We start from the raw sequence: 112,782 nt of genomic DNA, 5'->3' as shown, positions 1-112,782 counted from the left end.
CGAGATGATCGTGAAGGAGACGGCGAAGTTCGAGAACGCCGACATCGTCCGTTTCAGCTCTTGGGCGTAGCCCAGCTGGTGCAGCCGGGCGGCGTCGTCGTCGGCGGGGGTGGTCTGCTGGTCGGAAACATCCATCGGGCACCTCTTGAAAGGTATGCGGCCAGACCATTGAATTCGCCGAAGGTAGCCCCGGGCCCGGAGGGTGTCAAGCCTTCGTCAAGAACTCGTCCAGCCGCCGCAGCAGGGGCCCGCCACCTCGGTGGTCGTTCGAGATCAGGGTCGCCGTCAGCCCGGTCGACGGCTCGTGCGTGCTCCGGAACGTGACGCCGTGGTCGCCGCCCTCCAGCCGCACGACGCCGGGCCGGGGCAGCCAGAAGCCGAGGCCGTAGCCCTCCGCGTGCGGGCGCAGCATCCGGGTGACCCACTCGCGGGGCACGATCCGCCCGTCCAGCAAGGCGGGCCAGAACTTCCGGAAGTCCGGGGCGGAGCTGTAGATTCCGCCGTCGCCGTGCCCCACGACGGGCAGGCTGAAGACGTTGCTGCGCCCGTCTTCGAGGTAGCCGGTGGCCGTGCGGGCGGGCAGCGCGTCCGAGCGGAGGAAGGCCGTGTCCGTCATCCCGGCGGGGCCGCAGACCCGCTCGTGGACGAGGTCGGTGAAAGGTATGCCGGCGATCCGTTCGGCGATCAGGCCGAGGACGGCGAAGGCGCCGTTGTTGTACCGGAATTCCGTACCGGGCGGGGAAACCTGCGGGAAGCCGTCGAGCGCGGCGAGGTAGTCGGCCGACGTGACGAGCCACGGCGGGTGCTCCGGCGGGTTGTCGTCGTCGCAGTAGTCGCCGATGCCGGAGGTGTGCGTCAGCAGGTGCTCGACGGTCACCCGGTCGTCGATCAGCGGCAGGTCGTCGCCGAGGACTTCGCGGGCGGTCGTCTCGAGTTCCAGCCGTCCCTCGGCGATCAGGCCTACCACGACCAGCGCGGTGAACCCCTTGGTGCCACTGGCGATCGCGAACCGCGTGTCGACGGTGTTCTCGACGCCGTAAGCGATGTGCGCGTACCCGGATGCCTCGGCGAGCAGCGTCTCGTCGCCGCGGCTGACCAGCACCACGCCGGAAAAGGGCGCTTCCATGGACCCAGCGTCCACGGAAGCGCCCTTCGCGGCCAAGCGATTAACGGCCCAGGAAGGCGTGCAGCGATTCGAGGGCGGTGTCCGGCTGGTCGGCGAAGAAGCCGTCGACGCCGGCCCGGAAAAACGCCGCCTCCTCGGTGAAGACGTCACCGTAGGCGTCCGGCTCGGCCGACGAGCGCAGGTTCGCGGGCAGGAACGGGTTCTCGTTCCGGAAGGTGTACGGCTGCACCTTCAGGCCGGCCTTGTGGGCGTCCGCGACGAGCGCGGTCGGCGTGCCCAGGTTGTCGTTCTTGTCCCGCGGGATGATCTGCGCCTTGTCCGGGCCGAGGTACTTCGCGTACTTCGCCACTTCGCGCAGGCCCTGCGGCGTGACCAGGTCCGCGTACGTCCGCTTGTCGCCGTTCGCGACGAAGTCCGCCGGGGCGCCGGAGGCCGAGGTCAGCTGCAGCAGCGGCGTCCGCAGCTGCCGGTGCAGCGCGATCAGGTTCGACACCTCGAACGACTGGATGATCGCGGGCGCGTCCGGCCGGTCGAGGCCGTTGCGCTTGAGGATGGCGACCAGCTTCGGCTCGGTCGGGTTGCCGATGGACTGGAAGAACGTCGAGTGCTTGACCTCGGGGTAGGTGCCGAGGGTGCGGTGCAGCTCGCGGCCGAGGCGCTTGGTCAGGTCGAGGACCTCCTGGTAGGAGGCGATCTGGTAGCGCCCGTTGTACAGCGTGTTGTGCGGCCGGTTCTGCGGGATCCGCTCGACCGCGCGCAGCGTCTTCAGCTCGGCGAGCGTGAAGTCCTGGGTGAACCACCCGGTGGTGGTGACCCCGTCGAGCACGACGGTCTTCTTCCGGTCGGCGAACTCCGGGTGCTTCGCGACGTCGGTGGTGCCGCCGATCTCGGGTTCGTGCCGGGCGACGAGCTGGCCGTCCTTGGTGGGCACGAGGTCGACGTCGACCCAGTCGACGCCCATCCGGTAGGCGAGCTCGTAGGAGGCGAGCGTGTGCTCCGGCCGGTACCCGGGCGCGCCGCGGTGTCCGATGATCACGGGGTCATGGTGGCCCCGCCCGCGCGCGACGGCATCCCCGGACCCGCTTTCGGCGGCGGACGCCGACCCGACGGCAAAGCCGGTGACGCTCAGCAACGCCAGCCCGGCCAGCGCGAGCAAGCCGACACGTTTGCGCTTCATCTGGTGACCTCTTTTCACACAGGGTGTGCCCTGACTACCCGCGCAACCCTCGATGTCGCAAGCGTCCGAAGTACGTACCTGACCGGTCGAAGCGGTAAACGGCGCGTGGACTCCTGTTCGTCCAGTGAGCGGTTTGGTGCCCACCACCCCGAAGCCGGGATTGTCACTACGGCCGGTGGTACCGCGTCAAGGCGGGAAAGCGTGCCTTGACCCGGCACCACCGGCCGTGTTTCGGCTTCGGATCGGGGTGGCGGGGGAGGCCTGGGTGGGGTGCAGGTCTGGGCGTCCGCGTCCGCGTCCGCGTGCCGTTCGGGTCGGCCCGCGGAGTCGCGAATGACTCATTCGGGACGTGCGAGGTCCCGAATGAGTCATTCGCGACCTTCGGGGAGCGCGCAGCCCGCCGAGCCGTCCCGAACCCGCCCCGGCGACGGGGCGATGTGGCCCTCCGGCCCGGCCGGATACGCTGTGCGGCGTGCGCGTACTGGTAATCGGCTCCGGCGCCCGTGAGCATGCACTCGTCCTCGCGGCGTCCGGCGATCCCGCCGTCACGGCCCTGGCCTGCGCGCCCGGCAATGCCGGGACCGCCGCCGTCGCCGAACAGCTCGGTGTTGATGCCGCCGATCCCGAGGCCGTTGCCGGGCTCGCCAAGAGCTGGCAGGCCGACCTCGTCGTCGTCGGCCCTGAGGTGCCGCTCGTCGCCGGGGTGGCCGATGCCGTGCGGAAGGCCGGCGTCGCCTGCTTCGGCCCGTCGGCCGCCGCCGCGCGGATCGAAGGGTCGAAAGCCTTCGCGAAGGACGTCATGGCCGCCGCGAACGTGCCCACCGCGCGCAGCGAGGTCGTCGACAACCCCGCCCGGCTCGATGCCGCGCTCGCCCGGTTCGGCCCCACCTGGGTCGTCAAGGACGACGGCCTCGCCGCCGGCAAGGGTGTCGTCGTCACGCCGGACATCGACGTCGCGCGCAAGCACGCCATCATGCTGCTCGACGGCGGGCACCCCGTCCTCCTCGAATCCTTTTTGGACGGACCGGAAGCCTCGCTGTTCTGCTTCGTCGACGGCAACACCGTCGTCCCGCTGCTGCCCGCCCAGGACTTCAAGCGCGTCGGCGACGGCGACGCCGGCCCGAACACCGGCGGCATGGGTGCCTACGCGCCACTGCCCTGGGCGCCCGAGAACCTGGTCGACGAGCTGGTGGAGACCGTCGTCCAGCCGGTCGCCGACGAGCTGGTCAACCGCGGCGCGCCGTTCTCCGGCCTGCTCTACGCCGGCCTCGCGCTGACTTCCGACGGCCCGCAGGTCATCGAGTTCAACTGCCGCTTCGGCGACCCGGAGACGCAGGTCGTGCTGGCCCTGCTGCGCACCCCGATCGCCGGGCTGATGCACGCCACCGCCACCGGCAAGCTCGCCGAGCACCCGCCACTGGAGTGGTCCGGCGGCGCCGCGGTCACCGTCGTGATCGCCGCCGACGGCTACCCGGGCAAGCCGCACACCGGGGACGTCATCACCGGGGCCGAGCTGGAAGGCGTCCTGCACGCCGGCACCCGTCGCCGGGACGACGGCGCCGTCGTCTCCTCCGGCGGCCGCGTGCTCTCGATCGTCGGCACCGGCAAGTCGCTCAAGGCGGCGCGCAAGCACGCCTACGAAACCGTCGAAAAGGTCCACCTCGCCGGCTCGCACCACCGCACGGACATCGCGCTGAAGGCGGCGAACGGCGAGATCAGCGCCCCGACGGCCAAACAGCGGGCCTGATTCCACGGATCGGGGGAACCGGCCGGGCCCACTCTTCGTCCAAACTCAGGCTGCCGCCACACCCGCGTTGGTAGCCTCGACGGGGAGCCGGCCGGTCACTGTCCGTATGACGTCAGGGGAGAGCATGTCAGGACCCTCGTACGACCTCAGCTCGGCGGTCCCCGTGGCGCCGGCCGCAGCGGACGTCCTGGTCCACCCGGACAAGCTGCTCGACGTCGCCCGGATCGTCGAAGAACAGGCCAACGCCCTCGAAGACCAGCTGCTCACCCGGCTCGGCCAGCTGCGGATCGACGCACCGTCCGCCGACGTGATCAGCACCCAGTCGGTCCAGGCCTGGAACACCCTGATCGCCGACGGCGACCGCTCCTACGCCGGCCAGGTGCGCGAGTACGTCGCCGGCCTCAAGCGCCTGGTCGAGCAGCTGCGCGAGGCCGCGAAGGACTACAAGGTCGGCGAAGAGGAGAAGGCGGCGGTGTTCGGTGACCGCGGCAAGCACGGTGCGTAACCGGATCGCCGGAGGCGTGCTCGCGACGGCGGCGCTCGCCGGCTGCTCCGCGGGCACCGAAGGCACCCCGTACCCGGTCGAAACGGCCGCCACGGCCGCGTCGCAGAGCGCCAAGGCCGCCCAGCTGCCGCAGCGGCCGGCCGACCTGTCGCTGCAGGGCGTCGAGCTGTGCGAACTCTTCCCGCAGGTCCAGCTCGACGCGCTGAAGATCAACAGCGTTCCCCGCAAGGCGCCGGAGGAGGACGGCCGGACCTGCGTGTTCGACGCCGACGGCGCCGAGCCGGTGCACTCCTACCACGTGCGAGCCGTGTCGGCGGACCTCGACCAGTGGATCACCGGCACCCGCAAGAAGAACAGCATGACCACCGAGCCGAAGACCATCGGTGGCTACCCGGCGCTGACGAACTACCGCGCGGCCGGCGACCCGGCCGACTGCGAGACGCTCGTCGGCGTCGCGAAGGGCCAGACGCTGGCCGTCCAGACCTTCGCCATCACCCGCGGCCGGCTCACGCAGCCGCAGCTGTGCGACATGTCGGCGCACGCCGCCGACCTGGCGCTGCAGTCCCTGAAAGCACGCAACTAGGGAGGGCGCGTGGAATTCTCCGAGCTCGCGGCCGGGATCCAGAACCACCGGTTCGACGGCTGGACCAACACCGCGATCGCCGACCAGATCACCCGGATGATCAACGGCGACGGCACCGGCAGCATCGGCACCGCCGTCGACGCTCTGAAGGCCGTCGCGACCGCCCTCGCCCACACCGACCAGACGTTGCGCGCGCAGCTGCTCGAACTCGGCGTCGAATGGCAGAGCCAGGCCGGCGGCGCGGCGAGCCAGGTCTTCACCGAGAAGGCCGGCTTCTCCCAGGACGCCACCACGAAGGTCGCGCACGCCGCGGAAATGGTGTTCGAGCAGGGCGAGGCCTTCAACCGGACCAAGTACAAGCTGCCGGACGCCGAGACGGTCCGGAAGGGCGCGGGCGGCTTCACCCTCACCGACAGCCTGGTCAGCCTCATCGGCTTCGAGACCGACCACGCCAAGCAGGTCGAGGCCGCGAACGACGCCAAGGCGCAGGCCCAGCAGGCGCTGAACGAGTACGCCCAGCAGAGCGGCACGAACCTGCTCTCGACGCAGGCGCTGTCCGACCCGGAGTCGCTCAAGCTGGCCGCCCCGGGCATCACGCCGGGAGTGCTGGACGTCGCCGGCGCCGCGGTCGCGGTGACGCCGGACGGCGGCGTGAAGCCGGCTTCGGACAAGGTCCGGTCGGTGCACGTCGACCCGCCGGTGGTGCAGCCGGTGTCGCACACCGTGCACGCCGACCCGCCGACCCCGGTCTACGGCGTCGCGGCCCAGCAGCCGTCCCGGCCCGCGCCGCAGCAGCCGCCGCGCCAGACCGGCTCGACCGGTTCGGCGGGCGCGGCCGGCGCCCCGCCCGTCCAGCACACGACGCCGAGTTCGACGACGCCGTCGGGCGCGAAGCCGCCGACGTCCGCGCCCGGCCCCGGCTGGGTCCAGACCCCGGGCCGTGGCACGGCCGGCGACCCGTCCGGCCGCTTCACACCCGGACCGGGCACCGGGGGCCAGGCCGACCCGTTCTGCCCGCCCGGTGCGCCCGGCGCGCAGCCGCCCGGCTCGAGCCCCGCGACGGCGCCGATCAAGTCGCTCGGCGGCGGTGGCGGCGGGACGCCCGGTGGCGCCACCGGCATCGACAGCTCCACCGGCCGCGGCCCGGACGGCCTGCTGGCCAAGGGCCGCACGGTCGGCGCCATGCCGCAGGCCCCGCTGCAGCCGGGCCAGTACACCGGTGAACGCGGTTTCGTCGGCAAGCCCGGCGCGACCCCCGGCGACATCGGCGCCGGCGCGGCGGCGATCGGCGCGGGCGTGGCCGGCGGCGCGCTGAGCGGCGACAAGGAGCGTCAGCCGCGCGACAAGAGCCAGCCGAAGGGCCCGGTTCGGCCGCTGCCGGTCGGCGAGTTGCCTGAAGAAGAGGCCGTCGCGCTGCGGAAGTCCGAGCAGATCAGCCCGAAGCAGAAGCCCGGCGAGGCGAAGTTCCTGTCCGAGGCGGCCCCGCAGGAGGAGGACGCCGAGCACGTCCGCCGCTACGGCGTCGACGACCAGGACCTGTTCGCCGACCAGCGGATGGTGTCCCGTGACGTGCTCGGCGACCACGGCGGGGACGGGCGCTGACCGTGTCGCTCGTCCTGTCGGCCCTCGAGTTCGACGTGCTCTGGGAATCCTTCGACCTGCCCCGGCGGCACGTCGCGCTGGACGTGCCGAGCGACGGAACCACCATGACCGAGCGGCGCGAGCTGGTCGACTCGGCGTGGGTTTCGCTGAGCGAGCGGCGGCTGGCCCGCAACCGGCGGGTGTCCGGCGAGCTGGCCGACCTGCTGCACCTGCTGGCGCGCCCGCAGCTCGGGATCGACGTATGGGTGTGGGCGGAACGCGAGATCCGCGGCCGCGCGGTCAGCCTGCGCGGCCAGGCGGTGCTGGCGGTGGTGGACCACGGCGAGGTCTGGCTGATCCCGGCGACCGAGGACGGCCTCGCGGAGGCGGCGGTCTCGGTGGCGGGCGACCTGGGCCCGGGCATCGGCCAGACGGTCAGCCTGCCCTACGACGTCGTGAAGTCCGCCGACGCGGCGGCGAAAGGTGACGCGAAGGCGCTGGTCACGGCCCTGGAGGACCGCGGGATACCGCTCTTCCAGGCCCAGGAGCTATCGGGCATGTTGCTCGGCCAGGAGGCCCGCGGCCAGTTCGGCGCGGAACGCACCTCGCGCGACGGCGTGGTGCACCGGGCGGGCCGGGTGGTGGCGTTCTTCGACACCGACGCGGGCCGCTACCTGTTCCAGGTGGGCCGCGACGGCGACGGCCGCGAGTGGGCCACCGTCACCCCGGCGGACAACGCCCTGCTCGCCACGCGGATCCGCGAACTGGTGGCGGAAGCCTGATCCCCGCTGGGTGGAAGTTGGCGGAGAGCCGTACCCGCGTCCCGGGCGAAGTCATAAAGTAAGCGCGGGAACCGTCCTGGTCGGAACGACGTCCGATCGGGCGGAGACAAGTTTCCGAAGGGGATGACGAACCGTGCCTGTCTACGACCCGGACTCGATGGCCATCGCGGCCAGTCAGGTGGAGAAGCTGAAGGACGAGTTCGAAAAGTCCAAGCAGAAGGTCACCGGCCTGGACCACGAGAAGGAAAGCCCCTTCGGCGGAATGGACGAAACGGGCGACGCGCACGGCGCGGTCGGCAAGTTCAAGGACGGCGTGCACAACCAGTTCGACGCCGCGGGCAAGCACATGGAGGCGCTGGGGTTCGCCATGCGCAAGGCCGCGGGCCTGATCGCCGAAACCGACCAGGTCGGCGCGAGCGATCTCAAACTGCACGTCGACAAGTGATTCTGGGGGCACCACAGTGGGTTTGAACGGGGGCGGCGCCGGAACGCCGGACAACTGGGACGCCTTCATGAAGAAGGTCGACCAGGTCGAAAAGGTCGATTTGGGAAAGATCACCGCGGCGGCCACGCAGTTCCGCGAGGCCGGGAAGAACGCCGGTGACCACAACGCTTCCCTGAAGAATTCGACCGACGCGCTCAACGGCAGCGTGTGGGCCGGCCCGGCGGCGGACCAGTTCTTCCAGTACGTCCGCCAGGTCCGCGACGCCGGCACCAAGGTGCAGACCCACCTCGAGGACGTCGCCAAGGACCTCGACGACCTCGCGCGGACCCTCGACCAGATCAAGAAGAACGTCGGGGACAAGCAGCTCGCCGCGGAAAAGGCCGTCAACGAGCGCAACGCCAAGGCCGAAACCGACATCAACAACGCCTTGGCCGCGGCGAAGAAGGCCCACGACGAAGGCAAGCCGGGGCCCAGCCCCAGCGCCGACCAGATCCTGGCCACCGCGAAAACGGACATCCACACCATCACGGCCGGCTTCGACGGCGACGTCACCGGCTTGCAGACCCAGGCCGACACGGCGATCAAGGCGTCGCAGAAACTGATGTCCCAGCAGATCGAGGGCGGCTACGACCAGGTCCCCCTGCCGAGCAGCTCGGCAGCGGCCCCCAAGAGCACGGGCGGCATCCACAGCAACGGCTCCTCCCACGGCGGCGGAGGCGGCGGCGGCGGAGGTGGGGGTGGCGGAGGCGGCGGTGGCGGCCTCGGCCCGAGCGGCGGCCCGCCTTCTTCGCCGCCGCCGGGGAACGTCCAGCAGTGGATCCAGGAAGCCATGAAGGCACTGCAGGCCGCGGGCATTCCGGTGACGGACGCGGACATCCCGAAGATCTGGGCGATCATCCAGCACGAATCCGGCGGAAATCCCAACGCCATCAACAACTGGGACTGCGTGCCGCTGGACACGCAGATCGTGACCAGGCGCGGGCTGCTGAAGCACGACGCGGTCGAAGCCGGCGACGAGACGATCGGCTACAACCCGGCCACCGGGCGCAGCGAGTGGACGCGGATCACCCGGGTGGTCCACCACGAAGACGCCGAACTGGTCCGGATGGTCAACTCGCGGTGGCAGGCGACCACGACGCCCAACCACCGCTGGCTCAACCTCCCGAGGGTTGGTGTCAGCCGCACCGATCTGCCAGTGGTCTGCCCGGAATGCGGGTGGGAGCCGCGGACGGCGCGGCAGCCGGCGAACGGCGTCGCGGTGCACCGGCGCAAGAAGCACGGCTTCGTTTCACCGAGGCAGGAGCACCGCTACGCGACCGAGGCCGGTTTCGTCACCACCGAGGACGTCCGGTCACGCGATCGGATCCTTCTGGCGGCGCCCGCCGCCACGGAATCCTCGCTGGACATCAGTGTCTCCGAAGCGGCGATCCTCGGGTGGATCGCCGGCGACGGTCACGTCGAGTCCCGCCGGCACCGCCCGACCATGTCCATCGCGCAGTCGAAGCCCGAAATGGTCGCGAAGCTCCGCAAGCTCCTCGACGGCGTGCCGCACGCGCTGTACGTCGACGACCGCGGCGGGTGCGGGCCTCGGCACCAGTTCCGGCTGGACCACGACTACGCCGAGAACCTGATGGCGCGCGCCGGGCATCCCCGCGCCGACGCGGTCGCCCAGGTGCTGGCGATGTCCACGGAGCAGCGCGAGGCGTGGCTCGAGGCCATCACCGACGCCGAAGGCACCCGGTACCTGCGACCCGGGTACTCGCGGCCGCAGGTCGTCATCTACCAGGCGGCCGGTACCGTCCTCGACGCGATCGCGCTGGCCGGTTACCTGTCCGGAGCCCGGCCCCGGGTACTCCCCGTGGCGCGGAAGAACCAGCCGGAGACCTGGCGTCCGGAATTCTCCGTGCACCTGAACAACCCGATCATCACCGGGGCCTTCCTGAAGAAGGAAGCCGCCGGGCGGGGTGACGTCTGGTGCGTGACCACGGAGCTGGGCACCTGGACGGCCCAGGAAGGTGACCACCTCTTCCTGACCGGCAATTCCAATGCCGCCGCGGGGCACCCGTCCAAGGGGCTCATGCAGTGCATCGACTCCACGTTCAACGCCCACAAGCTCCCCGGGCACGACAACATCTACAACCCGGTCGACAACATCATCGCCGGGGTCCGGTACTCCTTCGACCGGTACGGCAGCCTCGACAACGTGCCCGGCATCAAGGCCATGGCCCACGGTGGTGCCTACCGCGGCTACTAGCCTGGCCCCATGGCCGACCTCGGAGCTTTCGCCGGGCCCGCGCTGCGGGCCGGCGTGCCGCCCTTCCACGTCATGGACGTCCTCTCCGCGGCCGGGGCGCGGCAGCGCAGCCACGGCGATCTCGTGTCGCTCGCGGCCGGGCAGCCGTCCGCTCCGGCGCCGAAGGCCGTGCTCGAGGCCGCCCAGGAAGCGCTGCAGAAGAGCACGCTGGGCTACACCGAACAGCTCGGCATTCCCGAGCTGCGCGAGGCCGTCGCCGGGCATTACCGGACGCGGTACGACGTCGACGTCCAAGCGCACGACGTCGTTCTGACCACCGGGTCGTCCGGGGGTTTCCTGCTCGCCTTCCTCAGCGCCTTCGACCCCGGCGCCAAGGTCGCCATGGCCCGGCCCGGCTACCCCGCCTACCGGAACCTGCTGTCCGTCCTCGGCTGCGAGGTCGTCGAGTTCGCCACCACCGCCGAGACGAACTTCCAGCCCACCGTCGAACTGCTCGACGAGCTCGGGCCGATCGACGGCCTGATCGTCGCCAGCCCCGGCAATCCCACCGGGACCGTGCTGCCGCCCGGGGAGCTCGCCGCGATCACCGGCTGGTGCTCGTCGCACGGCGTCCAGCTGATCAGCGACGAGATCTACCACGGCATCTCCTACGGCGCCGAGCTCGACTGCGCGTGGCAGTACGGCCGCGAGCCGGTCGTGCTCGGCAGCTTCTCGAAGTACTTCGCGATGACCGGCTGGCGGCTCGGCTGGATGCTCGCCCCGCAGCGCCTCCACCGCGCGATCGACGTCCTGACCGGCAACTTCACCATCTGCCCGCCCGCCGTCTCGCAGTACGCGGCCCTCGCCGCCTTCACACCCGAGGCGTACGCGGAGGCCGACGCGCACGTCGAGCGGTACCGCGCCAACCGCGATCGGCTCTTCGCCGGCCTGCAGCGCATCGGCCTCGGCAAACTCGCCCCGGCTGACGGGGCCTTCTACGCGTACGCCGACGTCAGCGCGTACACGCACGACAGCCTGAGCTGGTGCCAGCGGCTGCTCGCCGAAACCGGGCTCGCCATCACCCCCGGCGTCGACTTCGACCCGGTCGACGGCGGCAAGTACGTCCGGTTCTCCTTCGCCGGCAGCGCCGAGGACATCGACGAAGGGGTCCGGCGCCTGGGGGCCTGGCTGGCCAGGGGGAACCCTGAATAAACCCCGAACGTTGGCCGTCCGAGGGGAGTTTCACCGCGCCAGGTGGCAGTGTGGAGGCATCGGGCCGGTGGGGCCACGGGGAGACATCGGAGGAACCATGTTCTGGAAGATCGTCGGCGGCCTGATCGTCGCCTGGGTGGCGTTCATGGTGCTGGGCGCCGTGATCGGCTTCGTGTTCAAGGCCGTCCTCTGGATCGCCATCATCGGCGGCATCGCCTTCCTCGGCGCCGCCGGCTACAAGGCGATCACCGGCGGCAAGAAGGACCCGCGGCGCATCAACCGCTACTAGGGGACCCGCGCCACGCCGGCCAGCGCCGTCCAGTTGACCGGCGTCAGCTGCGCCAGGCGCGGCCCGTCCGGCCACCACTGGTGCGGCGCGGTCAGCCCGGGCTCGAGCAGGTCGAGGCCGTCGAAGAACGACGTGATCTCGGCCCGCGTGCGGTAGAGCGTGTCGAGCCCGATGCGGGCGAAGCGGTCCTGCAGGGAAGTCGCGACGGCGGCCGCGTCGGAGCCGTCGGCCGGGTTGTGCTGGTGCAGCAGGAGCAGGTACGAGCCCGGCGCCAGCGCGCCGACGTAGGACTTGACCACCTGCTGCGCCTGGTGGAGGTCGGCGATGTGGTCGACGACCCCGCACAGCACGAGCCCGGCGGGCCGGTCGAAGTCGATGAACCGCTCGACCCCGGCGAGCGTCTCGCCGGGGTTCAGCGGATCGGTGCCGCAGATGTGCGTGAAGTCGTTGTCGACGAGCAGCGCCCGGCCGTGCGCCTCCACCACCGGGTCGTCGCCGACGTAGACGACGTGCGCTTCCGGGTTGTACTTCTGCGCCACCTGGTGGGTGTTCTCCGCCGTCGGGAACCCCGACGCGAGGTCGAGGAACTGGTCGACGTCCAGCCGCTCGGTCAGGTAGCGGACGGCGCGCACCAGCCACTGCCGCGCTTCCCGGGCCATCGCCGGGGCTTCCGGCGCGATCGCCGTCAGCTGCCGCAGGACGGCGCGATCGGGCTCGTAGTGGTTCTGCCCGCCCAGCAGCGCGTCGGTGACGCGAGCGATGCTCGGCCGTTCGAAGTCGACGTGGGCCGATGGTCGTTCGCTCGTCGCCATGCGCACCTACCGGGGAGTGTGGGGACGCTCAGCCTAGGACATGGAGATCACGGCGGGTAGGCGGCCGTGCGGTGCGCGTGAGCCCTCAGTCCAGCCACGCGCGGGCCGCGTCGGCGCCGTTCCAGACGTGGGCCCGGAGCCCGACCGCCCGCGCTCCCTCCACATTGGACTCGCGGTCGTCGAAGAACAGGCAGTCGGCCGGCTCGGCGCCGAGCTCGTCGAGCAGGAGGCGGAAGATCTTCGCGTCCGGCTTGACGCACCGGACGTCGCCGGAGAACAGCGTTACGCGAAACAGCCTCGCCCAGTCCTGCGCACGGACCCACTCGCCGAACGCGATCGGCGCGTTCGAGAGCAGCGCCAGGTTCGCGCCGGCTTCGGAGAGCGCTTCGAGCAGGGCCTTCGACGAAGGTTCCAGGTGCCCCCAGCCCTCGACGTCGATGCGGGTCAGCTCGGCCGACAGTGCCTCGTCGACCGGCGCACCCACGGCGTCGCCGACCGCCTGCCAGTACTCGAGCGGGGTGCTGCCGGCGTCGTAGGGCAGCCGGTACTCCCAGTACGCCTCCAGGAACTGCGGCAGCGGCGCGCCCATCGCCGCGGCCAGGTCGGGCAGGGCGGCGCTCGGCTTGCTGAGCACGTCGCCGTAGTCGAACACGATCCAGTTCATGCGGTCCCCCGGGACTTCGTCACGCGCCGGTCTTGATCCGGCGCAGGGCTTCTTCGACGTCGGTCGCGCTCAGGTCCCGGTGGGTGACGAACCGGACCTTTCCCGCCATCGGCACCGCGCGGATGCCGAGCGTGTCGAGCCAGGCCAGCGCGGTCGGGATGTCGGGGACTTCGGCGAGCACGATGTTGGTGTCGGGTGTGTTGGCCGGCCAGCCGTGTTCGCGCAGGCCTTCGGCGAGCCGCCGAGCGTTCTCGTGCGACTCGGCCAGCTCGGGGATGCGGTCCAGCGCGACCAGGCAGGCCGCCGCCAGGATGCCGCCCTGCCGGACGCCGCCGCCGAGCATCTGCCGCATCCGGCGGGCCCGCTCGACGAACGCCGTACTGCCCGCGATGACCGAGCCGACCGGCGCGCCGAGGCCCTTGCTGAAGCAGGCCGACACGGTGTCGACGCCGACGGTCAGCGCGGCGGGCGGCACTTCGAGCGCGACCGCCGCCTGCCAGAGCCGGGCGCCGTCGAGGTGCACGGTCAGGCCCGCTTCCTTGGCAACCGAGAGCAGCTGGGCGTGCTCGTCGGGCGGCGTCACCGCGCCGCCGGCCGCGTTGTGGGTGTTCTCGAGGCAGAGCAGCGATGTCCGTAATGTGAAGTACGGCCCGGGTTGTCCGATCGCGGCCGCGAGGGCGTCGGGAGACGGGCGGCCCGGGCCGCCGTCGTGCTCGAGGATGTCCGGCATGCCGCCGGCCAGCCACGCCGCCGAGCCCAGCTCGTTCACCAGCACGTGCGCGCCGCGGGTGGCGAGGAACCGGTCGCCGCGCTGCAGGTGCAGGCTCAGCGCGATCAGGTTGGCCATGGTCCCGCTCGGCACCCAGAGCGCCGCTTGCATGCCGAGGACGTGTGCCGCCCGCTCCTCCAGGACCGCGACCGTGGGATCGCGCTCGAGGACGTTGTCCCCGACCTCGGCGGAGGCCATCGCCGCCCGCATCGTGTCATCCGGCCGGGTGACGGTGTCGGAGCGGAAGTCCAGGACGGGCGGGTCGAAGGTCACGTTGCGATCACATCACACCCACGTCGCGGGGATCAATCAGCCCTTGAGTGGTCGAACCCGCTCCGTCCGTGCAACCGTGGACGCCCCTGATTCCGTCCTCCCGGGCGAACGACAACAGAGCGGAGCACGACTGCGCGTGGACCAGCGCGACGAGCAGGAGTTCGCGGAGTACTTCGCCGCCAGGCGGGACGCCGTGCGCCGGACCGCGTACATGCTCTGCGGCGACTGGCACCGGGCGGACGACCTCGCGCAGACGGCGTTCGTGGCACTGCACCGGAGGTGGAAGAAGATCAGGGATCGCGCGGCGACCGACGCGTACGTCCGCAAGACGCTCGTCCGGGCGTCGATCGACGAATCGCGGCGGCCGTGGCGGCGCGAGTGGCAGACCGAGACGCTGCCGGAGCCGCCGGACGACACGCCCGGTCTAGACGACCTCGTCGCGACCAGGGAGGACCTGCTCGCGGCGCTGAAGGAAGTGCCGCCCAAGCAGCGGGCGGTGCTGGTCATGCGGTTCTTCGAAGGACTCGACGTGACCGGCGCGGCGCAGGCGCTGGGCTGCAGCGAAGGGAACGTGAAGAGCCAGACCGCCCGCGGGCTGGCGAACCTGAGGCAGGTCCTCGAACGGGAGGTGGAGACCAATGGATGAGCAGGAACTGCGCTCGTTGTTCTCCGCCGCGCCGCCGGACGCGCCGTCGCCGACGTTCAGCCGCGACGACGTCGTCCGCGAATCCCGCCGCCAGACCCTGCGCCGCCGGAACCGGATCACCGCCGGCGTGAGCGCCGCCGCGCTGGTCGTCGTCGGCTTCGGCGCGTACGGAGTGCTCTCCGGGGGTACCCCCGAGGCGCTGATCGCGACGGACAACGCCGCTCCCGCGCATTCCGGGCCGGGCGTCGCGCAACCCGGAGACGGCTCGATGCGTCCTGAAGTCGGCGGGGAGTCACCGAACTTCTCGTCCCAGCCACCTCAGCAGGGGGGTGCCGGGGACGGGAAGACCGGCCAACTGGCCGAAGGCGCCTCCGGGTGCGAACAGGTGGACGGGGAGCTCGCCACTGCCCTCGCTGGCGAGCTCCCCGGCCACGTCTCCGCCACCCAGGCCGTCCCGGGCGGCGCCTGTTCGACGGTGGCGCGGTCCGCCGGGTTCCCGGTCCCGGGCGGCGAAGTCGCCGCGGCGGTGTACCCGAAGGGCATCCCGGAGGTCTTCAAGTCCCAGCCGGCCGGCACGGTCACCGCGCGGGTGGGCACCGCGTCCGGCGGGGTGCTGGTGCTGGTCAGCGTGCCGTCCGCGGGAGCGGCGGCGCCGTACGCGGGCCAGGTGGACGGGTTCGCCCGCGATCTCGCGCCCCGGTTCTGAGCCCGGGGCCGCCCGGTTGGCAGAATGACCGGCCATGACCGCTGCGACCACCCCCAAGGGGGAGCGACGGCGCGCCGCGCTCGTCGAGGCCGCCGCGAAACTGCTCGTCGAGGGCGGGTTCGACGCGGTGCGGCACCGGGCGGTGGCCGAGCGGGCGGGCCTGCCGCTCGCGTCGACGACGTACTACTTCGACTCGCTGGAAGACCTGGTCACGGCGGCCGTCGAGCACCACTCGAACGCCGAGCTGGCGACCGGCCGCCGCCGGCTGGAGGAGCTCGCGACCCGCAACCGCGGCGTGCAGGCGACCGTCGACCTGGTGCTGGACCTGCTGCTCGGCCCGGAGAGCGGCGACCAGGCGGCCGACGCCGAAGCCGTACTCCTGCGCTACGAGCGGCTGGTCGCGACCGGCCGCCGCCCGTACCTGCGGCCGCTGATGCGGACGCTGTCGGCCCAGCTCAACGAGCTGCTGACGGAGATCTTCGCCCGCTCCGGCACCCCGGTCTCCGCGACCGAGCTGGAGCGGCTGGTCGCCCTGGTCGACGGCGCGGTCGTCAACGCCCTGGTCGAGGTCGACCCCGAGCCCCGCGCGGCCGCCGCCCGGATGCTCCAAGCCGCCCTCGCCGAATAGCGCAGCCCGCCGCACCCGGTCGTGAGTGGTAACGCGGGTCAGAACCCGCCTTACCACTCACGAGCGCGTGCGCTGAGCCTTCGCCAGGTCGTCCTGGGCCTTGGTGACCAGCGCGAGCATCGCCTGCTCGGCCGCGGCCGGGTCACCCGCGACGATCGCGTCGAACACCTTCCGGTGGTTCGGCACCGGGTCCTCCGCCGCCGGGGAGCCGTGCACGAGCTTGTCCCGCTCGGCCAGCCCGATCGCGATGATCCGTTCCATCCGCACCAGGAAGTTGTTGTGCGTGGCGGCCATCAGCCGCCGGTGGAAGGCGAGGTCGGCCTGGACGCTCGCTTCCGGGTCGTCGCCCGCGGCGGCCATGTCGGCGAGCGCGTCCCGCAGCGCCTCGAGGTCTTCCTCGGTGGCCCGCCCGGCGGCGATCCGGGCGGCGGCCGGCTCGACGACGGCTCGGACCTCGGTGAGCTCGTCGAGCAGCCCGGGATCGTCGGCGGCCGCGGTCTGCCAGCGCATGACGTCGGCGTCGAGCATGTTCCACTTCTCGCGCGGCTGCACGAAGGTGCCGCGCTTCTGCCGGGCGTCGATCATCCCCTTGGCGGCCAGCACTTTGAGCGCTTCGCGCAGAGCGGTGAGACTGATGTCGAGCTCTTCGCGCAGCGCGGGCAGGTCCAGGACGGTGCCCTCGCCCCACTCGTCGGAGAGGATCCGGCTGGCCAGTGCCTCCACGGTCTGGCCGTGCAACCCGCGGGGCCGGTGTTCGGTCAATGGAGGGCCCTCTCAGCCGGCAGGTGTTGACCGCATTATGGATGCCTGGTCAAGGCAGGGACACCGGCAGCACGAAGGTCGGTGACCCCGTCGGGTGGTACCGCAGTTCCGCTTCGCCGGACGCGGTCAGCGTGAACGCCGTGATCGCGTCCTCCGACTGCGCCGCCACGTAACAAGTGCCGTCCACCAGAGCGAAGTGCCGCGGGTTCGCGCCGCAGGGCTGGTCGGCCACCGCGGCCGCGTCGTCCAGCGCGAACTCCGTCACGCAGTCCGGGCCGCGGTTCGACACGTACAGGCGCGAGTCGGCCAGTTCCAGGTGGGCCACCAGGTTGGGCTTGACCGACGACAGCGTCGACGGCGTCGAGGCCACCACCTCGAACGCGCCCGGTGCCTTCTCGCGGACCGTCACCAGCGTCCCGGCCAGCTCGCCGACGACGTACGCCAGGTCCGTGCCCGGCCGGCGCACCAGCTGACGCGGTCCCGTGCCCGGCGGCAGCGAGGACACGGCCAGCGGCTCGAGGGCGCCCGAGGACGTCAGCGTGTAGCTGCGGATTTCGTCCGTTCCCAGGTCGACCGCGCTCACGATGGAACCGTCCGTGGACGGGACGGCCATGTGGACGTGCGCCGCTTCCTGGCGGTCGGTCACCGGCCCGCTGCCGCTGTGCCGGACCAGGGCCGTCCGCGCCTCGACCGCGCCCGAGGAGGACAGCGAGAAGACCGCCACGCTGCCGCCGGTGTAGTTGGCGCACAACAGGAACCGGCCGTCGGGGGTCACCGCGAGGTGGCACGGGTGCGCCCCGCCCGACTCGGCCGTGCCCAGCAGCGACAGCTCACCGGACGGGGCGATGGCCAACGCCGTCACGCCGCCGTCCGCGGTCTCGTTGGCCGCGTACAGCACCGGCAACGACGGGTGGCGCACCAGCCACGACGGCGACTCCAGCGGCAGCGAAGCCACTTCGCGCAACGAGCCGGACGGCGACCGCGAGAGCGTCGTGATCCCGGTGCCGTTCCCCGCATCGCCGGTGTAGCACCCGACGAAGACCAGCTCAGCCATGCGCGCTCCTCAACAGCGTCTCGACCCGGGTGGCGACCTCCGCGGGGGCGCCGCGGGTCAGCGCCGAGCCGATCCCGCAGGCGACCGCGCCCGCCGAGAGCCAGCCTGGCACGTCTTCCGGCCCGATGCCGCCGGTGGGTACCAGCGGGGCCTGCGGCAGCGCCGCCCGCACGTCCGCCACCCACGACGGCCCGAGCGCCGACGCCGGGAACACCTTCACCGCGTCGGCGCCTTCCTCCAGGGCCCGCACGATTTCGGTCACCGAGCCGGCGCCCGGCAGGGCTGCCGCGCCGTATCGGTGCGCGGTCCGGATCACCGCGCTGTCCACCGACGGTGACACCAGGAACCGCGCCCCCGCGCGGATCGCCAGCACCGCGGACGTCTCGTCGAGCACCGTGCCGGCGCCGATCGTCGCGTCCGGGTAGGCGGCCGCGAGCCCGGAGATCGCGTCCAGCGCGCCCGGGTTCGTCAGCGGCAGTTCGATCGAGCGCAGCCCGGCGTCGAGGGCCGCGCGGGCGGTCTCCACAGCGGACTCCGCATCGTGCGTGCGCACGATTCCGACGACTCCCTGGCGCAGCGCGTCAGCCATGATCTCCCACCGGTATTTCATGAGCCGCAGTCTACCTTGTGAAATCTTAAATTAGGATTTATTCTTGCACTTCAACGGACGGAGGGACGATGCCGACAGCGGTGGTGACCGGAGCGGCGTCCGGGATCGGGGCGGCGACCGCGCGGAAGCTCATCGGCGACGGCTACCGCGTGCTGGGCGTGGACGTCGCCGAGCTCCCCGACGGCGTCACGCCGATCCGGGGTTCGGTGAGCGAGGAAGCGACCTGGGCGGCCATCGGCGAGGTGGACGCGCTGGTCAGCAACGCCTACGTGCCCAGCACCGGGCCGCTGCACGAGATCGGCCGTGCCGAGTGGCAGCGCCAGCTCGACGTCAACCTCACCGGCACCTTCCTCGCCGTGAAGGCGTGCCTGCCGTCGTTGCGGGCGCGGCGGGGCGCGATCGTGCTGGTCTCGTCGGTGCACGCGCACTTCGGCCTGCCGGGTCACCCGGCGTACGCGGCCAGCAAGGGCGCGCTCGTCGCGCTGGCCCGGCAGCTGGCCGTCGAGTACGCCCCCGAGGTGCGGGTCAACTCCGTGCTGCCGGGGCCGGTGCTCACCGAGGCCTGGGCCCGCATCCCGCCCGAAGACCGCGAACGCAGCGCGCGGGCGACCCCGGCCGGCCGCCTGGGCCGGCCGGAGGAGGTCGCGGACGTGATCGCGTTCCTGCTCTCGGCCGCCGCCTCGTTCGTCACCGGGGCCGAACTGACCGTCGACGGCGGCTGGTCGGCCGCCAAGGATTCCGCGTAGAAGCAGGGGTACCCGGGTGAAGATCACCGCCATCGAGACGTTCCTGGTCGCACCGCGCTGGCTGTTCCTCAAGGTCAGCACGGACGAAGGGGTCAGCGGCTGGGGCGAGCCCGTGGTCGAGGGCCGCGCGGAGACCGTGCGCGCGGCCGTGCACGAGCTGTCCGAGCTGCTCATCGGCCAGGACCCGCTGCGCATCGAGGACCACTGGCAGGTGTTGCGGCGCGGCGGTTTCTACCGCGGCGGCCCGGTGCTCTCCAGCGCGCTCGCCGGGTTCGACCACGCGCTGTGGGACATCGCCGGCAAGGTCCGCAACGCGCCGGTGCACGAGCTGCTCGGCGGACCGGTCCGCGACCGCGTCCGGGTCTACAGCTGGGTCGGCGGCGACCGCCCGGCCGGCATCCGCGAAGCGGTGGCCGCGCAGGTCGAGGCCGGGTTCACCGCGGTGAAGATGAACGTCGCCGGGCCGATGACGGCGATCGCGTCCCCGGCCGAGGCGGACGCGGCGGTGGCGCGGGCCTGGGAAGCGCGGGAGGCGCTCGGCCCGCACCGCGACCTCGCGATCGACTTCCACGGCCGGGTCTCGCCCGCGATGGCGCGCCGGCTGGTGCGGCTGCTGGAGGACGTCCAGCCGCTGTTCGTCGAGGAGCCGATCCTGCCGGAGACCCAAGGCGACGCGCTGCGCTCGATCGTCGAGGCGTCCACGGTGCCGATCGCGCTCGGCGAGCGGCTCTATTCGCGCTGGGAGTTCAAGCCGGTGCTCGACGCCGGGGTCGCGGTCGTCCAGCCCGACCCGTCGCACGCCGGCGGCATCTCCGAGCTGCGGCGGATCGGGGCGCTGGCCGAGGTGTACGGCGCTTCGCTGGCGCCGCACTGCCCGCTCGGCCCGATTTCCCTGGCCGCGTCGCTGCAGGTCGCCTTCGCCACACCGAACTTCCTGATCCAGGAACAAAGCGTGGGCATGCACTACCACGAGGGCCGCGAGCACACGTACCTCGCGGATCCGTCGATCTTCGCGTTCCAGGACGGCTACGCGGCCCGGCCGCTCGGCCCCGGTCTCGGCATCGAGGTCGACGAAGAAGCCGTGCGCCGGGCGGACGAGACCGGCCACGCCTGGCGCTCACCGGTGTGGCGCCACGACGACGGCGGCTTCGCGGAATGGTGAAACCCCGGGCCGTCACCGCGCTGACCTGCGCAGGTATCGTGAGGGCGTGACGGACAAGCCCCGCATTCCGAACGTACTCGCCGCCCGCTACGCCTCCGCGGACCTGGTCTCGCTCTGGTCTCCGGAGCAGAAGGTCGTCCTGGAACGGCAGCTCTGGCTCGCCGTCCTCAAGGCCCAGCGGGACCTCGGCGTCGAGGTGCCGGACGGCGTCGTCGAAGCCTACGAGCGGGTGCTGGAGAACGTCGACCTCGAGTCGATCGCCGCCCGCGAGCGCGTCACCCGCCACGACGTCAAGGCCCGGATCGAGGAGTTCAGCGACCTCGCCGGCCAGGAGCACATCCACAAGGGCATGACCTCGCGCGACCTCACCGAGAACGTCGAGCAGCTCCAGCTGCTCCGCTCCCTGGAGCTCGTGCGCACCCGCGTCGCCGCCGTGCTGGCGCGGCTGGCCGCCCTCGCCGTCGAGCACGCCGACACCGTCATGGCCGGGCGCTCCCACAACGTCGCCGCGCAGGCCACCACCCTCGGCAAGCGGTTCGCCACCGCGGCCGACGAGCTGCTGGTCGCCTTCGAGCGCCTCGACAACCTCATCGAGCGGTACCCGCTGCGCGGCATCAAGGGCCCGGTCGGCACCGCGCAGGACATGCTCGACCTGCTCGGCGACGAGTCCACTTTGGACCAGCTCGAGGACCGCGTGATGCAGCACCTCGGGTTCAACCGGCGGTTCGTCAGCGTCGGCCAGGTGTACCCGCGCTCGCTCGACTTCGACGTGCTGTCCACTGTGGTCCAGCTCGCCGCGGCGCCCTCCAGCCTGGCCAAGACGATCCGGCTGATGGCCGGCCACGAGCTGGTCACCGAGGGCTTCAAGCCCGGCCAGGTCGGCTCGTCCGCCATGCCGCACAAGATGAACACCCGCTCCTGCGAGCGCGTGAACGGCCTCGCCGTCGTGCTGCGCGGCCACCTCTCGATGATCGGCGAGCTGGCCGGCGACCAGTGGAACGAGGGCGACGTCTCCGACTCGGTCGTCCGCCGGGTCGCGCTGCCGGACGCCTTCTTCGCGCTCGACGGCCTCCTGGAGACGTTCCTCACCGTGCTCGCCGAGTTCGGCGCCTTCCCGGCGGTGATCGAGCGTGAGCTCGATCGCTATCTGCCCTTCCTCACCACGACGAAGGTGCTCATGGCGTCGGTCCGCGCCGGCGTCGGGCGTGAGGCGGCCCACGAAGCGATCAAGGAGCACGCCGTCGCCGTCGCGCTCGAGATGCGCGAAGGCCGCGCCGAGAACGACCTCCTCGACCGGTTCGCCGCCGACGAGCGCATCCCGCTCGACCGCGGTGAGCTGGACAAACTCCTCGCCGACCGGATCTCGTTCACCGGCACGGCCGGGCGGCAGGTCACGCAGGTGGCCGAGCGCGTCGCCCAGGTCCTCGAGCGGTTCCCCGAGGCCGCGGGGTACGTCCCGCAGCCGATCCTGTGAGCTGACGCACGAGTCCACGGACTGGAACGAATCCACACGAACGGGCGAAATCCCTAATCTCGATCGCACGAAACCGGAGCGTCAGGGCGTTTACCCAGTGACCTGACGTGCTTTCCTCGCGCCCTGGGCGCGCCTACCTCTGGAAGAAGCGATGAGATCCACGCTGTCGAAAATCGCCGCGGCCGTCACCGCGGGCGCGCTGACGCTGACCTTGGCCGCCTGCGGTGGTTCCGACGCGGGGGCGACCACCCTGCGCGTCGGGACGCTGAGCGACGCCCCGCCGTCGATCTACCTGGAGAACGGCCGGTTCACCGGCTACGACAACGAGCTGCTGCGCGACATCGCCAAGCGGGAGGGCTTCGAGGTCGAGTTCGTCGGCACCGAGTTCTCCAGCCTGCTCGCCGGCGTCGCGGGCGGCAAGTTCGACATCGGCAGCTCGACGATCTCCAGCACCGAGGCGCGCAAGAAGACGGTCGCCTTCTCCAACGGCTACAACACCGGCTTCACCACGATCGTCACGGCCAAGGGCGCGAACCTGAAGGACGTCGCCGGGCTGGGCGGCAAGCGGCTCGGCGTGGTCCAGGGCTCGGTGCAGGACGAGTTCGCGGGCAAGGTCGCCGGCGCCCAGGTCGTCCGCTTCCCGGACTACAACGCGGGCTTCGCGCAGCTGAAGAACGGCACGCTCGACGGCTGGGTCGTCCCGCAGGACATCGGGCAGAAGTACCTGGACCAGAACCCGACTGTCCCGCTGGAACTCGGGTACACGGCCGAGGACAAGGACACGCCGTCGGCGTTCGCCGTGGCGAAGAAGAACACCGATCTGCTGAACAAGCTGAACGACGGCCTCGCGAAGGCCGTTGCGGACGGCACGGTGGCCCGGATCTACGGGCAGTTCTACAAGAACACGCCGCTGTCGAAGGAACTCCAGCAGGGCGGTCCCGGCCTGCCCGTCAAGAACCTGGTGGCGTGACATGAAGAAGCTGATCGTCACCGTGCTGGCCGCCGCTCTCACGCTGACCGCGTGCGGCGGCTCGGACAGCGCTTCCTCGACACTGCGCGTGGGCACCCTGAGCGACGCGCCGCCGAACATCTACCTCAAGGACGGCAACTACACCGGCTTCGACAACGAGCTGCTCAAGGCCATCGCGGCCAAGCAGAACCTGAAGCTGGAGTTCGCCGCGACCGACTTCTCCGCGCTGCTCGGGCAGGTCGCGTCGGGCCGGTACGACATCGCCAGCTCGGCGATCGCGCAGACCGACGAGCGCAAGAAGACGGTCGACTTCTCCGCGGCGTACGACTTCGAGACGATGAGCATCCAGGCCAAGCAGGGCACGCCGGTCACCGACGAAAAGGGCCTGGCCGGCAAGCGCGTCGCCGTCATCCAGGCGACCGTCGGCGACCACTGGCTGACCAGCACCGTGCCGAACGCCCAGGCCGTGCGCTTCCCCAACTACGCCGCCGCGCTGACCGCGTTGAAGAGCGGCGCGGTCGACGCGTACATCCTGGACCAGTCCATTGCCGAGAAGAACGTCACCGACAACCCGGACGCCAAGCTGGTCGTCGTGAAGAGCTTCGTCACGGACGTGCCACACGGCTTCGCGGTGAAGAAGGGCAACGCCGAGCTGCTGCGCAAGATCGACGACGGGCTCAAGCAGGTGATCTCCGACGGCACCTGGCTTAAGCTGCACCAGCAGTTCCTGCCGACCGCTCCGGTGCCGGCCGGGTTCCAGGGTTAGGAGAAGCATGAGGAAGACACTGGTCACAGCGCTGACCGCGACCCTGCTGGCCGCCCTCACGGCCTGCGGCGGCTCGGACAGCGGCGGCGAGAAGACCCTGCGCGTCGGCACGCTGAGCGACTCGAAGCCGAACGCCTACCAGGAGAACGGCAACTACACCGGCTTCGACAACGAGCTGCTCAAGGCCATCGCGGCCAAGGAAGGGCTGAAGCTGGAGTTCGCCGCGACCGAGTTCTCGGCGCTGCTGGGCCAGGTCGCGAACGGCACGTTCGACATCGGCAGCTCGGCGATCTCCCAGACCGACGCCCGCAAGAAGACCGTCGACTTCTCGGCGCCGTACAACTACCAGGCCCTCGGCATCGAAGCCAAGGAAACCGCCGGCATCACCGACGAGAATTCCCTGTCCGGCAAGCGGGTCGGCGTCGTCCAGGGCACGGTGTCGGACACCTGGCTCGGCACGAACGCGCCCACCGCGCAAGCCGTCCGGTTCCCGAACGACGCCGCCGCCCTGAACGCGTTGAAGACCGGCGCGATCGACGGCGCGGTGTTCGACCAGGCGACCGCCGAGGACTACGCGAAGAACAACCCGGACGCGAAGCTCAAGGTGACCAAGGCGATCACCACGACCATCCCGCACGGGTTCGCCTTCAAGAAGGGCAACACCGACCTGATCAACAAGATCAACGACGGCCTGAAGAAGGTCATCGCCGACGGCACCTGGGTGAAGGTGCACGACCAGTTCGAGCCCACCGCGCCGGTGCCCGCCGAGTTCAAGCCGGGCCAGTAGTCCACTGTGAACAAGCCAGCAGCGCGAAGCGCTTCCGTTGAGGGTGGGGGTGGGTGACGGGTGGGAGACTTTGTCAACACGTTCCTGGACTGGGACTACATCTCCCAGGTCCTGCCGGACCTGCTCAAGACCGGTCTGCTGAACACGCTGATCCTGTCGGTGTCCTCGGCGCTGATCGGCACCGTGGTCGGCATGGTCCTGGCCGTGATGGGCCTGTCCACCAAGTGGTGGCTGCGCTGGCCCGCGCGGGTGTACACCGACATCTTCCGCGGGCTGCCGGCGATCCTGACCATCCTGCTGATCGGTCAGGGTCTCGGCACGCTCGCGCGGGACGTCGTCGGCACGAACCCGTACCCGATGGGCATCCTCGCGCTGTCGCTGATCGCGGCCGCCTACATCGGCGAGATCTTCCGGTCCGGCATCCAGAGCGTGGACAAGGGCCAGATGGAGGCCAGCCGGGCGCTCGGGATGAGCTACACCAAGTCGATGCTGCTGGTGATCATCCCGCAGGGCGTCCGGCGGGTGCTGCCGGCGCTGGTGAACCAGTTCATCGCGCTGGTCAAGGACTCCAGCCTGGTGTACGTGCTCGGCCTCCTGTCCGGCCAGCGCGAGCTGTTCCGGATCGGCCAGGACCTGGCGGCGAACACGGGCAACCTGTCCCCGCTGGTCGCGGCGGGCGTGTTCTTCCTGGTGATCACCGTGCCGCTGACGCACCTGGTCAACTACATCGACAAGAAGCTCCGGACCGGCCGCAAGGTGCGCGTCGACGAGCCGGACGACGGCGACGAGCTGGACCTGGTGGCCAGCGGAAAGGTCCCCTCGTGACGACGGCGGTGCGCTCGTCCAGTGTGGAACTGAAGGACATCCACGTCAGCTTCGGCACGCTCGAAGTCCTGCGCGGGGTCGACCTCCGCGTGGAGAGCGGCAAGACGACGTGCGTCATCGGCCCGTCCGGCTCCGGCAAGTCGACGCTCCTGCGCTGCGTGAACCGCTTGCAGGAGCCCGATTCCGGCGATCTGCTGCTCGACGGCGAGTCGGTGATCAAGGCCGACCCGGACGCGCTGCGCCAGCGCGTCGGCATGGTGTTCCAGCACTTCAACCTCTTCGGCCACCGGAGCGTGCTGGACAACATCGTGCTCCCGCTGCGCAGCGTGAAGAAGCTGAGCAAGGAGGAGGCGGCGGCGATCGCCCGCGCCCGTCTGGCGGACGTCGGCCTGGCGGACAAGGCACCGTACCGCCCGAGCGCGCTGTCCGGCGGCCAGCAGCAACGGGTGGCGATCGCCCGGGCGCTGGCGATGGACCCCGAGGTGATGCTCTTCGACGAGGCGACCAGCGCGCTGGACCCGGAGCTGGTCAAGGGCGTGCTGAACCTGATGGCGGGCCTGGCCTCGCGCGGGCTGACCCTGATCGTGGTGACGCACGAGATGGGCTTCGCCCGCAGCGTCGCCGACGAGGTGGCGTTCATGGACGCGGGCCGCATCGTCGAGCAGGGCCCACCGGCGGAGATCTTCGACGAGCCGCAGAGCCCCCGCTTGCAACGGTTCCTCTCGCAGGTCCTCTGAAAGGGAGACGCTTCGGCGGCGGCCGCCCGGGTAGCCTGCGAAGATGGCGAGAATCGCTCGGCTGACGTACTACCCGGTCAAGTCCTGCGCGGGCATCGACGTGCCGTTTGCCGAGGTGACCAGCACCGGGCTCGCGGGCGACCGGGTCTTCCAGGTCATCTCGCCGGATGGCGACGTCCTCACCCAGCGGCCGCACCCGGTGATGGCGGTCGTCCGGCCGCGGGTGTTCGGCGACAGGCTCGCGCTGTCGGCACCCGGCCGCGAGGACGTCGTCGTGGACATCCGGCACGACGGCCCGCGGCGCCCGGTGTCGATGCTCACCTGGCACGGCGAGGGCGTCCGGCAGGATCCCCGGGCCGACGAGTGGTTCTCGGACCTGCTTGGCCGCCCGGCCGAGCTGATCGGCGTCACGCCGGATCACCACCGCGTCAGCGACGGGGTGTTCCCCGGCCTCGCCGCCTTCGGCGACGCGCACGCCCTGCTGCTCGCTTCCGAGTCCTCTTTGGACAACCTCAACGAGCGGATCGCCGCCGGACAGGGCGAACCGGTGCCGATGGACCGCTTCCGGCCCAACATCGTGCTCGCCGGCTGGGTCGAACCCCACCGCGAAGACGAGGCCCGTGAACTGACCGCCGGGACGGCGCGGATCGGGTACGCCGAGAGGTGCGTCCGGTGCGCGGTCCCGATGGTCGACCAGGAAACCGGCGCGAAGGCCGGTCCTGAGCCGATCCGCACCCTCGCGACCTACCGGCGTGACCCGCGGGGCGGTGTCGTCTTCGGCGCGAAAGCCGCCGTGCTGCGGCCGGGTCAGGTCGCGGTCGGCGACGAGGTGATCGTGCACTCCTGGGCCGGCCCGAGGCCGAGCACCGCCGCCGCCGAGCCGCCGTTGACGGCGACCGCGAGCCGGCCCGCCGAGTCCGTGTAGAGCACCGACGCGCCGGCGGGGACGTCGGCGAACGTCCGCCCCAGCACCGTGGTCACCGCCACGCGCTCGCTGTGCACGGAAACCGCGCCGGACAGGCCCGAAAGCTCCAGGTCCGCCGGGGTCGCGGCCAGCTGGACGTTGCCGAAGTGGTCGACCGTCAGCACCTCCGACACGAGCTTCCCCGGGAACGCCGCCACGAACGGCTCCGGCATCGCGACCAGGCCGTCCACCGGGTCGCCGAAGTCGGCCGGCGACACGCCCAGCGCGAGGTGCGCGGCCGCGGGCGCGAAGACGTCCCGGCCGTGGAAGGTCGCCGACGTCGCGGGCAGCCGCAGCGACGGCTCGGCGAGCTCGTACGCCACCCGGACCCCGCCCAAGGCCTGCGCGGCCGGCAGCAGGAGGCCGTTGTCCGGCCCGACCAGCAGCCCGTCCTCCGCGACGACGACCACGCCGAGCCGGTCCGTGCCGACACCCGGGTCCACCACCGCGACGTGCACCGACTCCGGCAGGTAGGGGACGGTCTGGGCCAGGGCCATCGCCCCGTGCCGGATGTCCTGGGGTGGCACTTCGTGGGTCACGTCGATCACCCGCACGGCGGGCGCCAGCCGCGCGATCACGCCGTGGCAGGCCGCCACGAAGCCGTCGCGCAGGCCGTAGTCGGTGGTCACCGAGATCCAGTCGTACGCCATGCCAGCATCATCCATGGTGGCAGAGGGTGCCCGTTAGGGTTCGGTGCGTGACACCCCTCCCCACACGCCGGAGGCTCGCCTCCGGCAAGGTCCGCGACCTGTACGAAGCGGGCGACGACCACCTGCTGATCGTCGCCTCCGACCGCATTTCCGCCTTCGAGCAAGTCTTCCCCACCTCGGTCCCCGGCAAGGGCCGCGTGCTCACCGCGATGAGCGTGTTCTGGTTCCGCGAGCTCGCCGACGTCCTCCCGAACCACCTCGTGACCTGCGACGGGCCGCTGATCCCCGAGTTCGTCCGCGGCCGCGCGCTGCTGGTCGAGCGGCTCGAGATGCTGCCCGTGGAGGCGGTCGTCCGCGGCTACCTCACCGGCCGCGGGTACGCCGACTACCGCCGGTCCGGGGAGGTGTGCGGGCTGGCGCTGCCGTCCGGCCTGGCCGAGTCGGCGCGGCTGCCCGAGCCGATCTTCACGCCGTCCACCAAGGCGCGGCGCGGGGAGAAGGACGAGAACATCGACTTCGACACGTGCGTGTCGGTGCTCGGCCGTGCGCTCGCCGAGGAGGTCCGGGAGGCCTCCCTCGAGCTGTACCGCCGGGGCGCCGCGCGTGCGGCGGAGCAGGGCCTGCTCCTGGCCGACACGAAGTTCGAATTCGGCATCGGCTCGGACGGCGGTCTGGTGCTCGCGGACGAGCTGCTGACGCCGGATTCGGCGCGCTACTGGCTCGCCGACGGTCACCAGCCGGGCGTCCCGCAGCCGTCGTTCGACAAGCAGCACGTGCGCGACTGGCTGGTCGACCCGGCGTCCGGCTGGGACTGCGTGTCCCCGTTGCCGCCGTTGCCGCCCGAAGTGGTGACGGCCACGCGCGACCGGTACCTCGAGGCGTACCGGCGCATCACCGGGCTTTCGCTGGCAGACTGGCCTCGTGATCCTGCTGATCTGCGGCAGCCTGCGAGCCGGCTCGGGCAATGCGGCGGTGCTGGGGACCGTCGCGACCCTCACCGCGAGCAAGACGTACACCGGCCTCGCCGATCTGCCGCACTTCAACCCCGATGACGACCGCGATCCCCTGCACCCCGAGGTCGCCTCGCTGCGCGCGGCGCTCAAGGAAGCCGACGCCGTCCTGATCTGCACGCCGGAGTACGCGGGCGGCCTGCCGGGCTCGTTCAAGAACCTCCTCGACTGGACGGTCGGCGGCGGCGAGATGTACGGCAAGCCGGTGGCGTGGATCAACGCGTCCTCGATCGCGGCGCCCACCGGCGGCCGGGACGCGCACGATTCGCTGCGCAAAGTCCTGACGTACGCGGGCGCGAAGATCGTCGAAGAAGCGTGCGCGCGGATCCCGGTCTCGCGGGCGGACGTCGCCGACGGCCAGGTCGCCGACCCCGATCTGCGCGGCCGGATCGCGGTGGCCGTGCAGCGCCTGCGTGAAGGCATTTGAGGCTTCCGGCAACGGTCGCCCGCCCGTTCTGCGCAGTTCACGGGAGTTTCAGACGCGTGCGCGCCAATGGTGGTCGTGGAAGCTCGCTTGCTGGTTTCGCTGTCGGGAATCACCCCGCGCACGCTGCACCGGTGCGCCGACCTCGCGGCCGAGCTCGATCGCCGCAAGGTGCCGCTCTCGCTGCTGTACGCCGCCCGCACCGGCGAAGGCCCGGTGACGGAGTGGGTGCGCACCCGCGCCCGCGGCGGTGATTCCGTGCTGCTGCACGGCTACGACCACACCGTCACGCCCACGCACCGCACGGTGTACCTGGGCAAGCGGGCGGAGTTCGCGACGCTGCCGGCGCACGAGGCCCGCCTGCGGCTGATCGCCGCGAAGGCCGCGCTGGACAACGCCGGGCTGGCGGTGGACGGCTTCGCACCGCCTCGCTGGATCGCGTCCCAGGGCACGCTGCAGGCCCTGGCCGAGCACGGTTTCCGGCTGTGCGCCGACCTCGGCGCGGTGCGCGACCTCGTCACCGGTGAGGTGCGCCGCGCGCGGGTCCAGGAATTCACGAGCCAGTCGCACCGCACCGAGACGGTGCGCTGCTTCGCCCTGGTGCTGGCGGCGGCGCGTTCGGCCCGCCGGGGCGGGCTGGTCCGGCTGGGGGCAGAAGCATCGGACCTGACCCGCCCCGGCCTCCGCCAGGCGCTGCTCGACGCGGTCGACGTCGCTCTCGAGAACCGCGCCTTCGGGGCGACCTACGGTTCGCTGCGCGCGGTCGCGGCCTGACGCGGTCGCCGGCGTTCGAGCAGCCAGCCGGTCAACAGGAGCAGCACCAGCGGGCTGAGCCGGACGCCGATGCTGGCCGCGCTGTGGGCCGGTTCCCAGGCTCGGCCGTGGATCCTGTGCGTGCCGCTCGACCACACGCCGGTCGGCCCCAACCAGCTCGCCTGGCTCGACCGCCTGCTGCGGCCCCTGCTCGCGGCACGGCCCAGATCAGCCTGCAGCTGACCGGTCCGGCCGGTGACGGCGGTCCACGGGGCCGAAGCCGCCGGCGGCCCGGCGCACGAACCGAGCGGGCGGCCGGCGGAACTGGGCTTCGGCGTGGACCGGTTCCTCGGCGGCGTCGAGGCGTGGGTGGCTAGAACTTCGCCGGCTCGGCCCGTTCCAGCACCTTGACCTCGGTGCCTTCGGGCGCGAGGTTGCCGAACAGGCCGTAGTGCATGGCCGGGTTGGCGAGCACGGCTTCGTGGATCGGCACGGCCACCCGCGGCGCGACGGCCCGCAGGTAGTCGACGGCTTCCCCGGCCTTCAGCCACGGAGCGCCGGTGGGCAGTCCCAGGACGTCGATCTTCTGCTCCGGCACGAAGAACGAGTCGCCGGGGTGGAAGAAGGCGCCGTCGTCGAAGACGTACCCGATGTTCGGGATGACGGGGATGTCGGAGTGGATGACGGCGTGCTCCCCGCCGACGGCCTTGATCGAGGTGTCCCCGACGGCGAAAGCGTCCCCGACGTTGGCGATGTCGAACTCCAGGCCGAGCTTCTCGACTTCGGGAGCGGACCCGGGGTCGACGATCAGCTTCGCGCCCGGGTTGGCTTCGAGGATCTTCGGCAGCCGGTCGACGTCGAGGTGGTCGAAGTGCTGGTGGGTGACCAGCACGGCGGACAGCTCCCGCTCACCCTCGAAGCCGGTGGAGAAGACGCCGGGATCGAGCAGGATCCGCTCGGAACCGGTCTCCAGCAACAGACAGGCGTGTCCGAAATGGACGATACGCATCGTTGGTTCTCCTTCACGGGTGGTCGTTTTCCAGCCTAGTCCCGTTCAGAGCTTCCCGGTGAGCAACGCGTCACCCAGCTCGGTCCGCCGGTACAGCACCCGGTGCCCGCGCCGCTCCGAAGCCAGCAACCCCGCTCCGCGCAACGCCGTCAAGTGCGCCGACACCGTCGCGGGCGCCAGGCCGTGGCGCCGGGCCAGTTCGGTCGTCGCCGCCGGGCGGTCGAGCGTCGTCAGCAACAACGCGCGGGTCCGGCCGAGCACCTCCGCCAGCGGTTCCGGCGGCGTGACGGAAGAACTCCACAGCGAAGCCACGCCCCGAGCCGGGTACAGCAGCGAAATCTGCCACGGCGGCACCGTCACCACGCCGACGTTCGGCCACGCGAACACCGCCGGGATCAGCAGCAGCCCGCGCGAGTCGATCGACAGCCGTTCCCGGGCGCGGACGTCGACCAGCACCGAGGTGCCGGACATGCGGACGCGCGGGTGGAGCTCCGCCAGCATCGCCGCGACGCCGCCCGAGCCCAGCCGGCGCGTCCGGTGCGCGATGTCCGCCGCGAGCAGCTCGCGCAGGCGTGGCCACTGCGGCGCCAGCACCGCCTGCCAGACCGTCGCCAGCTGACCGGCGAGCAGGTCGCGCGCGGCCGCCGGGTCGGCCGGCAGCCCGGACAGATCCGCGTCGACCATGCCCAGCTCCAGCGCCACCTGCTCCGGCGGCGTCGCACGGACCACCTCGAGCTGCGCTTCGGCGGTCGTCTCGGGGCCGTCGGGCGGCGGGCTCAGGAACTCGGTGATGTAGTGCCGCGCGCTCAGCACCGCCATCAGTTCGGGCACGTCGGGGACGTCGGACAGCCACGGCAGGGGCGCGGGGTGCCGCCGGATGCCGAGCAGCGTCTGGACCGCGCCCAGCACCTCCTCCAAGGGCGAGATCGCGAAGCGGACGCGCTGGCTCCCGGACGCGGTCAGGGCCAGTTCGATCACGGCTGATTCGCTCTCACCCGAATCAGTATGCCGCGGGAGCGCGCCACGAGAGCGTGACGCCATGTCGTTGTTCACCCATCGCGCGTACTGGCGCTGGTCGGCGGGCGTCCAGTTCGCCCGGCTCCCGGCGTTCATGGCGCCGCTTGCGTTCACCGTGCTGACCACCGCCACGACCGGGTCGTACCGGCTGGGCGGCGTCCTGATGGCGGTCTACGTCGCCGCGGAAATGGTCTGCGCGGTCCCGGTCGGGCGGCTGCTCGACCGCGTCGGCCCGGGGCGCGGGCTGCCGGTGTTGCTGCTCCTGACCGCGGCGGGGTTCGTCGTCCTGACCGTGGCCGCCGCGAACGGCGCTCCGGGTACCGTGTTGCTGGTCTTCGTCGTGCTGCCCGGCATCACGGGCGGAGCGTTGTCGGGCGGGTTCCGGACACTGCTCGCGGAGACGGTCGACGACGGGCTGCTTCCCCGGGCGATCTCCGTCGACGGGATGATCCTCGAAGGTGTGCTCGTCGGCGGCCCGGTGCTGGTCACGCTGCTCGACCTGGCCGGCCCGCTCGTGCCGTTGGCCGCGATGGCCGCCTCTTGCGTGGCCGCTGCCCTGCTCGTTCCGCGTCGCGCCGGCTCCCACGATCGGGTGGAATCCGTGGAGGATCTCCCGTCCGCGCCGCCGGTCGCCTACCTGCCGTGGCTTTGCTGCGCCTTCACCGTCGGGCTGCTGACGTCGACGATCGAGGTCGCGCCCCTGCCGCTGGTCCAACGCGTCGGCGCACCCGACGCGGCTGCGCCGCTGGTGATCGCTGTGCTGACCGGGGCGAGCCTCGTCGGTGGCGCGGTCTACGCGTGGCGGGGCAAGACCGGCGACCCGCGGCTGTTCCTCGGCGGGTTCGTCGTCGGCGGGATCGTGCTCGCCGCGGATCTCGGCTGGGCGGGCTTGCTCGCGTCCCTGGCGGTGATCGGCGCCTGCGGTGGTCCGCTGGTCGCCACGACCTCGGTCAACCTCCAGCGCCTGCTGCCGAGAAACCGCAGGTCCGCCGGGTTCTCCTTGAGCTTCACCGTGCAGTCGTGCGGCTTCGGGCTCGGTTCGCTGGCCGTCGGCGTGCTGCCGCTGTGGCTGCCGCCGTTGTTCGGTGTCTTTGCCGCGGCGGTCGCCGGTGCAATGCTGGTGGCGAAGCCCGCACGAGCTATTGGCACGATGTCAGTAAGGTCGTAACCTGGGCTGACCCTCGACCCACGGGAGACGCCGATGACTGCCGTCCAGCCGAAGCCGACGACGGTCGGCGAGACCTTCGACTCGCTCAGCCCGGCGACCGACGAGGTGGTCGGAACCTACCCGATCCACACCGCGGAGGACGTCAAGGCGGCCGTCGAGCGGGCGCGCGTCGCGGCGGAGTGGTGGGCGGGCCTCGGTTTCGCCGGGCGCGCCGAGCGGCTGAAGGCCTGGAAGGGCGTGCTGACGCGCCGGCTGCCGCAGCTGTGCCAGGTGGTCCGCGACGAGACCGGCAAGCCGATCGCCGACGCGCAGCTGGAGAGCGTCCTGGCCATCGAGCACATCGCGTGGGCGGGCAAGCACGCGAAGAAGGTGCTCGGCAAGCAGAAGCGGTCCGCGGGGCTGCTGATGTCCAACCAGGCGGCGACGGTCGAGTACCAGCCGCTGGGTGTGGTCGGCGTGATCGGCCCGTGGAACTACCCGGTGTTCACTCCGCTCGGCTCGGTCGCGTACGCGCTGGCGGCGGGCAACGCGGTGGTGTTCAAGCCGAGCGAGTACACGCCGGGCGTCGGCAAGTGGCTGGTCGACGCGTTCGCCGAGATCGTCCCGGAGCAGCCGGTCCTGCAGCTCATCACGGGCTTCGGCGAGACGGGCGCGGCCCTGGTCGGCGCGGGCGTCGACAAGATCGCGTTCACCGGCTCGACGGCCACGGGCAAGCGCATCATGGCGGCGGCGGCCGAGACCTTGACGCCGGTGGTCATCGAGGCGGGCGGCAAGGACCCGGTGCTGGTCGACGCGGACGCGGACCTGGACGCCGCGGCGGACGCCACGGTGTGGGGCGCGTTCTCGAACTCGGGCCAGACGTGCATCGGCGTCGAGCGCGTGTATGTCCACGAGAAGGTCCACGACGAGTTCGTGGCCAAAGTGGTCGAGAAGTCGAAGGACGTGCGGGCGGGCTCGGACGAGGCGGCCCAGTACGGCCCGGTGACGATGCCCTCCCAGCTGGGCGTGATCAAGAGGCACATCCAGGACGCCCTGGCCCGCGGAGGCAAGGCGGTGCTCGGAGGCGAGGAAGCGGTGGGCGACCGCTACGCCCAGCCGACGGTCCTGGTCGACGTCCCGGAGGACTCCGAGGCGGTGACGGAGGAGACGTTCGGCCCGACGGTGACGATCGCCAAGGTCCGCGACATGGACGAAGCGGTCGAGCGCGCGAACAGCACGAAGTACGGCTTGGGGTCGACGGTGTTCTCGAAGTCCCGGGGCGTGGAGCTGGCGGAGAAGCTGCGCACGGGCATGACGGCGATCAACGCGCCGTTGTCGTTCGCCGGGATCGCGTCGTTGCCGTTCGGTGGGGTCGGCGATTCGGGCTTCGGCCGCATCCACGGACCGGAGGGGCTGCGCGAGTTCGCCCGCACGAAGGCGATCGCCCGCCAGCGGTTCACGGCCCCGCTGACGCTGACGTCGTTCAGCCGCAAGGAATCGACGGACGCGCTGGTCGCCAAGCTGGTGACCATCCTCCACGGCAAGCGCTGACCCGCCCGGGGTTGTGGACCGACCGGGTCCACAACCCTGGAGCAGCACCAAAACTGTCGGTGCCCCCCGGTAAACTGGATACCGGGGGCCGAGGGCCGCGCCCGCTAGATCGACCGTCCCCGGATCAGGTCGGCGGCCTTCTCCGCCACCATGATCGTCGGCGCATTGGTGTTCCCCCGCGGCACCACCGGCATCACGGACGCGTCCACCACCCGCAACCCCTCCACCCCCTGCACCCGCAACTCCGGGTCAACCACCGACCCGATCGAGCAAGTCCCGACCGGGTGATAAAGCGTCTGCGTGTTCTCCCGGATGTGCTCGGCCAGCTCGGAATCGCTCAAATCGTGCCGCACCGGCAGGAACGGCTTGTCCAAGAACCGTCGCAACGGCCCGACCTGCCCGATCTCGATCAATGACCGCAATCCCGCGATCATCGTCTCCATATCGCGCGAATCGGCGTAATAAGCCGGATCGATTTCCGGCTTCCACAGCGGATTCGCGGACTTCAACCGCAGCCGCCCCCGGCTGGTGACGTCCACCAAGGTCGCCGCCGAGGTGAATCCCGACACCGTCGGCTCGCGCATCCCGTTGTCGTAGAACAACGTCGGCGCCACGTGGATCTGCATGTCCGGTGCCGGCAGGCCGTCCGTGGTCGGGTAGAACGCGCCCGCTTCACCGATGTTCGACGTCAACGGGCCGCGCCGCGTCAGCTGGTACCGGGCCAGGCCGAAAACCGTGGCCGCCTCGACCAGATCGGAGGTGTCCCGAGTGGACCAGATGATTCCGCACGCCGGGTGGTCGTGCAGGTTCTCGCCGACGCCCGGCAGCGCGGCGACGACGTCGATGCCGTGCTCGCGCAGGTGCTCGGCCGGACCCACCCCCGACACCATGAGTAGTTGCGGCGAATTGATCGCACCACCCGAAAGAATGACCTCAGTCGAAGCGCGCGCGGTCTCCTCGACGCCGTTGTCCAGATAGGACACACCGACCGCGCGGGTGCCCTCGAAGACGACGCGGGTGGCCGGCGCGCACGTCTTCACCGTCAGGTTCGGCCGCGAAAGCGCCGGGCGCAGGTAGGCGTCCGCCGTGGACCAGCGGCGGCCCTTCTTGCACGTCACCTGGTAGACGCCGGCGCCCTCCTGGCTCTCGCCGTTGAAGTCGTCGGTGCGCTTGAGTCCCCATGCGACGGCCGAGTCGACCCAGGCGTTCGACAGCTCGTGGGTGAACCGGCGGTCTTCGACGTGCAGCGGGCCGTCCGTCCCGTGCAGTGGCCCGCCGAGCCGCTGGTTGCCCTCGGCGCGCTTGAAGTACGGCAGGACGTCGTCCCAGCCCCACCCCGAAGCGCCGTGGGAATCACGCCAGCCGTCGTAGTCGGCGCGGTTGCCGCGGATGTAGATCATCGCGTTGATCGACGAGCAGCCGCCGAGCATCTTGCCGCGCGGCCAGTACGCCGACTTGCCCGTGTGCTTCTGTTCGACGGTCTCGTAGTTCCAGTCCCACTTGGTCTTGAACAGCGACGGGAACGCGGCCGGGATGTGGATTTCGTCCGCGGTGTCCTCCGCGCCCGCTTCGAGCAGCAGGACCTGGGCGGACGGGTCCTCGGTCAGGCGGTTGGCGAGGACGCACCCCGCGCTGCCGGCACCGACGATGACGTAGTCGTAGGACTCCTGGACGGCCACGGTGCCTCCTGTTGGCGAGATGTCAACGACTCATCATGGCGCAGCCCGGCGCCGTGGGCCAGTCTAGGTTTCCCGACGGGCCCCGCAGGGTGGGCCAGCGGGTGAACTATGCTGACGAGGTACCCACGACCTGCAGAAATAAGGAGCGGCCTGCCGTGGCCCGAGTCGTCGTCGACGTCATGCCGAAGCCCGAAATCCTCGACCCGCAGGGACAGGCCGCGCTCGGCGCCGCCGGCCGCCTGGGGTTCACCGGGATCACCGAGATCCGCCAGGGCAAGCACTTCGAGATCGAGGTCGACGACACGGTCGACGACGCGACGCTGGAGAAGATCGCCGAAGGCTTCCTCGCGAACCCGGTCATCGAGCAGTGGACGATCACCCGGGTGGACGCGTGAGCGCGCGCATCGGCGTCATCACCTTCCCGGGCACGCTGGACGACGGCGACGCGGCCCGCGCGGTCCGCTACGCCGGCGGCGAGGCGGTGCCGCTGTGGCACGCCGACGAAGACCTGCGTGACGTCGACGCCGTCGTCGTCCCGGGCGGCTTCTCCTACGGCGACTACCTGCGCGCGGGCGTGATCGCCCGGTTCGCGCCGGTCATGACGCCGGTGATCGAGGCGGCGCGCGCGGGCATGCCGGTGCTCGGCATCTGCAACGGGTTCCAGATCCTCTGCGAGGCCGGCCTGCTGCCCGGCGCGATGATCCGCAACCAGGGCCTGCACTTCATCTGCCGCGACCAGTGGCTGCGGGTGGAGAACACGTCCACGGCGTGGACCACGCGCTACGACGAAGGCGCCGAGATCCTCATCCCGATGAAGAACATCGACGGCTGCTACGTGGCCGAGCAGTCCACTTTGGACGAGCTGGAGGGCGAGGGCCGCGTGGTGTTCCGGTACGTCGGCGGGAACCCGAACGGGTCGCGCAACGACATCGCCGGGATCCGCAGCGAGAACGGCCGGGTCGTCGGGCTGATGCCGCATCCGGAGCACGCGATCGACGCGCTGACGGGGCCTTCGGACGACGGGCTGGGGATGTTCTTCAGCGCGGTGGACGCGCTGGTGAAGGCCTGAGGGCGGCCCTCGGCCCCCGGTAACCATGCTACCGGGGGACACCGACAGTTCCGGGGCTGCGGACGTGAGTTGTCCACAGCCCCGGACCTCGTTCAGCTCTTGCTCTGGTCGTTCGAGAGCCACTTCTCCGGGCGCACCCGGACGAGGATCGACCGCTCTCCGAGCGCCGAATCGACGTAGGCCGTGGCCTGGTCTTCGGGCCAGTACCGCTTCGCGATCCGGAGGGCCTGCTCGCGGGTCGGCGGCTCGTCGTTGGCCACCACCGGTCCCTCGGCCGTGACGTACCGGTACGGCGGGTTCTCGTCCTGGGCCACCAGGCTCAGCCGGCCTGCCGCGCGGATCGAGCGGTCCTTGACGGTGTCGCGTTCCATCCAGATCAGCAGCTCACCGCCGGGTTGGTAGTCGTACCAGACCGGCACGGCCAGCGGCGCCCGGCCGGCGCGCTCCACTGCGAGCACGCCCACGTGCACCCCGCTCAGGAACTCTTCCCGCTCCGCGGCGCTCATCACGAACGACGACATGTCACTCCCCAGGTAGCTGGTCATCCACGAGGAGCAACACGTCGCTCGCTCCGGACATTCCGGACCAAATGGCGGCCGCGGCCAGGCTGTGGGACCGGTGGTCGGGCCCGAAGTCGCCCCGCCGGGCTCGCCGCCGAGCCGCTGCCGCGCCGCCGAGCCGCCGCCGCCGAGCCGCCGCCGAGCCGCTGCCGGCTGCCGCGCCGCCGAGCCGCCGCCGAGCCGCCGAGCCCGCGCCGGCCGGGTGCGCCCGGCTTTGGCGGCCCCGGGCTCAGTCGGCCGTGTTCTTCGCAGACCGAACCGAGCCCGGAGCGGACCCCGTCGCGCCACCGAGTGGCGCCGTCGGTGCGCGCCCCGCTTTGACCGCCCGGCCCGGCCGGGCGGCGACGAGCCGACCGAACCGGGCCCGGCTCAGCTCGCCGCCGCCACCAGGCGGGCGTACGAGCCGCCCGCTGAGAGCAGCTCCTCGTGCGGGCCCAGCTCCGTGATCCGGCCGCCTTCGACCACCGCGACGCGGTCGGCCGCCGCGGCCGTGTGCAGGCGGTGGGCGATCGCGATCACCGTCCGGCCCGCCAGCACGCTGTTCAGCGACCTCTCCAGGTCGCGGGCCGAGCCCGTGTCCAGCAGCGACGTCGCCTCGTCGAGCACCAGCGTGTGCGGGTCCGCCAGCACCACCCGGGCCAGCGCCAGCTGCTGCGCGATCGCCGCCGGCACCGGGTGCTCGCCCGGGCCCAGCTTCGTGTCCAGCCCGGACGGCAGCGTCGCGACCCAGTCCGACGCTCCCGCCGACGCCAGCGCCGCCGTCAGCTCCTCGTCCGTCCAGTCGCCACCCGCGCGGCGGGCCGGCAGGGCCAGGTTCTGCCGCAGCGTCCCGGAGAACACGTGGTGCTCCTGGGTCAGCAGCAGCACCTCGCCGCGCAGCACGTCGTCGGCCAGCGCCGAGACGTCCTGGCCGCCGATGCGCACCGAGCCCGCCGACGGCGCCGCGATGCCGGCCAGCAGCCGGCCGAGCGTCGACTTGCCCGCGCCCGACGGCCCGACGATCGCCAGCCGCTCACCGCGCGGGACCCGCAGGTCGATGCCGTGCAGCACCTCGCGGTCGGCGGTGTAGCTGAACCGCACGTCGTGGACGTCGATGTCGCGCCCGCGCGGCACCTCGGTGATCTTCTCCGCGTCCTCGACCGCGACCGTCCGGACGCCGAGGATCCGGCGCGCCGCGGCCGCCGCGACCTGCAGGTCCTCCAGCCAGAACAGGGCCTCGTTCAGCGGCGCCGCCATGCCCTGCACGTACAGCAGCATCGTGGTGATCTCGCCGAGCCCGGCCCAGCCCTGCGCGTACGCGAGCAGGCCGAGCAGCAGCATGACCGCCAGCGGCAGCACGTAGCTGATCTCCAGCGACGGCAGCCACCGCAGCTGCAGCGCCCGCATCCGGCGTTCGCCGTAGATGCTCTGGTCCAGCGCGTCGTGCGCGGCGCCGATCCGGCGCTCGGTCAGCCCGAGCGCCTCGGTCGTGCGCGCGCCCTCGGCGGTCTCGTGGACGCTGGTGGTCAGGTCGGCCCATCGGTCGAGCATCCACTGCATGACCGACGGGATCCGCCGCTGGTACCAGACGTTCACCGGCACCAGCAGCGGCAGCGCGACCAGCAGGCCCAGCGACAGCAGCGGCGACGTCACGACCATCGCGACGATGGTGAACACCACGGTCACCGCCGCGACCAGGATCTCCGGCGCCGCGAACCGCGCCGCGTGGTCGATCCGGCCGAGGTCGGTGGTGGCCCGGCTGAGCAGGTCACCCGTGCCGGCCGCCTCGACCGTGCCGAGCGGCAGCTGCAACGCCGTCCCGACGAACTCCTCGCGCGTCTCGGCCAGCACCAGCTCGCCGAACACCGCGCCGCGCATGCGGGCGATCTTCCGCGCCACCGCCTGCAGCAGCAGGATGCCGACGAACGCCACCGCCAGCACGTCGACGTGCCCGGTCGTGGTGCCGGCCGCGACGTCGTCGACCAGCGAGCCGAGCAGCTGCGGCCCGGCCAGGCCGATCAGCGTGGCCACGGCGAGCGAGCCCAGCAGCAGGCCGAATTCGCGTTTGTGGAGCATCGCCGTGTGCACGGTCCAGCGGCGGACGTCCCGCCGGGCCGCCGTGGGAAGCCGCTTCACACCGTCACCCCCTTCGCGGTGAAGACTTCGTCCGCCACATGTGTCCACAGAGGACTTTGACTGAACACCACCGTCGTCCGGCCGCGCCGCAGCTCGGCGACGCGCTCGGTGATACGCGCCTCCGTGTGCGCGTCCACCGCCGACGTCGGCTCGTCGAGCACCAGGACGTCGGCGTCGGTGGCCAGCGCGCGGGCCAGGTTCAGCCGCTGCCGCTGGCCGCCGGACACCTCGCGGCCGCGCTCGCCGATCACCTCGTCGACGCCGTCGGGCAGCGCCTCGACGATGTCCTCGGCATCGGCCGCGTACAGCGCCTCGGTGACGCTGACACCGCCCGATCGCGCCGGCGCCAGCTGTTCGCGCAGCACGCCCGAGAACCAGATGTCCTGGTTGTGCGCGTAGACGATCCGGCGGCGCAGCTCCGCGAGCGCGACGTGGTCCGCCCGGACCCCGCCGACCAGCACCTCCTCGCCCTCGGCCGGATCGGCGAACCGGGCCAGCCTGTCGGCCACCGCTTCGCCGCCGGCCCCGAAGTCGACGACCGTCAGGCGGCCGGGCGCGACCCGCACCCCGGACTCGGTGTCCACCAGCTCCAGCGGGCCGCCGGGCAGCGGCACCGGTGTCTCCGGATCGGCCAGCTTCGGGCGGATCGCCAGCAGCGCCACCACCTTCCGCGACGCGACCAGGCCCGAGGTGATCGAGCCGACGGCCTCCGTCGCGGCGTTGACCGGCCAGATCAGGAAGGCCGAGACGCCGTAGAACGCGACCAGCTGCCCGACGTCGATCGAGCCGGCCACGGCCAGCCGCGCGCCGAGCCAGGTGATCACCACGGTGACCAGGCCGGGCAGCGCGATCTCGGCCGCGGCCAGCCACGCCTCGGCCTTGCCGACCTCGACACCGGCCCGCCGCACCTGCTGGCTCGTCTCGCGGAAGCGGGCGAAGAACCGCCGCTCGCCGCCGATGCCGCGCAGGATCCGCAGGCCGGACACGATGTCCGCGCCGAGCGCGTTGACGTCCCCGCGCTGCTCGCGCTGCTTCGCCTTGCGCTTCTGCAGCGGGGCGAGCAACGGCCCGATGCCGAGCACGGCAACCGGCACCCCGACCAGCGCGACCACGCCGAGCAGCGGCGACGTCGAGATCAGCCACACCGCGACCACGACGAAGGCCAGCAGCGAGCCGAACGCGCGACCGGTCATCTCGACGGTGTTGCCGATGTGGTTGATGTCCGTCGTGGAGACGGCGACGAGGTTGCCGGTGGTGGTCTGCTCGCGCAGGCCCGCGCCGACGCGCGTGGTGTGCGCCGAGACGAGCCGCTGGGTCGAGCCGGCGCCGTGCAGCCACAGGCCGTAGTTGAGGAAGTGCATCCAGGTCCCGAAGATCGTCTGCACGACCCCGAGCGCGGCGGCGGCCAGCGCCCACCGCGCGACGGCGGCGCCATCGTGCGCACCGATGGCGCCGATGCCTTGGCCGACGACCAGCGGCAGCAGCGCACCGGGAAGCGCCCAGACGACCCCGATCGCGGCGGCGCCCACCACCGTCCCGAGCCGAGCCCGGAAGACGGCAAGCAGGAACCGGCTCGCGGTCGGCCGCACGGGCAGCCGCAGCGGCGGAAGGGGGTACGTGGCGGAAAGCACGATTTCCGACGGTAAGCCGAGGCCCGGGCAAAGGCGACCGATTTTCGGGCCACCGGGCCTGCCGCCGAGCCCCGCCGAGGGCCTTGCCGCCTGGGTCTCCGGGCGCTGCTGACAGCCCCGGCCGCTTGGGGGACCCCCGGTTTCAACGTTACTCGCGGACACCGACAATTCCGGTCGCGCGACCGAGCCGCGCCCCGAGTTGTCCCCAAGGAAGGCGCCCGCTCCACCCGGCGTCGAGGCGCCCCACCCGACCCCGCCCCGCCCGCCGCCGAGTCACCCCGGCCGGCTCCCGATGTCGCCCCGGTCACACCCGCCGCAGGGGGGCCGGGTTCGGCGGCCCACCGTCCGGGGTGGCCGGGAGCGACCCGTATCCTGACGGCCGTGGCGAACCCTGACACGGACACCGTGACCAGCACCGTTGACACCACCGAGCGCGCCGGGGCGACTCCGGAGCACACCCAGCCCTACCGCGAACTGGGCCTCGCCGACGACGAGTACGCCCGCATCCGGGAGATCCTCGGCCGCCGGCCCACCGACGCGGAGCTGGCGATGTACTCGGTCATGTGGAGCGAGCACTGCTCCTACAAGTCCTCCAAGAAGCACCTCCGCTACTTCGGGGAGACCGCCACCGACGAGATGAAGGCCAAGATGCTGGCCGGCATCGGCGAAAACGCCGGCGTCGTCGACATCGGCGAAGGCTGGGCCGTCACCTTCAAGGTGGAGAGCCACAACCACCCGTCCTATGTGGAGCCGTACCAGGGCGCCGCGACCGGTGTCGGCGGCATCGTGCGGGACATCATGGCCATGGGCGCGCGACCCCTCGCGGTCGCCGACGCGCTGCGCTTCGGCCCGGCCGACGCCCCGGACACCAAGCGCGTGCTGCCCGGCGTGGTCGCCGGCGTCGGCGGCTACGGCAACTGCCTCGGCCTGCCGAACATCGGCGGCGAGCTGGTCTTCGACCCGTCCTACTCGGGCAACCCGCTGGTGAACGCCCTCTGCGTCGGCGCGATGCGCGTCGAGGACCTGCACCTCGCCTTCGCGTCCGGCACCGGCAACAAGATCATCCTGTTCGGCGCGCGCACCGGCCTCGACGGCATCGGCGGCGTTTCCGTCCTGGCGAGTGACACCTTTTCGGGTGACGAGTCGGCGTCGGGCCGCAAGAAGCTGCCGAGCGTCCAGGTCGGCGACCCGTTCACCGAGAAGGTGCTCATCGAGTGCTGCCTCGAGCTGTTCGCCCAGAAGCTCGTCGTCGGCATCCAGGACCTCGGCGGCGCCGGGCTGTCCTGCGCGACGTCGGAGCTCGCCGCGGCCGGCGACGGCGGCATGCACATCTACCTCGACCGCGTTCCGTTGCGCGCCAAGGGGATGACGCCCGCCGAGGTGCTCTCCAGCGAGTCGCAGGAGCGCATGTGCGCGGTCGTCTCGCCGGAGAACGTCGAGGCGTTCATGGCGGTCTGCCGCAAGTGGGACGTCATCGCCACCGACATCGGCGAGGTCACCGACGGCGAGCACCTGGTCATCACCTGGCACGACGAGGTCGTCGTCGACGTCCCGGCGCACACGGTCGCCCACCAGGGCCCGGTGTACGACCGGCCGATCGAGCGACCGTCCACTCAGGACGCCCTGATCGCGGACACCTCCGCCAAGCTGCCGCGTCCGTCCACTCCGGACGAACTGCGCGCGGACGTGCTCAAGCTCATCTCCGCGCCGAACCAGGCGTCGAAGGAATGGGTGACGTCCCAGTACGACCGGTACGTGCGCGGGAACTCCGTGCTGGCGCAGCCGTCGGACTCGGGCATGATCCGGATCGACGAGTCGACCGGCCGCGGCGTCTCGGTGGCGACCGACTGCAACAGCAAGTTCGTCTACCTCGACCCGTACCGCGGCGCGCAGCTGGCACTGGCGGAGGCCTACCGCAACGTGGCCACCGGCGGCGCGACGCCGGTCGCGGTGTCGGACTGCCTGAACTTCGGCGCCCCCACCGACCCGGGCGTGATGTGGCAGTTCGAGCAGGCCGTGCACGGCCTCGCGGACGGCTGCGTCGAGCTCGGCATCCCGGTCACCGGCGGCAACGTCAGCTTCTTCAACCAGACCGGGTCGACGGCGATCCTGCCGACGCCGGTGATCGGCGTCCTCGGCGTGATCGACGACGTCACCCGCCGCATCCCGACCGGCATCGGTGCGGAGGCGGGCGAAACCCTGCTGCTGCTGGGCGAAACGCACGACGAGCTGGACGGCTCGGCGTGGGCCCGCGAGCTGCACGGCCACCTCGGCGGTGTCCCGCCGAAGGTCGACCTGGCCCGCGAGAAGCTGCTGGGCGAGATCCTGGTCGCGGGCTCCCGCGACGGCATGATCTCGGCGGCGCACGACCTTTCGGACGGCGGCCTGATCCAGACCCTGGTCGAGACCGTCCTCATCGGACAGTGCGGCGCCCGGGTGTTCCTCGACGACGGCCAGGACCCGTTCGTGCAGCTGTTCTCCGAGTCGGCGGGCCGCGTGCTCGTGGCCGTCCCGCGGACGGAGGAGCTCCGCTTCACCGAGATGTGCACCGCGCGCGGCCTCCCGTGGCGCAAGACCGGCGTGGTCGACCCGGAGTCGGGCACGCTGGAGCTGCAGGGCATCACGGAGTTCACGCTCGACGAGCTGCGGGAGGCCTGGGAGCGCACGCTCCCGGCCCTGTTCGACTGACGCCGGGCCCCGGCCCGGTCCCGCTGGGCCGGGGCTACAGCCAGCCGCGCTCGTCGGCCACCCGCAGCGCCTCCATCCGGTTGCGGGTGCCGGTCTTCGTCGTGGCCCCGGACAGGTAGTTCCGCACGGTGCCCTCGGCGAGGTAGAGCCGGGCCGCGATCTCGGCCACGGTCGCGCCGGAGCGGGCCGCGATCAGCACGTCGCGTTCGCGCGCGGTGAGCGGCGACTCGCCCGCCGCCAGCGTGGCCGCGGCCAGCGCCGGGTCCACCACCCGCTCGCCGGCCACCACCCGCCGGACGGCGTCGGCGAGCGTGTCGGCCGGGGCGTCCTTCACGACGAACCCGACGGCGCCCGCCTCCATGGCCCGGCGCAGGTAGCCGGTGCGGCCGAAGGTGGTCAGGATGACCACGCGGCACCCGGGCACCTGCGCGGTGAGCACGGCCGCCGCCGCGAGACCGTCCAGCCCGGGCATGTCGATGTCCAGCAGCGCCACGTCCGGGCGGTGCTCCAGCGCCGAGGCCGTCACCTCGTCGCCGCGGCCGACCGAGGCCACCACCTCGAAGTCCGGTTCCAGGTCGAGCAGCGCGCGCAGGGCCTGCCGGATCAGCTCCTGGTCGTCGGCGAGCAGCAACCGGATCGTCATGCCTCCACCCGCAGGGACCAGCCGTGCGGCTGCGCCGGCCCGGCGGTCAGCACGCCACCGGCCGCGGCCACCCGGGCGCGCAGGCCGTCCAGCCCGGAGCCGGAGCCGGCCGGGCCGCCGGTCCCGTCGTCGCGCACCTCCACCGAGGACGCGGTCAGCTCCACCGTGCACCGGCCCGCGCGTGCGTGTCGCACCACGTTCGTCAACCCTTCCCGGACCACCCAGCCGAACAGTTCCTGCCGCTCCTGCGGCACGTCGTCGTGGGCGGTGGGCAGGTCGGCGACCACCCCCGCCGCCCGCAGCAGCTCCCGGCCCCGGGCGAGTTCACCCGCGAGCGTGACGTCCCGGTACCCGGACACCGCCGCTCGCACGTCGGCCAGCGCCTGCCGGGACAGCTGCTCCACCGATTCCATCTCGGCCAGTGCCGCGGGCGGGGCGCCGACGGCCAGCCGCCGGGCCAGGGTGCTCTTCACGGTGATGGCGGTGAGCGAGTGGCCGAGCAGGTCGTGCAGGTCGCGGGCGATCCGGTTGCGCTCGGCCTCGGACGCCAGCCGGGCCACCTCGGCCCGGGCCTCGCGCAGCTGCTGGTTCGCCGTGGCGGTGCGGCTGAAGGCGTGGACCAGCAGCGTGGTGAACACGACGGCCACCGCGTAGTACCAGCTCGGCCCGGTGTTCCAGCCGGGCACGACCAGCGGCACCACCACGCACGCCGCGGCCCCCAGGACCACCAGCGCCGCCGCCTTCCGGACGTCGACGCGCGTCGCGGCCGACGGCACGATCACCGCGACCAGGATCAACGCGTACTCGTGGGCCAGTGGCGCGACCAGCACGGACAGCACCGTCATCGCCGCCAGCAGCCACCAGTAGACCCGCCACGCCGAGCGCATCGCGGCGACCACGATGGCCAGGTAGCAAGCGGAGATGCCGGCCAGCAGCAGGTAGCCGGCGACCAGGCCGGCGCCGCGCGTGTACTGGGTGAGGCCCGCGGCCGCCAGGAAGGGGTAGCAGAGCATGCCCAGGGAGAGCAGCAGCCGGCGCCGCTCGTCCAGGCCCCGCAGGTCGTCCACGCCGGTGACGGTACCGCCGCCGGTGTTCACTCGGCCGCGAAAGTGGCGCGCACGGCCCGGGCGACGGTCAGCAGGGCGACGATGATCAGCAGCGCCAGGCACACCCCGTTCGCGATCTTGAACCAGGCGGGGAAGGAGCCGGGGATGGCCTCGATCACCAGGATGGCCACCACCTGGGCCACGGTGATGATCCGCACCCGGCGGTAGTTGCCGCGCGAGCCCTTGGCCATGGAAACGCCGAGCGCGAAGGTGATCGGCGCGGCGACGGCGAGGATCGAGCCGCGCACCCAAACGGCGTCGGTGACGACGTCGGGATCGCCGCTGAACACCACGATCGCCAGGAAGGTCAGGAGGCTCACGGCCGCGTAGCCGCCGAGCAGCACCTTGGCGATGTGCAGCTTCTCGCGGGCGTCGGAGTCGGTCACGGTCACGGTCGGGCTGGTCTGCTTCGTCATGCCCGAAATGCTGGCCGATCGGCGTTTCCGCTGGTAGCGACGTTGTCCACCGGCTCGTCGTGACATCTGTCAGAAGCCGGACATCCAGCCGCGCCGACGCAGAACTGTCGGTCCCCTCCGCTAGCGTCGAAACCGGGGGCTGCTCAGCCCACCTTGGCGACGATCCGCGCGTCCCCGTCGCGCAGTTCCTCCTGCGTCCACGCCTCGGGCAGCTGCACGTCTTTCTCGGCCCGCACCAGCGTGTTGTACAGCGAAACCGAATCGGGCAGCGACGCGAACCGCAGGTCGGTCTGCCCGTCGAACGAGGTCCGCCGCAGGTCCAGCGAGTCCGCGACGACGACGCCGGAGAACCCCGCGTCCTTCGCGAACTTCGCGTCCTTGAAGTTCGCCGGGCCGGCGAAAGTCGTGCCGGTGAAGTCCACGTCCTCGGCGAACTTCGTCCCGCTGAACCACGCGTGGCGTTCGAAAACCGCGCCGCGGCAACGGAAGTAGCCCACCTGGCGACCGGACACGGTGCCCGCGGCGGTGAGGTAGACCCGGCCCTTGAAGCGGCAGCCGCTGAAGTTCGTGCTGTTGTGCAGCGACGCGTACCGCAGCAGCAGACCACCGATCAGCTTGCCCGACAGGTCGAGGTACTCCAGCCGGGCACCGGTCAGGTCGAGGTCGTAGGCCGGGGCGTCGTCGTCGCGCGCCGGGAGCAGGTCGGAGACCAGCCGCTGCGCCGTGAGCCGGACCGTCAGTTCGCGCTCCAGCTCGGGATCCGGCTCTCCGTCGGAGGATTCCCGGGGGTAGGTGAACGGCCGCCGCAGATACGAGCACAGCACGTCCAGCACCGTCTGCGTGTAGCCCGGCCGGCTCCGCGCCAGCCCCGCCAGCGCGTGCAGTGCCCCCACCCGCACCTGGTCGGCCGCGTGCCCGAGCAGCTCGACCGCCTTCGCGAACCGCTCGTCCGCGACGCGCTCGCGGTCCTGTTCCGCCCGCTGCGCCTCGAGTTCGTGCCGCTGCCGCTCGATGTCCTGCCGCCGCTCCTCGACCCGGCGACGGCGGTCGTTGAGCCACAGCGCGTACAGCGCCACGATCGCGCCGCCCGCCAGGCCGCCCGTCTTCAGCGCGTCACTGCGGCTGGTGGCGGGGTCGGTCAGCAGCCAGCCGCCGACCCCGAGCAGCAGCACCACCGACGCGAAGAACGTCCACGCCAGCGGCGATCGCCACAGCTTCACGCCTCAGGACACCAGCATCGTGCTGACGCAGAAGCCCTTTTTGTCGAAGTTCGTCGCGCTCAGCGTGCCCTTGACCGGCTTGCCGGCGGACGTCCCGGTGACCTCGCCCTCGACCAGGTACTTGTCGGCGGGCACGTCACCGAGCTGCAGCTGCAGCGGCGGCTTGAGGAACGTCTCGAGCCACGAGCTGAGCAGCTGCTTCGAGTCGGCGCAGCCCAGCGCGACGGCGCCGGCGTTGTCGCCCGCGTTCAGCTTGTCGATGAAGCCCTGCAGCACGACCTTGGCGTCCGCGCCGCCCCCTTCGCTGCCGGACGGCGTCTTCGAGGTCGTCGGCTTCTTGGACGTCGGCTTCGGCGTGGACGGCTTGGCCGACGTGCTCGACGACGGGGCCGCGGCCGTGTTCGTGTCGTCCTTCGAGAGGAAGAAGCCGGGCGCGACGAAGCCGGTGATGCCGACCAGGGCGAGGACGACGACCACGGCGGAGCCGATGGCGATCCACATCCCGGTCTTGCTCTTCTTCGGCGGCGCGGGCGGCCCGCCGAAGCCCTGCGTGTAGCCGCCGGTCGCCGGGTCCCAGCCGGACACCTGGCCGGCCGCGTTCGGGTCCCAGGCCTGCTGGCCGTACTGCTGCGCGTTCGGGTCGGCCCACGCCGACTGCTGCCCTTGCTGCTGCGCGTACGGGTCACCCCACGCCGGCTGCGGATTGGCCGGGAAGCCGCCCGAGGGGTAGCCCTGCTGCTGGTTCGGGTCCCAGCCCTGCGGGTACTGCTGCGTCGGGTACGGCTGTTGCTGCTGGTTGGGGTCCCACCCGCCCTGCTGCGGGAAGCCGCCGGACGGGGGCTGCTGGCCGTAGGGGTTCGGCTGGCCGTACGGGTCGGGCTGGCCGGGCTGGCCCGGCTGAGGCGGGTAGGTCATCTGTCCATGCCTTCCGGGCGCTGGGTGTTCGTGCGCTTCCGACGTCCGACGGCGGCGTGCGGTTCCCCCAGGACGTGGCTGCAGCATTCTGCAAGCTCGGACGGTACGGCATGGAACCGGCTCCCGGTCCGTGCGGCGCGAAACCGTCACGATCCGGGAGCCGGGGCGGGGTGGGTCAGCCGTTGGCCAGTGCCTGGAGCCGGTCGTAGGCACCGTTGAAGGTGTCCTGGTCGAGCGGGCTCGAGGTGTACTGCCAGACGGTGTAGAAGCCCCAGTTGTAGGGCAGGGTGCCGACCGACGACGCGTACCGCGCGACCCACAGCGGGGCCGTGCTGGAGAAGTCACCGCTCACGCAGCTGCTCCACCAGCTCTGCGACGTGTAGATCACCGGGTACCGGCCGGTCAGCGAGTGGTAGGTGTCGTGGAAGTCGAGGATCCACGACGTCATCCCCGCCTTGCTCAGCCCGTAGCAGGTCGCGCCGTACGGGTTGTACTCCATGTCCAGCGCGCCGGGCAGCGTCTTGCCGTCCTTGGACCAGCCGCCGCCGTGGGCGACGAAGTACCGGGCCTGCGCCGCGCCGCTCGAGGTGTTCGGCGTGGCGAAGTGGTAGGCGCCGCGGATGAAGCCCTGGTTGTAGGAGCCGTTGTACTGCTGGGCGAAGTACGGGTTGGTGTAGCTGGTGCTCTCCGTGGCTTTGGTCCAGACGAACCGCTTGCCCTGGTTCCACCAGTTCGCCCAGTCGACGTTGCCCTGGTAGCTGGCGACGTCCATGCCGGCCACGGTGGCCAGCACCTGGCCGGGGATGGCCTGGCCGGGCTGCGGCTGCTGGGCCGCCTTCTGCGAGTCGGGGGTCGAGGAGTCGCCTTCGACGCGCCGGATCTGCGACCCCAGTGCGTGGTTGTTCTGCGCGATGTCCGCGTTGATCGCGGCCACGGGGTCGACTTCGGGGGAAAAGGTCGTCGCCTGCGCCGTGCTGCCGAGCAGGAGCAGCGCGGCCGGGACGACCAGGGCAGCGAACAGCCGCCCTCTTCGGGAGGTGGACATCGTTGAATCCCTTCACGGAAACCCTCGCGATGGGCGGCCTACTTGCAGGTAGCCGCCCGAGCACGATTGTTAGGGACGAAGTGGCGTTTGTCACTCACTTCCGTGAAATTGGGTATACGTGTGGGTGATTTTCCCGGGAAGAAGATCGTTAATTGGTGGCGAGTTAACACCTATTATTGGACGGTTGCGCCGTTCAGCCCAGCGCCAGGGCCAGCAGGCGGTCCGCCGAGCCGTTGAACCAGTTCTGGTCGCCCGGCAGGGTGCCGCGGTCGGCGAACTGCCAGATCGTGTGGATGCTCCAGCCGGACGGCAGCTCGCCGATGAAGCTGTTGTAGCGCGCGATCCAGAGCGGGTTGGCGCCGAACCCGCCGTTGTTCGCGGTGCACCGCTTCCACCAGCTCGTCGACGTGTAGATCGTCGGGTGGCGGCCGGTCGCCGCCAGGTAGGTGTCCGAGAAGGCCCGGATCCAGGCGACCATGCCCGCGGCGTCCTTGCCGTAACACGTTTCGCCGTACGGGTTGTACTCCGCGTCGAGCGCGCCGGGCAATGTCTTGCCGTCCTTCGACCAGCCGCCGCCGTGGGCCAGGAAGTACCGCGCTTGCGACGCGCCGTCGGAGATGTCCGGCCGCGCGAAGTGGTAGGCACCGCGGATCAGGCCCGCTTGGTAGGAGCCGTTGTACTGCTGGGCGAACTGCGGGTTCACGAACCCGGTGCCCTCGGTCGCCTTGACGTAGACGAACTTGGCGCCCGACCCCGCCGCGCCGGGCCAGTCGACCGGCCCCTGGTGCCCGCTGACGTCGTGCCCGAGCACCTGGTCTTCCCCGCCGTACAGCACGTCGGGCCCTTCACCGACGCCCTCGACCGCGGCGATCTGCGAACCCGCGTAGTGGTCCTCCGCGCCGGCGTACGGGTCGGCGGCCTTCGCCGGCGCCTGCCCGGCCACGAGCAGGACGGACGCGAGGGCGGCGGCGAAGGGCAGCGAACGTCTTTTCACCCTCTTGCTCCCCACCGATCTCGTCAGACTTCTTCAGTCTCACGATGCACCGGCGCCGCCGGATCGGCGAGTCGATGATCACTCGATGGGGTTGGACCCGCAGGTCAGCGGCGCTCGTCCGCGATGGCCTTCAGCAGGTGCTCGGCCGGCACGACGGCCGTGATGAGGTCGTGCGGGTTGATCGCGACCGGGTGCCCGCCGAGCAGGTCGACGATGTCGCGGCCGACCACGGCCCGCGCGTGCGGCCACTCGCGCGGCACCAGCGACTTGCGGGTGTAGGCCGGCACCATCACCCGGCCGTCGGCGTTGTGGAAGCCGATCACGGTCCGCTGCACCGGCGACATCGCGTAGACGAACAGCGTCGCGTCGAGGACGACCTTCGGCAGGTCCGACGGCGGGCGGTGCTCGGTGCGGACGAGCTGCAGCAGGTGCTCGAGGTCGTTGGCCGGGTTCGGGAACCCGAGCGCCTTGGGCGAGGGCCGGTAGCGGTCGTTGGGGTGGAAGTCGGCGACGACGTCGCCGGCGCCGTTCACCGGGTACGCGCCGACGACCGCCCACGACGGCACCGGGCCGTTCGGGTCGAAGGCTTCGTCGATGACGTAGAGCCAGCTGTTGGGGTTGGCGCGGGCGTTCGAGCGCATCTCCGCGGTGATTTCGGGCGTGCCGTGCTTGCCGGTGCGCCGCGCCTGCTGGCCCTCGCGCCGGGCGGCCCGGTTGTGCTTGCCGTGCCTGCCGGGGCGATCGGCTCCGCTTCCGGTGGGCTGCTGCGAAACCATCCGATCCGCCTCGTCCCGCTGCGCCATCGTCATCCCCACGTTCTCGGGTGTGCCTGCCAGGTCTTGGTGCGCCACTCTACTGTTTGCCCATGGCCTCTTCGCGTTCGGTCGACCCCGGACAGTTACGTGCGGCGGTGCTGGCGATTTCCCCGTGGCTGCAGGGCGATGCGCCCGATCCGGCGCGCCCGGAGCTGGCCGCGGCGGTGCGCCTGTCCCTGCGTGCGCTGGCGGCCGACGCACCGGGCCGGACGGTCGAGGTGCGGGTGCCGCCGTTCGCCGCGGTGCAGTGCGTGGAAGGACCGCGGCACACGCGGGGCACCCCGCCGAACGTGATCGAGACGGACCCGCGCACGTGGCTCGAGCTGGCCACCGGGCGACTGGACTGGACCACGGCCGTGGCCGACGGCCGGGTGTCCGCGTCGGGCACCCGGGCCGATCTGTCGCACTGGCTCCCGCTGCTGCGCGTCTGACAACCGGTGGGGACCGGAGGCTGTCCTACGGCTTGCGGCCGACGCCGCCGGCGATGGTCCGCTGGGCCACGTTGAGGTCCTTGAGCCGCGGGCCGTCCGGCCACCAGTCGGCGCAGCGGACCACGCCCGGGGGCACCATTTCGAGACCCGGGAACAGGTCCTCGATCTCCTTCTGCTTCCGGAAGGTGCCCGAGCCCATCGGGCTGTGCAGGAAGAAGTCCTCCATCCGGCGGGCGGTCGCGGAGTCCTCGTCCTCGGGGTCGAAGAAGTGCGAGAGCGCGACGAAGGAGCCCGACGGCAGCGCGTCGACGTACTCCTTCATGATCTCCGCCGGCCGTTCCGCGGGCCCGTTGAAGTGGTGCAGCGTGCCCAGCTGGAGGAACGCGACCGGCTGCGAGAAGTCGATGTGCTGCCGGACGACCTCGTGCTCGAGGATCCGCTGCGGCTCGAAGATGTCCTCGGCGACGAAGTGGGTGTTCTCGTTCTCTTCGAGCAGGGCGCGGCCGTGGGCCAGCACGACCGGGTCGTTGTCGACGTAGACGACCTTGATCTCCGGGTTGATCCGCTGGACCACCTGGTGGGTGTTCTCGGCGGTCGGCAGGCCGGAGCCGCAGTCGAGGAACTGGGTGATGCCGGTCTGGCTGGCGAGGAAGCGGCAGGCGCGGATCAGGAAGCCCCGGTTTTCGAACGCGAGGTCCTGCGCCTCGGGAGCGGCCTTCTGCACCTTGTGCAGGACCTCGCGGTCGATCTCGTAGTTGTCCTTCCCGAGCAGGAAGGCGTCGTACACGCGCGCGATGCTCGCTCGGGTCGGGTCGACCCCCACGGGAACTCGTTCGGTCCGGGTCGCGGCGTCGGGCATGTTGAACCTCGCAAGTTCTGTGTCGAAAGTCTCGTACTCTACGTAGAGTAGGACTCCACACGCATGCGGTAAACCGGGTCACCTCTTTGCGCAGGACGGCCCAACGTGTACTTTCGGTAGTCGGGCTAGGACCCCCTGGTGACGTGAGCGCGGAAGGGCCGGGAATGAACGCGGTGAACGCGTCCGCAGGTGAACAGAACATCGGCCCGACGGCACGCCGCATGATCCTCGGGTCGCAGTTGCGCCGGCTCCGTGAAGAGGCCGGCATCACCCGTCAGCAGGCCGGTTACAACATCCGCGGGTCCGAGTCGAAGATCAGCCGGCTCGAGCTGGGCCGCGTCGGGTTCAAGGAACGCGACGTCACGGACCTGCTGACGATGTACGGCGTCGAGGACCCGAACGAACGCCGGGCGTTCCTCGACATGGTCAAGCAGTCGAACGAGCCGGGCTGGTGGCGGCGCTTCGGCGACACCATGCCGAACTGGTTCACCGACCTCGTCGGCCTCGAAGAAGCCGCGGCGCGAATCCAGATCTGGGAGCCGCTCTACGTGTCGGGCCTGCTCCAGATCGAGCCGTACGCGCGGGCGATCTTCAGCCACGGCCGTTCGGAGATGGCCGACGAGCGGGTCGACCAGCTGGTCGCGCTCCGGATGCGGCGGCAGAAGATGTTCAGCAGGCCGGACGCGCCGCGCGTGTGGATGGTGCTCGACGAGTCCGTGCTCCACCGCCCGATCGGCGGGATGAAGGTCCTCAAGCAGCAGATCGAATACCTGCTCGAGATGAGCGCGCTGCCCCACGTGTCGATCCAGATCCTGCCGTACTCGCGCAGCGGCCTGTCCGCGGAACACGCGTTTTCGCTGCTGCGGTTCGGTGAACCGGAACTGCCGAACATCGCCTACGTCGAGTACATGACCGGCGCGCACTACATCGAGAAGCGCGAAGAGATCGAAAAGTACAGCCGCGCGCTGGACATGCTGGCGGTCGACGCGGAGACGCCGGAGCGCAGCCGGTCGATGCTCGGCAAGCGCCGGCAGGAGATCTAGAAACCCTGGCCCACGCCCGATCCGGGGCGCCGTCATGTCCCGGTGATCGGTGACTGCCGGTAGTTATTAGGCCAAACGAGAAGGTGTCTATCACCCGATAGGTTAACCGGGGCCGCGCAGTTCTTTACCGTCCGAGAACTTTGCAAGAAATTCTGCACGTGCATTTACCGTTGCAGGCACACGTGCTAGCCTCCGATACGCGGGCAAATGCACATGCATCTGCATTGCCCCCAGAGTTTTCCGCATCGAGAGGTGGGAACATGGCTGAGCGATTCGAGAACGGCATCCCGGCCGATCGGCTGTCCGGTGCCCAGTGGCGGAAGGCGAGCTACAGCGGTGCCTACGGCAACTGCGTGGAGGTCGCGCCGCTGTCCAACGGGGAGATCGCGATGCGCAACTCGCGGTTCCCGACCGGCCCGGCGCTCGTCTACACGCGAGCCGAGATGGCGGCGTTCCTCGCGGGTGCGAAGGACGGTGAATTCGACGATGTCCTCGGCTGAGGCCGTCGCCACCGTCTTCGACATCGAGACCGGACTGCAGGAACTGGTGGCCCGCGGCTACCAGTTCGTCCACCCCGCCGACGAGCTCGGCGAGGTCCTCGCCGTCGTCGGCGTGCGGGTGCACGACGACGTGGTGGACGTGGTCCGGCTCAACGCCGAGGACGACGTCGTGGCGACCAGGATGCCCGGCTCCGAAGAGAACATCTTCGAGCCGGAGCGGTGGCTGTGGCGCCGCCGCGGAGAAGGTGCGCAGGTGCTGACGGAGATCCTTTCGCTGCCGGATGCGTGCTAGACGTTCAGGCTTGCAGGCCCCGTCCGAAGTGGTCAGAACCACGTCGGCCGGGGCCTGACGCATGTCCGCACCGTTTACACTGAAATCGGCCTGACCACGTCTTCCCAGGAGCTCCTCGGTGGTTTCCGACCCGCAGCTCGTGTCCGACCAGCCCGAACCGGAACCCCGTGAGGAGTGTGGCGTCTTCGGCGTCTGGGCTCCCGGGGAAGAAGTCGCGAAGCTGACCTACTACGGCCTCTACGCCCTGCAGCACCGGGGCCAGGAGGCCGCCGGCATCTCCGTCTCCGACGGCTCGCAGATCGTGGTCTTCAAGGACCTCGGCCTGGTCAGCCAGGTGTTCGACGAGCAGATCCTGCAGTCGCTGCAGGGGCACATCGCCGTCGGTCACTGCCGGTACTCGACCACCGGCGCGACCATCTGGGAGAACGCCCAGCCGATCTTCCGCACCACCGAGACCGGCAGCGGCCTCTCCTTCGCGCACAACGGCAACCTGGTCAACACGGCCGAGCTGCGCGAACGCACCATCGAAGCGGGCCTCAAGCCGCACGCGGGCCTGACCGGCTCGTCGAGCGACTCGGACCTGATCTGCGGCCTGCTCGCCGCGAACGCCGCCGACAAGGGCATCGAGGCCGCGGCCATGGAGCTGCTGCCCACCCTCAAGGGCGCCTTCTGCCTGGTGTTCTCCGACGAAAACACGCTGTACGCCGCGCGTGACCCGCACGGCGTGCACCCGCTGGTGCTCGGCCGGCTCGAACGCGGCTGGGTCGTCTCGAGCGAGACGGCGGGCCTCGACATCGTCGGCGCGTCCTTCGTCCGCGAGGTCGAGCCCGGCGAGCTGATCGCGATCGACGCCGCGGGCCTGCGCTCGTCCCGGTTCGCGAACCCGGACCCCAAGGGCTGCGTCTTCGAGTACGTCTACCTCGCCCGCCCAGACACCACGATCGCCGGCCGCGGCGTGCACGCCACCCGCGTCGAGATCGGCCGCCGGCTGGCCAGCGAGCAGCCGGTCGAAGCCGACCTCGTGATGCCGGTGCCGGAGTCCGGCACCCCGGCCGCGATCGGCTACGCGCAGGGCTCGGGCATCCCCTACGGCACCGGCCTGGTGAAGAACGCCTACGTCGGGCGCACGTTCATCCAGCCGTCGCAGACCATCCGCCAGCTGGGCATCCGGCTCAAGCTGAACCCGCTGCGGGACGTCATCCGCGGCAAGCGCCTGGTCGTGGTGGACGACTCGATCGTCCGCGGCAACACCCAGCGCGCGCTCGTCCGCATGCTGCGGGAGGCCGGCGCGCTCGAGGTGCACGTCCGGATCGCGTCACCGCCCGTGCGCTGGCCGTGCTTCTACGGCATCGACTTCGCGTCGCGGGCCGAGCTGGTCGCGAACGGCGTCGACCTCGACGGCATCCGGCGCTCGATCGGGGCCGACTCCCTGGGCTACATTTCCCTGGACGGCCTGGTCGCGGCGGCGGAACAGCCGAAGTCGCGGCTGTGCACGGCGTGCTTCTCGGGCGAGTACCCGATCCCGCTGCCCGAGGACGCGCTGATCGGAAAGCACCTGCTTGAAAGCCTGGACGCGGTCAATGGCGCGGCGACCCCCGTCAGTCCCGCCGGGTACGGTGCCGAAGACGCCGTCCGGCGTCCCTGAGTTCCTTCCAGTAGGGAGTCCGTCCACCGTGAGCGAGTCCACGAGCGCCACGTACGCCGCCGCCGGCGTCAGCATCGAGGCCGGCGACGAAGCCGTCGAGCTGCTCAAGCCGCACGCCGAGCGCGCGACGCGGCCCGAGGTCATGGGCGGCGTCGGCGGCTTCGCCGGGCTCTTCTCCCTGAAGCTCGACAAGTGGAAGGAGCCGGTGCTCGCGTCCTCGACCGACGGCGTCGGCACGAAGATCGCGGTCGCGCAGGCGCTCGACAAGCACGACACGGTCGGCATCGACCTGGTCGCCATGGTGGTCGACGACCTGGTCGTGACCGGCGCCGAGCCGCTGTTCCTGCAGGACTACATCGCCGTCGGCAAGGTGCACCCGGAGAAGATCGCCGCGCTGGTCGGCGGCATCGCCGAGGGCTGTGTCCGGGCCGGCTGCGCGCTGCTCGGCGGCGAGACGGCCGAGCACCCGGGCTTGATGGGCGAGCACGACTACGACATGTCGGCCACCGGCGTCGGCGTGGTCGAGGCGTCGCAGCTGCTGTCGCCGGAGAAGGTCCGCCCCGGTGACGTCGTGCTGGCGCTCGGCTCGTCCGGCCTGCACTCCAACGGCTACTCGCTGGCCCGGCACGTGCTGCTGGACATCGCGCGGATGCCGCTCGACGGGCACGTCGAGGAGTTCGGCCGCACCCTCGGCGAGGAGATGCTGGAGCCGACGCGGATCTACGCGAAGGACTGCCTGGCGCTCGCCGCCGAAACCGAGGTCCGGACGTTCGCGCACATCACCGGCGGCGGCCTGGAGGCCAACCTCGCCCGCGTCATGCCGCGCGGCCTGGTCGCCCGGCTCGACCGCGGCACCTGGAACCCGGCGCCGGTGTTCGCGCTGATCGGCCAGCGCGGCAAGGTCGAGCGCGCCGAGCTGGAGAAGACGTTCAATATGGGCGTCGGCATGGTCGCGATCGTCGGCGCCGAGGACGTCGACCGGGCGCTGGCCATGCTGACCGCGCGGCACGTCCCGGCGTGGGTGCTCGGCGACGTCCAGCCCGCCGACGACGTCGACGGCCCGCGCGCGGTCCTCTCGGGTGACCACCCGCGGTTCTGAAACGCCCTTGCTCGCGGCTGTCACACTTGAGGGGTGGCAGCCGAAGACGTGGTGGTCGGCTCCCGGTTCACGATCCCGGGAGCCGAGTTGAGCGAGCGCTTTTCGCGGTCGTCCGGCCCGGGCGGGCAGGGCGTCAACACCACGGACTCGCGCGTGGAGCTGTCCTTCGACGTCGCTGCTTCGCCGTCGATCCCGGAGCACCTGCGTGACCGGGTCCTGACCGGCCTGGGTTCGCGGCTGGTCGACGGCGTCCTGACGATCGCCGCCAGCGAACACCGCTCCCAGCTGCAGAACCGCGAAGCCGCGCGAGGCCGGCTGGCGAACCTGCTGATGGACGCGTCGGCCCCGCCGCCCGCCAAGCGGCGCCCCACGAAGCCGTCCCGCGGTTCGAAGGAACGCCGCCTGGCGTCGAAGAAGCGCCGGAGCGACGTGAAGAAAGGCCGCTCGGGCCGCTTCGACGACTAGGTCAGCGACAGGTGCACGCACTCGCCCGCCGGCCGGTAGCCGACGCGGGCGTAGACGACACCGATCCCCAGGTCACCGGGGGTGAGGAACGCCGTGTGCGCGCCGGCCTCGTGCACCTCGCGGGTGAGGTGCCCGGTGAGCGCGGCCGCGATCCCGCGGCCGCGGTACGGCTCGAGCACGGCGATCCCGGCGATCTCGGTGGTGCCGTCGACGATTTCGAGCGCCAGCCCGCCGCCGACGACCACGCCGTCGTCTTCCGCGAGCAGGTGCCGCACGCCGGCTTCGAGACCGGTCTTCAGCTGTTCGACCTCTTCGTCGCCGATCTCCGCGGGTTCGCCGAACGCGGTGTTCTGCGCGGCCCGCATCCGCCGGAGGTCCTCATCGGACTCCGGCACGCGCAGCCGGATCCCCGCCGGAGCCGGCCGGTCGACCCGCTCGGCCGGCGCGCACGTCATCAACGGCACCCGCCGTTCGAGCTCGTACCCCGCCTCGACCAGCAGTTTCTCCAGGTCGGGAGCGACGTCGGTGAAGTACTCCAGCCGCGGGAGCAGGTCCCGCCGCCGGTAGGCGGCGGTCAGCGCGTCGATCTCGGCCGCCGTCGGCTGCGCGCCGTCGTCCGGGATCGCGTAGTTGAGCATCGGGTGCGGGGTGCCCGGTGAGTAGGTGGCGAGGAACGGGCCGACCTGCTCGGTTTCGCGGCCGCGGGGCGCGGTCGCGCGGACATAAGCCTGGATCATGGGAGCCTTTCGAAAAGCACGTCAAGGAACCGCGGCCCTCGTCACGGGCCTGCGGGCTGGTCGCTGGGCGTCGGGCCTAGCGAGGGCCGACGCCGGAGACGGCGCCAGGCATAGGCAGTCATTCCTTGAAGTCGAAGTGGCTCTTCGCGGCCATGGTCGCACGGCCGGCAACCGGTTTACTGACGTTCCGGGTGCGCGATGGCGGCGTAGCGCGTGTCCCACACCGACCTCGGCACCCGCAGCGTGAGCGTCGGCGCTGGGCAGATCGTGCGGCGTGGCCGCGGGATCGCCACCGGCACCGGCGGGGCCGCGTCCAGCGCCCGCCAGCCGCGGCGGCTCAGTGCCGCCCCCAGCGTCGCGCCCGCCGTGTTGAGGAGGACGTCGTCGGCCGAGGTCACCCGCCCGGTGTGGATCAGATATTGCGTACCTTCCACCAGCACGGACGCGATCAACGCGGCCAGCGCGATCCGGAGCAGGGCCCGCAGCCGGCGGATCCGCAGCGGGAGCAGCGCGCCGAGCGGGCCGAGCAGCAGGACGTTGCCGATCACCTGCCAGAGTGATCCGTCGCTGCTGAATGCAGCGGCGATGTCGGCGCCCGGCACGAGGTCCAGCGTGCTTTCGCCGGAACCGCCGACAGGCATCGTGACCAGGCAAAACACCAGGAAGACGACGAGGAAGACCGCGCAGTCGACGGCGGCCGTCGCGCTCGCGCGGCGAGCGGCCATTCTCCGGCGGCGCCTCGCCGCGAGCAGTGGCCAGCCGAGCAGCGCGTACGGCAGCGCGATGGCCGAAATCGGAATCATCCCCCAGAAGGCGCGCAGCAGAGCTCCCATGCGCCTCCCTTCTCGAACCCCTCAAGACCTTCAGTGCGCAATACGAACGACCCCTTGCAAGATCACCTTCGCATCACAAGATCGACTCGGCATTCCGAGCGGACCGCACTATTCGGTGATCTTTCCGGTGGCGGCGTTTGTTCAACCGTGGTTCGGTCAGGGGGCACACTGTCCACAGTGGATGCTGTGGACAACCCTGTGGATGAATTCGGGGGACAAGTGTGAAAGCGTTGCGGTGCAACGAAACGGCGTGAAACCGCCCTGTGTACTACTGCGCGGCGAGGGTGCGCGCCTGCTCGAGCAGCGCCTGCAGGTGCAGCCCGCGGCGGACGTCGCAGGGGTGCGTGGTCGTGCCGCTCGCGATCATCGCGGCGAAATCGTCGAGCAGAGCGGTGTAGGACTCCTGCGCCGAGCCCGGTTTGCGGCCCAGCGTCCGGTATCCGTGCTGGCCCCAGACCGCGACCTCGACGACGGTCGGCTGCACCGGCAGCCGCAGCGAGAGGGTGGCCGTGCTGATCACGCCGCCTTCGTGCGCCAGCATGAGGTGCCACAGGTCGCCGGGGCTCTGCCGGGCCGCGACCACCTCGGTGATCGGGCCGAGCGCGGCGTCCAGCATGTCGAGGGCGTGCGGGCCGATGTCGAACAGCGCGCCGCCGTCGTCCTGCCGCCATTCGGAGGTGGCGTACTGGCCGCCGAGCAATGAGCCGGAGAGCCAGCGCGCGCCGCCGCCCGCCCAGCCGCCCGCCTGGGCAAGGCCGGCGAGCCACTCCTGCGTCTGCGCGGAGTAGCGCAAGGTCAGCACGACGAGCGCGGCCACACCCGCGCTCGCGACCGCGTCGGCCAGCCGGCGCGCGCCGTCGAGGTCCGCGGCGATCGGCTTCTCGAGGATCAGGTGCTTCCCGGCCTCGGCCGCGCGGACGCCCAGTTCGGCCTGGATCGACGGCGGCACGGCGAACGCGACCGCGTCCACCTGCTCGAACAGCTCCTCGACGCTGCCGGCGGTGGCCGCGCAGTGCGTCTCCGCAAGCGTTTGCGCCGCCTCCGGCCGCCGAGCCCAGACCGCGGTCAGCGCCGTGCCCGGATGATCCGCCAGTCCGGGTGCGTGGATCGTCGTCGCCCACGGGCCGGCGCCGATCAGGCCGACGCGCAGCTGTCCGTCCGCGATGAGCTGTCCCACGGCCCGCAGTCTAGGTGTGTCCCGCGTCGCTCGGGAACCGCACCTGCGGCGGGCCCCGGCCTGGTTAAAGTGCCTGCATGATCGCCTCCCGCTTCGCCGTTGTCTGCGCTCTGCTGTTCGGGGCCGCCTTCGTGGGTGCCGCGCCCGCTTCGGCGGCGGGGACCGACGGGGCTTGCCCGGACGGCGGCGGCGTGACGGTGGTCGTCGACTTCGGCGACCTCGGTCCGCAGCCGCTGATCCGCTGCGCCGCCGGGACGCCGGCGAACGGCATCGCCGCCCTGCAGGAGGCCGGGATCGAGGTGGCCGGTTCGCAGAAGTACGGCCTCGCGGTGGCCTGCCGGATCAACGGCAAGCCCGGCCCCGACGTCGAGTCCTGCGCCGGGATGCCTTCGGCGACGGCGTACTGGAGCTACTGGCACGCCTCGGCCGGGGGCACCTGGACGTCGAGCCAGGAAGGCGCCCAGACGGCGAAGCCCACCCCGAACGGGTTCGAGGGCTGGGCGTTCGCGCGGCCGAAGTCGGCGAACGACCTGCCGTCGCCGCCGCGGGTGGCGCCGATCCGCCAGGTGGCCACTCCAGCGCCCGCTCCCGCTGCCTCCGACGGTGGTTCGTTCCCGTGGGGCCTGGTGCTCGGGGCCGTCGTGATCGTGCTGGTCGGCGGCGCCGGGATCGTCGTCGCCCGGCGCCGGCGTGCGCAGTAGGGCGCTGCACCCCGGCGCGTGGTGGGCGTGGGCGCTCGCGCTGGCCGTCGCCGCCAGCCGGACGACGAACCCGCTGCTGCTCGGCCTGATCATCGCCATCGCCGGGTTCGTCGTGGCGAACCGGCGGTCGGACGCGCCCTGGGCGCTGGCGTTCCGGCTGTACGTGTACGTCGGCGCACTGATCGTCGCCACCCGCGTGCTGTTCCGGATCCTGATCGGCGGCGGCGACGACGGCGGGCACGTGCTGTTCACGCTGCCGCGGATCCCGCTCGCCGCCGGGCTGTCCCTGTTCGGGCCGACGTCGGCGGAGGAGCTGCTCGGCGGCTTCTACGACGGCCTGCGGCTGGCGACGATGGTCGTCTGCATCGGCGCGGCCAACGCCCTGGCCAACCCGAAACGCCTGCTCAAGGCGGTTCCGGGTGCGCTGTACGAGGTCGGGACGGCGGTGACGGTGGCGTTGACGGTCGCCCCGCAGCTCGTCGAGAGCGTGCAGCGCGTGCGGCGGGCTCGCAGGCTGCGGGCGGGGCGGAGTCGCGGGCTGCGGGCGGTCAAGGGCATCGTGGTGCCGGTGCTGGAGGACGCGATGGACCGGTCCCTGCGGCTGGCGGCCGCGATGGACTCCCGGGGCTACGGCCGCCGGGCGTACCTCAGTTCCCGCCTGCGGGTGCTGATCGCTGTCTGCGTCCTCGCCGGGCTGCTGGGTGTGTGCGTCGGCGTCTACGGCGTGCTGGACGGGACGTCGCCGTCCTGGCTCGGGGTGCCGCTGCTGGTGACCGGGCTGGTCGTAGCGGTCGTCGGCTTCGTCCTCGGCGGCCGCCGGGTGCGGCGGACGGCGTACCGGCCGGACCCGTGGCGCTGGCCGGAGACGCTGGTCGTCGCGTCCGGCGTCGGGGCGTGCGTGCTGCTGTTCGCGACGGCCCGGATCGACCCGGGCCGGTTGTTCCCTTCGCTCAGCCCGCTGCGCTGGCCGGAGGTGTCCTGGGTGCACGCGGTGTCCGTGCTGGTCGCGGTGCTGCCGGCGGTCGTCGCACCCCCGGTTCGGGAGGTCGTCCGATGATCGAGTTCTCACGGGTCACGGTGACCTACCCGGACGCCGCGCGGCCGGTGCTGTCCGACGTGTCGCTGCAGATCGAAGAGGGCGAGTTGTGCCTGGTCGCGGGCCCGACGGGCGCGGGGAAGTCGACGTTCCTCGGCGCGATCAACGGGCTCGTCCCGCACTTCACCGGCGGCCGCCTGTCCGGCCGGGTCGTCGTCGGCGGTTTCGACACGGCCCGTCACCCGCCCCGGGAGCTGGCCTCGGTCGTCGGCGTCGTCGGGCAGGACCCCCTCTCCGGGTTCGTGACGGACACCGTCGAGGAGGAACTCGCGTACGCGATGGAGCAGCTGGCGGTGCCGCCGGACGTCATGCGCAAGCGCGTCGAGGAAACCCTGGACCTGCTGGGCATCGCGGACCTGCGTAACCGTCCACTTCGGACACTGTCGGGCGGCCAGCAGCAGCGGGTCGCGATCGGCTCGGTTCTGACGGCTCACCCGTCGGTGGTCGTGCTGGACGAGCCGACGTCGGCCCTGGACCCGACGGCGGCCGAGGACGTCCTCGCGGCGATCACGCGCCTGGTGCACGACCTGGGGACGACGGTGATCGTGGCGGAGCACCGGATGGAGCGGGTGGCCCAGTACGCGGACCGGCTGCTGTACCTCCCGGGCGACGGCTCGGTCCGGTCGGGACCGCCGGCCGAGATCCTGGCGACGTCGCCGATCGCACCCCCGATCGCCGAGCTGGGGCGGCTGGCGGGCTGGTCACCGCTGCCGCTGTCGGTCCGGGACGCGCGGCGGGTCGCGGGGCCGCTGCGCGCTCGTCTCTCAGGGCGAGTTCAAAAATTGTCGGTGGTGGGTCGTAGCCTCTCGGTGACCGGTTCGGCACTGGACGTGAGAGGGGTGGTGGTCCGATACGGAGATGTCCTGGCGGTACGCGGGGTGAGCCTGCGTGTCGGACCGGGAGAGGTGGTCGCGCTGATGGGACGCAACGGCTCCGGCAAGTCGTCGCTTTTCTGGGCGGTGCAGGGCAGTGGCCCGAGGTCGGCGGGGAAGGTCGACGTCGGTGGCACGGACCCGGCGTCGCTCAAGCCACGAGTGGCCCGTCAGCGCGTCGGCCTGGTCCCGCAGACCCCGGCCGATCTGCTGTACCTCGATTCGGTGGACGCCGAGTGCGCACAGGCGGACACCGAGTCGGAGGTGCCGGCGGGAACGGCCCGGGGCCTGCTGGACAGGCTGGCTCCCGGAGTCGCCGGTGAAGCGCACCCCGGCGACCTCTCGGAAGGGCAGCGACTGGCGTTGGTGCTGGCGATCCAGCTGGCGTCGGCCCCACCGCTGGTGCTGCTCGACGAGCCGACCCGCGGCCTCGACTACCACGCAAAAAGGCGCTTCGCGGCGGCCCTGCGAGAGCTGGCCTCGCAGGGCCACGCGATAGTGCTGGCCACCCACGACGTCGAGTTCGTGGCGACGGTGGCCACCCGAGTGGCGGTCATGGCCGAGGGCGAGCTGGTAGCGGACGGCCCCACGAAGGAGGTGGTGGTCGCCTCGCCAGCGTTCGCCCCGCAGGTGGCCAAGATCCTGGCCCCCGAGCGCTGGCTGACGGTCGACGAGGTAGCCGAGGCACTGGCATGACCAAGCGGAGGGGCGGGGAGGGGGCGGGGGGCGGGGGCGGGGCCCAAGGGAAGAAGCGGCTGCCGCCGGTGGCCCCGGTTCGGCCGCCCCTGGCAGGCCTCACGCGCGCCTGCGCTGGCCGCACCGACCGGCCGCTGCACCGACCGGCCGCGGCAATCGGCCGGACCGACGGGTTGTGCCGACCGGCCGTACCGATCGGCCGCTGCACCGACCGCCCGCGGCAATCGGCCGGACCAATCGGCCGCCCCGGCCGCCGCGTCGACCGACCGGCCACACCGACTGGTCGCGTCGACCGGCCGTACCGATCGGCCGCTGCACCGACCGCCCGCGGCAATCGGCCGGACCAATCGGCCGCCCCGACCGCCGCTTCGGCCGACCGGCCACACCGACCGGTCGCGCCGACCGGCTGCGCCCGCTGTGCCGTGCCCGTGCGACCGCGTGCCCGGCCGAGGTGACCCCGACATGACCGACTTCCTCAAAACCCGCACAGTCCGCCTGACTCCGCGGCCCGCGCTGGTCCTCACCGTCGCGAGCCTCCTCGGCGTGGCCATGTTCTGCTGGCCCCTGCTCGCCCACCCCCAGCCGACCGCGGCCGCGCACACCGCCGATGCCCCGTTCGTCTTCATGGCGACCCTGCCGGTGCTCATCCTCGTCGTGCTCGCCGAGCTGTCCCGGGGCGGCATCGACGCCAAAGCGCTCGCCCTCCTCGGCGTGCTCTCGGCCGTCAACGCCGGGCTTCGGCCGCTCAGCGCCGGAACCGGCGGCATCGAGCTGGTCTTCTTCCTGCTCGTGCTCGCCGGCCGCGTCTTCGGGCCCGGGTTCGGGTTCGTGCTCGGGTCGACGTCACTCTTCACGAGCGCGCTGCTCACCGCCGGGGTCGGGCCGTGGCTGCCGTTCCAGATGCTGGCGTCGTCACTGATCGGGCTCGGGGCCGGACTGCTGCCGCGGAAACCGCGGGGCAAGGCCGAGGTCGCCGTGCTCGTCGGCTACGGCGTCTTCGCGGCCTATTTCTTCGGCATGCTGATGAGCCTGTGGTCGTGGCCGTTCCTCGCCGGGGACAGCACGCAGCTCGGCTTCGTGCCCGGTGCACCGCTCCTCGACAACCTTCGCCGGTTCGCGACCTACACCGTCCTGACGTCGACCCTCGGCTGGGACACCGGCCGCGCGATCACCAACGCGGTCGCCATCGTGCTGCTCGGGCCGGCCGTCCTGGCGGTGCTGAGACGCGCCGCCAGGCGGGCCGCCTTCGATGCGCCCGTGACCTTCGACCGCGGTCAGTTGTAGGAGTAGAAGCCCCGGCCGGTCTTCTTGCCGAGCAGGCCCGCGTCCACCATGCGCAGCAGCAGCGGCGGCGACGAGTACAGCGGCTCCTTGAACTCCGCATACATCGAGTCCGCGATGGCCTTGATCGTGTCCAGTCCGATCAGGTCGGACAGGCGCAGCGGGCCCATCGGGTGGGCCGTGCCCAGCTCCATGCCGCGGTCGATGTCCTCGGCCGAGGCGAAGCCCGACTCGATCATCCGGATCGCCGAGAGCAGGTACGGCACCAGCAGCGAGTTCACGATGAACCCGGCGCGGTCCTGCGAGCGGATGACGGTCTTGCCCAGCGCCGTCGTCGCGTGCTCCTCCGCGCGGCGGGCAGTCTCCTCGCTGGTCAGCAGCGAGGGCACCAGCTCCACCAGCGGCAGCACCGGCACCGGGTTGAAGAAGTGGATGCCGACCACCTGCTGCGGCCGGCTCGTCGCCATGCCCAGCTTCATGATCGGGATCGACGACGTGTTGGACGCGAACAGCGCGTCCTCGGCCTCGACGATCTTGTCCAGCTGGCGGAAGACGTCGACCTTCGCCTGCTCCTGCTCGAGGATTGCCTCGATGACCAGTTCGCGGTCGGCGAACTCGGCGATGTCCGTCGTGAACCGGAGCCTGCCGAGGGCCGCGTCGGCGTCCTCGGCCGAGAGCTTGCCGCTCTTGACGCCGCGCTGCAGCGACTTCTCGATGCGCGCCTTGCCCGCGTCGAGCGCCGGCTGGTTCACCTCGGTGATCACGACGTCCAACCCGGACCGCGCGTGCACCTCGGCGATGCCGGACCCCATGAGGCCCGCCCCGACGACTCCAACCCGACTTACCACCGGCTCACTCCTTCGTCCGCTTCGCCGACCCGCTTGCCCTGTTTGGACAGCATTGTGGGCAGCACGCAGCGCGCGAGGGCGGTCGCCGGGTGGTGCCCGGCTACGCCCTCGCGCGGTTACGCGTGCTCAACGACGGTACTCGTCGTACCCGTCGTCGTACGGGTCTTCATACCGGCTGTCGGCAGAATCCTCGTGGTGGTTGTCACTGGAGGAGTTACTCGACAGCTCGCGCTGCAAAGCATCGAAGTCGGTCTCGTGCGAGCTGTACTTGAGCTCACGCGCCACCTTCGTCTGCTTGGCCTTAGCCCGGCCGCGCCCCATGGCTCGACCCCCTCGCACAGGGGCGGGGCGGCCGGGGGAATCGGCGGCCCCGCATCGTCTCGACAATTCTTTCCTGCTCACACCGTACCGTGTCCGGGGGGTTCGATGCGACGTGGCACGGTGTGCCGGTCGCGACAGTGTTCGCCGGACACCGGTTACCGGCCGGTCGGTGACGATCGGTGCAGGTAGACGTGCCACGATCTACTCGTGCTCCGTCCCTTCGTGGCTTACCTGCGGGTGTACGAACCCCTGCTCGCCCTGGGCGATCCGCCGGACGAACGGCTGCGTGCGGCAGTCGCGGCGGCCAAACTGCGGCGGACGGACGCGGGAGCGCGAGAGCAGGCCATGTGGCTCAAGTCACAGGTGGCCGCCCCGCGGCGGCTGCTGCCCGCCGAGCTCGCGGACGGCCGCCCGGCGCCGAGCCTGCTGACCGACGTCCTGGTCCTCGACCCCGCGGAAGTGCCCGGAGGCAAAGCCGAGCACGGGCCCCTGGTCTGCCCGCTGGAGCTGCGAGCCCGCTCGGCGGCGGCCCTGGTCACCTTCCTCGGCGACGCCCACCCGGCGCTGAAGAACGTCGTCCTCGACGAAGGCGGCTTCACCCAGGAGACGATCCGCGCCCGGACGAAGTCGGCGATGGCGGACCTGACGACGTCGGCGGCGCACACGTTGTCGACGACCTGGACGGTGCCGCTGCCGTGGTTCGTGCTGATCGAGCCGGAAGAGCGCCGGCTGGTCCTCGGCAATGGCCGAGCCGACCCCCAGCGAGAGCTGTCTTGGCGGGCCACCCTCGCCGACGCCCAGCACCGCGCCCGCGAGGCCGGCGAGCTGCTGGAGCAGACGTTCGGCGACTCCGGGCCAGGCCGGGTGCTGTTCGAGACGCGCCGCTGGCTGGACAACTTCCACGACGATTCCGTGATCGAGCTCGACTACGGCGGCCTGGTCCAGCTGTTCACCGACCCGGTCCTGGAGGCCGACAACACGGCCGACGAGGTCCACGACATCTTGGACGCCCTGCGCTCGGGCAACGTCGAAGAGCTGGCCGAGCTGTTCTCGGACTTGCGCGAGTTCTGGGGCGACGTGGCCGCCCGCGAACGCGCCAACTAGTGGACAACCGGCCGGCCCGGGTGGCTGCCGGCCCGAAACTGTCGGTGCCCGCCGGTAGCGTGGAAAACGGGGGCTGCTCAACCACGAATCGCCGCGGACTTCGCTGAGCAGCAGCCGCGACGATCGGCTGGCCCCGGCTGCGTTAAAAGGAGCGGCCGATGGCTTCGGCGACGCGGTGAAGGGGGCCAGCGGCGTTCGGCGGCGCGGCGGAAGTGGCCAGGCGGGTTCGGCGGCGCGGCCAGGCAGCGCAACAGGGGCGGCGCGGTGGAGGCGGCCAGGCAGCCGTCAGCGCAGTTCCGGCACCCGGATCTCGCCCACCGGCTGCCCTCCACCCAAGACCGTCGGGTGTGCCAGCTCCTCGAGGCCCGACACGTCCACCCCCAGATACCGCAGCGCCGCCACCGCCAGCGGTGCGCAGGCCCGCTTGGCCCCGTCGTCCATCTTGATCGCCACTGCGAAGCCGTCCGGCAACGCGAACGCTTGGACGCCCTCCGCGCCCGCCTTCGCGAGCAGACCCTCCACACCGGACATCAGCGCCGTGTCCTCGCGGCCCGTCCCCGCCACCAGCCACGGGTTCGCCCGCATCGCCGAAGCCACCTCCGCCGAAGGACCCTCCGAAGCCGCCGCGATCCGGCCGAACGCCCGCGCCAGACCCGTCAGGGAAAACGCGAACAACGGCGCTCCGCACCCGTCGACACCCGTGTGGGCGATCGGCTCACCCACCAGCGACGACACGACCTCAGCGAGGTGCTGCTGCAGCGGGTGGTCCGGCTCGGCATACCCCGGCACCGGCCAGCCCGCCCGGACGCACGTCGTCAGCATTGCCGTGTGCTTGCCCGAACAGTTCATCATCACCCGCCGGGGCTCGGCCGCGTCGCGCATGCTCGGCACGTGCAACGGGAAGTCCGGCGGGCACGCCAAGTCGGTCTCGCTCAGGCCCGCGGCCGAAAGCAGCTCCAGGACCCGCTTCACGTGCCCGGGCTCGCCCGAATGCGAGGCGCACGCCAGCGCCAGGTCCTCGCCCGTGAAATCCAGGCCCGCGCGCAGCATGCCGACCGCCTGCAGCGGCTTGTTCGACGACCTCGGGTACACCGGCGAGACCACGTCGCCCAGCGCCAGCCGGACCGCGCCCTCCGGGCCGGTGATCACCAACGCGCCACGGTGGACGCTTTCGACGAAACCCGACCGCACGACTTCGGCGAGCACCGGGTTGTTCACTCGCCGCGGCCGCCTTCGTTCTCCAGCAGCTCGTCCACTGTGGCCGATCCCTGCTGGTAGCGCTTCGCGATCTCCGCGTTCAGCGTGTCCATCACGCCCTGGACCTCACGCCGGAACGACGACACCGACAGCTCTTCGCGCGCGTACGTGTCCAACGCGGAAGCGAGCTTCTCGTCCGACAGGGACTCGACGTCCGTCAGGTCTGTGTCGCCGATCAGGGCTTCCGCGTGCCGGCGGTGCTCGCCGGCGCGGGACGGCTCCAGCTGCTGGTGCCGGCCCGAGCCCGCCGCCGGGCCCAGTGCGTTGTCGGCCAGGATCGTCGCCAGCTGGTCGACGATGCTCGCTTCGCCGCCCGAGCTGCGCCGGGCCTGCTCCGCGCGCACGATGTCGATCCGGGCGTGCAGGAGACGGCGCAGGTAGGACAGGTCGGTCTCTTCCTGCGCGGCTTCATCGCGCCGCTCGCGCAGCACGTTCAGCGGCAGTTCACCCAGGCCGCTGAGGTACCCCGGGCCGAGCACGCGGTCGATCCGCCGCCTGCCACCGGGCCGCACTTCGATCACAGCGCAGTTTATCCCGGTTGAGCGTGATCTCGCTGTCAGGGGCTTTCGTTCAGCCACGGAGTTGCGCCGCCGCCGCACGGCCCGGCGCGGGCTGTTCCGCGGGCACCGAGTCGGGGTCGATCGCCGCCTGGACAAGGTTGTCCTCCGATCCCGCCAGCAGCTCCGCGCCCACCGGTGTCGACCGTTTGACCAGCGCCAACGCGATCGGGCCGAGCTCGTGGTGCTGGATGACCGTGCCGATCCGGCCGACCGTCCGGCCGTCGAGCAGCAGCGGGTCGCCGGTCTCCGGGGTGACCTCGGGCGAGCCGTCGAGGTGCAGCAGCAGCAGGTTCCGCGGCGGGCGTCCCACATTGTGGACCTTCGACACCGTTTCCTGGCCGCGGTAGCAGCCCTTCGCCACGTGCGCGGCCGAGCCGACCCAGCCCACTTCGTGCGGGATCGTGCGATCGTCGGTGTCGACGCCCAGCCGCGGCCGCACCGATTCGACGCGCAGCGCGTCGAACACCCAGCTGCCCGCCGCCCGCGCCCCCGCATCGGTCAACCGCTGCCACCAGTCCGTCAGCGCCGCGCGCGGCACCGCCAGGTCGACGCTCCACCGGCCGGGCCACGGCATCCGGCGCGCGAACCCGCCGCCCGGCAGCGCCGCCACGGCGTACGGCTCCGGGCCGACCTCGGCGCCGACCGCGCTCAGCACGCGCTCGGCGTCCGGGCCGAGCACGGTGAGCAGCGCCAGTTCGCCCGTCGCGTCCCGGATGTCCACCTTGGACCAGAACTTCATCGCCTCGAGGTACTCGTGCAGCGTCTGGGGGCCGCCCTTGGGCAGCGCGCTCGTCACGTGCGCGCCGGCGTCGGTGTCGAGATAGACCGTGCCGTCGAGGTGCGCCAGCACCATGTGCGTCTCGACCCGGCCCTGGCTGTCGAGGACCAGCGCCTCGGTGCCGGAGCCCTCGGCCAGGCCGGTCACGTGCTGGGAGATCACCAGGTGCAGCCAGGACAGCCGGTCTTCGCCGGTCACGGCGAGGAACTCGCGGTGCGACCGGTCGATCACGACCACGCTGCGCGAGGCCGTGCGCTGCTCCGCGAAGGGGTCTCCCCAGTGCCAGGGGACGCCGGCTTCGGGGTGGTCGTCGGGTGCGGGGATCGATCCGGGCACGTCCAGCAGCGGCGAGCGGTACGGCATACCGCCCAGCCTAGGTGAGTACGGTGTCGGCATGCGCGTGCTCGTCTTCCTCGACGGAACCCCGGCCGACCCCGATGCGGCCCAGATCAAGGTCGACGACCTCGGGCTGCTGCGCGGCGACGGCGTCTTCGAGACGATCCTCGTCGTCGACGGCCGGCCCCGCGAGCTCCGGCCGCACCTCGACCGGCTGGCCCGTTCGGCGGCCATGCTCGACCTCCCCGAGCCCGATCTCGCGGCCTGGGAGCGGGTCGTTTCGCTGGTGCTCGAAAGGTGGGCCGGTGGCCCCGAAATGGTGCTGAAACTGGTGTACACGAGGGGATCCGACGGCGACCCGGCCGTGGCGCCGACCGGTTTCGCGCTCGGTTCGGAGGTCGCCCCGGCGATCCTCAAGGCCCGCGCCGAAGGCGTCGCCGCGATCACCCTCGAACGCGGTTTCCCGCCGGATCTCGCCGAGCGCGCGCCCTGGCTGCTGCTCGGCGCGAAGCCGCTGTCGTACGCGATGAACATGGCCGCCGTGCGGGAGGCGGGCCGCCGCGGAGCCGAAGATGTGATTTTCACCGCGGCCGACGGATCGATCTTCGAAGGCCCGACCTCGACCGTCGTGCTCGCTAAGGGGCGGACGCTCTACACGCCGCCGTCGAGCATCGGGATCCTGCCGGGCACCACCCAGGCCGCGCTGTTCCGCGGCGCCGAGAAGGCGGGCTGGGCGGTCAAGGTGGAGCCGCTGACCGTGCGCGACCTCGTCGAGGGCGACGGCGTCTTCATGGCCTCCAGTGTCCGCAAGCTGACCCGGGTGCACACCCTCGACGGCGAGCGCCTGCGCGATTCCCAAGCGGTGTACGCCGAGCTCGTCGCGGCCTACGAAGGCGAATACGCCTGACCCTGGGTGATCCGGACGACGGCGGGGGCGACCTCTTCGGCGCGGTAGGCGGCGATCTTGTGGTGGCCGTCGATGATCAGCTCGCGTTCGCCGTCGGCCAGCACCACCGCGACCGGCCGGTGCCCGGTGCGGATGGCCGTCCGGTAGTAGCCGACGCGGGCCTCGTCCGACGGCGGCCAGGCGTCGGTCGGCGTGAGCAGCTGGTCTTCCGGCAGCCGCTCCGGGCCGCTGACCCGGTAGTCGCCGTCGACGAGCAGGTCGAGAACCGGCCCCAGCGTGGTGGCCAGCGGACGGCGCAGCTGCCCGGTGGCCAGCGCGATCCGCAGCGATTGCGGCAGGTCGGCCCGCGCCCGTGCGTTCACGTCGAGGAAACCCGCGCCACCGCTGATCGTCACCTGTTCCACGCTTATGAGGACGGGTGACGGCGCGACATGGTTCCGACCCCTACCCGGACGGGTGCACCGGGTGACCCGGGTCTCACCCGCGCGGCGGTACGCCTTGCTCAGGAAGGCCGGAACCGGATTCGGGTACCCGGCCGAGCCTGCGCGAGGGCGCTCAGCGCGGCCGTTTTCACGACGGCGGCGACCGGATAGCCGCCGGTCGTCGGGTGGTCGGCGAGGAACACCACCGGCAGCCCGCTCGGCGGCACCTGGATCGCGCCGGTGACGACGCCCTCGCTGGGCAGCTCGCCGTCGACGGCCCGCCGCAGCGGCGTCCCGTCCAGCCGCAGGCCGACGCGGTTCGACTCGGCCGTCACCGTCCAGCCCGCCGAGAGCCCGCCCGCCGGGTCGGCGAACCAGTCGTCGCGGGGGCCGAGCGTCACGGGCACCACGAGCTCACCAGGCGCCCGCACGGGCACGACGACGTCCGCGCCCGCGGGGATTCCCGGGGTGCCGAGCGGCAGCACGTCACCGCGGCTCAGCGGCGATGGCCCGATGCCGGACAGGACGTCCCGGGACCGGCTGCCCAGCACCGGCTCGACCGCGATGCCCCCGGAGACGGCCAGGTAGCAGCGCAGGCCTGCCGATGGCGTCCCCAGCGTCAACGTCTGCCCGGCGCGAACAGCGAGGGGCGCGTGGGAGCCGGCCGGACGGCTGTCGATCCGGACGTCGACCGCCGGGCCCGTGACCGCCGCCGTCGCCGCGGCCGTGAACCGCACGGAGAGGCCGCCGAACAGCGCCTCGATGCCCGCCGCGTCCTCGGCGTTGCCGACGAGCCGGTTCGCCAGCCGCAGCGACACCTGGTCGAGCGCTCCCGATGGCGCGACCCCGAGGTGGGCGTACCCGGGCCGGCCGAGGTCCTCGACCAGCGCGTACCGCCCGGGATCGAGCACCTCCAGGCTCCTCACCGGACGCTCCGGAAACGCACGCGATCCCCCGGCGCGAACAACGCGGGCGGGTCCGCGTGCGGGTCGAACAGCGTCGCCGACGTGTGCCCGAGCAGCCGCCAGCCGCCCGGCGACTCGCGCGGGTAGACGCCGGTGAACTCGCCGGCGATCCCGACCGAACCGGCCGGGACGCGGGTGCGCGGCGTCTCCAGGCGTGGCTGCTGGAGCGGAGCCGGAAGCCCGGTCAGGTAGCCGAAGCCGGGCGCGAACCCGGTGAACGCGACCGTGTAGCCGGCTTCGGTGTGCATCGAGACGACGGCTTCGGGCGAAACCCCGGCGTCGGCGGCGATCAGGGCCAGATCCTGGCCGTCGTAGCGGACGTCGAGGGTCACTTCGCGGGGCTCGCCCGCGGGCGGGTGCGTGAGATCGGCGGCTTCGAGCAGGGCCCGCACGGCCGCGACGCCGCCGACGACGAGCAGGCTGCGCGCGCCCGGCACGAGGTCGACGACCCCGGGTGGCCGGGCGGCGAGCACGGTCGCGTGGGCGGCCCGCAGCTGGTCCGGCGAGTCGCAGTCGAGCAGGGCGGCGTCCTCGCCGCACCGCCGCCAGCGCACGGCGTCAGCCGACGACGCGGTGCAGCAGCGCCGAAGTGTGCGGCTGCATCTCCTGGCCCACCATGGCCCGCTCCTCGACGTAGCCGAGGGAGCCTTCGATGAGGCCGTACAGGCGCTGGGCCGCGGTGACGTCCTTGGCCGTGGCCGTGCGGATCACCGCGTCGGTGCCGAGCTCCCAGGACGTCTGGTTGCGCGGCTTGCCGTAGTACAGCTCGACGATGCCGGTGTTGTGGGTGAGCAGCAGCTCGATCGTGTCGTCTTCCTGCGGCCGCCAGAACCCGGACTCGCGGGCGGCGGGCCGGATGACGTTGCCGTCTTCGTCCAGCAGCCACGCGCGGGATTCGTGGATCAGGAACGGGCGGCCGTCGTGGGAGATCGTCAACTGCTGCGCGAACTTGTACGGGCCCTCGATGGTCGGGTAGTCGACCTCGCCCTCACCGCGCCAGACACCGACGAGCGGCAGCAGCGCGAGGCAGGCGTCGTTGAGGTTCGGCCCCTCGCGCAGGTTCGCGGTGTCGTTCGGGATGGGCAGGTCGTCCCACAGCGGGAGGTTGCGCGTGCGGGTGCTTTCCGCGCGCTTCTCCGCTGCCACGATGGCTTCGTCGCCGCTGGCGGTCATGGGTCAGCGCTGGTCCGCGTACAGCCGGTAGACGACGTACACGGCGAACCAGGTGATCGCGATGCCGGCGAGGACCAGCAGAGTCGTAAAGAAGGCTTCCACGCCCCGCAGAATAGTCCGCCCGGTCCGGAACGGCCCTGCGCAGGGTCGGCGCGGTGAGCACGGTCACCCGGCCGGAACGCGCGAAGGCCTCCCTGCCGGAGCGGGGAGGCCTTCGCGGGGTGAAGCGGAACTCAGGCGACCGAGATGGCCAGCTGGTGCAGGCCGGGGCCCTCGGCGGTGACCGAAGCTTCGCCGTTGCCGGAGCGGTGCAGCGCGCGCACCGTCCACTCGCCCGGCGCCGCGTAGAAGCGGAAGTCGCCGTCGGCCGACGAGACGACCTCGCCGGTGAAGTCGCCGCCGCCGTCGAGGAGCCGGACGAACGCGCCGCCGACCGGCCCGTTCGCTCCGGTCACCTTGCCGGCGAGCACGACCTGCCCGCGCGTGTCGAAGTCCGCCGGCGTGGCCTCCTGGACCGGTGCGCCGCAGCTGTCGTCAACCGCCATCACTTGGCTCCCAACTCGACCGGCACGCCGACGAGCGAGCCGTATTCCGTCCATGAACCGTCGTAGTTCTTCACGTCCTCGTAGCCCAGCAGCTCGTGGAGCGCGAACCACGCGATCGACGAGCGCTCGCCGATGCGGCAGTAGGCGATGGTGCCCTTGCCCTCGTCGATGCCCTCGTCCTTGTACAGCTCCTTGATCTCTTCCTCGGTCTTGAAGGTGCCGTCCTCGTTGGCGACCTTCGCCCACGGCACGTTCAGCGCGCCGGGGATGTGGCCGGGAACCTGGGACTGCTCCTGCGGCAGGTGCGCCGGGGCGAGCAGCTTGCCGGAGAACTCGTCCGGCGAGCGCACGTCGACGAAGTTCTTCGACCCGATCGACTGGACGACCTCGTCGCGGAAGGCCCGCAGCGACAGGTCCTGGTCCTGCGCCTTGTAGTCGGTGGTGTCGCGCTTGACCTCGTCGGAGTTCAGCTCACGGCCGTCGAGCTCCCACTTCTTGCGGCCGCCGTCGAGCAGCTTGACGTTCTCGTGGCCGTACAGCTTGAAGTACCAGTAGGCGTACGCCGCGAACCAGTTGTTGTTGCCGCCGTAGAGGATCACGAGGTCGTCGTTGGAGATGCCCTTCTCCGAGAGGAGCTTCTCGAAGCCCTCCTTGGAGACGAAGTCGCGGCGCACCCCGTCCTGCAGGTCCTTCCGCCAGTCGAACTTCACCGCGCCCCGGATGTGGCCGGCGTCGTAGGCGGTGGTGTCCTCGTCGACCTCGGCGAACACGACGCCGGGGGTGTCCAGGTTCTCCTCGGCCCACTGGGTGGTGACCAGGACGTCTTCACGGCTCATGGAACGGACTCTCTTTCTGGGGTTGAACTTTTCAGGACGCGCGGGCGGGGCTGAAGCGTTTGATGAGCAAGAACATTTCGCAGCCGAGGCAGAAGTTGAAGGCCGCGTTGAGGAAGGCCGCGAAGAGCGCGAACGCCGTCGCGACGATGCCGAGCGGGGTGATCCCGGCGGCGAAGCCGATCGTGCCGACCAGGGCGAACACGAACCCGACGGCCTGGGCGAACCGCAGCGGCGCCGCGTCCTCCCGCTCGGTCGTGGGACCGAGGCGCGGGGCGATCAAATAGCGGTACACCAGCGAATACGGCGCCGGCTTCAGGCCGACGAACGCGCCGATGGCGAAGACGACGGTCTGGATCGCCAGCAGCGGCCACCACTCGGTGACCAGCACGACCGCGAGCACGATCGTGGTCAGGATGGCGGCGAACCGCGGGCCTCGCGGGTCGACGGCCGGTCCGGCGGACATGGTGCCTCCAGCTGGAGCAAGGGGGCGTGCGAACGGCACGCGTCAGCGGCATCAGGGCTGGCGGGGACCGGATCGGGAAGTTCAGTGCCGGTCGGACTGAACGCGACACAGGCTGCTGCGGACGCGGCAGAGGTCGACTGCGCGCCGCTGCGTCAGGAAGAAGCTGGTCAGCCCGGTCACGGGTGCGAGGGTACCCAGCGCTCTCTCACGGTGGGAACCACGTTCATACCTTGGGACGATTCCCAGGATCCGGGAGAAATCCCGGTCAGGACGTCCGCGTTGTGAGATGCGGCCGCAGGGCGGCCAGCAGCTCGGGGCCCTTGGGGACGCCGCCGACGCGCAGGAGCTCCCGGCCGTCCGAGGTCAGCGCGATCGTGGTCGGCGTCCGCAGCACGGACAGCGACTGCGCGACCTCGGGCTGGTTCGTGACGTCGAGTTCGACGTGGTGCAGGCCGTCGGTCCGCTCGGCCAGCGGCGCGAGCACGGCCTTCGCGTGCCGGCAGGGCGCGCAGAAGGTGGTGGAGATCTGGACCAGCGTCACGGCGGACGCCGGGTCGAGCACGTCGGTGACGGGGGCGGGCAGCTCGCGAGCGGCCGGCTTGGCGTCCCGCACGCGGCCGTTGCGGGCCTTGAGCAGCCCGCCGACGGCCGCGGCGGCCACCAGCGTCGCCACGAGCACCCACAGCCCCGTCACCGCACGCTCCCTACTTGCTCAGGTCCGCGAACGACACGTTCGCCGCCTTGCCCTTGATCGTCACCGATCCGCTCTGCACCCGCACGCCGGTCGGGGTGACCGACAGCGGCAGGTCCTTCGTACTGATCGAGGCGTTGAAGTTCGGCATCAGCGCCTTCTGCACCGCGGCCGGGACCACGGTGGTCTCCTGGTCGTTGCCGAACTGCAGCCGCTTGGGGACGAAGTTGATCGTGCCCTTGGCGGCGTCCGCCTCGATCATCGCGAAACAGAAGATTTCCAGATCCTTGCCCGCGAACTGAAGGTGTCCCGAAATGCGGACACCGGTGCGCGACTCGTCCTGCTCGGCCTGGCCCTCGGTGGTCTTCGTCGTGGTCGGCGCCGGCTCGCTCTGCCCGGCGTCGCCGTTCTCGACGTACTCGGTGGTCGACGGCTCGATCCGCAGTTCCTTGATCTTGTCCAGCGGCGAGAGACGGGCCAGGTCGGCGGCCTTGATGGTGACCGAGCCGGTCAGCTGGCCGATGGTGATCGCCTTCGTGTTGCCGTTCGTGAGGTCCGACAGCGGCGCCTTGACGTCCTCGAGCTCGGCGTTCACCGCGACGTCCTGGAGCTTGTCCGCGACCGGGACGCCGGCGGCGGACACGCTGATGTGACTGTAGTCACCACCGAGCGCCTGCGTGAGGAACGGGAAGCCGTGGATCGTCACCGACGGGTCGTCGCTCAGCTGCAGCTGCGTGCGGGCCTTCTGCGAAATCATGTGCTCGGCGAACGCCGCGGCCCCGAAATCGGCGCCGACCAGCAGCAGGACCAGGACGATCAGTGCGATCACCCAGCGCCGGGCCCGGCGGCCGCGGCGTCGTGCGTCGGGCCTCGGTGCGGGTCGGTCGTCCCGGGTCACGGGCCTGCTCACCATCGCGTCCGTACTCCTGTTCGTCGGGGACACCGGGATTCCTCCAGGTGTGATCGATCCAGCAAGGGTTAGGTGCCCGGCCGTTCAGCCGCTATTCTCACTTAGCACCGACCAACGCCGCTGTGCGGCGACGACGCGAAGGCGGTGCGGCTGATGAGCCTGGACCTTCTGGTACTGACTGCGGAGGCCGACGCCACCTCGGTGCTTCCCGCGCTGGACCTGCTGCCGCACACCGTACGCGTCCGCGCTCCCGAGGTGACGGCCCTGCTCGACGCGGGCCACCGTGACGTGATCCTCCTCGACGCCCGCAGCGACCTGGCCTCGGCGAAGAGCCTCTGCCGCCTGCTCAAGGGCACCGGCGAGGAGGAGGCGGCCACCCCGATCATCGCGGTCGTCGGCGAGGGCGGGCTCGTCGCCGTCAGCGCCGAGTGGCGCACCGACGACATCCTGCTGCCCACCGCGGGCCCGGCCGAGGTCGACGCCCGGCTGCGCCTGGTGACGACCCGCGACGGCGGTTCCGCCCAGGTCGACGCCGAGCTGCGGGTCGGCGAGCTGGTGATCGACGAGGCGACCTACACCGCGCGCCTGCGCAAGCGCACCCTCGAGCTCACCTACAAGGAGTTCGAGCTGCTCAAGTACCTCGCGCAGCACGCCGGCCGGGTGTTCACCCGCGCCCAGCTGCTGCAGGAGGTCTGGGGCTACGACTTCTTCGGTGGCACGCGCACGGTCGACGTCCACGTGCGGCGGCTGCGCGCCAAGCTCGGCCCCGAGCACGAGCAGATGATCGGCACCGTGCGCAACGTCGGTTACAAGTTCGAGCGGCCGGCCAAGAGCGGCGGCCCGCGGCCGGGCGTCCCGGCCCAGGCCGAAGCGCCCGCCGAGACCCCCGAACTCGCTCACTGACGACGTCCCCACGTTCACCTGGACGCGGTGACAACCGTCGCGTTGCCTCGGCCGCGGGTACGGTCGCAGGGGTGACCGGAGAGTGGCGGCAGGAACTGGACGAAAAGCAGCTCGAGGACGTGCGCGGGCTGCTGCTGGCCGTGCGGGAGGCCGACGGGCGGCCCGAGGTCGCGCCGGAGGGCCCGCTGCCCGGCGAGTTCGACGGCGGTGAGCACCTCGTCGCCTGCGTCGAGGGCGAAGTCGTCGGCTACGCGCACCTCGACACCACCGGCGACTCCTTCGGCCACCAGGTCGCCGAGCTGTTCGTGCACCCCGCCCACCGCGACCGCGGTTACGGCGCGAAGCTGCTTCAGGCGCTCGACGAGCGAGCCGCGGTCGGCTTCCGCGTCTGGGCCCACGGCGATCACCCGGCCGCGCGGAAACTGGCGGTGAAGACCGGCCTGGAGCGCAAGCGCGAGCTGCTGATCCTGCACGTCGACGTCGAAGGCGCGGACTGGCCGGAGCCGATCCTGCGCGACGGCGTCTCGCTGCGGACGTTCGTACCGGGCCAGGACGAGGACGCCGTGGTCCGGGTCAACGCCCGGGCCTTCGACTGGCACCCCGAGCAGGGCGCGCTGACCGCCGACGACGTCCGCGCCGACGAAGCCCGGCCCTGGTTCGACGCCGACGGCTTCTTCCTCGCCGAAGAAAACGGCGAGGTCATCGGCTTCCACTGGACGAAGGTGCACGAGCCGACGCCCGGCCGGTTCGGCGGCGAGCGCGTCGGCGAGGTGTACGTCGTCGGCGTCGACCCGGCCGCGCAGGGCGGCGGGCTCGGGCGGGCGCTCACCCTGGCGGGGCTGCGGTACCTCGCGGACCGGGGGCTGCGGCAGATCATCCTGTACGTCGAAGGCGACAACGCGCCGGCGTTGGCGGTCTACACCAAACTCGGGTTCGCGCGGTACGAGACAGACGTCCAATACGGACGGTGACCGTTACCAACGGCGGGCCAACAATCCGTCACAGTGTGCGAACGCCCAGGTCACGGGCGGGACACGGCACTCTTTCGGGCTAGTAGCACTGCTCACACCCGGCACCTTGTTCACTTTCCGTTCATCTGGAGAGGGGCGCCCGTCCACCGTGGCTGCCTAATGTCCGGATCCGGCGCGGCAGCACGCCGCGACGACCCGGTCAAGCTCCTGATGGAGGAAACAGCAGTGAAGATCATGCGGCCCCTGAGCGCGGTCGGCATCGTGGCGAGCGCCGCTCTCGTGCTCGCCGCCTGTGGCACCGACCCCGCGGCGTCCAACAGCAGCGGCTCGAGCTCCGCTGCTGCCCCCGCCGCGACGGAGACGGCCGACGTCCAGTGCGGTGGCAAGAGCCCGCTGTCCGCGGAAGGTTCGTCGGCGCAGAAGAACGCGATCGACATCTTCACACAGCAGTACGGCAAGAAGTGCTCGGGCCAGCAGGTCAACTACAACCCGAGCGGCTCGGGCGCGGGCGTCAAGCAGTTCAACGCCAACCAGATCGACTTCGGCGGGTCGGACTCCCCGATCAAGGACGCCGACGCCGAGGCGGCCAAGAAGCGCTGCGCCAGCGACGCCTGGAACATCCCGCTGGTCGTCGGCCCGATCGCGGTCGCCTACAAGCTGTCCGGTGTGGACAAGCTGGTGCTGACCCCGTCGGTGACCGCCAAGATCTTCAGCGGCGCCATCACCAAGTGGAACGACCCGGCCATCAAGGCCGTCAAGGGCAACGAGAGCCTGAACCTGCCGGACAAGGCCATCCAGGTCGTCTCGCGCGCCGACGAGTCGGGCACCACCGACAACTTCCAGAAGTACCTGGGTGCCGCGGCGAAGGCCGACTGGACCAAGGGTGCCGGCAAGAAGTTCAACGGTGGCGTCGGCAACGGTGCGCAGGGCTCCAACGGTGTCGCGACCGCGGTGAAGGCCTCCGACGGCGGCATCACCTACGTCGAGGGCGCGTTCGCCAAGGACGGCCTGACCCCGGCCCTGATCGACAGCGGCTCCGGCGGCGTCGAGCTCAACGCGGCGAACGTCGCCAAGTCCCTCGACGCGGCGAAGTTCCTCAAGGACGGCTCCAACGACCTCGCGCTCGACCTCAACGGCATCTACGCCAGCAACACCCCGGGTGCGTACCCGCTGCTGCTGACGACCTACGAGATCGTCTGCTCGAAGTACGCGGACCCGAACGTCGCGAAGGCCGTCAAGGCGTTCCTGACGGTGGCGGCCACCGACGGCCAGCAGCCGCTGTCGTCGAAGGGCTACGTGCCGATCCCGCAGTCGCTGCAGACCAAGGTCCTGGCCGCGGTCAAGGCCATCTCCTGACCTGTTGCGACTGACATCCGAGTGATAGAGGCTGGTCAGAAGTAGCTGATGAGCGAGTCATCCTCGACGCGAACGCCCACCGGCGACCCCGGTGGGCGTTCGTCGTCCGTCACGACGCCCCCGGAGGTCCCGATTTCGGAGCAAGCAGCCCCGCCGGCGGACAAGCAGCCGCCCGCGGCCGAGAAACCGAAGAAGGTGCGGCCCGGTGACCGCATCTTCCAGAACCTGACCACCGGGGCCGGGATCTTCGTCGTCGCCCTGATCGGCCTGATCGGGCTCTTCCTGCTCATCCAGGCCATCCCGGCGCTGCAGGCCAACAAGGCCAACTTCCTGACCAACCACGGCTGGTCGACCAACGACCCGGCGAACATGTCGTTCGGCATCCTCGACCTGCTCGAGGTGACCGTCGCGACGTCGCTCGTGGCGCTGATCATCGCGATGCCGGTCTCGCTGGGCATCGCGCTGTTCCTGACGCAGTACGCGCCGCCGCGGCTCGCCCGGCCGTTCGCCTACATCATCGACCTGCTCGCCGCGGTGCCGTCGATCATCTTCGGCCTGTGGGGCATCCTCGTGTTCGCCCCGGCGATCGAGCCGTTCTCGCAGTGGGTCAACGACACGTTCTCGTGGTTCCCGCTGCTGGCGCCCGGCAACGTCGCGCCGAGCGTGCGCGGCACGATCTTCACCGCCGGCATCGTGCTGGCCGTGATGATCCTGCCGATCATCACCTCGCTCTCGCGCGAGGTGTTCGAGCGGACGCCGACCCCGCACATCGAAGGCGCGCTGGCGCTCGGCGCGACGCGCTGGGAGGTCATCCGCACGACGGTGCTGCCGTTCGGCAAGGCGGGCTACGTCGGCGCGTCCATGCTCGGCCTCGGCCGCGCGCTGGGCGAGACGATCGCGCTGGCCGTCATCCTGCTCATCCCGCAGGGCAAGAACTTCGACTGGAGCCTCTTCGACGGCGGCGCCACGTTCGCGTCGAAGATCGCGGCGAACTACAGCGAGTTCAACAACGAAGTCTCGGCCGGGGCGTACATCGCGGCCGGCCTGGTGCTGTTCGTGCTCACCTTCGTCGTGAACTTCGCCGCACGCTCCATCATCGGCGACAAGAAGGGGGACTGAGCATGTCCACCTCGACGCTCGAAGCACCCGCTTCGACCCCCGCTTTCCAGCAGGTCAGCCTGGCCCGCAAGGTCAAGAACGGACTGGCGACCACGCTCGTCTGGCTGTCGTTCCTGATCGCCGTCGTCCCGCTGGTGTGGGTGCTCTACACGGTGATCGTCGACGGCATCAAGCGGATCCCCTACAGCAATTGGTGGACCGAAGACTTCGGTGACGTCCTGTCCGACGAGGTCGGCGGCGGCGTGCTGCACGCCATCATCGGCACCCTGCTGCAGGGTCTGGTGTGCGCGATCATCGCCGTGCCGATCGGCATGCTGGTGGCGATCTACCTCGTCGAGTACGGCCGCAACGGCAAGCTCGCGAAGGCGACCACCTTCATGGTCGACATCCTCTCCGGTGTCCCGTCCATCGTGGCGGCGCTGTTCATCTACGCGCTGTGGATCACCACGTTCGGCCTGCCGCGCAGCGGTTTCGCGGTATCGCTGGCCCTGGTGCTGCTGATGATCCCGGTCGTCGTCCGGTCGTCTGAGGAGATGCTGCGGATCGTCCCGGACGACCTGCGTGAGGCCTCCTACGCGCTCGGCGTGCCGAAGTGGAAGACGATCATGAAGATCGTGCTGCCGACGGCACTGTCCGGCATCATCGGCGGCATCATGATGGCGCTGGCCCGCGTCATGGGTGAGACGGCGCCGCTGCTGGTCCTGGTCGGCTACTCGGCCTACACGAACTGGGACATCTTCAGCGGCGAGCAGGCCGCGCTGCCGCTGCTGATGAACAACGAGCGCGTCAGCAACCCGATGGACCCGGGCTCGGTCGGCTTCGACCGGATCTGGGGCGCGGCCCTGACCCTCGTGCTCATCATCGCGATCATCAACCTCCTCGCCACCGTGTTCGCGCGCCTCGTCGCCCCGAAGAAGAAGTGAGCTGTTCCTGATGGCCAAGCGAATCGACGTCAAGGACGTGGACATCTACTACGGCAAGTTCCACGCCGTGGACGGCGTCACCCTGTCGGTGCCGCCGCGCAACGTCACCGCGTTCATCGGCCCGTCGGGCTGTGGCAAGTCGACGGTGCTGCGCACGCTCAACCGCATGCACGAGGTGATCCCGGGTGCCCGCGTGGACGGCCAGGTGCTGCTCGACGGCGAGGACATCTACGCCTCGGCGGTCGACCCGGTCCAGGTGCGCCGCACGATCGGCATGGTCTTCCAGCGCCCCAACCCGTTCCCGACGATGTCCATCAAGGACAACGTCGTCGCGGGCTTGAAGCTGGGCGGCACCAAGGGCAAGAAGACCCTCGACGACATCGCCGAGCGCGCCCTGCGCGGCGCGAACCTGTGGAACGAGGTCAAGGACCGCCTGAACAAGCCGGGCGGCGGTCTGTCGGGCGGTCAGCAGCAGCGGCTCTGCATCGCCCGCGCGATCGCGGTCCAGCCGGACGTGCTGCTGATGGACGAGCCCTGCTCGGCCCTGGACCCGATCTCCACACTGGCGATCGAGGACCTGATCGGCGAGCTGAAGAAGGACTACACGATCGTCATCGTGACGCACAACATGCAGCAGGCGGCCCGGGTTTCCGACCAGACGGCGTTCTTCAACCTCGCCGGGGTCGGCCAGCCGGGCCGGCTGGTGGAGCTGAACGACACGGAGAAGATCTTCTCCAACCCGGACGAAAAGGCCACGGAAGACTACATTTCCGGCCGGTTCGGCTGAGTCCACAAGGGAATTGAAAACGCCCCCGGTCGCGGCCGGGGGCGTTTTCGCTTGGCGTGGCTCAGATGTCGTCGTCGGTGCCGTAGCCCGGCATCTTGCCGGTGACCACGAAGATCATCCGCTTCGCGACCGACACCGCGTGGTCGGCGTAGCGCTCGTAGAACCGGCCCAGCAGCGTCACGTCGACGGCGGAGGCGACGCCGTACGGCCACTCGCGGTCCATGATGACGGTGAACAGGTGGCGGTGGATGTCGTCCACCTGGTCGTCCTCGGACTCGATGGTCTTCGCCGCTTCGACGTCCTTGGAGTGGATGACCTGCTCGACCTGGCGGGCCAGCTTGACCGCGACCTCGCCCATCTCGGCGAAGTACGGGCGGACGGAGTCCGGCAGCACCGGCTCCGGGTGGCGGCGCCGCGCGGCCTTGGCCACGTGCAGCGCCAGGTCGCCCATGCGCTCCAGGCTCTCCGCGGCGTGGATCGCCGCGAGCACCGTGCGCAGATCGGTCGCCACGGGCGCCTGGAGGGCCAGCAGGGCGTACGCCTGCTCCTCGCACTGGGCGCGGGCGTCGTCGACCTTCGAGTCGTCGCTGATCACCTGCTCGGCGAGACTGAGGTCGGCCTCCAGGAGGGCGCGCGTGGCGCGCTCCATGGCGTCGGCGACCTGGACGGACATCGCGGCCAGGTGGTCGGCGAGCTGTTCGAGTTCGACATGGTAAGCCTCACGCATGGGCCAACCCTACGGCCAAGGGTGGCCGAATACCGCATCGCCGGGTGAACCGCACGTGAACCCGGTCTAACGATCCTCGCGGATCAGCCGTTTCCGCTGCTCCTGCGGGTGGTGGTCGACTTGGAGCTGCCGCTGCTCTTCGACTTCGAGGTGCTGGTCGGCGGCGCCTGCTCGCTGGCCGGGACCGGCGCGTTCGGGTCGGGCAGCGGGGTGTTGTTGCGCAGCGCGTCGAAGAGCGCCTTGGTCTTGCTGACGACGAGGACCTCGTTGCCGCGGTTGTTGGCCATGCCGACCGTCGGGACGGTGAGGAAGGTGATCTTCGACGGATCCAGGCCCTTCATCGACTGCGCCAGCGTCATCATCTGCTTGACGCCGAGGTTGTCGCCGAAGGTCGCCTTCGCGAAGGCGTTGATGAAGTCGCTGAGCTTCCCGGGATCGAGCACGACGTCCGAGGACATGACCTTCTTCAGCAGCGCGCCGATGAACTCCTGCTGCCGCTTGATCCGGCCGTAGTCGGACGTCGGGTCGCCCTTGACGTGCCGCGCGCGGACGAAGTTCAGCGCCTGGTCGCCGGAGATCGTGACGTCGCCGGTCTGCAGCAGCACCTTGCCGAGGATGCTGTCGTCGATCGGGATCTCGTTGTGGATGGTGACGCCGTGCACCGCGTCGACCATCTCCTTGAAGCCGTTGAAGTCGATGCCGACGAAGTGGTTGATCCGCAGCCCGGTGATCTGCTGGACCACCTTGGTGACGCAGGCCGGCCCGCCGACGGCGTAGGCGGTGTTGAGCTTGGCGAACTTCGCGCCCTTGTAGACCTCGTCGGTGGTCTTGTTCTGCGCCGGGTCCCACTTCTGGCAGTCCGGCCGGTTGATCTCGAGATCGCGAGGGAACGACGTGACGACGACCCGCTTCCGGTCGGCCGGGATGTGCGCGACCATCACGGTGTCGCTTCGCGCGCCGGGTGTGCTGTCGGCGGTGCCGACGCCTTCCTCGGCGGAGGCGCCATCGCGGGTGTCGGAGCCGACCATCAGGAAGTTCTCGTCGTTGGCCTGCGCCTCGGCGTCCTGGATGTCGGACGAGTTCTCGTCGAGTGCGGAGACCTGGGTGAACTTGGCGTCGAAGTAGGTCTGAGCGCCCCAGGCACCCCCGATCCCGAGGAAGACCAGCCCGGCCACAACGGCGGCGGCGATCCGCCCGGCGAGAGCCGACCGCCGCTTCTTTTCCTGCTGCCGGCTGAGTTCGGCCGCTGCTTCGGCTTCGGCGGCGTCGGCTGCTTCGGCTGTTTCGGAGGAGGTAGTGGTGACAACGCGCTGAAGGGCGGTGCGGGTGCTCTCGAGGATGGACGCGGGCGAGAGCCGCTCACGGCGTTCGCGCCGCTTCGCTTCCTCGGCTTCCATCTCATCGTGAGCCGCGGAGAACCGGGCGAGGGTGTGATCGATCTTCCGCCGGTACTGGGTGGCCTCGTCGATCGCTTCCATTTCATCGGTCATGGTCAGCGGATCGAGAGCAGCCCGCGGCGGCACAGAGCCTTCGGCGGCAGGGTGCTGAGCTGCAGCTCCGTCGGCCGCTCGGCGAGCTGCCGGGCCGTCGGCTGCGGCGCCCTCGTTGCCGCGTGAGGCTGCGCCGGCCGAAGCTGCGGCGAGGCGGCCGCCGGGACCACCGCCGGCGCCTCGGCGTGGCGCCGGGCTGTCCGGCGTGGCGCGCGGGGTCGCGGCGTCGGCCGGGCGGCGGGGAGTCGGGCCGTCCGCGGCGGGCCGCTGGGCCCCGTTGGCGGCGCGGCGAGGTGCGGGGCTGTCCGGCGTGGCGCGCGGGGTCGCGGCGTCGGCCGGGCGGCGGGGAGTCGGGCCGTCCGCGGCGGGCCGCGGGGCCCCGTTGGCGCCTCGGCGTGGCGCAGGGCTGTCCGGCGTGGCGCGCGGGGTTGCGGCGTCGGCCGAGCGTCGGGGTACCGCGTTCTCCCCGGTGCGGCGGGGTGCCGGGCCGTCCGCGGCGGGGCGCGGAGCTGCGGCCCCGTTGGCGGCTCGGCGAGGTGCCTGGCCGTCGGCGGCGGAGCGCTGGGGAGCGGCCCCTTCGGCGGCCCCGTTGGCCGCGCGGCGAGGTGCGGGGCTGTCCGGCGTGGCGCGCGGGGACGCGGCGTCGGCTGGGCGGCGGCCTGCGGCTTCTCCGGTGCGGCGAGGCGCCGGGCCGTCCGCGGCCGGCCGTGGCGCACCTGCGTCGACCGGACCGGCCGGGCGGCGGCCCGCGGCCCCATCAGCCCGGCGGGGCGACGGGCTGTCCGGCGTCGGCCGCTGGGGCGCACCTGCGTCCGGGCGCGGCGCGCGGCGAGGTGCGGCCCCGTCCTCGGCCCCCGGGCGGCGAGGGCGCCGGGGCGGCTGCTGCGCCGCCGACGTCTGCTGCGGGCCCGGGTTGGCCGCCGGCGGGCGTCGCTGGAGCGGGGCCTCGGGCAGCGGGGCGGCCGCCGTCGTGCGGCGGGGCTGGCGGGGGCGCGGGGTGCGCGGTTGACGTGTGGCGTCCGTGGGTACTGGGTCTTCAGCGGGTCCCTGGGCGGACCTCGGCGCGCGCGGCTGCGACGACCGCGGCGGGGCCGGTGGTTCGGCGGCGCGGACCCGGCGTCCCGGCTGGTCGGAGCGGTCCTGCTGCTCGCGGGGCGGCACCGGGCGAGCGCCGGTGGTCTTGGCGACGACGTCGGAGACGCTGATCCCGCCCTGGTCCTCCATCGACCGGCGCCGTCCGGGCCGGGGCCGCGCGGGACCGTCGAGGCGGCGACCGGTTCCCGGGCTGTCGAGCTCGTCCGGCACTCGGTCTCCTTTCGCGCGATCGAAGGGTGGCTTCGACTTGGCCGTCTTCCCCCGCAGGAGGTGATCGTTCCCCCGGAGGTTTTCGTTATCGTACGGATACCCCCCGTTCGTGACGACACCCCATCGGAATTTTCTTCACCTTGAGTCGACGAACGGCCGGTGGGCGTCGACAAACGGGTGATACCCCTTGTCGACAGACGGAGTAATGCACCCTTTGCGTTACTCAGAGTGGGTTATTAACTGTGTCGTTTGCGCGTCGTGATAGACGACTTTGTTGCGGCCCGCGCGTTTCGCGGCATAAAGCAGGCCGTCCGCGCGGCGCAGCTGGTGCTCCGGCGACGACGGCGTGCCGGGCTCGTGCGCCAGGCCGGCGCTGATGGTCACCCGCAGGCCCGGCTGGAGTTCTGACCAGGGATGACGAGCGACGCGCAGCCGGGCGCCGTCGACGACACCGAGGGCCCGTCCGGCGTCGACGCCCGGCAACCACAGGACGAACTCCTCGCCGCCGTAGCGGGCGCAGAAGCCGTCTGGCGGCAGGTTCTCCTGGAGGAGATCGGCGACCCGGCGGAGGACGCGATCGCCGACGAGGTGACCGTACGTGTCGTTGATGCTCTTGAAGTGGTCCAGATCGATCAGCGCCAGCGACAGCGGTGGACGGTCGGTGAGCGGTCCGTACAGTCGCTCGTCGAGGTAACGGCGGTTGTAACTCGACGTCAGCGCGTCGCGGAGGCTGCCGTCGCGGGCGATGTCCAGTGCGGACCGCAGGTGCTGGTAGGCACGCCGCCAGTCGCCCTGGGTGGCGAAGAGACCGGCGACGGCCTCGTGCAGGCGGAGCAGGTCCGGCGGCTGCGGGCCGGCCGTCCGGCCCAGCGCGCCTTCGCCCTCGGCGACCATCCCGACCTCCACCACCCCTTGGTTGTCGTCGAGGGGACGGCCGCGCTTGAGGTACCGATGCCGAAGAAGATGAATTTCGCTCAAACGGGACTGCGACGGTGACTCTCCGAAGTGCTCGACTCAGAGCCCGGAGAACGGCTCGATGCCCTTGAGCTGCGAGTACTGGTCTTGGGCCCAGTAACTCACATTAGCCGTCACATCGTTCAGTAACTCCGTGTAGTCAGTCCAGGTGACCCAGCGCCAGTCGCCGACCTCTTCCGGGTTCGGCGCCGGCTCGGCGTCGGCCCAAGCGGCGAACACCGGGCAGAACTCGTTCTCGACGATCCCCTGGAACGGCGGCGTCCGGTAGCGGTAGCTCGGCAGCACGCAGTGCAGCTCCGACAGCGACGGCAGGCCGAGCTCGTAGTCCGCGCGGCGCCGGACGGCGTCCTCGAGCGCTTCGCCGGGTGCGGGGTGGCCGCAGACGCTGTTGGTCCAGACCCCCGGCCACACCTTCTTGTGGAGGGCGCGCTGGGTGATCAGCAGGGCGTTGTCGCTGCGCCGCAGGACGTAGCACGAGAAGGCCAGGTGCAACCGGGTGTGCTCGTGGTGGCTGGCCAGCTTCGGGCCGGTCTCGCCGGTGGGCACGCCGTCCTCGGTGACGAAGACGACCTGCTCGGTCTCGGGTTCGGTCGCGGTATCCACGTGCCCCAGTGAACACGACGGCCCGCCGTGCGCCGTACCGCGAGGCGGGTGGGTTACCCGCGGTCCGCCCGGCGGGGTGACGCGTCGTCACCGCGCGTTGAGGTGCTCCACGAGCAGCGAGGTGACGGCTTCCGGAGCTTCCTCGGGCACCCAGTGCGAGACGTCTTCGAGCATCTCGAACCGGTAGGGCCCGGTGACCCGGTTGGCGGTGTCGAGCGCGGCGGTGGAGCCGAAGGAGACGTCCTCGGTGCTCCAGATGTACAGCGTCGGCACGGTGATCACGCCGATCTTCCCGCCCGGCCGCCCGGCCCGGTACCAGTTGAGGGCGGCGGTGAGCGCGCCCGGTTCGGACAGCCGCTGCACGTAGTCGTCGACCTTCGAGGGCGAAACCCGCCGATCGAACATCTCCCGCAGCGCGCGGGCGTCGTTCTCCAGCATCCGCCGCTCGGTGACGCGGGTCTGCCGCCACTCGGTCATGTAGCGCGTCCGCAGGTGCTGGTCCTCATCGGTCTTCATGGCCTCGGCGAGCGCGCCGGGGTGCGGCGTCGAGACGACGGCGAGGCTGCGCAGACGTTCGGGGTGCATGTCGGCGGTCCACCAGGCGACGGCGCCACCCCAGTCGTGCCCGACGAGGTCGAACTTCGGCCACCCCAGCGCGTCCGCGATCGCGACGACGTCCCCGACGAGGTGATCGATGGAGTAGTCGCCGGCCTGCTCGGGCCGCACATCCGGCGAGTACCCCCGCTGATCCGGCGCCACGGCCCGGAACCCGAGCACCCCGAGGGTGGCAACCTGGTGCTCCCATTCGATCGCGGCTTCGGGGAAGCCGTGCAGCAACAGCACGGGCCGCCCATCTTCGGGCCCGGCGGCGATGGCGTCGAAGGAACCGGCCTCGGTGGGGATGCTGATGTGGTCGATCACGACCTGAATCTACTTCGCGCGGATGAACTTCGGGTGGCTGGTGTCCATCACTCGACCACGCTGCCGGGTCCCAACAGCTTGGCGCCGACGAGCCGGGTTTCGTCGCCCACGTACACGGTGAGGCCGGACTTGCCGGCGAGTGCGGTCAGGTCGGTTCGGTCCACGTCGAAGAGGTACAGCTTCCGTAGCTTCGGCAACGCAGCCAGTGGTGCAAGATTCACCTTGTGGCACCCCACCAAGCGGACCTCGGTCAAGCTGTCCGTCCACCTGGTGAGGCCGGAAATGTCGCGTAGGTTGGGGCACCGGTCGAAGCTCAGCGCCCGCGGAGCGTCTAAAAAGGACAATGCGTCGACATCGTTCAAGTAGGGCATGTTGTATAGGACCAATGAGGGAATGTATTTCAAGGGGGCGAGTTCGCGCAGCCGCGGCGGGTCTTCGACCCAGCTCAGTTGAAGGTGTGCCAGGTGTCGCGAGCGGGCGAATTGTGACCAGCCGTGAGTTTCCACGGTGGTGACCAATGAAACGAGACCTGAAACCTTGGCGAGAGGGCCGATGTCGACCGATGGGGTGTCAGGTGTGCCCTCCAGCGTGAGGTGTTCCAGTGAAGTGCCTGCCAGGGCTGGTAAATCATATCCAGCGATGTCGCAAAGCGTGAGACTCTTGAGATGGGGAAGATTTCTGGCGAAATCGAGTTTCCCGTATCCTTCGTCGAATGAACAATTGAGGCTTTCGAGATCTCGAACGTATTCCAGTCCTGCTAGCATTGCCGGGTCCGTCACATTCAGATTGCCGCTCGGCAGGCGCACATCGGCAAGCACTTGCTCTGCGTACTCGGCTGCGTCGAAGCGCTCCCGACTTGTGATCAGCTCTCGTACTACGACCGTGCCCGAATCTCTGCTGTAGCGCGCAATCAGGTCCAACGCTCCCGGTCCGCCGATCAACGCGGCAGCTCGAATGGTAGCTGCCACCGTCCAGGCGTCCTGGGGACGGCATGCGGCAAGGAGGTCGAGCACGAATTCGCCCGCCATCGCGAGGTTTGCGGCGTCACTGAAGTTCTCTGGCGGGATCAGTGCGCCGGTTCGGCGTTCGATCCTTGCGCGTAGGGCATCCGGAAGCTCGGGTGACGTTTCCAAGCATGCCAATGCGACCAGAGCGCTAGTCAGTGAACGCGAGTTGAGTACACCTTCGAGTAGCTTGTTGCGCTGTGCGGGGTAGGCATGTCCTGCCGCCATGACGACGACATCACACCATTCATCTCGACCCGCGTTCGCGACGAGCACACCGATGTCGTCTTCCTCGACGGCGGCCTTTGCTGCGAGGTAGTCACTGAAAGTGCGGTGCACGAAATCGATTCGGCCGGGCACCGGCTCGCGCAGCACGCCGCCGCGATCTAGCAGGTGCCGGAACACTTGGTACGGGCTGGCGCTGATTTGGCCCATGAACTTGAGCTTCGCGGCGATCCTGGCTTCCGCGTCCTCGACGGGGATGTCAGTGTGCCCGTTGCGGACCAGCCAGTAGGCAAGATGCCGCAGCAGCACGAGCTTCTCGGTCAGCGAGAGTCGGATTTCGGGACTGATCCGCCGTTCGATGTCGCGACTATCCAGCAGCATGCGCAGTGCAACTTCGTACATCTCCATGCGGTTTTCCGGCAGGCGTCCGTTACCTTCATGGTGCAGCGCGCAGAGCAACGCGCAGAGCAGCGGATTTTCGGCGAGACGCCGCAATGCACTGCGTGAGCCGATAGCCGCAATCAACGCGTCGCGCTGGTCGTCGAGGGCTTCGCCTGGCATGGCCGCATGCCAGCGCGCGACGAACGTCCGAACGTCGCGTGGCGTCATCGGCTGCAGCCGTACCTCGGTGAAGTCTTTGGCGGCCATCCAGTCGGGCGCCACCGCGGCAGGTCGGGTGGTCACTACGTATCGGACGCGAGGGAAGGTCGTAACCAGTTCGGCCAGCCACGCTTGTACCTCGGGGCGACGTTCCTCGGGCAATTCGTCGATGCCGTCGACGAGCACGATGGCCTGCCCTCGCCGCAGCTTCTCGTGTACCCAACCCTTTGGCATTTCGTCAGCGATATGCCTGCCGACCTCGTCGAGGAACCGTTCCGGCGTGGGCAGCTCCGATCTGCTGAAGCGACGCAGTCGAAGAAGAAACGGCTCGACGTCGTCCCAGCCTTCGAGGGCTCGCAGTTCACGGCTCGCGCACTTGACGGCCAGCCACTGCAGCATGGTGGTCTTGCCTGACCCAGCTTCGCCGCGTAACAGGATCCGTCGGGTTTGTGGCAGGACGTGCTCGATCCGGTCGGCCGGGCCGAAGTCCGCCGCGGCAGCGATGCTCAGGCTGAGGTATGCGACTGATAGCGGATACAGCCTTGTCGCGTCGGCCAAGCCCGCACCGAACAGCGCCATGCGATCCAGCGTCGTCATGACTTGGCGGCGGAAGTCTGCCGCGAAGTCGTCCGGGTGGCGCCGTTCCGGCAAAGCGGTGAGCACGTTCCGGACCGTTTCGAGAATCTCGGTCTCACGACGGAGCACTTCGCGTAGTGCGCCGGGCTGGAAACGAGGCAAGGTGCTGGTGACCTGGACCAGGTAGGCGCAGCATTCCCGGAGCACTTGCCGGTACAGTTCGGTGGCGTCGGCCGAGAGGAGAGCGGCAGCGCCGGAAACATTCTCGACGAGGTAGCGGTTGAGGTAGCCGGCGTCGAGGTCGGCAGCGAACAGGTCGTCGTCGGTCAGGGCTGCTCGCTCGAACGTCTCGCGGACCGCTTCCACCGCAGCCACCCGCTCGTTTTCCGGCAACGAGCGGAACTCGACGTCAAGGAACGGCAGGAGCCGATCCGCGACCCGGGACTCGAGGTTGGTGAACAACAAGCGGAGCTTGCGCCGGTCGTTGAGGCCGGTGATCTGTTGCTCGAGCAGGTCGAACACTTTTGCGGAGGCGTCTGCGGCAATCGTCCGATCGCCCAGCCAGACCTTGGCCGCCGCTTTTACCACCGCGGTTGTCAGTGCGATCGCTGATGCTTCGAACCCGCTCACCGGTCGTAGTTTAGTCGAGCACCTCCGCGACTGTGGCGACCGTCACCAAGGGCGCGTACAGCCGCAGGATGTCGAGCGCCTTCGCGTGGCTCTCGTCGTCCACGCCCGCGCACGCGTCGGACACCACGGTGACCGCGACACCCGCGTCCGCCGCCGCCAGTGCGGTCGACAACACGCAGCAGTCCGTCGAGACGCCGGCCAGCACCAGGCCCGCGCCGCCGACCCGGGTGGCCATGCGGGCGTTCCACTTGCCGAACGTGGTCGCGTCCACTGTGGACTTCGGCTCGAACGCGTCGATCACCTGGTACAGCGGCGAGCCCGGCGCTTGCAAGGCGAACGGCCACTGCTCGTAGTACCGGCGCCACGCTCCTTCCGGGCGCGAGGGCGCGACGAACCGGGTGAACACGACGTCGTCACCGAAAGCCGTCACCAAGCGGTGGATTCGTGGGACCACCTCGGCGAAGCGGGGAGTGAACCACGGGCTCGCACTGTCGGCGAACACGTTCTGCAGGTCGATGACCGCCAGAATTCTCCTCACACTGCCTCCTGTTCGCGGACCCGCCGCCGCGTCAGCAACGTCACCAGGAACCCCAGGGCCAGCGCCAGCAGCACGCCGAGGTTCGCGAAGGCCCACGCGCCTTCGCGGCCGCCCAGGCCCAGCGGTTCCAGCAGGTAGCCCTGCCACTTCAGCCACTCCGCGGACGTGTTCGTGACCAGGCCCCAGCCGAGCGCCGTGGCCACCAGGACCAGGGCGATCGGCCCGACACGGACGTCACCGTACCGGCCGGCCGGGTCGAAGAGGTCCGGCTCGGCGTAGTCGCGGCGCCGCAGGAGGACGTCCGCGAGCATCACGCCGCACCAGGCCGCGACCGGGACCCCCAGCGTCACCAGGAAACCCTGGAACTGACCGAGGAACTCGCCGCCGAAGAAGACGATGTAGATCGTGCCGAGGATCATGATCACACCGTCGACCAGCGCCGCGGCCGGGCGCGGGATGCGCAGGCCCGCCGAGAGCAACGCCAGCCCCGACGAATAGATGTCCAGCACCGCGCCGCCGACCAGGCCGAGCACCGCGACGATCGCGAACGGCACCAGGAACCACAGCGGCAGCAACGTCGTCAGCGCGCCGATCGGGTCCGCCGCGATCGCCTTGTTCAGGTCCGGCGACGAGCCGGCCAGCAGCAGCCCGAACACCAGCAGCACCACCGGCGCCACCGACGCGCCGAACGTCGTCCAGCCGACCACGCCCCGGCTCGACGACGACCGCGGCAGGTAGCGCGAGTAGTCCGCGGCCGCGTTGACCCAGCCGAGGCCGAAGCCGGTCATCAGGAACACCAGCGCCCCGACCCACTGCTGCGCCGAGCCGGACGGCAGCGCGCTGACGGCGGCCCAGTGCACGTCGCCGGCCACGAGGACCACGTAGACCACCGTGAGCACGCCGGTGATCCAGGTGATCCACGTCTGCAGCTTCATGATCGCGTCGAAGCCGAGCACGCCCGCCGCGACGGTCAGCGCCGCCACCACGACGAGCGCGACCACCTTCGTCGGTGTCCCGCCGCCCCAGCCGAGGCGCTCGAACACCGTCGCCGTGGCCAGTGTCGCCAGCGCGGCGAGCACGGTCTCCCAGCCGACCGTCAGCAGCCACGAGATGGCTGACGGCAGCCGGTTGCCGCGCACGCCGAACGCCGCCCGCGAGAGCAGCATCGTCGGCGCCGACCCGCGTTTGCCCGCGATGGCGATGAACCCGCACAGCAGGAACGAGAACAGGATGCCGACCACGCCGGCGACCAGCGCCTGCCCGAACGAGATGCCGAAGCCGAGGGTGAACGAGCCGTAGCTCAGCCCCAGCACCGACACGTTCGCGCCGAACCACGGCCAGAACAGCTGCCGCGGGCGCCCGCGCCGCTCGGCGTCGTCGATCACGTCGAGGCCGTTGGTCTCCACCTCGAGCCTGCGGGTACCGGTCATCGCATGGCCTCCACCAGCTGGTCGATCTCTTCCCGGCCCGGCGCCGTCGCCGGGCCGCGCCGGGTCACCGAAAGCGCGGCCGCCGCGTTGGCGCGCACGGCGGCGTCGAGGACGGTACTGCCGCGCAACAGCTCCGCGGCCAGCACGCCGCAGTGCGTGTCGCCGGCGCCGGTCGTGTCCACGACGTCGACCGGGTATCCGGGGACGTCGGTGATCCGGCCGTTTTCGTGGACACGACAGCCTTTCGCGCCCTCGCGGACGACGGCGACGGGCGGTAGCTCGCCCAGCACCTCGGCTTCGCGGGCGGTGCAGCTCAGGATGTCTACGGTGGACAAAAGGTCATGGATGTCTCCAGGGTCGATGTCGGTGATGAGCGGGCCGGGGTCGAACAGGATCTTCGAGCCGGGCAGCCGGGGCAGCCACTCGATGAGGGCGCCGCGATTGATCTCGTGCAACCAACTGTATCCGCTCACGTACACGACGTCGTCATTCTTTGGGGTGACGCGGGTGAGAAGTTCGGCGCTCAGCCGCCCTTCGGCGCCGGTGCCGGTCGCGAAGGTGCGTTCGCCGGTCGCGTCCACCAAAACGACGACGACTCCAGTGTCCATTTCGGACACCGGATCGTGGGCCAGGGCAACACCTTCTGCCACAAGTGCGCTGCGGACGAGATCGCCGAATCTGCCGATTCCATGGCTGCCAGCGTAAAGCACTCGCGCGCCGGAGCGTGCTGCGGCGGACATGACGTTGAAACCGCCGCCGGGCAACAAGTTCGTCGACGAGGCGAGGACGTCGCCGCCGACCGGGGGCAGGGCCGGCACCGCCATGACGAGGTCGACGACGACCTGCCCGGTGTGCACCAGCCGCCCGGTCATCGGCGGCGCAGCTTCAGGAGTTCGTCGACGAGCGGCCCGAATTCGAGCCGGTTGACGGCGAGCACGGTTTCGACGACGTCGGGGCGGAAGGCGCCGACACCGTGCGCGGCGCCGAGCATCGCCCCGCAGATCGCGGCGACGGTGTCGGTGTCGCCGCCGAGCCCGGCGGCCAGCCGCAACGCCGACGGCGGGTCGTCGCCCATCGCTTCGGCCAGCGCGAACGCGGCCACGACGGACTCCTGCGACGCGACCGACGTGCCGATCACCTGCGCGACCGCGTCGGCGACGGCGGCAGGCGCCATGCCCCGCACCCAGTCGCGCGCCCAGCGGATCCGGGCGGCGATCTCCCCGCCGGGCGCCCAGTGCCCGCGTTCCCCGCCGACGTCGGCGGCGCGCTCACCGGCGTCGAGCGCTTCGGCCAGGCTCGCGCCGTCGACCCCGGCGGAGACGGTGGCCGCGACCGCCGCGGCCGACGCGATGCCCAAACTGGTGTTGTGCGTGACCCGCGCGGTCGCGACGACGGCGTCGACCAGGCGGTGCAGGTTTTCCGACGGCGTGGCGATGCCGACCGGCGCGACCCGCATGGCGGCGCCGTTGGTGGTGCCGGTGCGGCCGGCTTCGTCGGCCGGGACGCCGTCCTGGAGCCGGGCCAGCGCGCGTTTGGTGGACGGCCCGAGCAGGTCCGCGGAGCCGCGGCGGACCATGTCGGCCTCCCAGATCAGCAGGGCGTCGGCGAAGACGTGCGGCTCGACGACGCCGCGGCCGTCGATGAGCAGCCGGGCCAGCAGGACGGCCTGTTCGGTGTCGTCGGTGACCGAGCCCGCGGGCATCGACGGCGCGACCGGCTGCTCGGCGACGGCGGTGAGCAGGCCGGTGACCGGTCCGTAGGTGGCGGCGATGGCGGCGCGGGACATCGACTGCGTCGGCATGCCGAGTGCGTCGCCGACGGCCAGCCCGGTGAACGCGCCGAGCGCCCGGTCCCGCGCGGTCACCGGTGTCCGAAGGTGAGGTGGAACTGGAACCGGTCCGGGTCCAGCAGGCTGACGACCCGTTCGACGAGCCGGCCTTCGATGTCGACCGACGTCCGTTCGGCGCGGAGGAAGAGTTCGCCGATGCTGCGGCCGAGCAGTTCGGCGGCGCAGGCGTCGAGGCGTTCCGTGCTGATCCACTGGTCCCCGCCGACGGAGATCCGCCCGGCGGCTTCGAGGGTTTTGGTCAGGGAGCCGTCCCGCAGACCGGTTTCGGGGAGACCGGCCAGCGGCCCGACGGCGGGCACGGTGGCGGTTTCGAAGGAGATTCCGCGGTCGTGCTCCCGCCGCAGCCGCCGCACGGCGACGTAGGCCGGTTCGCCGAATTCTTCTTCGAGGGCCCGGTCTTCGACGGTCTCGATGCCGAGCAGTTCGGTGGTGACCGGCGCGCCGGCGTCGGCGAGGGCCTGCGCCCAGCCGATCCGCTGGTCGAGCTGGACGCCGTCGAAGGTGACGAAGGAGCCGACACCGGCCTGGGTGGAGATGAGCTCCAGCTGCTGGAGCTCGGACAGGGCGCTGCGGACGGTGCCGCGGCTGACCTGGTACTGCAGGGCGAGCTGGTTCTCGCCGGGGAGGCGTTCGCCGTGGGCGAGGCGCCCGGAGCGGATCAGGTCGGTGAGGTCGCCGACCAGCTGCTGCCGCTTGCTGTACATGTCCACACCTGTACACCCGGCGTTGTCGCAGGTCAAGCGGCCACGAGGGGCTTCGCGTCGGCGGCGATCATCTTGCCCGCCTTCTCGGCCACCTTGCCGGAGACCACCATGATCACCGCGAAGGCGCCCGCGAAGATGGCGGTGCTCAGCCAGACCATGGTCGAGATCGGCAGCGTGAAGGCACCGACGATGCGAACCGCGCTTTCCAGCGCGAAGCCGATGCCCCAGATCACGCTGCAGCGCCGCAGGACGGCGTCGAAGGTCTCGGTGCCGCTGAGCCGTTCCCACGCGGCTTCGTTCTCCGCCTTGCCGCGGGTGAGGAAGGGCCGCATCGTCTTGGTCATGATCGGGGCCGCGGTGAAGGCGGAGGCGAGGATGACCAGGCCGGTGATCCCGCTGCCGAGCGAGTCCTTGGCGATCATCATCCTGGCGTCGCCGGAGACGAAGGTGAGCAGCATGCCCACGACGTTCGTGACCAGGACGACGAGGGCGAGGCCGTTGAGCGTGCGGTCCTTGGCGAACTGGTAGAGCGTCCTGGCCAGCGGGAAGACGCCGGAGACGGCGAGGGCGGTGAAGTCGCTCGCGCCGAGCGAGTGGAGTGCGTAGTAGACGCCGATGGGCACGGCGACCTCGATCGCGAGGGTCTTGACCAGGGAGCTTGCGGGCTGGTTCGTCGTCATGGGAAGAGCTTGTCGCGGCGGGGGCTTCGGGAAGGATGCCGTCCGCCACGACTTCGGGCTGACAGATGTCACGGTCGGCCGGCTCACCCGATCGGGCGGTCCACCTCACATTCCGCGCGGCTGCGTCGTCTACCGGGCATGACGATCTTCCTGCGCGGCACGATCGCGCTGCAGACGCTGGCGCTCTTCCTGGCGCCGATCACCGCCGGCCTGCTGCTGACCACCCCGAACGGGCACGTCCTGCACAGCGCCTCGGCCTACACGGTGTGGATTGTCGCCGTGGTGCAGGTGGTCGCCGCGGTCCTGGTGTGGCGGCCTGGTGGGGGTTCGCCCGGGATGATCCTCTACGCGGCCGTGTTCCTGGCGCTCGTGACCGCGCAGGTGTTCCTCGGGATCGCGCACGTCAAGGCCGTGCACGTGCCGCTGGGGGTGTTGCTGTTCGGTCTGAGCCTGGTGCAGCTCAGCCGCCCGAGTGCATGTCTTCGGCTTCGGGGACGCAGTCGTCGTCCGGATCGTCGAGCCAGCCATGCGGCAGCGTGACCTTGCCCGGGGAGCCTTGCCGGCCGCGCGGGCCGGTGGCCGCGTCCGGGAACGGTGCCGAGTGGTCGAGCTGGGCGATCAGGTCGTCGAGCTGGTCCATCGACGACAGCATCGCGAAGCCGCGGCGAAGCTCGGAGCCGACCGGGAAGCCCATCAGGTACCAGGCCATGTGCTTGCGGATGTCGCGCATCGCCTTGTCGTGGCCGTCGTGCTCGACCAGCAGCTCCGTGTGGCGGCGGAGCACGGCCGCCACCTCGCCCAGGTTCGGCGGGGTCGGCAGTGCGCGGCCCTGGAAAGCCGCTTCGAGCTCGCCGAACAGCCACGGGCGGCCGAGGCAGCCGCGGCCGACGACGACGCCGTCGCAGCCCGTCTCCTCGACCATGCGCAGGGCGTCGGCGGCGGAGAAGATGTCGCCGTTGCCGAGCACCGGGATGCTGGTCACGGCCTCCTTCAGCGCGGCGATCTTCGTCCAGTCGGCCTGGCCGGAGTAGCGCTGGGCGGCGGTCCTCGCGTGCAGGCTGACGGCGGCGGCGCCCTCGGCCTCGGCGATGCGGCCGGCGTCGAGGAAGGTGTGGTGGTCGTCGTCGATGCCGATGCGGAACTTCACCGTGAACGGCGTGTCGCCGGCCGCCTTCACAGACTCGCGCACGATGGCTTCGAACAGCTTCCGCTTGAACGGCAGCGCGGCCCCGCCGCCCTTGCGCGTCACCTTCGCGACCGGGCAGCCGAAGTTGGAGTCCACGTGGTCGGCCAGGCCCTCGCCGACGATGATCCGGACGGCCTCGGCCATGGTCTTCGGGTCCACCCCGTAAAGCTGCATGGACCTGGGCTTCTCGTCCGCCCCGAAGGTCATCATGTGCATCGTCCCGGGGTGCCGTTCGACGACGGCGCGGGCGGTGATCATCTCGCACACGTAGATACCGGCGCCGTACTCGGCGCACAGCTGCCGGAAGGCGACGTTGGTGATCCCGGCCATGGGCGCGAGCACCACCGGCGGATCGACCTCGTAGGGGCCGATCTGCAGGGCGGGCTTGCTCAGGGTCGCGGTCACGTCCTCCATTGTCGCCTGTGGTGTCGATCACGTCGACCAGGGGGCGTGCGGGCCTGGTAGCGGACTATTCGCGCGACCGGCGTGACCGAAGGCGGCCGCGCAGCGCCACGACACTCACGGCGATGAGCCCCGCCACGGCTACGGCCGCCACTTCACGTTCCGGCCGGCGGGAACGGGCCAGAACTGCGGGGGCGGCCTCGACCGCTTTGTGCGGGACCGGCGGCGGAAGGGCAGTCGAACCCCGGCCAGTCCGGATCAGGAAACTTCCACGCGAATTCGTTGTCGGGCTCTTTGGGTACGAGGGCCGACAGGGTCATCAACTCGCCGATCTCGGGTATGGCGAGGGAAATGGTGGATACGTAACCACTCCTCGTGAGGCTTTCTCCGCGTGCGGAAGCAGATCAAGAGCAGTGGTCTGGCATCGAGGGTGGCGGTCAACAGCATCGTCACTCAGCAGCAGGAACACCGCCGTGGTGGGAGCGCGGTGCCGGGCCGGGATTCCGGTCGTGGAATACCAGACGTGTCGGGGATCGTCGCTCCTCGAGTCAAGGGGTCCCTTGCGCAGGTCGCCACCGGGGTCGGCGGGGTGACGCGCCTCGTTACTCGTTCCCGGCCGTCACGCCCGGCCCGGCATAGGGTTCGGCGTGTGAAGAACGCGCCCCTGCGGTGGGGGATCATGGGTACCGGTGGGATCGCCGGGGCCTTCGCCCGGGACCTGCAGCTCACCGAGTCCGGCGTGGTTGCCGCGGTCGGGTCGCGCTCGGGCGGGAGTGCCGAGCGGTTCGGCGGCGAGCTGGACATCCCCACCCGCCACAGCAGCTACGAAGCCCTCGCGAACGATCCGGACGTCGACGTCGTCTACGTCGCCACGCCGCACCCCATGCACCACGCCAACGCGCGGCTCGCCCTCGAAGCCGGGAAGCCCGTGCTCGTCGAGAAGCCGTTCACGATGAACGCCGAGGAGGCGCGCGACCTCGTCGACCTAGCGCGCGCCAAGGGCCTCTTCCTGATGGAGGCGATGTGGACGCGCTTCCTGCCGCACATCCGGCACATCCGCGCGCTCCTGCCGAGCCTCGGGGACGTCGTCACCGTCGCCGCCGACCACGGGCAGTGGTTCGCCGAGGACCCCGCCTTCCGGCTGTTCGCTCCCGAACTGGGCGGGGGTGCCCTGCTCGACCTGGGGATCTATCCCGTCTCCTTCGCGTCGATGGTGCTCGGACAGCCCGAGCGCGTCGCCGCGATGGCGACGCCCGCCTTCACCGGGGTCGACGCGCAGATGTCGATGCTGTTCGGGTACGCGAGCGGTGCGCAGGCCGTGCTGAACTGCACCTTGAGCGCGGTTTCGCCGACCACCGCGTCGATCGTCGGCACCGACGCGCGCATCGAGGTCGACGGCCCCTTCTACGCTCCCGCGTCCTTCACCTTCGTTCCGCGCGAAGGCGAGCGACGGCGCTTCGAGTACGTCGATGAGGGCCTTGGCCTGCGGCACGAGGCCGACGAAGTGGCGCTCCGGCTGGCCGCCGGGGAGACCGAGAGCCCGCTCATGCCGCTGGCCGAGACCGTCTCGATCATGACCACCATGGACGAGGTGCTGGCCGCGACCAGGACGTGACCCGGGATTGAGTAGTGCTACGGATCCGCGGGTGACACCTTTGGGTGACCCTGTCCGGTATGACCACCGAAGCAGATGTGCTCCTCCGGCTCGCCGGCGAGATCGACGACCTGGGGCGTCGTCTCGCCCTGGTGGGCTCCGAACTGCGGACCGTCCGGGACGAGCAGCCCGAGCAAGCCGCCCAGGAGACGCACGCCGAGCAGCAGAAGCAGCCCGAGCAGCCGAAAGCGGCCGAACAGCCACAACCTGAACCACCGCCGCAGCCGCAGCCGCAACCGCCGCCCCGGCCGGTGCGGCCCGAGTCGGTCCCGTGGCCGCAGTACCAGTGGCAACCGCCTCAGCCGCAGTACGCCCCGCCGCCGCCCCAGCAGCGGCCGCCGTACGTCCCTCCGCCGACGCCGTACCTGCCGGTTCCGCGGCAGACGCTGGGCGAGAAGCTCGGCAAGGAAGGCGCCGGCAGCCGGGTGCTCGCCTGGGTCGGCGGGGCCGTGACGCTGCTCGGCGTCGTCCTGCTGCTGGTGTTGGCCGTGCAGCGGGGGTGGCTCGGGCCGCTGCCGCGGGTGCTCGTCGGCGCCGGGTTTGGGCTGGCGCTGACCGGCACCGGCGTCTGGCTGCACCGCAAGCCCGCCGGCCGCACCGGGGCGTTCGCGCTCGCCGCCACCGGCATCGCGACGCTCTACCTCGACGTCGTCGCCGCGACCACGCTGTACGAGTTCCTGCCGGTGCTCGCCGGGCTCGCCGCCGGGCTGGTGGTCGCCGTCGGCGGGTTGCTCGTGGCCGTGCGCTGGGAGTCGCCGCTGCTGGCGTCCGCCGTCGTCATCGGCTGTGTCGTGTGCGCCCCGATGATCGTCCGCGGGTTCACCCCCGAACTGGTCACCTTCCTGCTGATGATCCAGCTCGCGACGGCGCCGGTGCAGCTGCGCCGCGACTGGTCGTCGCTGACGCTCGCCGCCGGTGTCCCGCCACTGTTCGCCTCGGTGATCAGCACGGCGTGGCTCGGCGGGGGTGGCAGCTGGGCCAACACCGCCGCGGCCGGGGGCGCCGGCGTCACCGGGCTCGTGCTCGCGCTGATCGTGCTGCGCCGCCGCGAGAACGATCCCGCCGCGCTGTCGCTGCTGGCGACCTCCGTGCTGCCGACCCTCATCGCGGCGGTGCTGCTGCCGAAGGCGCAGGCGGTGCCGATCGCGGCCGGCGCGGGCGTCCTGCTGCTCGCCGTCTGGGCGGCGCGCCGCTGGTGGCCCGGGTTCGCGGGGCAGGTGGCCGGCCTGGCCGGGCTGCTCGCGCTCCTGCAGGCGACGGTCACCCAGTTCGACGGCCCGGCACGCGCCGGGGTGCTGCTCGGCGAGGCGCTGCTGCTGGTCGTGGCCGCGGTGGGCGGCCGCAACCGGGGCGCACTGGCCGCCGCGCTCGGGTTCGCGGCCATCGGCGGCCTGCTCGGCGTGGTCTTCGACGTCACGCCCGTGCTGCTGATCGTTCCCCGCGCCCACCCGGTCGCCGAGCTGACCGGCGCGCTCGCGGTCGCCGCGCTGATCCTCGCCGTGTCGATCGCGCTGCCGTGGGCCGCCGCGCGGCTGGCGGTGTTCCGCGGCCCGGCCGACGACCTGCCGATCTGGCTGCTCGCCGGGGTTTCGGCGCTGTACGGCGCCGCCGGGGTCGTGCTGTGCGGCGCCCTGCTCGCGGTCCCCGGGCGGACCGGGTTCCTCCTCGGCCACGCGCTGATCACGGTGTCCTGGACGATCGCCGCGCTCGTGCTGCTCCTGCGCGGGATCGACGTCGTCGCGCTGCGGGTGACCGGGCTGATCCTGGTCGGCGCCGCGGTGCTCAAGCTGGTGCTGTTCGACCTGTCGGCGCTCGACGGGCTGGCCAGGGTCGGCGCGTTCCTCGGCGCGGGCCTGGTCCTGCTGGCGGCCGGGACGCGGTACGCGCGGCGGGTCGCGTCGCGTTAGTCCGGGAAGAAATTGTCGGTGCCCCGTGGTTCCCTGGAGCACAGACCGACGACCAGGGGGCACCGACATGGCAGCACCGAAACTCTCCGACCGCGCCGGCGAGCCGATCGCCTGGCTGACCACGGTCACCCCGAAGGGGCGGCCCGCACCGCGGCCCGTGTGGTTCGTCCTCGACGGCGAAGACATCGTGCTGTTCAGCGAGCCCGGCACCGCGAAGCTCCGGCACATCGAGGCGAACCCCGAGGTGAGCTTCCACTTCAACAGCAACCCCGGCGGCGGCTCGATCCTCGTGGTGAGCGGCAAAGCGCAGGTCGAGGCGGGCAAGGCGTCCGAAGCGCCCGGATACCTCGACAAGTACGGCTCCCGCTACGAGGCGATCGGCCTGACCGCGGACGGGTTCGACGCCAAGTACTCCGTCCGCATCCGCGTGGTGCCCGAGCGCAGCTGGGGGTTCTGACTAGAAGCCGACGTTCAGGCAGGCCAGCCGGGCACCCGCCGTGCCGGCGTGGCCGGGGTCGGTGTGCGTGTGGGTTTCGTGGACGACCACGGACTTCGGCCGCCGGTCGGTGAACGTCCAGTCCATTGTGGACCGGGCGAAGCCGGTGCCGGCCCGGTCGGTGGTGAAGTCGAGCCAGATCTCGTTGCGGGGATTGGCGTACGCGGGGTCGACCGACGGCTTCACCGGGTCCGGTACGTGCTGGAAGTGCGGCCCGGCGGCGTCGCCGGTCGCGCCGCACGGCTGGGTGTGCGCGTGCGCGCCGTAGGCATGGCCAGGCCGCAGCCCGGTCACGAAGAGCAGCGTGGTCGTGCCGGCGGCCGAAACGCCGAACACGTGCGCTCGGGCGCCGGCCGGGACGAGGTCGGGGCGGTACGTCACCGCGGGTGCGCCGGCGGCCGCCGCGGTGAACGTGCCGTGCGCGGTCGTGAACCACACCGGTGACGGTGACGCGGCGGCGACGCCGGGAGCGAGCACGGCGACGGCGGCCGCGGCGGCGAAAGCGGGGAGAAGACGCATTTCCCCTCTTTAGCCAGCCGTCCGGGCCACCGCCATGATCATCACTCGAAAGTGTGACCGATTTGGTGGAAAAGTCACGGTTTTCCCAGCCGGTGGGCCGTCCCGCGCCCGGTTATGGTCGTCTGGTGCCCGAACACACCGGCGAAACCCGCAACGAGCAGCTCACCCGCAACGTCGGCGAGCTCCTCCAGGAACTGCGGGTCGCGCAGGCCGGGGTGCAGATCCTCTTCGGCTTCCTGCTGTCGGTCGTGTTCACCGACCGGTTCCACGACGCCAGCGGGTTCGAGAAGTCGCTGCACCTGTCCGCGGTGGCGCTCGCGGTGGCGGCTACGGCCCTGCTCACCGCGCCCGCGGCGTGGCACCGGCTGCTGTTCCGCACGGGCAGCCGCGAACGGATCCTGACCGTCGGCAACCGGCTCGTGCTGGTCGGGCTGGTCTGTCTGGCCCTCGCCATCACGTCGACGGTCGCGCTGATCGCCAAGGTCGTCTACGGCTGGATCGCCATGGTGATCCTGGGTGTGCTGTGCCTGCTGATCTTCGGCGTCCTCTGGTTCGTGATGCCGATCCGGATGCACCCGGGAAACGGCGATCAGCCGACCGGCCCGCCCAAGTAGAGCGTGTCCTCCTGGACGAAGCAGAGCGGGTTGCCGAACGGGTCGTCGGCGTAGAAGGAGCGTTCGCCCCAGAACTGCGTCTCGATGGCGTCGTCGGCCCAACGCGGTCCGGCGGCGCGCACCCGCTCGAAGGTCTCCTCGACGTCTTCGACCGCGAGGTAGACGATCCGCGGGTCCCGCTGCGGGCGTGGCTCACGGTGCTCGGGCGGCGCTTCGACGCACGCGAGCACCACGCCGCCACAGGTGAAGTAGTGCCGGTTGACCGCGATCCGCTCACCGGGGTCGCCGAAAACGGCCGCGTAGAACGCGACGGCGACCTCGATGTCGTCGACGGGCTGGATCAACCGGAACACCCGCGGGCCGCTCATGCGGGCACAGTACCGCTGTTCATCCCGTGTTCGGCAGCAGTTGCCGGGGTGGTCGGAAGCCGCCCGTAGCTTCCCGCCCGTGACTGACACTTCTCGCCGGACCTTCCTCCTCGGCGCCCCGGCCGTCGCCGCCGCGGCGACCCTGCCGAACGTCCTCGGCGCGCCCGCCGCCCAAGCCACCGGCCGGCACCGCCCGGACGCCGAAGATCCGCGCTTCACACTCGTGGTCATGCCCGACACGCAGTACCTGTTCGACGAGGACCGCGGCGACGCGGCGCCGCTGGACGCCTCGTTGCGGTACGTCCTCGAAGAGCAGGACGACAACGTTGTCTTCCTCGCCCACCTCGGCGATCTCACCCAGAACGGCCGGGCGGACGAGTTCGCCAGGATCAGCCGGTCGTTCCAGGCGCTCGACCGCCGCCGGTTCCCGTACAGCACCCTCGCGGGCAACCACGACATCGACGGCTCGAAGGACGACCAGCGCGGCCCGTCGCCGTACCTCGACGCGTTCGGCCCGCAGCGCCAGCGCAACTCGCCGACCTTCAAGGGTGCGTCCAAGGACGGTTACAACACCTTCCACATCTTCCGCGGCGGTGGCCGGGAATGGCTGCTGCTGGCGCTGGACTGGCGGCCCTCGGCCGGCGGTCTGAACTGGGCGAAGCAGGTGCTCGCGCAGCACCCGACCCTGCCGGCCATCCTCACCATCCACGAGCTGGTCTGGGCCGACGACGACCACCAGGCCCAGTTCTCGACGTTCGGCGAACTCGTCTGGACGGAGCTGGTGCAGGGCAACGACCAGATCTTCCTCACCCTCAACGGCCACTACTGGCCGACCGGGCGGACCGTCCGGAAGAACGCCGCCGGCCACGACGTGCACGTCCACCTCGCCAACTACCAGGACCGCTACTACGGCGGCAGCGCGATGATCCGGCTCTACCAGTTCGACCTCGCCCGCGGGGTGATCGATGTCCGGACGTTCTCGCCGTGGCTCGCCGCGCAGGACCGCCTGAGCGAAATGCAGCAGGTGGAGGTCGAGCGCAGCGGCGCGGCCGACTACTTCAGCCTGGAGATCGACTTCGCCGAGCGGTTCAAGGGCTTCGCGCCGGTGCCGGTTCCGCCCGCGCGGCCGGCGAAGCAGCTGCTGGTGCCCGGAACCGTCGCGTACTGGCGATTCGAAGGCGGCCAGGACGGCAAGGCGGTGCCGGACAACGTCGTCGTGCGCGACCAGACCGGCCGGGGCAACGACCTCACGCGCGTCACCGCGCCCGGCAGCGGGCCGGACGCGTTGAAGTACTCGAACGAGTTCTCGCCGCGGCAGCCGTCGCGGGCGAGCCTGCGGTTCGACGGCGGCCGCGATCCCAGCCGGGGCGCCTACCTTCGCACGGTCGACACGGCGCCGATCAACAAGCTCAAGTTCGAGCGCGGCTACACCGTCGAAGCGTTCTTCTGGCTGCCCGCGAACTTCAAGGACGGCCACCACGGCTGGTGCGGCCTGTTCGCCCGGCAGGGCAGCGGCGCGGCCGCGGGCAAGACCGGCGACGACCCGCAGGAGTCGGCGGCCACACTGTCCCTTTCGGACGGTGGTGAGCTGCAGTGGGCGGTGTACCCGCTGAACCAGGACCGGACGTCGACGAACTGGGGCCACGAGCTGCCGGTGGAGAAGTGGTGGCACGTGGCCGTGGTCAACGACGGCCGGCGCACGACCGTGTACGTCGACGGCTGCCCGGTGGTCCGGAACCCGGCCACGCCCGCGGTCGGGCTCGCCGATCCGGGCGGCCCGTGGCTGGTCGGCGCGTCGTCCTACGGCGGGAAGGTCGACCGCAGTTTCGCGGGGCTGCTGGGTGACGTGCGGGTGGCCGACCGGCCACTGAACCCGCGCGAATTCATGCTGGGCTGAGGCCCTTGACAGCGGGTGGACAATAAAAAATCGGCGTGCTCTCCGGAATCAATGGGAGCGATCGCCGAACCTGATAAGAGTCTAACCGCTGTGAGGGGAACTTGTCAAACCAGGGGTACGACGAGGAATTGCGGGAAGAACGGGCCTACGTCGCCGCGCTGTACGAGCGGCTCGACCGCGAGCGCGCGGCGGCGCAGGCCCGGTACCACGGCGCCCTCGGGCAAACCGGGGTGACGCCGGGGGAACGGGAGACCGACGTCCGCTGCCGGTCGCGGGAGGCGGCCCGGCTGGACGTCGCCGACAACGGCCTGTGCTTCGGCCGGTTGGACGCCCTTTCGGGCGAAACCCGCTATATCGGCCGGCTCGGGTTGTTCGACGCGGAAAACGACTACGAACCGTTCCTGCTGGATTGGCGGGCACCGGCGGCGCGGCCGTTCTACGTCGCCACGGCGGCGCGACCGGAAAACATGCGCCGCCGCCGTCAGTTCCACACGATGGGGCGCCGGGTCCTCGAATTCACCGACGAGGTGCTGGGCCGTCCCGGGGACACCGAACGGGGGGACGCGGCCCTGCTCGCGGCCGTCAACGCGCCTCGCGGCGAGGGCATGCGGGACATCATCGCGACGATCCAGGCCGAGCAGGACGAGATCATCCGCCTCGGCCACACGGGCGTGCTGGTGGTCGAGGGCGGCCCCGGCACCGGCAAGACGGCCGTCGCCCTGCACCGGGTGGCGTACCTGCTCTACACCCGGCGCGAGCGGATGTCCCGCAGCGGCGTGCTGGTGGTCGGGCCGAGCCCGCTGTTCCTCGACCACATCGGCCGGGTGCTGCCGTCGCTCGGCGAGTCGGACGTCGTCTTCCTGACCACCGGCGACCTGGTGCCCGGGCTGCGCGTCACGGCCGAGGACCGGCCGGAGGTGGCGCGGCGCAAGGGATCGCTCGAGATCCTCGACGTGCTGGCCGCCGCGGTCGCGGACCGTCAGCGCGTGCCCGCCGAACCGGTGCCGGTCGATCTGGGTGACGTCGTCGTGGCGCTCGACGCCGAGCTCGTGACCGAGGCCCGGTTCGCCGCACGCGAGTCGGGACTGCCGCACAACGAAGCCCGCGCGATCTTCCGCGAGCGAGCGGTGGCGCTCGTCGCCGAGCGGGTCGTGGCGAAGATCGGCGAAGGCTGGATGACGCGGGAGGACCGCGGGCTGTGGGCGGATCTGCGCGCCGACGTCCTGGAGGAGCTGGCGGAGCACGAAGCGCTCGGCGCCGCACTCGACGCGCTGTGGCCGTACCTGACGCCGGAGACGCTGCTGGCGCCGCTATACGCGTCCCCGCGCCGCCTCGAGGCCGCCGGGGCCGACCCGGCGCTGTTCCGCGCCGACGGCACGGCCTGGACCGTCTCGGACGTGCCGCTGCTCGACGAGCTGGTCGACCTGCTCGGCCGGGACGACACCGCCGAACGCGCCGCCGCGCGCCGACGGGCGGAAGCCGAGGTCGAGTACGCCTCCGGCGTCATGGACGTCATGAAGCTGGACGCCGAGGAACTCGACGAGGACGTCCAGCTGGTCGCCGAGGACCTGCTCGACGCCGCGGACCTGGCCGGGCGGTTCGTCGAGCGTGACCCGCGCGACCTCGCCGAGCGGGCGGCCGCGGACCGCGACTGGACGTACGGGCACGTCGTCGTCGACGAGGCCCAGGAATTGTCCGAAATGGACTGGCGGGTGCTGATGCGGCGGTGCCCCAGCCGGTCGTTCACGATCGTCGGCGACCTCGCCCAGCGCCGCTCGGCGGCCGGGGCGACGGCGTGGGGCCCGGTGCTCACGCCCTACGTCGGCGACCGCTGGCAGTACCGCGAGCTGACCGTGAACTACCGCACTCCGGCGGAGATCATGACCGTCGCGGGCGCGCTGCTGGCGCAGTTCGCGCCGGACGCGCGACCGCCGGAATCGGTGCGTGCCTGCGGGGTCCGGCCGTGGTCCAGGCGAGTGGCGGACGACGAGCTCGCCGACGCCGTCGACGACTTCGTCCGCGACGAGGCCGGCCGCGAAGGGACCAGCGTCGTGATCGGCCCGCCGGGGGTGCCGGGAACGATCCCGGCCGCGGCGGCCAAAGGACTGGAGTTCGACGCCGTCCTCGTCGTCGAACCGGAGCGGATCCTGGCCGCGGGCCCGCGCGGCGCGGCCGAGCTCTACGTCGCGCTCACGCGCGCCACGCAGCGCCTCGGGGTGCTGCACCGGGATCCGCTCCCGGCGGCGCTGACCGGCCTCGCCGAGGCCGGGGTGCCCGTGCGGTCCGGGCACCGGCGGTTCCTGTAGCGAACGGGGGGTGGCGGGTGGCGGTACCCGTCATCCCCGCACCGCTACGCCGTGAGCCGGCCCCAGGAGTAGTTCTGCTTGGCCAGCTTCAGGTACACGAACAGCTCCGTCCCGGACACGCCCGGGATCTTCCGGATCTCTTCGCCCAGCACGTCGAGCATGTGGTCGTCGTCCCGGCAGACCAGTTCGGCCAGCAGGTCGTAACGCCCGGCGCACAGCACGACGTAGTGCACGTTCGTCAGCTCGGACAGCTTGTCCGCGACCTCGCGGGGATCGACGCCGTCGACGGTGATGCCGACCATGGCCTGGCGCGTCAGGTCCACGTTGGCGGGGTCGGTCACCGCGACGATCTGCATCAGGTCGTCACGCAGCAGCCGCTGCACGCGCTGGCGGACCGCTCCCTCCGAAAGGCCGACCGCCTTGGCGAGCGCGGTGAACGAGGCCCGGCCGTCCTTCTGGAGCAGGTCGATCAGCGATCTGTCCGTGTTGTCCAGCGCGCGCGCACGTGTTTCGTCACCCATGCCGTCCCTCCCTGTGTTTCGGCATGTGATTTGTCAAGTGCGCAGCGTATCGAGACCTGCGGAGAAAGCGAGCCCTCCGCGCCAGCTTCGCGCGATTCGACGTGCACGTCGCGCTCAGCCGAGGATTCGGTGGTCAAGAGCGAAACTGACGAGGCTTTCCGAGGCGGTTTTGTGCGCCCGCGCACAGCTGGACGCGCTCCCGGGGCCGCGGCAGGTACCGTCTGGCGGCTCTCTCGTCCCCAGCAACGCCAGGAGGATCAACGCATGTCGGAGGCCGTGGCGCTCGGTGCCGCCCCCGCCGTTCCCGCGAAGGGGCTGCGCGGCGGCGCGCTGGGCATGGTGTCGTCGATGGTCATCGGGATGTCGTCGACGGCGCCGGCGTACTCCATCGCGGCCACGCTCGGGCTGATCGTCCTGGCCGGCACCGGGTTCAAGGCGGCCGCGTTCGTGCTGCTCTCGTTCGTGCCGGTGCTGTTCGTCGCCTTCGCCTTCCGCGAGCTGAACACCGCGGAACCCGACTGCGGCACCAACTTCACCTGGGCGGCGCGTGCGTTCGGCCCGCACGCGGGGTGGTTCACCGGCTGGGTCGTCACGGTCGCGCAGCTGCTGGTGATGAGCAGCCAGTCCGCGCTCACCGGCCGGTACACGCTGCTGCTGTTCGGCGCCTCGGACGCGGCGGGCAACCGGTGGGTGACGACCGCGATCGGCGCCGCCTGGCTGCTGGCGCTGTGCTGGCTCTGCTACCGCGGGATCGAGGTGTCCGCGCGGGCGCAGTGGATCCTGCTCGGCGTGGAACTCGCCGTCCTGGTGCTCTTCTCGGCCGTCGCGCTGGTCCGCGTCTTCGACGGCACGGCCGGTCCGCAGGCGTCGCTGCCGCGGCTGGACTGGCTGTGGCCGGGCGGGGTGTCCGCCGGCACCGCGGTTTCGGCGGTGCTGCTGGCGGTGTTCATCTACTGGGGCTGGGAAAGCTCGCTGTCGGTCAACGAGGAGTCCGCGGATCCGCGGCACGCACCGGGCCGCGCGGCCGTGCTGTCGACGGTGTTGCTGGTGCTGAACTACCTGCTCGTGACGGTCGCCGCGCTGGCCTTCGCCGGGGTGGGCGAAGACGGGATCGGCCTGGCGAACGAAGCCAACTCCGAGGATGTCCTGGCCGGTCTCGGCGGCGCGGTGTTCGGCGACGGCGGAGGCGGCAAGGTCCTGGGCGTGCTGCTGATCGTGTCCGTGCTGACCAGCGGCGCGGCGACCAGCCAAGCGACGATCATGCCGGCGGCGCGCACGACGTTGTCGATGGCCAGCCACGGCGCCCTCCCGCGCGTCTTCGGGCGCGTGCACCCGCGGTTCCGGACGCCGACCGTGGCGACCTGGGCGTTCGGGCTGGTTTCGCTGGCCGTGTACGTCCTCCTGGCGCTGATCAGCGACAACGTCCTGGCCGACTCGGTCGACGCGGTCGGGCTGACCATCGCGATCGAGTACACGATGACGGCGCTGGCCTGCGTCTGGGTGTTCCGCCGGACGCTCTTCGCGAGCGTGCGCAACTTCGTGCTGCGCGGGTTGCTGCCGTTCACCGGTGGCGTGTTCTTCCTGGCGGTGCTGGGGTTCGCGCTGATCGAGTACGCGCGGCCGGACGCGGGCGAGACGACGGTGTTCGGCATCGGCGGTGTCGCGGTGATCGGCGTCGTGTCGATCGTGCTCGGGGTGCCGCTGATGTTCGCGGTCCACCGCGCCTGCCGCGACTTCTTCGCCGGCCGCCGCCTGCCGCGCGGGTTCGTGCCGCGCGGCGGCGAGAGCATCGTCAGCCCAGATCACGCCGGCTGAGGTCCTCCTCGGTCTCGCGGCGCACGAGCAGCGTCGCGACCCCGCCTCGCACGCCGACCAGCGGCGGGCGGCCGACCTGGTTGTAATTCGAGGCCAGCGAGTGGTGGTAGGCGCCGGTGCACGGCACGGCCAGGAGGTCCCCTGGGTGCAGGTCGGCGGGCAGGCTGAGGCCGTCGGCGAGGATGTCGCCGGCTTCGCAGTGCCTGCCGACCACGGTCATCGGGACGCGCCGCGCCTTCGACCGCCGTCCCACCAGGCGCGTCGTGTACCGGGCGCCGTAGAGGGACGGCCGTGCGTTGTCGCTCATGCCGCCGTCGACCGCGACGAACGTGCGACTGCCGCGCTTGACCGCGCACACGCGGTAGACGGTGATCCCGGCCGGCCCGACGAGCGCCCGGCCGGGCTCGATCGTCAGGCGGGGCAGCGGGAAGCCGTGCGCCGCGCATTCGTAGGCCAGCGCCACGCCCAGGCGCCGTGAGTAGCCGCCGAGGTCGAACGCGGGCTCGCCGCCGATGTACGGCACCGCGTGCCCGCCGCCGAGGTCGAGCTCCCGCAGCGTGACGCCGTGGGTGTCGCGGATCCGGACGAGCACCTCCGCCATTCGCCGGGCGGCCGCCTCGTACCGGTCGACCCGGGACACCTGCGAGCCGATGTGGCAGTGCAGGCCTTGGAGTCGCAACCCGGGTTGTCGCTTCACGGCTTCGACGGCGGCGTCGACGTTGTCGGGAACGCCGTCGAGCAGCGAGAAGCCGAACTTCTGGCCTTCGGCACCGGTGCTGATGGCGGTGTGCGCCCCGGCCGCGACGCCCGGCGTCACCCGGATCATCACCTGCTGAGCGCCGTGGGCGAGCGCGCCGAGCTGCTCGATCTCGTCGAGCGAGTCGACGACGATCCGCCGGACGCCGTAGCCGAGCGCGGCCTTCAGGTCCTCGGGCGTCTTCGCGTTGCCGTGCAGCAGCATACGTTCCGCGGGGAAGCCGACCGAACGCGCGACGGCGATCTCACCGGCGGAGCAGGTGTCGAGCGACAACCCCTCTTCAGCGACCCAGCGCAGTACGGCTCGCGTACAGAGCGCCTTGCTCGCGTACGCGACTTCGACGTCCGGCAGCGCTTCGCGGTACTCGCGCGCGGTGTCGCGGACCTGCTGTTCGTCGAGGAGGTAGGACGGCGTCCCGAAGCGGGCCGCGAGGTGGCTGACCTTGGCGCCGGCGAAGAGCAGCTCGCCGTCTTCGCCGAGTCGGGTGCTTCGCGGCCAGACTTCTGGCTCGAGGTGATCGGCGGCTTCGCAGCCGAGGCTGGGAAGAAGCTCGCTGAGCGTCACGGGTGCCTCCGGGCATCACGGCGGATCGGACCCCGCCAGGACACCGCCGCCGGCGGGCCCGGAGATCACCCGTGAATGCCGTCCTGACGGCTTTGGTTTGTCCGCTTACTCCTTATTAACGCGCC

General features: G+C 71.1%; 115 protein-coding genes and 2 pseudogenes (1 of these 117 cut by a window edge). 57 read left to right on the top strand and 60 right to left on the bottom strand.

The annotated features are described in order from the left end of the window. The 3 genes from H5965_RS11095 to H5965_RS11085 all read right to left on the bottom strand — a co-directional run. Positions 1-135, bottom strand: the 5' portion of a protein-coding gene (locus H5965_RS11095) for an amino acid permease (RefSeq protein WP_310969512.1). Its footprint begins 1,404 nt before the window's first position; the window shows 135 of its 1,539 coding nt (coding positions 1-135); the start codon lies at positions 133-135; its stop codon lies off the left edge, out of view. 70 nt (positions 136-205) lie between these two features. Continuing rightward, positions 206-1,126 (bottom strand): serine hydrolase domain-containing protein, encoded by a 921-nt coding sequence (locus H5965_RS11090; RefSeq protein WP_310969511.1) that lies wholly within the window; start codon positions 1,124-1,126, stop codon positions 206-208. A 40-nt stretch (positions 1,127-1,166) separates the two neighbouring features. Further along, positions 1,167-2,303, bottom strand: a complete 1,137-nt coding sequence (locus H5965_RS11085; RefSeq protein WP_310969510.1) for a glycerophosphodiester phosphodiesterase — start codon at positions 2,301-2,303, stop codon at positions 1,167-1,169. 472 nt (positions 2,304-2,775) lie between these two features. On the opposite strand from H5965_RS11085, the gene purD reads away from it, so the two are divergent. The 10 genes and pseudogenes from purD to H5965_RS11035 all read left to right on the top strand — a co-directional run bounded on the left by purD (position 2,776) and on the right by H5965_RS11035 (position 11,680). Then, a complete protein-coding gene (gene purD, locus H5965_RS11080) occupies positions 2,776-4,050 on the top strand; it encodes a phosphoribosylamine--glycine ligase (protein ID WP_310969509.1) in 1,275 nt (424 codons plus the stop codon). Between the two features lie 124 nt (positions 4,051-4,174). After that, positions 4,175-4,555 (top strand): hypothetical protein, encoded by a 381-nt coding sequence (locus H5965_RS11075; RefSeq protein ID WP_310969508.1) that lies wholly within the window; start codon positions 4,175-4,177, stop codon positions 4,553-4,555. A 16-nt stretch (positions 4,556-4,571) separates the two neighbouring features. After that, positions 4,572-5,138, top strand: a complete 567-nt coding sequence (locus tag H5965_RS11070; protein ID WP_310969693.1) for a DUF3558 domain-containing protein — start codon at positions 4,572-4,574, stop codon at positions 5,136-5,138. A gap of 9 nt (positions 5,139-5,147) precedes the next feature. Continuing rightward, positions 5,148-6,740 carry a hypothetical protein gene (locus H5965_RS11065; RefSeq protein ID WP_310969507.1) on the top strand — a complete coding sequence of 531 codons (1,593 nt, stop codon included), beginning with the start codon at positions 5,148-5,150 and terminating at the stop codon, positions 6,738-6,740. Between the two features lie 2 nt (positions 6,741-6,742). Further along, positions 6,743-7,501, top strand: a complete 759-nt coding sequence (locus H5965_RS11060; protein ID WP_310969506.1) for an ESX secretion-associated protein EspG — start codon at positions 6,743-6,745, stop codon at positions 7,499-7,501. 133 nt (positions 7,502-7,634) lie between these two features. Next, positions 7,635-7,946 (top strand): hypothetical protein, encoded by a 312-nt coding sequence (locus H5965_RS11055; protein WP_310969505.1) that lies wholly within the window; start codon positions 7,635-7,637, stop codon positions 7,944-7,946. Positions 7,947-7,962: 16 nt separating this feature from the next. Next, positions 7,963-8,889, top strand: a pseudogene (locus tag H5965_RS11050) (WXG100 family type VII secretion target); the annotation flags it as partial. Between the two features lie 1,095 nt (positions 8,890-9,984). Then, positions 9,985-10,200, top strand: a pseudogene (locus tag H5965_RS11045) (transglycosylase SLT domain-containing protein); the annotation flags it as partial. Positions 10,201-10,209: 9 nt separating this feature from the next. Next, positions 10,210-11,391, top strand: coding sequence for a pyridoxal phosphate-dependent aminotransferase (locus H5965_RS11040; protein WP_310969504.1), 1,182 nt, complete (start codon positions 10,210-10,212; stop codon positions 11,389-11,391). A 97-nt stretch (positions 11,392-11,488) separates the two neighbouring features. Continuing rightward, positions 11,489-11,680 (top strand): hypothetical protein, encoded by a 192-nt coding sequence (locus H5965_RS11035; protein WP_003096028.1) that lies wholly within the window; start codon positions 11,489-11,491, stop codon positions 11,678-11,680. Here the strand turns inward: H5965_RS11035 and H5965_RS11030 are convergent. The 3 genes from H5965_RS11030 to H5965_RS11020 all read right to left on the bottom strand — a co-directional run bounded on the left by H5965_RS11030 (position 11,677) and on the right by H5965_RS11020 (position 14,198). Continuing rightward, entirely contained in the window at positions 11,677-12,492 is an 816-nt protein-coding gene (locus H5965_RS11030; RefSeq protein ID WP_310969692.1) for an SAM-dependent methyltransferase, read from the bottom strand. The two genes, H5965_RS11035 and H5965_RS11030, sit on opposite strands and share 4 nt — an antisense overlap. 85 nt (positions 12,493-12,577) lie before the next feature. Beyond that, positions 12,578-13,156, bottom strand: a complete 579-nt coding sequence (locus H5965_RS11025; protein ID WP_310969503.1) for an HAD family phosphatase — start codon at positions 13,154-13,156, stop codon at positions 12,578-12,580. A gap of 19 nt (positions 13,157-13,175) precedes the next feature. Continuing rightward, positions 13,176-14,198, bottom strand: coding sequence for a GntG family PLP-dependent aldolase (locus tag H5965_RS11020; protein WP_310969502.1), 1,023 nt, complete (start codon positions 14,196-14,198; stop codon positions 13,176-13,178). A gap of 136 nt (positions 14,199-14,334) precedes the next feature. Here H5965_RS11020 and H5965_RS11015 point away from each other — a divergent pair, with 136 nt between their 5' ends. From H5965_RS11015 to H5965_RS11005, 3 genes are read left to right on the top strand one after another with little or no spacing between them, the layout of a single operon-like run. Further along, a complete protein-coding gene (locus H5965_RS11015) occupies positions 14,335-14,844 on the top strand; it encodes a SigE family RNA polymerase sigma factor (RefSeq protein ID WP_310969501.1) in 510 nt (169 codons plus the stop codon). Then, a complete protein-coding gene (locus H5965_RS11010) occupies positions 14,837-15,550 on the top strand; it encodes a hypothetical protein (protein WP_310969500.1) in 714 nt (237 codons plus the stop codon). The genes H5965_RS11015 and H5965_RS11010 overlap by 8 nt, the downstream gene beginning before the upstream one ends. Before the next feature lie 34 nt (positions 15,551-15,584). Then, the gene (locus H5965_RS11005; RefSeq protein WP_310969499.1) at positions 15,585-16,178 is read left to right on the top strand and encodes a TetR family transcriptional regulator; all 594 of its coding nucleotides are present in this window, start codon (positions 15,585-15,587) and stop codon (positions 16,176-16,178) included. A 57-nt stretch (positions 16,179-16,235) separates the two neighbouring features. Here the strand turns inward: H5965_RS11005 and H5965_RS11000 are convergent, their stop codons facing one another. The 3 genes from H5965_RS11000 to H5965_RS10990 are packed head-to-tail and all read right to left on the bottom strand — an operon-like array spanning position 16,236 to position 18,604. After that, positions 16,236-16,940, bottom strand: a complete 705-nt coding sequence (locus H5965_RS11000; RefSeq protein WP_310969498.1) for a FadR/GntR family transcriptional regulator — start codon at positions 16,938-16,940, stop codon at positions 16,236-16,238. Between the two features lie 49 nt (positions 16,941-16,989). Continuing rightward, complete coding sequence (locus tag H5965_RS10995) at positions 16,990-17,994, bottom strand: beta-propeller fold lactonase family protein (RefSeq protein WP_310969497.1); 1,005 nt, start codon at positions 17,992-17,994, stop codon at positions 16,990-16,992. Continuing rightward, positions 17,987-18,604: a bifunctional 4-hydroxy-2-oxoglutarate aldolase/2-dehydro-3-deoxy-phosphogluconate aldolase gene (locus H5965_RS10990; RefSeq protein WP_310969496.1), complete on the bottom strand. Its 618-nt coding sequence runs from the start codon at positions 18,602-18,604 to the stop codon at positions 17,987-17,989. The genes H5965_RS10995 and H5965_RS10990 overlap by 8 nt, the downstream gene beginning before the upstream one ends. A gap of 68 nt (positions 18,605-18,672) precedes the next feature. Here H5965_RS10990 and H5965_RS10985 point away from each other — a divergent pair, with 68 nt between their 5' ends. From H5965_RS10985 to H5965_RS10945, 9 genes are all read left to right on the top strand, one after another. After that, positions 18,673-19,350, top strand: a complete 678-nt coding sequence (locus H5965_RS10985; protein WP_310969495.1) for an SDR family oxidoreductase — start codon at positions 18,673-18,675, stop codon at positions 19,348-19,350. Positions 19,351-19,366: 16 nt separating this feature from the next. After that, a complete protein-coding gene (dgoD, locus tag H5965_RS10980) occupies positions 19,367-20,512 on the top strand; it encodes a galactonate dehydratase (protein ID WP_310969494.1) in 1,146 nt (381 codons plus the stop codon). A gap of 46 nt (positions 20,513-20,558) precedes the next feature. Beyond that, positions 20,559-21,986 carry an adenylosuccinate lyase gene (gene purB / locus H5965_RS10975; RefSeq protein ID WP_310969493.1) on the top strand — a complete coding sequence of 476 codons (1,428 nt, stop codon included), beginning with the start codon at positions 20,559-20,561 and terminating at the stop codon, positions 21,984-21,986. A gap of 151 nt (positions 21,987-22,137) precedes the next feature. Beyond that, positions 22,138-22,956, top strand: coding sequence for an ABC transporter substrate-binding protein (locus tag H5965_RS10970; RefSeq protein WP_310969492.1), 819 nt, complete (start codon positions 22,138-22,140; stop codon positions 22,954-22,956). Position 22,957: 1 nt separating this feature from the next. Beyond that, positions 22,958-23,722 carry an ABC transporter substrate-binding protein gene (locus H5965_RS10965; protein ID WP_310969491.1) on the top strand — a complete coding sequence of 255 codons (765 nt, stop codon included), beginning with the start codon at positions 22,958-22,960 and terminating at the stop codon, positions 23,720-23,722. Positions 23,723-23,729: 7 nt separating this feature from the next. Further along, positions 23,730-24,509, top strand: coding sequence for an ABC transporter substrate-binding protein (locus tag H5965_RS10960; protein ID WP_310969490.1), 780 nt, complete (start codon positions 23,730-23,732; stop codon positions 24,507-24,509). A gap of 60 nt (positions 24,510-24,569) precedes the next feature. Next, positions 24,570-25,334: an amino acid ABC transporter permease gene (locus H5965_RS10955; protein WP_310969489.1), complete on the top strand. Its 765-nt coding sequence runs from the start codon at positions 24,570-24,572 to the stop codon at positions 25,332-25,334. Beyond that, positions 25,331-26,071, top strand: a complete 741-nt coding sequence (locus tag H5965_RS10950; RefSeq protein ID WP_310969488.1) for an amino acid ABC transporter ATP-binding protein — start codon at positions 25,331-25,333, stop codon at positions 26,069-26,071. Before H5965_RS10955 ends, H5965_RS10950 begins: the two co-directional genes overlap by 4 nt. A 43-nt stretch (positions 26,072-26,114) precedes the next feature. Further along, positions 26,115-26,996 (top strand): MOSC N-terminal beta barrel domain-containing protein, encoded by an 882-nt coding sequence (locus H5965_RS10945; RefSeq protein ID WP_310969487.1) that lies wholly within the window; start codon positions 26,115-26,117, stop codon positions 26,994-26,996. Here H5965_RS10945 and H5965_RS10940 read toward each other — a convergent pair. Beyond that, positions 26,879-27,685, bottom strand: a complete 807-nt coding sequence (locus H5965_RS10940; protein ID WP_310969486.1) for an SAM-dependent chlorinase/fluorinase — start codon at positions 27,683-27,685, stop codon at positions 26,879-26,881. The genes H5965_RS10945 and H5965_RS10940 overlap by 118 nt on opposite strands. Positions 27,686-27,732: 47 nt before the next feature. Here H5965_RS10940 and H5965_RS10935 point away from each other — a divergent pair, with 47 nt between their 5' ends. The 3 genes from H5965_RS10935 (at position 27,733) to H5965_RS10925 (ending at position 29,893) form a co-directional block, all read left to right on the top strand. Continuing rightward, positions 27,733-28,737, top strand: a complete 1,005-nt coding sequence (locus H5965_RS10935; RefSeq protein WP_310969485.1) for a phosphoribosylaminoimidazolesuccinocarboxamide synthase — start codon at positions 27,733-27,735, stop codon at positions 28,735-28,737. Next, a complete protein-coding gene (locus H5965_RS10930) occupies positions 28,658-29,122 on the top strand; it encodes an NAD(P)H-dependent oxidoreductase (RefSeq protein ID WP_310969483.1) in 465 nt (154 codons plus the stop codon). The genes H5965_RS10935 and H5965_RS10930 overlap by 80 nt, the downstream gene beginning before the upstream one ends. 66 nt (positions 29,123-29,188) lie before the next feature. Further along, entirely contained in the window at positions 29,189-29,893 is a 705-nt protein-coding gene (locus tag H5965_RS10925; protein WP_310969482.1) for a DUF2334 domain-containing protein, read from the top strand. A gap of 352 nt (positions 29,894-30,245) precedes the next feature. Here H5965_RS10925 and H5965_RS10920 read toward each other — a convergent pair whose 3' ends face one another. Together H5965_RS10920 and H5965_RS10915 are read right to left on the bottom strand one after the other, a co-directional pair. Next, positions 30,246-30,881, bottom strand: a complete 636-nt coding sequence (locus H5965_RS10920; protein WP_310969481.1) for an MBL fold metallo-hydrolase — start codon at positions 30,879-30,881, stop codon at positions 30,246-30,248. A gap of 45 nt (positions 30,882-30,926) precedes the next feature. Further along, the gene (locus H5965_RS10915; RefSeq protein WP_310969480.1) at positions 30,927-31,859 is read right to left on the bottom strand and encodes a DUF5937 family protein; all 933 of its coding nucleotides are present in this window, start codon (positions 31,857-31,859) and stop codon (positions 30,927-30,929) included. 61 nt (positions 31,860-31,920) lie between these two features. On the opposite strand from H5965_RS10915, the gene H5965_RS10910 reads away from it, so the two are divergent. Both H5965_RS10910 and H5965_RS10905 read left to right on the top strand, forming a co-directional pair. Then, the gene (locus H5965_RS10910; protein WP_310969479.1) at positions 31,921-33,066 is read left to right on the top strand and encodes an MFS transporter; all 1,146 of its coding nucleotides are present in this window, start codon (positions 31,921-31,923) and stop codon (positions 33,064-33,066) included. Positions 33,067-33,099: 33 nt separating this feature from the next. Next, entirely contained in the window at positions 33,100-34,596 is a 1,497-nt protein-coding gene (locus H5965_RS10905; RefSeq protein WP_310969478.1) for an aldehyde dehydrogenase family protein, read from the top strand. Between the two features lie 104 nt (positions 34,597-34,700). Here the strand turns inward: H5965_RS10905 and H5965_RS10900 are convergent, their stop codons facing one another. Beyond that, the gene (locus tag H5965_RS10900) at positions 34,701-36,275 is read right to left on the bottom strand and encodes a GMC family oxidoreductase N-terminal domain-containing protein (protein WP_310969477.1); all 1,575 of its coding nucleotides are present in this window, start codon (positions 36,273-36,275) and stop codon (positions 34,701-34,703) included. 155 nt (positions 36,276-36,430) lie between these two features. Here H5965_RS10900 and purS point away from each other — a divergent pair, with 155 nt between their 5' ends. Both purS and purQ read left to right on the top strand, forming a co-directional pair. Next, positions 36,431-36,670, top strand: coding sequence for a phosphoribosylformylglycinamidine synthase subunit PurS (purS, locus tag H5965_RS10895; RefSeq protein ID WP_013230759.1), 240 nt, complete (start codon positions 36,431-36,433; stop codon positions 36,668-36,670). Then, positions 36,667-37,344 (top strand): phosphoribosylformylglycinamidine synthase subunit PurQ, encoded by a 678-nt coding sequence (gene purQ / locus H5965_RS10890; RefSeq protein WP_191315274.1) that lies wholly within the window; start codon positions 36,667-36,669, stop codon positions 37,342-37,344. Before purS ends, purQ begins: the two co-directional genes overlap by 4 nt. Before the next feature lie 92 nt (positions 37,345-37,436). Here purQ and H5965_RS10885 read toward each other — a convergent pair whose 3' ends face one another. The 3 genes from H5965_RS10885 to H5965_RS10875 all read right to left on the bottom strand — a co-directional run bounded on the left by H5965_RS10885 (position 37,437) and on the right by H5965_RS10875 (position 41,650). After that, complete coding sequence (locus H5965_RS10885; protein WP_310969691.1) at positions 37,437-37,865, bottom strand: pyridoxamine 5'-phosphate oxidase family protein; 429 nt, start codon at positions 37,863-37,865, stop codon at positions 37,437-37,439. A gap of 408 nt (positions 37,866-38,273) precedes the next feature. Next, a complete protein-coding gene (locus tag H5965_RS10880; RefSeq protein ID WP_310969476.1) occupies positions 38,274-40,019 on the bottom strand; it encodes an ABC transporter ATP-binding protein in 1,746 nt (581 codons plus the stop codon). Next, the gene (locus H5965_RS10875) at positions 40,016-41,650 is read right to left on the bottom strand and encodes an ABC transporter ATP-binding protein (RefSeq protein ID WP_310969475.1); all 1,635 of its coding nucleotides are present in this window, start codon (positions 41,648-41,650) and stop codon (positions 40,016-40,018) included. Before H5965_RS10875 ends, H5965_RS10880 begins: the two co-directional genes overlap by 4 nt. Positions 41,651-42,031: 381 nt before the next feature. Between H5965_RS10875 and purL the strand changes: the two genes are divergently transcribed. Next, positions 42,032-44,338 carry a phosphoribosylformylglycinamidine synthase subunit PurL gene (gene purL / locus H5965_RS10870; protein ID WP_396136884.1) on the top strand — a complete coding sequence of 769 codons (2,307 nt, stop codon included), beginning with the start codon at positions 42,032-42,034 and terminating at the stop codon, positions 44,336-44,338. Between the two features lie 34 nt (positions 44,339-44,372). On the opposite strand, the gene H5965_RS10865 is transcribed toward purL, so the two are convergent. The 8 genes from H5965_RS10865 to H5965_RS10830 form a co-directional block, all read right to left on the bottom strand. Then, the gene (locus H5965_RS10865) at positions 44,373-44,981 is read right to left on the bottom strand and encodes a response regulator transcription factor (protein ID WP_310969474.1); all 609 of its coding nucleotides are present in this window, start codon (positions 44,979-44,981) and stop codon (positions 44,373-44,375) included. After that, on the bottom strand, positions 44,978-46,048 hold the full coding sequence (locus tag H5965_RS10860) for a sensor histidine kinase (protein ID WP_310969473.1): 1,071 nt from the start codon (positions 46,046-46,048) through the stop codon (positions 44,978-44,980). Before H5965_RS10860 ends, H5965_RS10865 begins: the two co-directional genes overlap by 4 nt. Positions 46,049-46,074: 26 nt before the next feature. Then, on the bottom strand, positions 46,075-46,503 hold the full coding sequence (locus H5965_RS10855) for a hypothetical protein (RefSeq protein WP_310969472.1): 429 nt from the start codon (positions 46,501-46,503) through the stop codon (positions 46,075-46,077). Between the two features lie 143 nt (positions 46,504-46,646). Further along, positions 46,647-47,723: a pentapeptide repeat-containing protein gene (locus tag H5965_RS10850; protein ID WP_310969471.1), complete on the bottom strand. Its 1,077-nt coding sequence runs from the start codon at positions 47,721-47,723 to the stop codon at positions 46,647-46,649. Between the two features lie 3 nt (positions 47,724-47,726). After that, positions 47,727-48,638 (bottom strand): hypothetical protein, encoded by a 912-nt coding sequence (locus tag H5965_RS10845; protein ID WP_310969470.1) that lies wholly within the window; start codon positions 48,636-48,638, stop codon positions 47,727-47,729. A 175-nt stretch (positions 48,639-48,813) separates the two neighbouring features. Then, complete coding sequence (locus H5965_RS10840; protein WP_310969469.1) at positions 48,814-49,683, bottom strand: lysozyme; 870 nt, start codon at positions 49,681-49,683, stop codon at positions 48,814-48,816. 193 nt (positions 49,684-49,876) lie between these two features. Continuing rightward, complete coding sequence (locus H5965_RS10835) at positions 49,877-50,677, bottom strand: lysozyme (RefSeq protein WP_310969468.1); 801 nt, start codon at positions 50,675-50,677, stop codon at positions 49,877-49,879. A gap of 104 nt (positions 50,678-50,781) precedes the next feature. Next, positions 50,782-51,486 (bottom strand): type VII secretion system-associated protein, encoded by a 705-nt coding sequence (locus tag H5965_RS10830; protein WP_310969467.1) that lies wholly within the window; start codon positions 51,484-51,486, stop codon positions 50,782-50,784. A gap of 56 nt (positions 51,487-51,542) precedes the next feature. Here H5965_RS10830 and H5965_RS10825 point away from each other — a divergent pair, with 56 nt between their 5' ends. After that, the gene (locus H5965_RS10825) at positions 51,543-51,923 is read left to right on the top strand and encodes a sterol carrier family protein (protein ID WP_176174130.1); all 381 of its coding nucleotides are present in this window, start codon (positions 51,543-51,545) and stop codon (positions 51,921-51,923) included. 25 nt (positions 51,924-51,948) lie between these two features. On the opposite strand, the gene H5965_RS10820 is transcribed toward H5965_RS10825, so the two are convergent. Then, entirely contained in the window at positions 51,949-52,746 is a 798-nt protein-coding gene (locus H5965_RS10820; RefSeq protein WP_310969466.1) for an SAM-dependent methyltransferase, read from the bottom strand. Positions 52,747-52,946: 200 nt separating this feature from the next. On the opposite strand from H5965_RS10820, the gene H5965_RS10815 reads away from it, so the two are divergent. From H5965_RS10815 to arfB, 6 genes are all read left to right on the top strand, one after another. Then, entirely contained in the window at positions 52,947-53,825 is an 879-nt protein-coding gene (locus tag H5965_RS10815; protein WP_310969465.1) for a helix-turn-helix transcriptional regulator, read from the top strand. A gap of 260 nt (positions 53,826-54,085) precedes the next feature. Beyond that, positions 54,086-54,325 carry a DUF397 domain-containing protein gene (locus H5965_RS10810; RefSeq protein WP_310969464.1) on the top strand — a complete coding sequence of 80 codons (240 nt, stop codon included), beginning with the start codon at positions 54,086-54,088 and terminating at the stop codon, positions 54,323-54,325. After that, positions 54,312-54,617, top strand: a complete 306-nt coding sequence (locus tag H5965_RS10805; protein ID WP_310969463.1) for a hypothetical protein — start codon at positions 54,312-54,314, stop codon at positions 54,615-54,617. The genes H5965_RS10810 and H5965_RS10805 overlap by 14 nt, the downstream gene beginning before the upstream one ends. 118 nt (positions 54,618-54,735) lie before the next feature. After that, on the top strand, positions 54,736-56,262 hold the full coding sequence (purF, locus tag H5965_RS10800) for an amidophosphoribosyltransferase (RefSeq protein ID WP_310969462.1): 1,527 nt from the start codon (positions 54,736-54,738) through the stop codon (positions 56,260-56,262). 28 nt (positions 56,263-56,290) lie between these two features. Then, on the top strand, positions 56,291-57,361 hold the full coding sequence (gene purM, locus H5965_RS10795) for a phosphoribosylformylglycinamidine cyclo-ligase (protein WP_310969461.1): 1,071 nt from the start codon (positions 56,291-56,293) through the stop codon (positions 57,359-57,361). A 48-nt stretch (positions 57,362-57,409) separates the two neighbouring features. Then, positions 57,410-57,826 (top strand): alternative ribosome rescue aminoacyl-tRNA hydrolase ArfB, encoded by a 417-nt coding sequence (arfB, locus tag H5965_RS10790; RefSeq protein ID WP_310969689.1) that lies wholly within the window; start codon positions 57,410-57,412, stop codon positions 57,824-57,826. Here arfB and H5965_RS10785 read toward each other — a convergent pair. The 3 genes from H5965_RS10785 to H5965_RS10775 all read right to left on the bottom strand — a co-directional run bounded on the left by H5965_RS10785 (position 57,823) and on the right by H5965_RS10775 (position 60,573). Next, positions 57,823-58,563, bottom strand: a complete 741-nt coding sequence (locus H5965_RS10785; protein WP_310969460.1) for a GNAT family N-acetyltransferase — start codon at positions 58,561-58,563, stop codon at positions 57,823-57,825. The two genes, arfB and H5965_RS10785, sit on opposite strands and share 4 nt — an antisense overlap. A 176-nt stretch (positions 58,564-58,739) precedes the next feature. Then, on the bottom strand, positions 58,740-59,396 hold the full coding sequence (locus tag H5965_RS10780; RefSeq protein ID WP_310969459.1) for a VanZ family protein: 657 nt from the start codon (positions 59,394-59,396) through the stop codon (positions 58,740-58,742). 268 nt (positions 59,397-59,664) lie between these two features. Next, entirely contained in the window at positions 59,665-60,573 is a 909-nt protein-coding gene (locus H5965_RS10775; protein ID WP_310969458.1) for a Gfo/Idh/MocA family oxidoreductase, read from the bottom strand. A 77-nt stretch (positions 60,574-60,650) separates the two neighbouring features. On the opposite strand from H5965_RS10775, the gene H5965_RS10770 reads away from it, so the two are divergent. From H5965_RS10770 to H5965_RS10755, 4 genes are all read left to right on the top strand, one after another. Then, entirely contained in the window at positions 60,651-61,274 is a 624-nt protein-coding gene (locus H5965_RS10770) for a hypothetical protein (protein WP_310969457.1), read from the top strand. After that, positions 61,264-62,331 (top strand): CbiQ family ECF transporter T component, encoded by a 1,068-nt coding sequence (locus tag H5965_RS10765; RefSeq protein WP_310969456.1) that lies wholly within the window; start codon positions 61,264-61,266, stop codon positions 62,329-62,331. Before H5965_RS10770 ends, H5965_RS10765 begins: the two co-directional genes overlap by 11 nt. After that, the gene (locus H5965_RS10760) at positions 62,328-63,938 is read left to right on the top strand and encodes an ATP-binding cassette domain-containing protein (RefSeq protein WP_310969455.1); all 1,611 of its coding nucleotides are present in this window, start codon (positions 62,328-62,330) and stop codon (positions 63,936-63,938) included. Before H5965_RS10765 ends, H5965_RS10760 begins: the two co-directional genes overlap by 4 nt. Positions 63,939-64,400: 462 nt before the next feature. Continuing rightward, complete coding sequence (locus H5965_RS10755) at positions 64,401-65,222, top strand: ECF transporter S component (protein WP_310969454.1); 822 nt, start codon at positions 64,401-64,403, stop codon at positions 65,220-65,222. Here the strand turns inward: H5965_RS10755 and H5965_RS10750 are convergent. Beyond that, complete coding sequence (locus H5965_RS10750) at positions 65,213-66,067, bottom strand: 3-hydroxybutyryl-CoA dehydrogenase (protein WP_310969453.1); 855 nt, start codon at positions 66,065-66,067, stop codon at positions 65,213-65,215. The genes H5965_RS10755 and H5965_RS10750 overlap by 10 nt on opposite strands. Before the next feature lie 126 nt (positions 66,068-66,193). After that, positions 66,194-66,388: a DUF3073 domain-containing protein gene (locus H5965_RS10745; RefSeq protein WP_091319261.1), complete on the bottom strand. Its 195-nt coding sequence runs from the start codon at positions 66,386-66,388 to the stop codon at positions 66,194-66,196. A 207-nt stretch (positions 66,389-66,595) separates the two neighbouring features. On the opposite strand from H5965_RS10745, the gene H5965_RS10740 reads away from it, so the two are divergent. Next, the gene (locus H5965_RS10740) at positions 66,596-67,492 is read left to right on the top strand and encodes a hypothetical protein (RefSeq protein WP_310969452.1); all 897 of its coding nucleotides are present in this window, start codon (positions 66,596-66,598) and stop codon (positions 67,490-67,492) included. A 285-nt stretch (positions 67,493-67,777) separates the two neighbouring features. On the opposite strand, the gene H5965_RS10735 is transcribed toward H5965_RS10740, so the two are convergent. Genes H5965_RS10735 through H5965_RS10725 form a run of 3 tightly spaced genes read right to left on the bottom strand, consistent with a single transcriptional unit; the run spans position 67,778 to position 70,450 of the window. After that, positions 67,778-68,710 carry an asparaginase gene (locus tag H5965_RS10735; protein WP_310969451.1) on the bottom strand — a complete coding sequence of 311 codons (933 nt, stop codon included), beginning with the start codon at positions 68,708-68,710 and terminating at the stop codon, positions 67,778-67,780. Then, entirely contained in the window at positions 68,707-69,270 is a 564-nt protein-coding gene (locus tag H5965_RS10730; protein WP_310969450.1) for an aerial mycelium formation protein, read from the bottom strand. Before H5965_RS10730 ends, H5965_RS10735 begins: the two co-directional genes overlap by 4 nt. Before the next feature lie 49 nt (positions 69,271-69,319). After that, positions 69,320-70,450 carry a folate-binding protein gene (locus tag H5965_RS10725; RefSeq protein ID WP_310969449.1) on the bottom strand — a complete coding sequence of 377 codons (1,131 nt, stop codon included), beginning with the start codon at positions 70,448-70,450 and terminating at the stop codon, positions 69,320-69,322. Positions 70,451-70,481: 31 nt separating this feature from the next. Here H5965_RS10725 and H5965_RS10720 point away from each other — a divergent pair, with 31 nt between their 5' ends. Continuing rightward, positions 70,482-71,330 carry an aminodeoxychorismate lyase gene (locus tag H5965_RS10720; RefSeq protein WP_310969448.1) on the top strand — a complete coding sequence of 283 codons (849 nt, stop codon included), beginning with the start codon at positions 70,482-70,484 and terminating at the stop codon, positions 71,328-71,330. Here the strand turns inward: H5965_RS10720 and H5965_RS10715 are convergent. The 10 genes from H5965_RS10715 to H5965_RS10670 all read right to left on the bottom strand — a co-directional run bounded on the left by H5965_RS10715 (position 71,309) and on the right by H5965_RS10670 (position 77,338). Beyond that, positions 71,309-71,734 (bottom strand): hypothetical protein, encoded by a 426-nt coding sequence (locus H5965_RS10715; RefSeq protein WP_310969447.1) that lies wholly within the window; start codon positions 71,732-71,734, stop codon positions 71,309-71,311. The genes H5965_RS10720 and H5965_RS10715 overlap by 22 nt on opposite strands. Positions 71,735-71,832: 98 nt before the next feature. Continuing rightward, positions 71,833-72,678 (bottom strand): biotin-dependent carboxyltransferase family protein, encoded by an 846-nt coding sequence (locus H5965_RS10710; protein WP_396136883.1) that lies wholly within the window; start codon positions 72,676-72,678, stop codon positions 71,833-71,835. Further along, positions 72,675-73,271: a 5-oxoprolinase subunit PxpB gene (pxpB, locus tag H5965_RS10705; RefSeq protein ID WP_310969446.1), complete on the bottom strand. Its 597-nt coding sequence runs from the start codon at positions 73,269-73,271 to the stop codon at positions 72,675-72,677. Before pxpB ends, H5965_RS10710 begins: the two co-directional genes overlap by 4 nt. Positions 73,272-73,275: 4 nt before the next feature. Beyond that, a complete protein-coding gene (locus H5965_RS10700; RefSeq protein WP_310969445.1) occupies positions 73,276-73,890 on the bottom strand; it encodes an FABP family protein in 615 nt (204 codons plus the stop codon). Between the two features lie 233 nt (positions 73,891-74,123). Further along, on the bottom strand, positions 74,124-74,435 hold the full coding sequence (locus H5965_RS10695) for a DUF1416 domain-containing protein (protein ID WP_310969444.1): 312 nt from the start codon (positions 74,433-74,435) through the stop codon (positions 74,124-74,126). After that, positions 74,435-75,271 (bottom strand): sulfurtransferase, encoded by an 837-nt coding sequence (locus tag H5965_RS10690; RefSeq protein WP_310969443.1) that lies wholly within the window; start codon positions 75,269-75,271, stop codon positions 74,435-74,437. Before H5965_RS10690 ends, H5965_RS10695 begins: the two co-directional genes overlap by 1 nt. Before the next feature lie 31 nt (positions 75,272-75,302). Continuing rightward, complete coding sequence (locus H5965_RS10685) at positions 75,303-75,734, bottom strand: DUF4395 domain-containing protein (protein ID WP_310969442.1); 432 nt, start codon at positions 75,732-75,734, stop codon at positions 75,303-75,305. A gap of 81 nt (positions 75,735-75,815) precedes the next feature. Next, complete coding sequence (locus H5965_RS10680) at positions 75,816-75,914, bottom strand: putative leader peptide (protein WP_310969441.1); 99 nt, start codon at positions 75,912-75,914, stop codon at positions 75,816-75,818. 85 nt (positions 75,915-75,999) lie between these two features. After that, on the bottom strand, positions 76,000-76,428 hold the full coding sequence (locus H5965_RS10675) for a thioredoxin family protein (RefSeq protein WP_310969440.1): 429 nt from the start codon (positions 76,426-76,428) through the stop codon (positions 76,000-76,002). Positions 76,429-76,438: 10 nt separating this feature from the next. Next, positions 76,439-77,338, bottom strand: coding sequence for a DUF2993 domain-containing protein (locus tag H5965_RS10670; protein ID WP_310969439.1), 900 nt, complete (start codon positions 77,336-77,338; stop codon positions 76,439-76,441). Between the two features lie 150 nt (positions 77,339-77,488). On the opposite strand from H5965_RS10670, the gene H5965_RS10665 reads away from it, so the two are divergent. The 6 genes from H5965_RS10665 to pstB all read left to right on the top strand — a co-directional run bounded on the left by H5965_RS10665 (position 77,489) and on the right by pstB (position 83,394). Continuing rightward, a complete protein-coding gene (locus H5965_RS10665) occupies positions 77,489-78,238 on the top strand; it encodes a response regulator transcription factor (protein WP_310969438.1) in 750 nt (249 codons plus the stop codon). A 71-nt stretch (positions 78,239-78,309) separates the two neighbouring features. Beyond that, positions 78,310-79,209, top strand: coding sequence for a mycothiol synthase (gene mshD / locus H5965_RS10660; protein ID WP_310969437.1), 900 nt, complete (start codon positions 78,310-78,312; stop codon positions 79,207-79,209). Positions 79,210-79,434: 225 nt separating this feature from the next. Continuing rightward, positions 79,435-80,565 (top strand): phosphate ABC transporter substrate-binding protein PstS, encoded by a 1,131-nt coding sequence (gene pstS / locus H5965_RS10655; protein ID WP_310969687.1) that lies wholly within the window; start codon positions 79,435-79,437, stop codon positions 80,563-80,565. Between the two features lie 195 nt (positions 80,566-80,760). Then, positions 80,761-81,684: a phosphate ABC transporter permease subunit PstC gene (gene pstC, locus H5965_RS10650; protein ID WP_310969686.1), complete on the top strand. Its 924-nt coding sequence runs from the start codon at positions 80,761-80,763 to the stop codon at positions 81,682-81,684. A 2-nt stretch (positions 81,685-81,686) separates the two neighbouring features. After that, on the top strand, positions 81,687-82,607 hold the full coding sequence (pstA, locus tag H5965_RS10645) for a phosphate ABC transporter permease PstA (RefSeq protein ID WP_310969436.1): 921 nt from the start codon (positions 81,687-81,689) through the stop codon (positions 82,605-82,607). Between the two features lie 10 nt (positions 82,608-82,617). Next, positions 82,618-83,394 (top strand): phosphate ABC transporter ATP-binding protein PstB, encoded by a 777-nt coding sequence (gene pstB, locus H5965_RS10640; RefSeq protein ID WP_086862623.1) that lies wholly within the window; start codon positions 82,618-82,620, stop codon positions 83,392-83,394. Positions 83,395-83,455: 61 nt separating this feature from the next. On the opposite strand, the gene phoU is transcribed toward pstB, so the two are convergent. The 12 genes from phoU to H5965_RS10580 all read right to left on the bottom strand — a co-directional run bounded on the left by phoU (position 83,456) and on the right by H5965_RS10580 (position 97,651). Next, positions 83,456-84,121 (bottom strand): phosphate signaling complex protein PhoU, encoded by a 666-nt coding sequence (gene phoU, locus H5965_RS10635; protein ID WP_310969434.1) that lies wholly within the window; start codon positions 84,119-84,121, stop codon positions 83,456-83,458. An 83-nt stretch (positions 84,122-84,204) separates the two neighbouring features. Next, the gene (locus H5965_RS10630; RefSeq protein ID WP_310969432.1) at positions 84,205-85,644 is read right to left on the bottom strand and encodes an LCP family protein; all 1,440 of its coding nucleotides are present in this window, start codon (positions 85,642-85,644) and stop codon (positions 84,205-84,207) included. A 1,491-nt stretch (positions 85,645-87,135) separates the two neighbouring features. Next, positions 87,136-87,810 (bottom strand): GGDEF domain-containing protein, encoded by a 675-nt coding sequence (locus tag H5965_RS10625; RefSeq protein ID WP_310969685.1) that lies wholly within the window; start codon positions 87,808-87,810, stop codon positions 87,136-87,138. 120 nt (positions 87,811-87,930) lie between these two features. Beyond that, positions 87,931-88,494: an isopentenyl-diphosphate Delta-isomerase gene (gene idi / locus H5965_RS10620; protein ID WP_310969430.1), complete on the bottom strand. Its 564-nt coding sequence runs from the start codon at positions 88,492-88,494 to the stop codon at positions 87,931-87,933. 87 nt (positions 88,495-88,581) lie between these two features. Next, positions 88,582-89,415, bottom strand: a complete 834-nt coding sequence (locus H5965_RS10615; RefSeq protein WP_310969428.1) for an alpha/beta hydrolase — start codon at positions 89,413-89,415, stop codon at positions 88,582-88,584. A gap of 47 nt (positions 89,416-89,462) precedes the next feature. Then, positions 89,463-92,450: an NACHT domain-containing protein gene (locus tag H5965_RS10610; RefSeq protein WP_310969426.1), complete on the bottom strand. Its 2,988-nt coding sequence runs from the start codon at positions 92,448-92,450 to the stop codon at positions 89,463-89,465. Between the two features lie 10 nt (positions 92,451-92,460). Further along, positions 92,461-92,988, bottom strand: a complete 528-nt coding sequence (locus tag H5965_RS10605) for an isochorismatase family protein (protein WP_310969425.1) — start codon at positions 92,986-92,988, stop codon at positions 92,461-92,463. Further along, positions 92,985-94,418: a cytosine permease gene (locus H5965_RS10600; RefSeq protein ID WP_310969423.1), complete on the bottom strand. Its 1,434-nt coding sequence runs from the start codon at positions 94,416-94,418 to the stop codon at positions 92,985-92,987. The genes H5965_RS10605 and H5965_RS10600 overlap by 4 nt, the downstream gene beginning before the upstream one ends. Then, a complete protein-coding gene (locus H5965_RS10595; protein ID WP_310969422.1) occupies positions 94,415-95,290 on the bottom strand; it encodes a PfkB family carbohydrate kinase in 876 nt (291 codons plus the stop codon). The genes H5965_RS10600 and H5965_RS10595 overlap by 4 nt, the downstream gene beginning before the upstream one ends. Continuing rightward, the gene (locus tag H5965_RS10590) at positions 95,287-96,282 is read right to left on the bottom strand and encodes an ADP-ribosylglycohydrolase family protein (RefSeq protein ID WP_310969420.1); all 996 of its coding nucleotides are present in this window, start codon (positions 96,280-96,282) and stop codon (positions 95,287-95,289) included. The genes H5965_RS10595 and H5965_RS10590 overlap by 4 nt, the downstream gene beginning before the upstream one ends. Then, positions 96,279-96,971, bottom strand: a complete 693-nt coding sequence (locus H5965_RS10585; protein ID WP_310969418.1) for a GntR family transcriptional regulator — start codon at positions 96,969-96,971, stop codon at positions 96,279-96,281. The genes H5965_RS10590 and H5965_RS10585 overlap by 4 nt, the downstream gene beginning before the upstream one ends. Positions 96,972-97,003: 32 nt before the next feature. Beyond that, a complete protein-coding gene (locus H5965_RS10580) occupies positions 97,004-97,651 on the bottom strand; it encodes a VC0807 family protein (RefSeq protein ID WP_310969416.1) in 648 nt (215 codons plus the stop codon). A gap of 138 nt (positions 97,652-97,789) precedes the next feature. On the opposite strand from H5965_RS10580, the gene H5965_RS10575 reads away from it, so the two are divergent. After that, positions 97,790-98,191, top strand: a complete 402-nt coding sequence (locus H5965_RS10575) for a hypothetical protein (protein ID WP_310969415.1) — start codon at positions 97,790-97,792, stop codon at positions 98,189-98,191. Here H5965_RS10575 and dusB read toward each other — a convergent pair. Further along, positions 98,112-99,251 carry a tRNA dihydrouridine synthase DusB gene (dusB, locus tag H5965_RS10570; RefSeq protein ID WP_310969413.1) on the bottom strand — a complete coding sequence of 380 codons (1,140 nt, stop codon included), beginning with the start codon at positions 99,249-99,251 and terminating at the stop codon, positions 98,112-98,114. The two genes, H5965_RS10575 and dusB, sit on opposite strands and share 80 nt — an antisense overlap. 637 nt (positions 99,252-99,888) lie before the next feature. Between dusB and H5965_RS10565 the strand changes: the two genes are divergently transcribed. The 3 genes from H5965_RS10565 (at position 99,889) to H5965_RS10555 (ending at position 103,257) form a co-directional block, all read left to right on the top strand. Then, on the top strand, positions 99,889-100,854 hold the full coding sequence (locus H5965_RS10565; RefSeq protein WP_310969411.1) for a Gfo/Idh/MocA family oxidoreductase: 966 nt from the start codon (positions 99,889-99,891) through the stop codon (positions 100,852-100,854). A 59-nt stretch (positions 100,855-100,913) separates the two neighbouring features. Continuing rightward, positions 100,914-102,800 (top strand): DUF2339 domain-containing protein, encoded by a 1,887-nt coding sequence (locus H5965_RS10560; RefSeq protein ID WP_310969410.1) that lies wholly within the window; start codon positions 100,914-100,916, stop codon positions 102,798-102,800. A gap of 67 nt (positions 102,801-102,867) precedes the next feature. After that, positions 102,868-103,257, top strand: a complete 390-nt coding sequence (locus tag H5965_RS10555) for a TIGR03667 family PPOX class F420-dependent oxidoreductase (protein ID WP_310969409.1) — start codon at positions 102,868-102,870, stop codon at positions 103,255-103,257. On the opposite strand, the gene H5965_RS10550 is transcribed toward H5965_RS10555, so the two are convergent. Next, complete coding sequence (locus H5965_RS10550) at positions 103,258-103,815, bottom strand: superoxide dismutase (protein WP_310969408.1); 558 nt, start codon at positions 103,813-103,815, stop codon at positions 103,258-103,260. 125 nt (positions 103,816-103,940) lie between these two features. Between H5965_RS10550 and H5965_RS10545 the strand changes: the two genes are divergently transcribed. Continuing rightward, positions 103,941-104,429, top strand: coding sequence for a DUF6328 family protein (locus H5965_RS10545; protein WP_310969407.1), 489 nt, complete (start codon positions 103,941-103,943; stop codon positions 104,427-104,429). Here H5965_RS10545 and H5965_RS10540 read toward each other — a convergent pair. Continuing rightward, positions 104,405-104,797, bottom strand: coding sequence for a VOC family protein (locus tag H5965_RS10540; RefSeq protein ID WP_310969406.1), 393 nt, complete (start codon positions 104,795-104,797; stop codon positions 104,405-104,407). The genes H5965_RS10545 and H5965_RS10540 overlap by 25 nt on opposite strands. 79 nt (positions 104,798-104,876) lie before the next feature. Between H5965_RS10540 and H5965_RS10535 the strand changes: the two genes are divergently transcribed. Beyond that, complete coding sequence (locus tag H5965_RS10535; RefSeq protein ID WP_310969404.1) at positions 104,877-106,694, top strand: LamG-like jellyroll fold domain-containing protein; 1,818 nt, start codon at positions 104,877-104,879, stop codon at positions 106,692-106,694. Positions 106,695-106,795: 101 nt separating this feature from the next. Continuing rightward, positions 106,796-109,000, top strand: a complete 2,205-nt coding sequence (gene helR / locus H5965_RS10530) for an RNA polymerase recycling motor ATPase HelR (protein ID WP_310969402.1) — start codon at positions 106,796-106,798, stop codon at positions 108,998-109,000. Between the two features lie 44 nt (positions 109,001-109,044). On the opposite strand, the gene H5965_RS10525 is transcribed toward helR, so the two are convergent. Further along, entirely contained in the window at positions 109,045-109,521 is a 477-nt protein-coding gene (locus tag H5965_RS10525) for an Lrp/AsnC family transcriptional regulator (RefSeq protein WP_310969400.1), read from the bottom strand. Between the two features lie 264 nt (positions 109,522-109,785). Between H5965_RS10525 and H5965_RS10520 the strand changes: the two genes are divergently transcribed. Then, entirely contained in the window at positions 109,786-111,336 is a 1,551-nt protein-coding gene (locus H5965_RS10520; protein ID WP_310969398.1) for an APC family permease, read from the top strand. Here H5965_RS10520 and lysA read toward each other — a convergent pair. Further along, the gene (gene lysA, locus H5965_RS10515; protein WP_310969396.1) at positions 111,314-112,657 is read right to left on the bottom strand and encodes a diaminopimelate decarboxylase; all 1,344 of its coding nucleotides are present in this window, start codon (positions 112,655-112,657) and stop codon (positions 111,314-111,316) included. The genes H5965_RS10520 and lysA overlap by 23 nt on opposite strands. Positions 112,658-112,782 lie beyond the last annotated feature (125 nt).

The organism is Amycolatopsis sp. 505, from assembly GCF_031625235.1.
GTDB lineage: Bacteria > Actinomycetota > Actinomycetes > Mycobacteriales > Pseudonocardiaceae > Amycolatopsis.
The sequence above is the reverse complement of the archived record's forward strand: the minus strand, read 5'-3'. Positions and strand labels throughout refer to the sequence as shown.

Excerpts from the sequence above, each read along its gene's own strand:
- H5965_RS10990 (WP_310969496.1), bottom strand. The coding sequence starts at position 18,604 with ATGAAATACCGGTGGGAGATCATGGCTGACGCGCTGCGCCAGGGAGTC.
- pstA (WP_310969436.1), top strand. The coding sequence starts at position 81,687 with ATGTCCACCTCGACGCTCGAAGCACCCGCTTCGACCCCCGCTTTCCAG.
- H5965_RS10825 (WP_176174130.1), top strand. The coding sequence starts at position 51,543 with ATGGCCTCTTCGCGTTCGGTCGACCCCGGACAGTTACGTGCGGCGGTG.
- H5965_RS10745 (WP_091319261.1), bottom strand. The coding sequence starts at position 66,388 with ATGGGGCGCGGCCGGGCTAAGGCCAAGCAGACGAAGGTGGCGCGTGAG.
- H5965_RS10805 (WP_310969463.1), top strand. The coding sequence starts at position 54,312 with ATGTCCTCGGCTGAGGCCGTCGCCACCGTCTTCGACATCGAGACCGGA.
- H5965_RS11025 (WP_310969503.1), bottom strand. The coding sequence starts at position 13,156 with ATGAACTGGATCGTGTTCGACTACGGCGACGTGCTCAGCAAGCCGAGC.
- H5965_RS11075 (WP_310969508.1), top strand. The coding sequence starts at position 4,175 with ATGTCAGGACCCTCGTACGACCTCAGCTCGGCGGTCCCCGTGGCGCCG.
- H5965_RS10840 (WP_310969469.1), bottom strand. The coding sequence starts at position 49,683 with ATGTCCACCTCCCGAAGAGGGCGGCTGTTCGCTGCCCTGGTCGTCCCG.
- H5965_RS10925 (WP_310969482.1), top strand. The coding sequence starts at position 29,189 with ATGGTGGTCGTGGAAGCTCGCTTGCTGGTTTCGCTGTCGGGAATCACC.
- H5965_RS10720 (WP_310969448.1), top strand. The coding sequence starts at position 70,482 with ATGCGCGTGCTCGTCTTCCTCGACGGAACCCCGGCCGACCCCGATGCG.
- H5965_RS10540 (WP_310969406.1), bottom strand. The coding sequence starts at position 104,797 with ATGAGCGGCCCGCGGGTGTTCCGGTTGATCCAGCCCGTCGACGACATC.
- H5965_RS10960 (WP_310969490.1), top strand. The coding sequence starts at position 23,730 with ATGAGGAAGACACTGGTCACAGCGCTGACCGCGACCCTGCTGGCCGCC.
- H5965_RS10815 (WP_310969465.1), top strand. The coding sequence starts at position 52,947 with ATGAACGCGGTGAACGCGTCCGCAGGTGAACAGAACATCGGCCCGACG.
- H5965_RS10520 (WP_310969398.1), top strand. The coding sequence starts at position 109,786 with ATGTCGGAGGCCGTGGCGCTCGGTGCCGCCCCCGCCGTTCCCGCGAAG.
- H5965_RS10725 (WP_310969449.1), bottom strand. The coding sequence starts at position 70,450 with ATGCCGTACCGCTCGCCGCTGCTGGACGTGCCCGGATCGATCCCCGCA.
- H5965_RS10755 (WP_310969454.1), top strand. The coding sequence starts at position 64,401 with ATGACCGACTTCCTCAAAACCCGCACAGTCCGCCTGACTCCGCGGCCC.
- H5965_RS10965 (WP_310969491.1), top strand. The coding sequence starts at position 22,958 with ATGAAGAAGCTGATCGTCACCGTGCTGGCCGCCGCTCTCACGCTGACC.
- H5965_RS10580 (WP_310969416.1), bottom strand. The coding sequence starts at position 97,651 with ATGACGACGAACCAGCCCGCAAGCTCCCTGGTCAAGACCCTCGCGATC.
- H5965_RS10550 (WP_310969408.1), bottom strand. The coding sequence starts at position 103,815 with ATGCGTCTTCTCCCCGCTTTCGCCGCCGCGGCCGCCGTCGCCGTGCTC.
- H5965_RS10905 (WP_310969478.1), top strand. The coding sequence starts at position 33,100 with ATGACTGCCGTCCAGCCGAAGCCGACGACGGTCGGCGAGACCTTCGAC.
- dusB (WP_310969413.1), bottom strand. The coding sequence starts at position 99,251 with ATGGAGGACGTGACCGCGACCCTGAGCAAGCCCGCCCTGCAGATCGGC.
- H5965_RS11010 (WP_310969500.1), top strand. The coding sequence starts at position 14,837 with ATGGATGAGCAGGAACTGCGCTCGTTGTTCTCCGCCGCGCCGCCGGAC.
- H5965_RS10525 (WP_310969400.1), bottom strand. The coding sequence starts at position 109,521 with ATGGGTGACGAAACACGTGCGCGCGCGCTGGACAACACGGACAGATCG.
- H5965_RS10695 (WP_310969444.1), bottom strand. The coding sequence starts at position 74,435 with ATGGCGGTTGACGACAGCTGCGGCGCACCGGTCCAGGAGGCCACGCCG.
- H5965_RS10555 (WP_310969409.1), top strand. The coding sequence starts at position 102,868 with ATGGCAGCACCGAAACTCTCCGACCGCGCCGGCGAGCCGATCGCCTGG.
- H5965_RS11030 (WP_310969692.1), bottom strand. The coding sequence starts at position 12,492 with ATGGCGACGAGCGAACGACCATCGGCCCACGTCGACTTCGAACGGCCG.
- H5965_RS10700 (WP_310969445.1), bottom strand. The coding sequence starts at position 73,890 with ATGACCGCCAGCGGCGACGAAGCCATCGTGGCAGCGGAGAAGCGCGCG.
- H5965_RS10670 (WP_310969439.1), bottom strand. The coding sequence starts at position 77,338 with ATGGTGAGCAGGCCCGTGACCCGGGACGACCGACCCGCACCGAGGCCC.
- H5965_RS10810 (WP_310969464.1), top strand. The coding sequence starts at position 54,086 with ATGGCTGAGCGATTCGAGAACGGCATCCCGGCCGATCGGCTGTCCGGT.
- H5965_RS10940 (WP_310969486.1), bottom strand. The coding sequence starts at position 27,685 with ATGGCGTACGACTGGATCTCGGTGACCACCGACTACGGCCTGCGCGAC.
- H5965_RS10770 (WP_310969457.1), top strand. The coding sequence starts at position 60,651 with ATGATCGCCTCCCGCTTCGCCGTTGTCTGCGCTCTGCTGTTCGGGGCC.
- H5965_RS10865 (WP_310969474.1), bottom strand. The coding sequence starts at position 44,981 with ATGACGATCCGGTTGCTGCTCGCCGACGACCAGGAGCTGATCCGGCAG.
- H5965_RS11040 (WP_310969504.1), top strand. The coding sequence starts at position 10,210 with ATGGCCGACCTCGGAGCTTTCGCCGGGCCCGCGCTGCGGGCCGGCGTG.
- H5965_RS10855 (WP_310969472.1), bottom strand. The coding sequence starts at position 46,503 with ATGACGAAGCAGACCAGCCCGACCGTGACCGTGACCGACTCCGACGCC.
- H5965_RS10600 (WP_310969423.1), bottom strand. The coding sequence starts at position 94,418 with ATGACCGGTACCCGCAGGCTCGAGGTGGAGACCAACGGCCTCGACGTG.
- H5965_RS11005 (WP_310969499.1), top strand. The coding sequence starts at position 15,585 with ATGACCGCTGCGACCACCCCCAAGGGGGAGCGACGGCGCGCCGCGCTC.
- H5965_RS10845 (WP_310969470.1), bottom strand. The coding sequence starts at position 48,638 with ATGACCTACCCGCCTCAGCCGGGCCAGCCCGGCCAGCCCGACCCGTAC.
- H5965_RS10595 (WP_310969422.1), bottom strand. The coding sequence starts at position 95,290 with ATGACCGGGCGGCTGGTGCACACCGGGCAGGTCGTCGTCGACCTCGTC.
- H5965_RS10995 (WP_310969497.1), bottom strand. The coding sequence starts at position 17,994 with ATGGCTGAGCTGGTCTTCGTCGGGTGCTACACCGGCGATGCGGGGAAC.
- H5965_RS11090 (WP_310969511.1), bottom strand. The coding sequence starts at position 1,126 with ATGGAAGCGCCCTTTTCCGGCGTGGTGCTGGTCAGCCGCGGCGACGAG.
- H5965_RS10985 (WP_310969495.1), top strand. The coding sequence starts at position 18,673 with ATGCCGACAGCGGTGGTGACCGGAGCGGCGTCCGGGATCGGGGCGGCG.
- H5965_RS10575 (WP_310969415.1), top strand. The coding sequence starts at position 97,790 with ATGACGATCTTCCTGCGCGGCACGATCGCGCTGCAGACGCTGGCGCTC.
- H5965_RS10910 (WP_310969479.1), top strand. The coding sequence starts at position 31,921 with ATGTCGTTGTTCACCCATCGCGCGTACTGGCGCTGGTCGGCGGGCGTC.
- H5965_RS10585 (WP_310969418.1), bottom strand. The coding sequence starts at position 96,971 with ATGTACAGCAAGCGGCAGCAGCTGGTCGGCGACCTCACCGACCTGATC.
- H5965_RS10785 (WP_310969460.1), bottom strand. The coding sequence starts at position 58,563 with ATGATCCAGGCTTATGTCCGCGCGACCGCGCCCCGCGGCCGCGAAACC.
- H5965_RS11085 (WP_310969510.1), bottom strand. The coding sequence starts at position 2,303 with ATGAAGCGCAAACGTGTCGGCTTGCTCGCGCTGGCCGGGCTGGCGTTG.
- H5965_RS10885 (WP_310969691.1), bottom strand. The coding sequence starts at position 37,865 with ATGTCGTCGTTCGTGATGAGCGCCGCGGAGCGGGAAGAGTTCCTGAGC.
- H5965_RS10945 (WP_310969487.1), top strand. The coding sequence starts at position 26,115 with ATGGCGAGAATCGCTCGGCTGACGTACTACCCGGTCAAGTCCTGCGCG.
- H5965_RS10625 (WP_310969685.1), bottom strand. The coding sequence starts at position 87,810 with ATGGTCGCCGAGGGCGAAGGCGCGCTGGGCCGGACGGCCGGCCCGCAG.
- H5965_RS10830 (WP_310969467.1), bottom strand. The coding sequence starts at position 51,486 with ATGACGATGGCGCAGCGGGACGAGGCGGATCGGATGGTTTCGCAGCAG.
- pstB (WP_086862623.1), top strand. The coding sequence starts at position 82,618 with ATGGCCAAGCGAATCGACGTCAAGGACGTGGACATCTACTACGGCAAG.
- H5965_RS10685 (WP_310969442.1), bottom strand. The coding sequence starts at position 75,734 with ATGTCCGCCGGACCGGCCGTCGACCCGCGAGGCCCGCGGTTCGCCGCC.
- H5965_RS10780 (WP_310969459.1), bottom strand. The coding sequence starts at position 59,396 with ATGGGAGCTCTGCTGCGCGCCTTCTGGGGGATGATTCCGATTTCGGCC.
- H5965_RS10560 (WP_310969410.1), top strand. The coding sequence starts at position 100,914 with ATGACCACCGAAGCAGATGTGCTCCTCCGGCTCGCCGGCGAGATCGAC.
- H5965_RS11035 (WP_003096028.1), top strand. The coding sequence starts at position 11,489 with ATGTTCTGGAAGATCGTCGGCGGCCTGATCGTCGCCTGGGTGGCGTTC.
- H5965_RS10665 (WP_310969438.1), top strand. The coding sequence starts at position 77,489 with ATGAGCCTGGACCTTCTGGTACTGACTGCGGAGGCCGACGCCACCTCG.
- H5965_RS10970 (WP_310969492.1), top strand. The coding sequence starts at position 22,138 with ATGAGATCCACGCTGTCGAAAATCGCCGCGGCCGTCACCGCGGGCGCG.
- H5965_RS10760 (WP_310969455.1), top strand. The coding sequence starts at position 62,328 with ATGATCGAGTTCTCACGGGTCACGGTGACCTACCCGGACGCCGCGCGG.
- H5965_RS10920 (WP_310969481.1), bottom strand. The coding sequence starts at position 30,881 with ATGCGTATCGTCCATTTCGGACACGCCTGTCTGTTGCTGGAGACCGGT.
- phoU (WP_310969434.1), bottom strand. The coding sequence starts at position 84,121 with ATGCGTGAGGCTTACCATGTCGAACTCGAACAGCTCGCCGACCACCTG.
- H5965_RS10690 (WP_310969443.1), bottom strand. The coding sequence starts at position 75,271 with ATGAGCCGTGAAGACGTCCTGGTCACCACCCAGTGGGCCGAGGAGAAC.